Origin of the sequence: Brucella sp. NBRC 12953, from assembly GCF_040369775.1 — a bacterium.
Lineage (GTDB): Bacteria > Pseudomonadota > Alphaproteobacteria > Rhizobiales > Rhizobiaceae > Brucella > Brucella pseudogrignonensis.
The window spans coordinates 1-111,128 of sequence record NZ_BAABSV010000012.1; the positions used below are offsets into that span (position 1 = coordinate 1).

A 111,128-nucleotide genomic window follows, 5' to 3' on the forward strand; every position below is an offset into this window, starting at 1 on the left:
ACCACTCGTCGTTAAAATCCGAACGGCTTCGCGTTTGAATTCTTCTGTAAATTCTCGCTGCTTCAATTCTAAGTCTCCTGTCAGTCTTGTCTAACAGAAGCCCTCCACTTTTGAAGGGGAAGTCCACCGTAGCGAAGACGCGGATGTGGGGAGTAGAGGGGGAACCCGAAGATCTGAAGCCCGAAGCGGTTGCTCCGGGTGTCGCCTTTCTGGCGTCGGAGGCTTGCACCGAAGGCGGCTGGATCTTGCGAGCCGCGAACGGGCAGTTCCATGCCACCCGCGCGGCTGAGGCCGAAGGGGTGGACTATCCGCGCGACCTCTGCGCCGTTCGGGCCGACACGCCGGCGGCAGTGGCGGCGGCATGGGACCGGATTGCCGTCATGGCGCGGGAGCCACGAGCATGACCGGTCAGATCAGGATTGCAACCGACACAAAGGCAATCATCGGCGAAAGCCCCGTCTGGAGCGCGCGGCGTCAGCGTCTGCTCTGGATCGATATCATGGGTGGACACCTCCACAGCTATGATCCGCTGAGTGGACAAGATACTGTTACCCTTGTTCCCACGCCTGCCGGACTTCTGGCGGAGGATCCCGAGGGTGAAATCGTTCTCGGCCTCGGTTGCGATCTCGCGCGTCTTGATGCGGATGGTGGAGTTACGCGGTTTGCACGTGCGCCCCAGGCCGATCCCGCCTTCCGGTTCAACGATGGCAAGTTCGACAGGCAGGGCCGCCTTTGGACCGGGTTGATGAACATGGAAGGAAAGAAGGGGAGCGGAATCCTCTATCGGTTCGATCCGGATGGAACATGGCATGTTGCGGACACCGGCTTCGATTTGCCCAACGGCTTGGAATGGAGCGAAGATGGCGAAACCCTCTATTTCACGGATTCGCACAAGGGCGAGATCTACGCCTATGATTTCGACCCCGCCACAGGCGAGATCGGCAACCGCCGCCTGTTCTTCGGTATGGACCCAAGGGATGGAAAGCCCGATGGCCTCACGCTGGACCGTGACGGCCACCTTCTCAGCGTTCTGTTCGATGGATCGGCCATCGCCCGCATCGAACCGCACGGCTCCCTCGAACGGCTGATCCCGCTGCCGGTGCCGCGTCCGACGAGTTGCGCCTTTGCGGGCGATGGCGCAGCCCTGTTCATCACCACTGCACGAGTGGGGCTGACCGAAGATCAGCTTTCCTGCGCGCCGCAATCGGGGGTGCTTTTCGAGATCGATTACGACATCGCAGCGCATCGAAGCCGTATTTCAGGATAATGCGAGGGGCCGCTTTTAAGCGCTAAACAGTCCGACGACCTGCGACCCCGTTCCCGCCGTTTAATACGCTCCTTTGAAATCCCAAAAGCCGACGTCGCGAACAAAACAATTGGGCGACCGATTTGGATGGAACGCAACATTTCGATCATGTCAGCGAGCCACTGCACGTCACCAACGATATCGCCAGGTGCGATGCACAAGTCCACTTCCGGGATGCCGGTCGGAAAAACATAAGCGCCCTGCAACCTCCCGGCCTGCGATAAAATCCCATGGGCGTAGTATCTGCAATCGTTACAGCTGCTGTGACCTTATTTATCGTCGGTAATCTCTCAGGCGTACTTCCAGATGCTCTCTGCTACGGTGAAATTGCGAGTAATTTAATCATGCAGTAGGGCAATGAAGTAAAAAAACCTGGACTCATCGTGGTTGTAGACCCACCTGTTGGGTGAAGTCTGAACCGGGAAGAGGTTTGAGTCGAGTACCGCCACAGCCTTCAAGCAGTTGTTCTTAGGAAGCGCATCTAATTTTTCCCCAAGCGATTCCAGAGTTTGCGCTCCGCTATAGGAGACGACAAAAAACCGTACACTTCCAGAGTGTGCATTCACCTGGAAAAAGCCAGTGGGGTCGGATTTCACCGGGTCAAGCTTATCGATCTCTGAAATGACTTGCTTCCATTGGGCAGAAAGATCGGATTTCACTGAGATCGCTGCAGAGACCATTTCCGCCAGATACAGTCGCTCGCCGCTCCCCGCTTGCGCAGGGAAGCTGATTGAGTGAAGCTTCGCAACGACAATGTCCAGCTGGCCCGATCTCCGACCTTCAGAGTCAGTTACGAAACCTCCCGCAAAGCGAAACGCTTTGGGATATGCGGCCTCGAGGTAGTTCCGAATGGAGACTTCACGCTCGTTCCCAATCACCTCATTTGGCGAACCACTTCCCGCTTTATGCGCCGCCAGAAGCCCATCCTTGACCGCCGACACTCTCGTGAAAAGCGGCTCAATCTTCCTCGGCATGCCAAGCTGAATAGTCTTACCCAAAGCACCCTCCCGCTTTGATCAAGTTGTTATCAGTTCGGGAGAAATTAAGCTCGTCAGCAAATCTTGTCGCCGCTTCCAATGCGCCGCCCACCTGTGGGGTAACATGCCGGTCCACGTCCGCTCAGCCGACACCGAAAACGTCAACTTTCTGATTTGGCCAGATAAAAGCTGCCAGTCTGGAAACCACCCCATTATGGTCGTTAGCAGCAAAAAAGCGGAGTGACCGCTTTGGAGTGCATGTGAATTGTACGGTAATGGCTGAAATTACGCGCAATGCGGTCATTCCTAAGCCTATAGGCTGAGCGATAAGAACCGCTTCTATTAATCATACTGTCTGATATTATGAGCTATAGAAGAGGATCCTGTTGCTCATGCTTGTAACTGGGCGCAGTCGGACTGGCCGAGTTTTCGCTATGACGCTGCGCCGCTTTACGCAGTGGAGCAGCAATTCCTGCTATCCGCTGGCGAAGTGATGGATGCGGTGCGCCATATCAATCCGGAACAGCGCGATCTTTTACGCATTGAATTGTTAAGTGATGAAGCGATCAAAACCAGCGCGTTCGAAGGCGAGACGCTGGACCGGCTCAGTGTGCAGTCGTCACTGCGGCGAGAGCTGGGCCTGGCGACTGACCGGCGGGCGCTGCAACCGCGTGAACATGGCATCGCGGAAATGTCGGTTGATGTCTTCGGTACATATGCCTTGCCACTTGACGAGGCGACCCTTTTTCGCTGGCATAAGTTGCCGATGGCTGGCAACCGGCATCTCGAAACCATCGGGGTCTACCGGACGCATACTGACGCCATGCAGATCGCCTCCGGACATCTGCACCGCCCCACGATGCATTTTGAAGCGCCACCATCCGACCAGATACCGGGTGAAATGGAGCGTTTTACTGCCTGGTTCAATGAGACAGCGCCCAATAGCACGTCTCCCCTCCCCGCGCTGACTCGCACAGCACTCAGCCACATCTGGCTTGAAAGCATTCATCCCTTTGAAGACGGCAACGGGCGTTTTGGCCGCGCACTGGCCAAAAAAGCCCTCGCCCAATCGCTGGGCCAGCCCAGTCTAATCCTATGGCTCGCGGGGGTCTATGCAACAGAAACATTGCGCTCCCGCACTCGTCGGCGACCCATCCTGGATTTCCCGCATTGGGGGAATTTATGCCAGTATCGCTTCCGCCATTCAGCATCGATGACACAAACTCGGTCGGGCAAAATAGCCAATAATTCGGAGAACTCTTGATCTGGCTTATCCAAAAAGTCAGATCCTGCCACTTCATCTATGCACAATGTGCATTGATCATGCGATAGTTGGCATTGGTCATTCTCAGTTATCCAAGGTTATGAATTTCCTCACATGAGAGGTGTGCTGCCGGGAGGATGAAGGCAGTTGCTCTCCATTCTTGGGAGGAAATAATGAGAGGACTGTTCAGTCAACTCTACATTCAGGTTTTGATCGGCATTGTTATCGGCTGCCTCATCGGCTTCTTCTGGCCTGACACAGCCACCTCATTGCAACCATTTGCGACAGGTTTCATCAAACTCATCAAGATGCTGCTCGCCCCGATTATTTTCGGAACGGTGGTCCTTGGTATCGCAAAAATGGGCAATGTTCACGAAGTGGGGCGCATTGGAACTGTTGCGCTCATCTATTTCGAGATCGCATCCACCATTGCTCTGGTGCTTGGCCTGATTGTCGTCAATCTGATGCAGCCGGGAGCGGGCATGAACATTGATGCCAGTCAGCTCGATGCATCATCGATTGCAGGTTATCAGAAGAGTGCAGCCGAACATGGCGGCGTCATTGATTTCTTTTTGGATATCATTCCGCAAACCATTGTCGGCGCTTTCGCTTCCGGCGCAATGTTGCAAGTCATTCTGATCGCACTTCTGTTCGGTATTGCCCTGGTACAGATCGGCGAGCGCGCGAAGCCTTTTGTCGATGTGATCGACGTGTCGCTGCAGGCACTTTTCCGTATCGTTGGAATGGTTATGAAGCTGGCGCCATTGGGCGCTGGCGCTGGCGTTGCATACACGATTGGCAAGCACGGTATCGGAACAATCTGGTCACTCGGCCACCTGATGCTCGCGGTCTATCTGACATCGATCCTTTTCGTGGTTCTCGTCGTCGGCACCGTCGCGCGCTGGACGGGCTTTCCGCTTCTTCAGTTCTTCCGATATTTCAAGGATGAGATTTTCATCACATTGGCGACCTGCTCAACAGAGGCGGTCCTGCCACGCATGATGACCAAGCTTGAACGTCTTGGCGTCAGCAAGCCAGTCGTCGGACTGGTGCTGCCAACTGGCTACGCTTTCAATGCTGATGGCACCTGTATCTATCTGACAATGGCCGCAATCTTTATCGCGCAGGCCACCAATACCGATCTTAGTCTCTGGGGTCAGTTAGGTATTCTCGGCATCCTGTTGCTCACTTCCAAAGGATCGGCAGGCGTGGCCGGTGCAGGCTTTGTCACGCTCGCCGCAACCCTTTCCACCTTCCACACCGTACCTGTAGCCGGGCTGGTCCTGCTTCTTGGTGTTGATCGCTTCATGAACGAAGCACGCGCTGTCGTGAACCTGATCGGAAATGGCGTTGCAACAATTGCGGTCGCCAAATGGGAAGGTGAGCTCGACATGGATACCGTACGCCAGGTCATCGCCGAACAGAAAGGCCAGACGCCGCGGAAAATAACCGCTCAGGCACTGCCGGAAGCCACTCATCAGCACGCTTAGTATAAAGAATTCAGTATAATAGGAGATAGATATCATGCGCATCATCGAAGTCCGTGAAGTCACCAAACCGATCTCTTCGCCGATCCGTAACGCGTATATCGACTTCAGCAAAATGACGGCAAGCCTCGTGGCAGTCGTTACTGATGTCGTTCGTGATGGCCGCCGGGTGGTGGGTTATGGTTTCAACTCAAATGGTCGCTATGGACAGGGCGGGCTCATTCGTGAGCGGTTCCGGGATCGTATTCTGCAGGCAGATCCTGAGAGCTTGGTCAACGATGCCGGGGATAATCTCGACCCACACAAGATCTGGGGGGCTATGATGGCCAATGAAAAGCCAGGCGGCCATGGCGAACGCTCGGTTGCAGTCGGTACAATCGACATGGCTGTTTGGGATGCGGTTGCAAAAATTGCTGGGAAGCCCCTTTTCCGCCTGCTCGCAGAAACCAAGGGTGTTGAGGCTAACCCGCGCGTGTTCGTTTATGCGGCTGGCGGATATTACTATCCGGGCAAAGACGATTCCGCTCTGCGCAAGGAAATGCGCAGCTATCTCGACCGTGGCTATAATGTCGTCAAAATGAAAATTGGCGGCGCATCTATCGAGGAAGACAAGCGCCGTATCGAAGCCGTTCTCGAAGAAATCGGATCAGAGGCCCGGCTGGCTGTTGATGCCAATGGTCGTTTCGATCTTGAAACCGGCATAGCCTATGCAAAGATGCTGCGTGATTATCCGCTGTTCTGGTACGAAGAAGTTGGCGATCCCCTCGATTACCAGCTTCAGGCCGCACTCTCCGAATTCTATCCCGGTGCGATGGCAACTGGCGAAAATCTGTTCTCCCATCAGGATGCGCGGAACCTGATCCGGTACGGTGGTATGCGCCCGGATCGCGACTGGCTACAATTTGATTGCGCGCTCTCTTATGGCCTTGTCGAATATCTTCGGACGCTTGACGTGCTCGACCAGCTGGGCTGGTCTCCTTCGCGCTGCATCCCTCATGGTGGCCATCAGATGTCTCTGAACATTGCAGCTGGACTCGGGCTGGGCGGCAATGAGAGCTATCCAGACCTCTTCCAGCCCTATGGCGGCTTCCCGGATGGTGTGAAAGTCGAAGACGGCCATATCGTCATGCCTGACATTCCTGGCATCGGCTTTGAAGGAAAATCAGACCTGATCAAGGTCATGCGAGAACTTGCAGAATAAGGTTGCATGGCGGGGTTTTACCCCGCCATTTTCGTTTGGCGTTCTCGAACACTCACGGGAGCCTGTTTCATACAGGGAGAGTTGGAGAACACAATTTTACAGTTTAATGGAGGAGGAACTGCACATGATGCGTTATGTAAAACATAAGGCCGTGCTGCTCACAGCAATTCTTTTGATAACCTTCCAAGCGTCAAACCAGGCCATGGCTGAGAACTATCCAAAGCCGGAAGAACACGATTACACGATCACAGGTTTTCGGTTCCATGATGGCAGCACCATGGATCTGAAAACGCATTATCTGACCATTGGCAACCCGGATGGCGAACCTGTATTGATTTTGCATGGGACCAATGGATCAGCCAGGAAAATGCTGAACAAGGGATTTGCAGAGGCGCTTTTTGGTCCAGGACAACCACTTGATGCCCAGAAGTATTTTCTAATTCTGCCAGATGCAATCGGTGCGGGAGGCTCGCAAAAGCCTTCCGATGGGTTGCGCATGAAATTTCCGCATTACAATTATGACGATATGGTTGAAGCGCAATACCGACTGGTCAAGGAAGGTCTTGGGCTCGATCACCTGCGTCTCATTCTGGGCCATTCAATGGGTGGGATGCATGTTTGGAACTGGGGTATCCGCTATCCGGATTTTGCGGATGCACTGGTTCCCATGGCGTCCCTTCCTGCACCGATGGCCGGACGAAACTGGATGATGCGCAGGATGTTGATTGATGCGATCACCACCGATCCAGCCTGGCAAAGCGGCAATTATCAGAAGCAGCCGGAAAATCTCCGCATCGCTTCTGTCTGGTATGATCTTGCAACGAATGGTGGAAATACCCGTCTCTGGCAAGCAGCCCCCACAAATGCGGAGGCCAACACCTTTGTGGACACCAAGCTGGCTGAGGCAAAAATCGCAGACGCAAATGACACACTCTATCAGTGGAGCGCCTCAAGGGATTTCGATCCATCAAAGGATCTTGAGAAAATCACCGCATATCTGTTTGCGATCAACGCAGCTGATGATGAGCGCAATCCGGAAGAGCTCGGCCTTCTGCAAGCTGCAGTTGATCGGATGCCACATGGTAGCTACCTTATAATTCCTGCGAGCAGTAAGACACGGGGACATGCGACAACCAGCAATGTGGCGGAGCTTTACGCAGAGAAGCTCAGCGAGTTTATGAGCCACGTTCCGACAAAATAGCGTTATATGGTTAGTCCACAATGTTGGAGCATTGTGGACTGGTTTTCATGAAAGTCTAGATTTCCTTGATCAGCGTATCCGCAATACGAACGCTGAGCGCCGCACCTGTCAGCGTTGGGTTTACACAAGAGGATGAAGGCATGACACTGGTACCCGCAATGAACATGTTGCGATGGTCATGGGTGCGGCAATTGCGATCAACCACAGAATTCTTCGGATCATCGCCCATGATCGTGGTTCCCATGATGTGCTGGCGGTTCTGCCATTTAACATCAGTGCTCAGGATTTCACCATCAAGCAGTCTGGCAATCTGATCGAAATCCTGCAACGCGCGGTCGCGGCCTGCATTCCAGTAGTCAGTCACGCTGTAATAGATCGACGGGACCGGAATACCAAGCGCATCGACCTTGTCCGTGCTTGGGAGGACACGGTTTTCAGCCAGAGGCAGCGTTTCAAAATCTACTGCCCAATTGAGCGATCGTGCCGACTGGCGACGAATTTCCGCATCAAGCTTCGAGCCGAGAAGCCCCTTTTTCAAAAGGCTCGCGGTCGTCTGACCCGTCGGAACAGTATTACGAACCTTGATCTTGTAGCTTGGATAAGCCTTGCGGAATGCGCCGTCACGCTGATTGAGATAAACAAGAAGCTGGGTTGGGCCTTCGCCCGGCCAGAAATCTTCTTTCGCCAGCACATTCATGCTGATGCCGGTATGATCCATCAGGTTACGACCAACCTGATCGGAAGAATTGGCAATACCGTTCGGAAAACGGTCAGACCTTGAAAGAAGCATGATCTTTGGCGATTCAATGCCGTAAGCAGCGATCACGAAATAACGTGCGGTGAGCTTATGCTCCGAACCATCCGGGCGCTTATACCAGATCGCGGTAATCTTGCCGCTATCATCTGCATCAATCTTATAGACAACTGAATTGTCCTGAATGATCGCGCCATGACGCTCCGCTTGGTCGATATGCATCGAGCCGTCATATTTCGCGGCAATCGGGCAAACCGGGTTGCAATTGTTGTTACCGCCACAGGCCGGACGCTGGCCATAAGGTCGCGTTGCGCGGCCATTCGGCTCGAGGATCGGGTTAAAGCCGCCCTTTGAAAGCTTTTCGGAAAGCTGATTGAACATGTAACTCGGCTTGAGGCCACGCATCGGATAAGGAATCGAACGCGGTGGATAGGCGCTGCCGCCCTGCCCGCTTTCATCCTGGCCATCGACGCCACTGACACCCAGCTCTGTTTCAGCGCGGGCGTAAAATGGTTCGAGTTCATCATAGCTCACCGGCCAATCGCGACCATGGCCATAAAGCGACTTCAGGCGGAAGTCGTTCGGGATCATACGCCAGAGCGACGAGCCGAAGTGCCATGTCGTACCACCCACGACGCGCAAATATGAGGTGTTATACTTAACCGGACCAACCTGCTGCAGATAATCACCATAGGTAGATGGTGCGTGAGGAAGGCTCGGAAACGGCGAACCTGCGCCCTGCAACTTTGCATTTGCAAGTGAAAGCTTTACTGGAGCATTGCGGAAAGTCTCAACAATATCGCGACGATCGACACGTGGGCCCGCTTCCAGCACGATCACTTTCTTGCCAGCTTTTGCAAGGCTGCTGGCAATGATCCCACCCATTACGCCCGAACCGATGACGATCAGATCCGCATCATATGCGTTGTTTGCCATTATTCTCTTCCTGTCAAAGCTTGGTGTCAGGTTTCGGACCCCAGGCGTCTGGGCCAGGTCCATAGGTCGGGATCGCCAGAATGCCGCGCGTCGGGCGGTACATCAGCGCTTCTCCATATGCGATAAGCTCTGCATCTTCCGGCTCACCGACCACGCCGAGATACCAGGCCGACACAATCTTGGTTGCGGTCTCCATCAGCTTCGGATCAATGGAAGGCAGCGCAAGAAAAGCATCCATATTGGCAACATTGCTCTGCTTGATGACCGAACCGAGCGCATTCATCTGCGCGACGAGATCGGGATTCCTTTTCTGCAAAGCCGCGAAATAGCGGCTGCCCAGCACCGGATCGAGATCGTGACCGGTCAGAAACGTCGAAAGCTGCATGAAGTCCTGCTGCGTCGCGTCTGCGGCTGCCGCAGGCAGTGGGCCAGCGAGAGCGGCCATTGCGCCAAGCGCTGCAAGGGCAACCGTTCCGCGCAACAGGGACCGGCGAGAGATTTGACGGGGGAAAGCGGTGTCCAGAAAATTATCGACTGGCATTATTGGTCTCCTGCGGGAGGGCTCAATGCTATGGGCAAATGAAGAAACAAGCTGATCAGGCGCGCACTGCACGCCTGCGGCGACGAAGCAGCCAGACAATCAGCGCGATCAGGATCAAAATGCCGACTACGATTGCTGGTGCTGCAAATGGGGCGAGCTTGGCAATCAGCGGCTTCGGTCCACCTTCGCGGATCAGTTTGACGTCCGCGGGCGTCACTTTGACATCCGGATTGCCGTATTGCGCCAGCACATAATTGCTGACATCGGCAATATCCTGATCGGAAAGCTGATCCGTGTAGAAGGCATCTGCTCCGAAGCCCGGCATGAATGCCGTTTCCCCGTCGACTGTACGATTGACACCAAATATGATTGCAGAAAGCAAATTATCGGAACGATCAGCACCCGTAACCGTGTTGTGGAACAGCGACGGATAATGCTTGTTGCCTTCACCATTGATCTGATGGCAGTTCGCACAGACGCCACTGAAAATTCGGAAGCCACTTTCATTGGGTTGTTGCCCCGGAAGGCCGCGCAGCGCATATTCTGTCACTGATGGCTTGCCAAACTTGTCGCGCGGAGTTTTGTCGCCGGAAGAAACCGCCACCACATCCTTGACGTAAACTGCAATCGCTTTGAGATCGTCATCGCTCAGATGCTGGAGGCTGTGTTCAATGGCTTCTGCCATCGGACCCGCGGCCTGTGCCTTGCCCGCTACATGGCCTGTGCGCAGATATTGGACCAGTTCGTCCTGCGACCACTCACCAATACCACTGACAGGATCAGAGGTGATGTTGGGCGCATACCAGGAACCGAGCGAACCACCGGAAAGTGCTTGGCTCGCCTGCTCGGCCATCAGATGATTGCGTGGTGTATGACAGGTGCTGCAATGGGCCAGCGCTTCGGAGAGATAGGCACCACGGTTCCACTCCTGCGACTTGTTGGAATCCGGCATGAAACGGGTCTTATCAAGGAAAAGAAGGTTCCATGCCGCCATCGAGGTCCGTACGCTGAACGGGAACGGAAGTTCAGTCTTCTGCGGCTGATGATCAACCGGCTTCACCGCATGCATGAAATAGGCATAAAGCGCTTTCACATCCTCGTCCGTCATCTTCGCATAGGCGGTGTAAGGCATGGCCGGATAAAGATGCGACCCGTCTTTCGCCACACCGTCACGAACTGCATGTGCAAATTCTTCTGCGGTGTAATTGCCGATGCCATCAGCCTTTGACGGCGTGATGTTTGTCGAGAAAATCGTGCCGAGAGGTGAAGCGATCCCATAACCGCCTGCGAATGGCAGACCACCGTGAGGTGCGGTGTGGCAGGCTGCACAATCTGATGCGGTGGCAATATAACGGCCCTTGGCAATGAGTTCCGCCGAAGGCTCATCAGCCATCGCAACTGATCCGAGTGCCATAATGGAAATGGCTGTTGCGCCGAGGCGTGCTTTCCATGAAGGACGGGGTGCAACGCAATGTTGCTGGAACCTGCCTGATTGCGACATTCTAAACAAGCTTTCATGAAGCATGAACAATTCAATGCAAGCCGACAGGCGTTTTCTTTCAAAAAAACAGCCTGCCGGCCTCGCTCGAAACGGTCAAAGCATAACAATTCAAGAATCGGGATTTCTTGAATGATCCTATTCTCTTCAATAATTCAGAGAGTTGTATATGCCGGGTCCCGCGACTTGGTTTTTGGAATAGCTCTAAGTGACTGGATAAGAAAATCAGTCTTTGCTAAAATCTGCTTTCATCCTTTGTGAAAGCGTGACACATGAAATTCGACCTCATTGATCTGCGCATCTTCGTGTCTGCCATTGAGGGCGGTAGCCTGACGGCTGCTGCCGGCCAAAACAATATTGTGGTCGCTGCTGTCAGTGCGCGCCTCAAGAAACTCGAAGAGTCCTTTAATCTCAAACTGTTCGAAAGAACTGGTCGCGGTATTCGCCCAACGCTGGCAGGCGAAATCTTTGCGCGAAATGCGCGCAAGCTCATCGATGATGCGCGCCGGGCACAGACCGCACTTGATGAGTTTGCCGACGGGCGTGGTGGCCACGTAAGGCTATTGTCGAACACGAATATGTTAGCGGAACATATCCCGCATGCGCTGGGGACATTTCTTGCGGCAAACCCCGATGTGACGGTGAGCGTCGAGGATAAGCCCAGTCTGGAAGTGGTGAGTTTGCTGAGGAACGGGGAAGCAGACATTGGCATTGTCGCATCTTCTGCGGACATGAGCGGCCTGGAAAGGTGGCGTTTTGTGCCCGACAGGCTGGTTCTCGTCACGCCGCGCGAGCATCCGCTCGCGGCATCGCCGGTGAATTATTCGAGAATCCTCAATTTCAAACTGATTGGTCTACCCAAGCAGACAGCCCTGATGCAGTTCATGAACAGGCTTGCCAATGAACTCGGCCGCGCGGTTGATTACCGAACCCGCGCAGAGAATTTTGAAAGCGTTTGTCAGATGGTTGAATGCGGCGCAGGCATCGCAGTCGTCCCTCAAACGGCAGCGCTCCGCTACCGCCGCTATATGGCTATCAACATTGTAGAAATTGACGAAAACTGGGCCGATCGTGAGCTCTACCTTTGCGTCAGAAACGAATTGCAACTCCCTGCTTATACAGCAAATCTGCTTGACCACCTTCGTGGCTATACGCAAGCAGCGACCTGATTTTTCATTTCACTAGAATAAGCGCGGTAAATCCGCAAAATTGCGACGATTAAGCGAGCTTTTATTCGCTGCGGACCCCATCATCGCTGTCAAGCTTAGCTGATCTCCATAATGGGCAAAGTTCAAATAAGAACTCGAACGCCGGACACAAAGGCTCGTATCGGTAAGACTCGATGGAGGGCGCCTGATCGGTCGCGTCGAGGCGCTCGGTTACAGCAAAGTTCATCCGAGTTCGATGATCGGCAGCCCTGCATGTCAGCAATAACTTGTGGCGGCGGTTGTTGAGCCATTTCAGCGGCACGTCGTGTTCAAGGGTAAACCACGTCCTCTGGCAGTGTTATGTGAGTGCCGCCTGTCGCGTATGTTGGCTTGGTTATCTTTGTCGTGAAACACGCTGAACGACCCTGCGGGAACAGACTCGGCAGAAAGAGGTCAACTTTGGCTGCGCTTCGTTTTGTCATGCAAGATCATTCCAACCAGCATCGCGATGAGAAAAAGGGCCGTCTGCGGCAGTCCAAGTGACAACGACGCGATGGCTGGACCAGGACAGAAACCACCGATACCCCAGCCCAGACCGAACAGCGCAGAGCCGATGATCAACGGCATATCAATGCGCTGATTGCTGGGGATTTCGAAGTTCTCGGCAAAGACCGGACGTGGCATGAGCTTGGTGAGCCGCACGCCAAGTGTTGCCACCGTGACAGCACCACCCAAAACAAAAGCAAGGCGTGGATCCCATGCGCCAAAAATGTCGAGAAAGCCTTGGACATTGATTGGGTTCAGCATTCCGGACAAACACAGACCGAAGCCAAAAACTGTCCCCGCAACAAGGGCAACGCAGAACTCATACACTTTCGGGATCATAGGCCCATCCCCCTTAGCACAGTCACGGCAATCACTCCGGTTGTGAGGAAAGTCGCGACTGCGACCATAGAGCGTCGCGACAGGCGAGCCAGCCCCACCACGCCATGGCCACTTGTGCAGCCCGAACCCATGCGTGAGCCGAAACCGACAAGCAAACCCGCGACGACAATCAGTGGCCAGCCAGTAGTAATCTGAATCAGCGGCCAATCACCGTAGATCATCAGATAAGCAATCGGGCCAAGAATAAGTCCTGTCAGGAAGGCGAGATTAATCCACACGAACCTCCCCTGTATCAGGCTTCCAACCAGGCCGCTAATCCCTGCTATCCTGCCATTGAGGATAAGCAACATCGCTGCGGACGTTCCAATCAGCATCCCTCCAATGAGCGATGAAAGGTAAATGTTCATGTTTCTGTCTCCACGCAGAAAATACCATGAAGAGCATTCACCAGTTGGGCCGCCTTGTCTTCCGTCAGGCTGTAAAAAATCTGCTTCCCCTCCCGCCTCGTTTCGACAATTCCCGAACCGCGCAAAACTTTCAGGTGCTGCGATAGATGCGGTTGATGGACATCCAGTTTCTCTTCAAGCTCGCCCACGGAATAGTCGCTATCCACCAGGCTACAAACGATCATCAAACGCGCTGGATGCGACAGTGTCCTGAGCAAGCCTGCCACCTCGCCCGCGCGCAACGACAGTTCTGTAGAAGATAATCCGGCTCTCATCTCTGCCATCCTGTTCACGGTCTTTCCCTTGCGCTCCCTGCCAACGCATCCAGGGGGAACTTGAGGTAGCGTTTCCCGTTGCCTTCCGGCTCGGGTAGTCGCCCGCCGCGTATGTTCACCTGCAAAGCATGTAGGATGAGCTTTGGCATTGGTAACGTCTTATCCCGCTTGGTTCGTAACGTTACGAAGTCTTCTTGCGTAAGGCCGACAAGATGAGGATTGTTCGTTCTCTGCTCGGCTACTGTACTTTCCCAGCGCGGGGCGCGACCGCCCGGCTGGTAATCATGACCGGTGAATATCCGCGTCTCGTCAGGAAGTGAGAGGATGTCCTGGATCGACTTCCACAGAGCTGCTGCATCGCCGCCGGGAAAGTCGGCGCGTGCCGTCCCACTGTCGGGCATGAAGAGTGTGTCATGCACAAAGGCGGCATCTCCGATCAAGTAAGTGATCGAAGCGAGCGTATGCCCGGGCGAAAACAGCACCCTGGCATCAATGGAACCGATCTTGAATGTCTCACCATCGGCAAAAAGGCAATCCCACTGCGCGCCATCTGTGACAAGTTCGGGCCAGTTATATATCCCCTTCCAGAGCTTTTGAACCTCAATCACATGCTCGCCTATCGCAGTTCTCGCACCGGTTTTCTCCTTCAGATAATGGGCTGCGGAAAAATGGTCCGCATGCGGATGGGTGTCGAGAATCCATTCGACGGTGAGGCTGTTATCGCGGACGTAATCGAGAATTGCGTCTGCATTGATCGTCGCTGTGCTCCCCGATTTTTCATCAAAGTCGAGAACCGCATCTACAATTGCGCACATGCCCGTTGCGGGATCCCAAACGACATATTGAACGCTGGAGGTTTGCTTGTCGAAAAACCCTTTTACGTGCGGGCGACGATGGGCGAAGCGTTCAAGCCATTCTGAAGCGGGATTTGTATCAAAGCCGAGCTGATGGCCAAATGGCACAACGTCCTCAACAGACATGCGACCGTCCAGTACCTCGCCTATAAGATGCAGGCTGAGCGAACGCGATCCTGTTTTGCAATGCGCGAGCACGGGACCGTCAGATTTTCTCACTGCATTCTGAAACGCACGGACATCTGCTTCGGTGATCGAATTCATTGGAACCGGAATAAACGCATAGGAAAGACCACCTTTTTGCGCCGCATCGCATTCAGCCTGATTTCCAGGCTGGTCCACCTCTTCATGATCGGGACGGTTGTTGATCAGCGTTTTAAAGCCGTAGCGTTCGAGTCTATCGAGTTCTTCCCGATCTGGCTGCGAAGATACCGACAGTTTCTCGGATATTTTGGTAATCGGCATGTCTGCCTCCCGCGATAACAATATACATTATAGTATATTATATATTGATATCGACTTCAACCCTGCATCGAGAAAGCAAACCTTCAAAACCTACCTCGAATCCCAACCAACAGCGAGCGTCGCCGTTTCGTCTTGAGAAACGGACGTCAAGCTTGGTGGAAAGATCTGGGCGGATCTTGCCGCACGAAAAAGTGACACCATCGTCATTGTCCGCCCAACAGGCTTCATTTTGTGATAGAGACATCCAGCGGTGATGAAAGGCGGCGGTGTTGAAAGAGTGACGGCGGACGGCGCGTCGTTTTACGCACCAACCACGCCCTCCAAGGCGTCGCATGCAATGGTATCCGCAGCGCATAAATCGTCAAACCGAGTTTTCGGCTCTCGAGGCCGAGAGCTGTGATCGCTATCCCCAGCTGACCACTCTTCGTAGTGATCGAATGCATCGCAGGCAAGCTGTTAAAGACTTGTGAAACGGCCTGGGAGGTCGGCTGCCCACTGCTTCGGAAGAAAGAAATAAGCGATGAGAAAGACAATTCATCCACCGCGCAGCGCGCACAAGCGCTGCAGCCCAGTCAAAATGAAATTGGTCGCGCTGTCCGCCGGACTGGCGCTAGGCACTCTTCCCGTGCATGCTGCTTCAACACGAGAACTCGACATTCGGCCACGCCAGCAGTGGGAAGCGAATTATGGCTATTGCGGTGAAGTTTCATTGATCAGTGCCGGCCTCTATTATGGCCAGTACATATCACAATACGATATGCGTGCTGTCGCAAGCCCCAACATCGATCAGTCGCGCGAGGACAGCCAACTGCTCCTTGGCGTCAATGCGGAACAAGCTGCCGCGCGTTTACACCTGAAAGCCACGAGCTGGAAGAGACGTGGCGGTAGCGTGGACGGGTTCCTGACATGGGTCAAGGCGAACGTGCTGAATGGCTATCCCGTGACCATTGGCGTCTATTACAACTACGGGATTTTTGACAATGACACCGCGCGATTAGCGGGAAATAAAGAATATGATCATATCGTGCCCGTCACAGGCATCCGGTCTTCCAAGCCATTGGAAGGCAATGCCCTCTATCACCCTGATGACGTCCTTATATTCAGCGACAACGGTCTATGGGCACCGAATGGGCGTCCTAAATACACCTATCGCTACAGTTTCAAGGAAATCCAGGCCAGCCGACTAGAGGCGAACTCCGGAGCGCATCCAGACTATTCTCTTGCCCGCTCAGGCGGAAATTATGGCATTGCAGTAACCGGTATCATTGACCGGGACGGAGAGACATTGCCGGTGAGGCTGCAGACAAGCATCGCCAGCGAGGCGCCCGCCATGGAAGAGGGTTCGAGTAAGCGGCCAGCCTCCAGTCCGATAACGATCACGGCGACGGTCTCTCGCTTGAAGCCCGGAACATCCTACAAGCTCTACCGGTATGACACGCTGCAAGCGGTGCCCGAAGAGAGCTTCAACGGCAACGCCGCGAAGGCTGCTAAGATGTGGTCGATCAAGATCGCCAGCGGATCAACCTACAGCGTAAAGGAGACGATCCGCTCATCCGCTATCGCCGTTTACAGAGCCGTTCCGGTTACCGCGCCATAATAGCAGACTGCAGCGACTAAGAGCTTGGCCACCACTTCGAAAATCGAGGTCCCCGCTCTCGATTACCGACATCTATCAGCCTATCCCACTGGCATCCATGCGCGCTCGCAAAACAATGAGAAGCGGGCTTATACTCCCGGCCGATGGTTCGATAGGACGGATCCATACAGACTGAACCTGTTGCATGGGCCACAATATCAGAGCGGCAGTGCGTAGAAGTGACGGGGGGCAGCACTTTGCGGAAAAGACCCTTTTTTAATCAGGAATTCTGCAGCAAACCAGCATAAGTACCCTTGAGAGCCAAAAGCTGTTCATGATTACCCTGTTCGACTATTCGCCCTGCGTTCATGACCACAATTATGTCAGCGTGACGTATAGTGGATAATCGATGGGCAATCGTAATGGTGGTGCGTCCCTTCGACATGCGTTCCAAAGCCTCTGACATTGCACGTTCCGTGCGGGTATCAAGTGCACTTGTTGCCTCATCAAGCAATAGTATCGGTGCGTTTCGGAGAATGGTTCTGGCTAAAGCCAGACGTTGCTTTTCTCCGCCGGAGAATCGATAGCCATCTTCCCCCACGATCGTGTCGTAACCTTCAGGTAGATTGATAATATGATCATGGATCTGGGCGGTCTCAGCCGCAGCATAAAGTTCCTCATCGGTTGCTTCAGGTTTGGCGAAACGCAAGTTTTCTGCCACTGAAGCGTGCAGCAGGTAAGGATCCTGAGAGACCACCCCTAACATTTCTGATAGGGATAGGAAGCTAAGATCCCGCAAATCAACACCATCAAACCGGATTGCACCACTGTCGACATCATAGAGCCTGGCTAGCAGATATCCGAGTGTTGTCTTTCCAGAGCCGGTCTGTCCAACAATCGCGACATTGCTCCCTGCTTTGATGGTAAGACTGACGTCGTGCAAAGCTGAACGGCCTCCCTCGTCATAATTGAAGCTGACATGCTCCAGTTCCACTTCCCCCCTCATATCAGTAGGAGGGATGGTTACGGCCGTTCTACGTTCGGTGATTTCCACTGGCTTGTCCAAATACTCGAATATTCGCGCGAACAATGCCCGCGTCTTCCGCGCATCACGACCAAGTTCAAGTAATTGCTCAAACGGCCATAACAACTGCTCTTGAAGCGCGATCATAGCCACGAGTGTACCTATCGTTGCCGGACTCCCTGTATGCATTAACAGTCCCCCTGCAAGTAAAGTGAATGCTGGCAAAGCAGCGAGCGCAAAGCCGATCAAAGACCACTGCCATTCACCCGCCGTTCGTGATTTCACCTCAAGCTGCGCCAGATCTCCTGAAATGCGGCTAAATCGTTGATTGAGATGCTTTGCACGGCCCATGGTACGCGCGAGAATGATTCCAGAGGCTGACAGTGTTTCCTGTACTGCGACCGACAGATCGGCAGCCCGCCCCTGTTGTTGAAAAGTGATAGCTTCGCGTGCCCGGGCAACACGAGCGCTTATGAGGAGTGTCCCCGGCACGATGAGCAGCACAAGGAGCGCCAGTCTCCAGTCGAGAATGAGAATGGCTATTGACGTCATAATGACAGAACTGAGTGAGCGCCCAAGTTCATTCGCCGTATCGCTCACAAGCGATTGCAGACCGTCAACGTCACTGGCGATCCGCGACTGCACTTCTCCTACACGGGTACCGGTGAAAAACCGAAGTGACAGATTCTGGAGATGCGCGTATAAGGTAACCCTCAGATCGTGTAAAACAGCTTGTCCGATGCGTGAACTTAAAACGACCTGCCATGCTCCGATGATGGCTGACAGAAGCGCCACAAAGATCATGCCCGCGACAAGCCAGAATAAAAGATTGAGGTCATTTCTCGGCAGGGCCTCATCAATAATCGCCCGTAAAAGGAAGGGCCCGGCTAACCCGGTCGCTGAAGCAATCAACATCAGCACAATAACGACCGCGATTCTGTTCCGGTATGGCTTGAACAGTGCCAGCACACGCCGCAATGAGACATGGCGCGTGGCGAGACTATCATAGTCGTCGCAGTGAGCGGCCTTTGATGACATTGGTTCTCTCAATCTGTAGAAGTGTTTTCTCGGCTCGGAATACGAATCTCTATTGCGAGGCCAGCGTTCTCCGAGGGGAGAATATGGGCATCTCCTCGATGCGCCTGCGCAATTGCTTTCACGATCGAAAGGCCAAGACCAGACCCACCTCTGCCCCGCCCTCTTGAATCGTCAGCCCTCCAGAAACGTTCGAACGCTCGCAAGCGATTTTCCTCAGACAGTCCCGGTCCCGTATCGCTGCAACGGATAAAAACATGCGCGCCTGAAACGCCCGTCTCAATGGAGACGCTACTTTGAGGTGCGTAACGGCAGCAGTTTTCCAGTAATGCCACAAGAACCTGCCGCATGCGCGAACGGTCAGCGACGACAATTGCACGACCCAGCGATGGCAAGGTTTTGATACCAGCATCAGCGAATTGATCTTCCAGTGATGCAAGAACACTCTCAGCCTCCACCGCGAGGTCAATCGAAGTGCACTCCAGATCAAGTTTGCCGGCATTACCCAGCGCCAGCGTCCGCAGTTCATCGACAATCGCCGATAGATCGTCGACATGGCCTATCAGGCGAGCATAGGATTCATTGCTCGGCGAGAATGCTCCGTCCAATAAGCCCTGCAGTCGACCGCGAAGTATTGTCAATGGTGTTCGCAACTCATGCGCAATCGCGGAGTTTGAATATTGCAACTCGGACTCCGCACGCTGTAACCGCTCTGCCATCTGATTGAAATCGTTAATCAGTTCCCGAGCTTCGCCGAAGTTTCCCGGTTGCAGACTGGCCCGTGCTGAAAAGTCACCACTCGCGATCTGGCGAGCCGCATGGGCTACCGATTTCAACGGATGGACAATGCGCTTGGCAAGAAACCACCCCAGAACTGAAGCTGTCAATATTCCTATACCAAGCAGGAGCCCCAGAGTGACGATGTCCCCCGTCCGAAGCGCGTCATCCTCGGTAAAATCAGGATAGAGCCATTCGTAAATAAAGAAGAAGTAGGCCGTCAGCCCGAAATAAACAACGGCAAAGGCCAATAGCGTAAGCGCTATCATCGAACGGACGATTAGGGAGTTTAAGTTCCTACCCATTTATTGGATCCAACCGGTACCCGACGCCGCGAACTCCGCTCAGCATTCCACCGGCTCCCGCAGCGGTTAACTTGCGGCGCAGATTGCTGACATGACTATCCACGGTCCGGTCAAGCGCTTCACCTTCTGGTAGACATGCGTCAACCAGTTCAGAACGCTCGAACACTTTTCCCAGGCTCGAGGCCATATGAGACAGGATGCGAAATTCTGTCCTCGTCAGTTCAAGCTCGACGGGCCCCGCGGCCCGATCAACCGTCACACGATGCGCTTGGGAATCCACGCTTATCGGTCCCACTCGTAATAGACGTTCAGTGGGCGCTCCCATGCTTCTTCGCAGCACTGCCTTGACACGCGCCACCACCTCAAGCGGATTAAAAGGCTTAACGACATAGTCGTCGGCACCAATACGTAAAGCTTGCAGCTTATCCAGGTCCTCAGCCAGAGCAGTCACCATAATGACCGGTGTATCACCGCGACGCCGTATGGCGGCCAACACGTCATAGCCGTCCTGACCCGGCAATTTGATATCGAGAATCACCAGGTCCGGGCGAAGGCGCAAATGGTGGCCCAGCCCCACTGTTCCATCGCCTGCGGTGACAGTGCGAAACCCCTCGCGCGATAGATATGTCTCAATGATTTCAGCAATTTCTGGCTCATCTTCGACAATAAGGATCAGGGCATTGTTCATGGCAACCTACTCCGTCTCAACCCTTTTCAATATGGATCACTTAAAAGACCAATGCGGTCTTGGCAGCCGGCTCTATTTCCGCGTCCTATCCAGTCGACTGATTGTCACATACAACAATGGAACGAAGAAGATTGCCAGGACAGTCGCGGATAACATTCCACCAAACACCCCCGTTCCGATTGCATTCTGAATCTCGGCGCCGGCGCCTCGGGCAATCATCAGCGGAACAACCCCCAGAATAAATGCCAGCGAGGTCATTACAATAGGCCGCAGTCGCAAGCGAGATGCCTTCAACACTGCTCTGTTGAGGCTCAGCCCTTCACTACGAAGATGCCGCGCATATTCAACAAGCAGAATGGCGTTCTTTGCCGACAACCCGATGATGGTAATAAGGCCGACCTTGAAGAAAACATCATTCTCCATACCGTTCAACAGCACGGCCGTCACGGCCCCCAGCACCCCAAGCGGTACAACCAGCATCACTGCAAGTGGAATCGACCAGCTTTCATAAAGTGCGGCCAGGACAAGAAAGACCACCAGCATTGACGCCGCTAACAGCATGGGCGCCTGAGCTGCGGATTGCCTTTCCTGGAGCGATTGCCCGGTCCACACCAGGACGAAGCCCGACGGCAATTGTTTTGATAACCTCTCCATCTCCGCCATGGCCGCTCCGCTGGAAATGCCTGCGGCCGCCGAACCTGAAATACGGGCAGCCAGATATCCATTGTAACGCGCCAGTTGAAGCGGAGTGGTTTGCCAGACGGGCTCAACAAACTCGGATAGAGGCACCATGGCGCCCTCCATATTGCGCAGTTCCAGGCGAAGCACATCACCAATATGCATACGATGAGCCGCGTCGGCTTGCACGATTACCTGCTGCAGCCGACCGGCATTTGGAAAATCATTGACATAGCTCGATCCGATCGCCGTCGATATCATGTCACTAATCGCAGTGAAAGACACACCAAGAGCGAGCGCTTTCTGGCGATCAATCTGCAAGGCGATGCTCTGGCCATCGGGAAGTCCATCCGGCATCACGCCCATAAGCAATTTGCTGTTGGATGCGAGGGCTATCAACTGACTTTCAGCCGCTTTCAGCGCCGCCGATCCGGCATTGCTCCGATCTTCAAGCCGCACTGAGAAACCTGAAGTGGTACCGAGTGATTCAATTGCTGGCGGTTTCATGATCATCGCCGTCCCTTCCGGGATATCCGCCATGGCCGCCTGCGCTGCCGCAATTTCTTCATCTAGCGTCGTCTTGCGTTCGCTCCAGTCTTTGAGACTGGTGAAAGCTTGCGCTGCATTCGGACCGGAACCGGAAAATCCAAAACCTTGAATAACAATATTGTCGGTAATATCCGGACGGGTGGCGGTGTGTTTCTCATAAGCTGCAACAATCTCCCCTGTGCGTTCTGCGGTGGCGCCCGCCGGGAGTTCGAACATTGCCATGAAATTTCCCTGATCTTCTTCAGGAACAAATGATGTCGGCAGTTGAGAGTATCCGGCAGCCAGAACTCCCAGGAACACGATGTAGACAACCAACATCCGAACTGCACGCCGCAAAATCCATCCAACGGCACCTATATAGCGCGCAGTTAAGCGATCGAACCCGGCATTGAACAAGGAAAAGAAACGCCTTTCTGCCGCCCCGTGACCAGGTTTGAGGATCGTCGCGCACAGAGCCGGTGTCAGTGTCAGCGCAAGGAAGGCAGAAAACAGTATCGACACGGCCATCGACATTGTGAACTGCCGATAAATTGCCCCGACAGAACCATCGGACATTCCCATTGGGATAAAGACGGCGACCAGCACCAATGTGATCCCAACGATGGCGCCCGAAATCTCGCGCAGGGCTTTCGCTGTTGCTTCCCTTGGCGACAGGCCGTCGCGGGACATGATGCGCTCGACATTTTCAACCACCACGATGGCGTCGTCAACAATGATACCAATCGCCAGCACCATGCCAAACATGGTCAGGACATTAATCGTGTAACCGGCCGCCAGCATCACCGCAAATGTGCCAAGAAGTGCGATCGGTGCAACAATGGCTGGGATCAGCGTGTAGCGAAGTTTCTGTAAGAACAACAGGATGACAATGAATACCAAAGCCATCGCTTCTAAAAGTGTCTGTAGCACCTTGATAATCGATAGTTTTACAAAAGGCGCGGTATTGTAGGAAACCGATACCGACAGGTCGCCCGGCATGGTTGCCTGCAATTCATTGAGCCTTTTCTCGATCGCCGCCGCCGTGCTGACGGCGTTGGCACCGGGTGACATCTGGATCGCTGCCGCAGCGGCAGGCTTGCCATTGCTGCTTACGCTGAAGGCGAGAGTTTGCGCACCCAGTTCCACGCGAGCGACGTCAGATAACAGCAGCCGCGCACCATCTGGCTGGGTCTTTAACGGTATTGCTGCAAACTCTTCAGGTGCACTCAATTGACCTTGGACAATCAATGGTGTCGAGACCTTGGTTCCCGCAACGGTTGGTTCATCACCCACCCGTCCCGGGGAAACCTGTGCATTCTCACGCGCAATCGCACTCGTCACGTCAGACATACTAAGATCGTAGGCTGCCAATTTCGTGGGATTCACCCAAATACGCATCGCACGTTCGGAACCAAATTGTTGGGTACGCCCAACGCCTGGAATACGTTTGAGCTCCTCGGCGATATTACGCGTGAGATAGTCCCCAAGACTGAGTTCGTCAGTCCCGCCACTTAATGACTTCAGCGAAATAACCATGAGGAAGCCCGACTCCGAAGCCTCGACATTTATTCCGTTACGACGAACCACTTCAGGAAGTCGAGGCTCGGCATTCTTCAGACGATTTTGAACATCAACCTGGGCAAGTTCCGGGTCGGTTCCAGGTTTGAAGGTTACCGTGATACTCGCACCGCCGGTAGCGTCAACAGTCGATTCATAATAGAGTATGTTCTTGACGCTGGAGAGTTCCTTTTCGATGGGAACGACCACGCTGTCATTGATCGCCTGGACAGAGGCTCCGGTATAGCTCGTAAAAATGCTGATACTCGGGGGCGCGATGACCGGATAGCGCGAAACTGGCAGCTGCGGGATAGCAACAATACCCGCCAATGTAATGAATATGGCGATCACCCAAGCGAAAACCGGACGGCTGATGAAGAATTGCGACATTGGCTCCAGCCTTCACGTCTTATTTTTAACGGACATCGCTTCGGCGGAAATGGCAGCGTTTACGGCCATGCCCTCCTGCAGGCGTTCCTGACCGCGAATTACGACGGTTTCATCGGGCTGAAGTCCTGATGTGATCACGACCCGGCGACCAACCGCTTCCCCAAGTTTAACCCGACGCTTTCTTGCAAGACCGTTGCTATCAATGACGATAAGACTGGCATCGCTTTCGCCTGTGCGAACGAGCGCCTGTTCGGGAACGAGGATAACATTCGAAAGAAGGCGCCTTGGCAGCTCTGCCCGCACAAACATTCCGGGCAAGAGGCGCAATTCCGGGTTCTCAACGACCAGACGGATTGTTGCATTACCGGTCACAGGATCAACTGTAATATCCGAAAGCACCAGCTTTGCTGGGTGGGAATGTGGCGTGCCGTCCGCGTTAAAGATGGTGATCGAACCAATTTTCTCGCGGGCAGCGGATTGCAGGGCATCAAGCTTTGTGGCGGGTAAGCGCAAATCCACGTAGACGCGTTGCAATTGCTGGACGACAGCGAGTTCTGTTTGGCCGGAACTTGAAGCGAGAGATCCCTCGTCGGCGACAATTCTCCCGACATATCCCTCAATCGGCGACCTTATGGTAGTAAAATCAAGGTCAAGCTGACGACGATGCAATACTGCGCGCGCCTCGGTCAGATTGGCCTGTGCCGCAGCCATACTGTTATGTGCATCCTCGTAGTCCTTTTGACTTGCCGCCTTGCTCGCCAGCAAGGCTTCCGCGCGCTGAAATCCCGATCGGGCATGCTCCAAGCCGCTCTCTGCACGCTGCACCGCGGCTTGCGCAGTTTTAACATCCGCTAGAAACAGGGCGGGTTCAATCTCAAAAAGTATCTGGCCCGCACTGACACGGGAGCCGGCTTCAACAACCGTTCTTCTGATTATCCCGCCGACTTGCGGCCTTATTTCGACCTTCCGAAACGCCACAACGCGCCCCGGCAGCTCATCGGTAATCACAACAGTTTCCCGACTGGTCCGCGCAGTTACAGCGCGCAGCGGTCCCTCCGAAGAAGCGACTTCAGCTTCCGGGGCAGAGCTGCTGTGTTCCTGTAATGCAAACAGGATTGCAAAGAAGCACCCGCCGAAAACGATAGCGAGAACGAAGATACGGCGGTTTGACATTGTAGGGCCTAAACTGAAACGACTACCGACTGGTCGCATCGTCGCGTTCAGATAATATCGAGGCAGTGTGCAGATCGTGTGGAGAATAAGCCAACACTTCACCAACATCAGCTGGATCGCAAACAGCAACTTCTGCGGATGGCAGCGCTGACAACCATGCACAGCGCAACACCTCAACGCGGGTAGTTTATGAATGTTTCAGGCAAATGGGAGCGGGTATCCTGGGTCGCATTGACGAGATACGACATCAAGAATGCGAATGAAAATAAAATGATACAGACGACCGAGAAATTGCGTATCAGCATGTTCATGCCTTTTGATAATTGTGCGAAACGGCGCGGGCAAGCGGGCTATAGCGCGGATTGTGCAACGACAATCAGCTCGGCGTCACCGGAAACGCGAGAAATTGCTTTGTATCCGACTATTTCTATATGCCCCCAAGACCGCGAGCGTTTCTGCTCAATCCGCTATCAGAACACGACAGCGGAGGCTGAGTGATGGCGTCAATATCCGTCAGCGCAATGGGCAGAGAGCAGGTCTTTTAAAACAGACAGGTAACTCCAGCCATCCTTCAATCCACTGAGAGTTGCACGGATCAGGATCGCGATGCTGTCATCGGAGATGGGACCGACCATCAGCGTCTTCCGCTTTAAGAAAAAACTTGTCCTCTATCAGGTCAACAAACGGAGGAGAAAAAACAATCACGGAAGCCTTGTCAGTCATTCGATTTTCCTCCGATGGAAACGCTCGCCCGGCCCAGGAGACCAGAGAGCTGTTGCTCGGGCGGGGCGCGCCCACAGCCCCGTCGGCCGACGATGTACCGCGTCAATATCGATCCTTTGTGGAGGTTTCGTGTAGATTTACTGGATGCTTTATGGAGAACGCAGACAATCTTATCGATGGCATCTTCATTGACCAAGCTTGAAGAAGGAAGGGAACGGACACGCGCAGGATACCCACGCAGGCAACCCTCTATAGGCTCATTTATAGGCGCCTGTTGAACCTTGCGCCAAAACGCCGTTCAAGTCTCCTCGCACGGCTTAAATCCGGTTTCCTGTTGCGACGACCTCCAGAGCAAGCTAGACAGATCCCATCAACAACGACAGATGAGGAAATAATGGCGACCGGTACAGTTAAATTTTTCAACAACGAAAAAGGCTTCGGCTTCATTACACCTGAAAATGGTGGCGCTGATGTATTTGTGCATATCTCGGCCGTTGCTTATGGCAGCGCACTCCACGACGGACAAAAAGTAAGCTACGATATCGGACAGGACCGCAAAACGGGCAAGTCCAAAGCCGAGAACGTGAACGCTCTCTAGGCTAAAACATCTAGGAGATCTCTGATCTCTGCCAAAAAAACCTTCGTCGCTGAGCTGCGCTCTGGTCTAGCGGCGATGTGCTGGCGTTGCACGATCAATGAGCGACGAAAAAAACAAACTACACCCGGCTTTCGCGCGTTGCGCTCAGGCCCTCAACCGCTCCAACAGGCACCATGATCTGATGGCGCACGCGCAGAAAGCGCTCAAAGCGATTGCCAACGCTGACGGCTTCATCGCGGGCGAATTGGCGCAGCAGCCGTTTTCACGCTGCACGGCAGAAAGCCTGCAGTCACATTGTTTGATTAAGGCGCTTGCTCTAACGTTCAAACATGTTTCAAACCCGCAGGGAACGCGAACAAGCTCTATCTCCAGGTCGAGACGGGGTGATGCTTGCGCAACGAAGCCCGCCTAAAAAATTCTCCTTCCAAAGTGATCCGGTGCAGCGGCAATTTCGTTAACTACCATGCCCCCGAAAAAGGGGAACCGGGATCGACCCGGATTTTGGGAGGAAAATGAAATGATGCGTTTTTCGAAACAAGCACTCACAGCTGCTGTCATTCTCTCTGCCTGCACCACAGTTGCGTTGGCCGAAAACCCCACAGTTGGTGGAGCGGCAATGTATGACAATAAGACAATCGTCGACAATGCGATGAACTCGAAGGATCACACCACACTCGTCGCAGCTGTCAAAGCTGCTGGGCTGGTCGACACTCTGAAAGGCAAAGGGCCGTTCACCGTTTTCGCGCCCACGGACAAAGCCTTCGCTGCCCTGCCAAAAGGCACAGTCGATAACCTTCTAAAGCCGGAGAACAAGGAGAAACTGACGAAGATCCTCACCTGTCATGTTGTTGCCGCTGATGCCATGTCGAAAAATATCGCTAAGATGATAAAGGACGACAAAGGATCGCACACCATCAAGACTTTGGGTGGCTGTGTGTTAACAGCCAGGGAAAAGATGGGAAAGCTCACCCTCACCGACGAGAATGGAACCGTCGCCCACGTGACGATCGCAGACGTGAAGCAGTCCAACGGTGTGATCCATGTCATCGACAAAGTGCTTTTGCCGAAAATGTAACAGCCTTTGAATTTACTTCGATTTGCCGACCGGGCTGCTTACCCGGTCGGCGATGTTATAGAAGCCAAGGTTTCGAGGAAACGGATGGCCACGCAAAGGATGCGATCCTTCAAATTTTGAAGGAGGACGAAACTGTGTTCTGATCCTCCAAATCCTTAGCCATTAAAAATGCCGTTCCCTGAATTCATGGCCCAGAGCCAGACCTATCGCTCTGCTCTTCACATATCTCGATATGTCTCCCGATGGCGTCTGATGTCCTTTGTGGATCGTTGCATATCTGGTTAGTCGTATTTTTTTGAGGGGCACGACCTCCGCCAACGCACAAGCTGATGCACTCGCCCACCCTAATATGAATCGCTCCATGAAGCCGTGACGATAATTGGCCACTTTTCTATGGAAGAGCAGTGGTGCTTGACCTAACTATCCGCCAGGCTGGACCCGTTGCAGGCTTGATTTTCCTCTCCCCACCATCAACCCCTGCGGCTTTTACATTGCATGATAAAATCGTCTGGCGCGGTTGGGTGTAGCAAGTTCCATCGCGATCTCAGGTCTTTCTCCTTAAACCACTGGAATTCGGCGCATATCGCGCTGGGTGACGAATGCTTTCGGCCGGTCTGACCGCATTTGACATTCGAACGCATTGTCATGACGGGTTTGATAAAAAGCCCGACTATCGCGCACGCGATCTCGGGGGGCGGTTTCTGGGCGCTTGCCGGGCGGGGTGTCGATCTAAGTTTAATCGCAGGACGCAAGGTACATTGATCATCAAAAGACGCACAGGACTGAAGAGGGCCGATCTAAAACCGGCCCCGTTCATCAATTACGAGGCCGGAAGAATAGCTATATCGCGCAAATGGCCATCGAGCTTCTCAATCATTCCGACCTTCGTGGCGGCACCTGTCTCAAGATCAACGGTGTAGATCGTGTTATCACCAACAAGGTAAGCGGTGTTGTGGCCTTCTGCTAATCCATGAATGTCAAAGGCATAGGTTTCAGGGCTTTCACTGATTTCCAGCTTGCCGATCGTCTTCAGGGTTCCGTCATTGGGCTTTGTTTGCTGAACCAGTGTCTTGTTGCCAGCATCAATATTGAACATGGCAGTCTTCTCAGGCTTGCCGATGGAATTGGTGTAAGCGGCGGCTGCGATTTTATCTTCAGAACCTTCGCCGGCATCGCCCTTTTCGAAAGCAAGTTTGCCATCGACCGTCACCGCACCTGTATCCGGATGAACACGATGATTGGTCGTCCCCGTCATGAAACGAAGACGGTCGGCCATTGGATTGAAATCGACAATGACCGCCTGCCCTTGCGTGATTGGCAGCATCTCGCTCATCTTCGAAACTTCGTTGACCGCACCACTCTCGATGTTAATGGCGACAATCCCATGGTCCTCTGTAACACCGATCAGGGTTTTGTTGGCAGGTCGAAAATCAATACCAAGCAGCTTTTCAACGTCGGCGACATCCATTGTCTTTGTGACCTTGCCATCTTCTGTGTCAAACATGACGAGCGTCTTGTCGCCGACAAGGCCAATGGCTGGTGCAGCCATAGCGTAAACAATCGAAACCCCAAGCATTGTAGATGTAGCTAGTGCCAACTCAACGATACGCATCATAAATCTCCTTTGTTTCCCGGTTTGAAGCCGCTGTTTTACGCGTGGGTTTCAGCGGCTCTCATTCTAAGACACGCGAGCCTTGTGCTTTGGATGCAGCGAGAGAAAATAAATTTTCAATGCATGTCTTTGCCTGTTTCATCTCGATAGGCATTGCGGTTAAGTTAGCTATCGGATGAGGAGACAGGTCGCATGGGCGGGCAGACGGATGAACTGGCAAATGCAATTGCCGCCTGCGTGCGTCGAGACCGCTCCGGGCTACGCGCCATATTTGATCAGGAAGCAGGTCGCCTGCTGGCAATCGCCCACCGCATTCTTCGGCGCCGCGAGCTTGCAGAAGAGGTCTTACAAGAAGCACTCATTCGGATCTGGACCCATGCCCATCAATATGCACCGGATCAAGGCTCTGCCAAGGGATGGATTTATGCGATTGTCCGCAATCGAGCATTGAATGCATTGCGCGATGGCAATCGTGAACACACGGTCGAACATGTAGAAACCTTGGTCGAAGCCGAGCATTCCGATGAAGTTTTGAACGCCTGGCATCGGCTCGATCAAAAAAGCCAATTGCGTGATTGTCTTCAATCGCTCGACAAAGATAAGCGGGACGGAATTTTGATGGCTTATGTCGGCGGTTATACGCATGGCGAGATAGCGGGTCGCTTACAGATACCTTTGGGGACCGCCAAATCCTGGATACGTCGAGGGTTGAGCGCATTGCGGGCGTGCATGGCATGATAAAATCATTTGATAATATCGAAGAACTTGCCGACGAATATGTATTGGGTCTGCTTAACGCTGATGAAATGGCTCAGGTTGAAAACGAAATTGTCAACAACCAAGCCCTGAAAAGAGCAATTGCTTGCAGCAGGGAACGCTTTTTGCCGCTCGATAGTTCAGTCACCCCGATGCAGGTGGAAGAACGCGTCTGGCGCGCTGTTCAAAGCCGGCTCTCCGATGATCCCGCTGTATCGACCACACTCGTCAGGAGCGCCAATGATAACAGGAACAGTGTCAATCGGTGGCGACTTGCAGCGCTTTCTACCGCAGCAGCTTCAATCCTTCTAGCAATCGGCCTGGGTTGGTCGTTAAGCAGAACTGTCGATCCAGTTGTAATCGCTGTTTTGCTGGATGATGCAGGAAGCGTTCAGGCAATCCTCGAAGATTTTGGCAATGAAAATGCGCGCGTGCGTTTATTAAACCATGTCGCGATACCAGCAGGAAAAGCTATTCAGGTCTGGACCCTTCCTTCTCAGGAGATGGGGCCGGTGTCGCTGGGCTTACTTGAAGGTGGGCATTCAACACAGCTAAAGGGACCAGACCTGCCACGACCGCGCGGTGAACAGCTTTACGAACTTACGTTAGAGCCCGCCGGAGGCTCACCAATCGGGCGTCCGACCGGGCCAATTCTCTCGAAGGGCTACGCGAAAATTCCACTGTAACAGCATTCCTTCGACCCATCCGCCTTTTTTTGCCAACGGCTCATGATGACAGCCTCCCGGAACGCGGTTATAAGGTCTTGGCAGAAACTTATAACGCCGTCGTGACATGGGATCCGGCGGCTCAAGGTGAGGTCCGATTCCTCCATACCAATTCCTGTAAGGTTCAACGCCCATTGACTGCAGGTTCCAAAGAGGATTTGCCATCCGGCATCTCTCAGCAAGACACTCCCGCGCTTAACGATCGCCTGACGAGTGCTGGGAGGCCGTTTACAGCCGACAGAACCAAGATCCTGATGTTGACTCACACGCTTTGGTTGCCGAGCAAGGATACTCAACGATTGCCACCATCTTTGATCGTAATGAGGCTTTCGCAAAGAGGTTTTCGCAAAAAAGGAAGATGCTCTTATCGAATTTTTAGCTGATGAGCTTGATTTATATTAGCCCATTCTAAAGCCTTAACGACTTGATACTGATTGATATTACTGATGCCACAGAGATGGCAGCGACAAAAGTTTTTTGGAGCACTATCGTCTACCCGCGCGTGTACCAGGTCGCCCTAGCCTTTCCATGCCTTTTGATCCGTCCAGCCTCGACAAGTTCGCGCAAGCGGACCTTGAGGGTATTGCGATTTGCCCCCAACTCGCTTCCGATCGCGGCCGGTGTAAGGCGATCGTGTGATTTGAAGAGCGCGAGTATTCGCACCGACAGCTCCGGCAGCGCGTCGTCTGCAGCTTCCTGTTCCCGTTCGCGATCAAGGCGTTTCGCGAGACTGTCTTTTTGCTTTTTCAGAGCACGAAGGAAGAAACCAATCCACGGCTCCCAATCAGGCGCATCACCCTTTAGGGTCGTCTGCGTGCGACGTAGCGCCCTGTAGTAAAGGTCTTTGTTCTCTTCGACCACACGCTCTAGCGAGGCGTAAGGGACGTAAAGATAGCCCGCGCGCAGCAACAACAATGTGGTGAGGACGCGCGAGAGCCGCCCGTTTCCGTCCTGGACAGGGTGGATCCATGAGGAACGTCACGATAAACACAGCAATAATCAGCAGAGGATGCAGGCTTTCCTCGTCGATTGCCTTACGCGTCGAGGCAACAAGCGCCTCCATGTCACGCGGTGTATCAAAGGGCGTTGCCGTTTCGAACACAACGCCGAGCTCCCGACCATCAGCATCAAAAGCGACACCATCGTTGCGCAAGGTTTTGTAGGAACCGCGATGACGTTCGACTTTAACGCTATGTCTCAGAAGCGTCTGGTGGAGCTGGAAGATATGGTTTTCGGTGAGACGCAAGTCATCAAAGGCTTGAAACACAAGGTCCATGGCCTCGGCTTAGCCCGCGACCTCCTGCTCGTGCACGCAAAGTGATCACTGTTATCCAAATTCACTGCGGAACTTGAAATTTATGAAACAGTCTCCTGAAAGCTATAATCCGGTAATGAGTGGCAGAACTCATTCAGTCGGGGGCAACGAAAGCCCTTTTTCGAGGCGCCATAAACGTTTTTCATGATCGCAGAATGCCAGACAATCTATGCACCTGACATGTCTCGGTCAGCTTCAGCACTGCACAATTTCATGCATCTTCGCGCTGACCACGCAACTTTGATGCTTCAAGATTCACACGATTTGGGCTGGAACGGCTGCCCCTTCTTGCGAGAAAACATGTATATCCGTCGTCGACGCCGAGAAAGATAACGTATCTGATCTACTAAATTCCATGTCTTCCGCTGTCTTGATCAGATATTTGCCATGAGATCCGGCAATATCCATATAGAGGATCTGAGCTTCGCCCAGATGCTCTACAAGATCCACGGTACCACAAAAGACGGGCCCCTCCGTTTTTTGGCTGGCAATCCTGGTATTCTCTGGTCGAATTCCAATGCTAATTCTATCCTTGAGTGCGAATGTTCCCTCACCCGCTTCAAGAGCCAGTTTCGTCCCGCAGTCAAGATGACAGGTGTAATGGCGCCCCGAGACCTCCGATATGGTGCCCGCGAGGATGTTCATAGCTGGCGACCCAATAAACTGGGCAACGAAAAGATTGGCTGGCTTTTTGTAAAGCTCCACTGGCGTGCCAATCTGCTCGATATTGCCGTCCTTGAACACAACGATCCGATCCGCCAGCGTCATGGCTTCTACCTGATCATGGGTCACATAGATCATTGTGACATCGGGCATGCTTTGCTTGAGCTTTGCAAGCTCGATGCGTGTGGCTACACGCAGAGCCGCATCAAGATTGGACAAAGGCTCATCAAACAAAAACACGCGCGGGTTTCTGACAATCGCACGTCCAATCGCAACGCGTTGCCTCTGCCCACCCGAAAGCGCCTTCGGCAAGCGTTGCAGATAGCCGCTCAGCTGAAGAATCTCGCCGGCTTTCTTGACCCGTTTGTCTATCTCTGCCTTTGCCACACCGGCAATACGCAGACCGAAAGCCATATTCTCATAAACCGTCATATGCGGATAAAGCGCATATGACTGGAAAACCATTGAGATACCCCGTTTCGACGGAGCGACATTGTTCATACGCTCACCGGCGATGACGAGATCACCTGACGTTATTGTCTCAAGGCCCGCAATTGAGCGCAACAGGGTGGACTTTCCACAACCCGACGGCCCGACAAAAACAACGAACTCGCCCGATATGATATCAAGGTCAATTCCATGGAGTACTTCCAGATTGGAATAGGATTTACGTATATTCTTCAGCGACAGCTCGGCCATTGTTCCCGTTCCTTGTAGTTTTGTTCCGCGTGGGTCGGTTGGCTCACGGAGCCAGACTTGCCAGAAACCTTGTTATGGGGCCTGGAACACGGTTGAGGATTTCGGCATCGTTCTTTCTTCGAATAGCACCACGGACAATTTTGGCGCCCAGATAACGCAGCGGTTCGGGAGGAAGCTTCCTACGATTTTTGATGCCTACCAAACCACAACCGCTCCATTTATCCACGCGTCCCAGGATCAGGCTTGCAAGGATCCGACCTGCGACAGGCGTCTGTGCAATACCGGTCCCATTAAAGCCAAACGCATAGAAAACATTCGGATGACTTCTCAGGTGATCAAATACCGGCAGATGCTGCGCGGTGCAGTCGATTGGACCGCTCCAGTCATGGAGGATAGGCACCCCCCTTAGCTGAGGATATACCCGGTGAAGTTCACGTATGTTGTCTGCACCACCGTCGCCGCCGCGATTAAAACGCGCGTCAATGCGATCATTATAGGCAATCCCACCCGTTCCCCGTCCAAATACGACCTGATCGGAGGTCGTGCGCTGATAATAGAGCACGTGATGCTGCGCATCACAGATCGACGCACCATCGGTCCACCCGATGCGCTCCAGTATGTTTGGGACAGGCGCTGTTGCAATCAGTTGGCTGCTTACCACATACAGATAGGGGTGAAGTTCGGGTATCGCCGAAGCCCAAGCATTGACTGTTAAAGCAACCTTGTTGGCAGTCAATGTTCCGTCCGGTGTTTTAAGTTCGGGCAGTTCACCTAAAACGACCTCCAAAACAGGGCTTCTTTCATGAATGACAATCCCCTTTGCCATCGCAAGCTTGCGAAGGCCAAGGGCAAGCTTTGCCGGTTGAACAGTCCCTGCTCGCTCTTCGACAATGCCAACATAGGACGCAGTGGAACCAGTACGCCGTTCAATGTCATGCGCATTCAGCGTCTTAAACGGGTTGACCCCGGATCTTCGGCAGATACCGAGGGCCTTGGCCCACGCCCGTTCCTGCGCGCGAGAACTTGCGGTCCAAAGCCAGCCATCCAAGCGCAGATCCATGTCTATGATGCCGCAATCTTGCAGCACCTTCAGCTCCTCAATCGCATCGCAGGTTGCCTGACAAAGCATCCGTGCATCTTCATCGCCGACAAGGTCGCGCAAGATATCGATTTCAGCAAACCAGCTGTGGACTTGACCGCCATTGCGTCCGGATGCGCCTGAACCGCAAAAATCCGCTTCCAGGATTGTGATGCGCGCCTCTGGGTCTTGCTCTCGTAGCCGCAATGCTGTCCAAAGCCCGGCATACCCCCCGCCAACGATTGCAATATCGCATTGATGCTGGCCCGATAAAGGCGCGTTGACGGGATCGGCGGCAATGCTTTGCAGCCAGAAAGAGCGATCCCGCTTCGCCGCGACAACAGGCGCTCTCATTGTGATGCAGTTCATGGTCAGACCCTCTGCGCTGTTGCAATCACATCCTGGTATTTATCGAGCAACCATTGCGGGATTGCCTGCAGGGGCTGGGGAAAACCACCCGGGTGCGTGCAGGTTTCAGAGGCCCCCACTGCAGCCCTTTGAAGTGCTTCTTCTTCAGGACACTGTTCGAAGAAAAGTGCCACCAGAAATGAAGCGATGAAGCTATCACCAGCTCCACAGGTATCGACCACCTGCACAGGTACCGAGCCTGCAGAAAATAACTGACGTCCATTGTCATAGAATGACCCGCGTTTTCCGCAGGTAATAACGACTTGTTGGGCTCCAGCCTGCTTGAACTGTGCAATCAATGGCTCAACCGGTTCCTGTGGATCATCGGGACCTGATGCAAAGACCACTGGCACGCCTTTCAGTGTCAGGTCAAAATGCCGGGTCGACACATCCACACTGAACCTGGCACCGTCCTCAACGAGCTTTCGCACCAGTTTTTCACTCGAATTGGTTCCAAGATGGGTCCAATCGGATGCGAGCAATGATTGATAACGCTCTTGGTCTGGAATGTAGTTTTCGCCAACACCCAGAGATTCAAACAGGAAATGCCGTTCGCCGTTATTATCGGTCAAAAGCGTGACAGCAGAATTTCCCTCAATCGTTTCAATATCGCCTGGCAAAAGTCCGACATTTTCGATCACATCAAGCATGATCTCGGCTTCCCTGTCGGGAGCCATCGCGCCCATATAACGGGCACCGACCCCAAGTCGTTTCCACTGCACGGCGACATTGAGGGCATTTCCACCGACAGTGACCACCCCCTTGTCAAGATAGGCATCGAGGCAATTGTCACCGACAGCGACAAGATTGATATTTGGGTTCATCATCATCATTCCGCACTATCAAAATGGGGAGAAATCGCGTCAAGGCATTGCCGCCAGACCGCAGCCGGATCCAGTGCATATGAACCGTTGCCAAAAGGCTCGAAGGTCAAGGTGCCCTGGAATGAATGCTGGGTGATTTCGGCAAGGTAAGCGTCGAGTGGTAGATTTCCATCCCCCCATGCCAAATGTCCCGCGGGCGTTCCATCGACGACATGAACATGGGCAAGACGTTTACCAAATCGCAAAAAATACTCACCGACCGTATCACCAGCCGCTGCCATGGCGACCAAGTCAAGGACCAGATCAACATGATCCGCATTGAGTTCCTTCCAGAGCCGTTCAAGATCGGCGGCATTATTTACGATGTTACTTTCGGTACGCTGCAAGGGTTCAAGCAGACAACAAAGCCCCAGCCTGGCCGCATGTGCCGTAATTTTCTCCAAAGAATTCAGGGCGTGGTCCCATGCGAATTCGCGGCTCTCGCACTCATAACCCCGTCCAGGTGTCAAGAAGAGGTAGTTGGCACCCAGTTCGGCGCAGAAATCGGCTGCTCGCAGGAAGGATTCGACACTCTTTTCCCGATAAGGGACGTCGCCAGAAGCGATATTGACTGGATAAAGCACCTGTTCCGGGGTGAAGCAATGGACACTCATCCCGTTATCCTTGAGAACTGAGCGGACCTCAGAAAGCCGTGCGCGGTCAGAATGAAACAGATCAAGATGAGGCGCTGTTCCCCAGAGTTCCATGCGTTGAAAGCCCATGAGGCTTAGCTGTTTGACAACCCATTGAAAGGGATAGTGCTGGAACGAAAAATTGGCACCAATCAGTTGTTGAGGTTGTAACATTCTCCACCACCCTATTTGCCAATGCCTTCCGCAAGCCCACGAATGAAGAAACGCTGGGCAGCGAAGAAGACAATCAGGATCGGAAGTGCCGAAAGTGTCATTGCGGCAAAGACAACGGCATAGTTGGTTCCGTGTTTTGCCATGATTGATGTAAGGCCAACGGGCAGTGTCTGCACATCGGCGCCACTGGTGAAGATCATGGCGAAAAGATATTCATTCCAGGCAAACAGGACGTGCAGGATGACACAGGAGACGAGGATCGGTTTGCAAAGAGGCAGGGTCACACGCCAGAAAATCTGGCCTTCACTCGCTCCGTCCATGACGGCTGCTTCGTCCAGATCGCGCGGGAGACCAAGCATATAAGCGCGAATAAGGAACGTGGTGAACGGGATGCGGAATGCGGTATAGAGAATGATAAGAGCCCAATAGGTGTTATAGAGACCAAGCTTTTGCATGATCCGCACCAGTGGAATGACCGCAACCGTTGGGCTCAACATCAATCCGCCAAGCACCAGACCGACAAAGAACGGTTTGCCAGGCAGTTTGGATCGCGTCAGGCCGTAGGCTGTCCACGCGCTTATCAGAACCGTGCAGACCGCCGAAACCAATGTAACGATGATGCTGGTTGCAATATAATTCCTGATGCCCTGGTTCCAGGCTGAGATATAATTGTCGAGCGTAAAGCCCGTCGGCAGGGCAAAGGGTTCACCAAATATCTCGGAGTTGGTCTTGAAACCGTTGAGCGCCATCCACAAAAGCGGATAGATTACAACGATCCCAAGGCTGACGAGGAAAGTGACAAGGCAGATACGCACAAGCGTCTGCACAAAATTTATGGATTGCATGTCGCGCGGCTGATAGGAGGCCTCACTCATAGGTCCACCCTCCGTTTTCTAGTATACCAGAGCTGTCCAAAGCCGGTCAGCAGCGTGATGATAAAAATCACCGATGCGATCGCAGCGCCATAACCGAAATCATTTTCAATAAAGCCCTGTTGATAGAGCCATGTTCCCAGTACCTGACTGGCGTTGTTAGGGCCGCCACCTGTCATAACCATGACTTCGTTGAAGACCTGAAACGCTCCGGTAATCGTAACAATAACCATAAGACCGGTCATTTCGCGCGTCAGCGGAAATGTTATGTTCCACAACCGACGCCACATGCCGGCGCCGTCCATGGTCGCTGCATCATAAAGTTCACGTGGGATCTTCTGGATTGCTATGGCAAACAGAAGCGTCGAATAGCCAAAACCTTGCCACTGGCTCATGGCGATAATTGCGTAGATCGCAGTCTGCTCTTCCCCCAGCCATGAACGAGACCAGGTGGCAAGTCCAAGATGGGTAAAAGCGGAATCCAACAGGCCGATATCGGGCTGATAGATAAAGTAGAAAAGCAGCCCCGTCACAGTGATCGAAATTGCTGATGGTATGAAATAGACAGCGCGCCAGAATCTGCGCCAAGTCTCATGCTGCAGACCTTCAATGATCGCCGCGAGCACGAATGCACCCAACACCTGAAACAGGACCGAAATCACCGCATAAAGCGTGTTGTTGAGCATTGCAGTGTAGATGACCGGATCTTCTTGCAGACGTCGATAATTATCCAGACCGACAAAGGCAGTTTCCCCGGTGAAGATATCCTGATTTGTCGTACTGACGATGAAATTGTCGATGATTGGGTAGTAGACAAACCACAGGATCAAAACGAATGCGATCAGAACCCAGCGGAAAGAAAGGAACTTCGCCAGCAAACCGGACTTGTCGCAGTGAGACCCGTCCGGCAGGGGGAGGCGGTTTTTGCCAGCCCCCCCTCCATTTTCATGCTTCATGACAGTCATCGGCCATTACCATCCTTATCGGGAAGAGGCTGCAGCCTGTTTTACCTTTTCCATGACCTGTTCCGGCGTCATGGATCCACCAATCAGCGCTTGCAGGCCTGAAAGCCAGACAGATGCAACGCGCGGCGGATTGGCAGTATCAAGCCACGGCATCAGATAGGATGAATCCGCGATGACCTTGAGACCTTCAACCACAGAGGGGTTCATGTTCTCAGACGAATATCCGCCAACAGTCGCGCTTGGCTGCCCATAAGGTGGTGCCGACAGAATCTTCCCGTTTTCGGGTGAGGTGATAAACTTCATGAAATCCACAGCCAGCGGAATATTCTTCGAGGCGGAATTGATCATATAGCCTTCCGGTGCACCTTCGATCGATTTGACATCACCCTTTGCGTCTTTTGCTGCAGGCAGTTTGAAAAAGCCAAAATCTTCCTTCTTCAACGCACCATCCGCGGTGCTTTGATCGAACTCGATAATTTCTTGATAGTACATTGCGGATTTGGCGTTGCTGAATTGCTGCAATGCAGAAGCATAGGATGAACCGTTCGTGCCTGCCCCGTCCGAACAATCATCGATGAGTTTTTTCAACTGCGTCAGGCTTTCAACATAGCCTGCATCCGAATATTCGGCGGTCTTCGGGTTGAAATCCTTTTCAAGCGTGGCTTGTGGCACGTTATAGGCAAGCAGCTGTCCGGCAAAATGCACAGCCGGCCAGCCTTCCTTGTTGCCGAAAGAGATCGGCGTTACGCCAGACTTGCGCAGAGCCGCACAGGCACCGATCAGCTCATCGAAACTCTTCGGTTCCGCCACGCCGGCCTTGGCAAAAAGCACCTTGTTATAGCCCATGAACTTGGCGTCCAGATAAAGCGGAATTCCGTATAATTTTCCATTATACTGGAATGCACCGACGGCGGCATGGGCGAGCTCTTTGCCCCATGGTGTATCGGGACCAATAATCTTGGTCAGATCAACCGCTCGATTGCCTCGCACAAAATTTTCGCCCCAGCTCCCGGTCCAGGTAAAGTAGATATCTGGCAGGGAGTTAGACGCAACCAGGGCCTTGGTTTTCCCCTTCACGCTATCGTCGCTTTCCTGAATAAGCTCGACTTTAACGCCTGGGTGAAACTTCTCATATTCCTTAGCCGCGTTGACAAAATAGGGCGAAAGCTGCTGCAGGCCGAACTTCGTCAGAATGCTCAACGTACCAGAATATTCGACGGGAGCATCGGGTTCCGCCATAATGGCATCACCGGCGGCCGCTGCATCCATTGGGCCAGCCAACCATCCACACATCACCAGTGAAGCAAGGCTTGTTGTGCTTAAAAACGGTCTGCATTTCATCTCGAAGTTCCTCTCTTTTTGCTCTTGTTTTTATTTCGTCAGAATGCGGGAGCCCGATCCGGCAGAGCCGGACCGGGGAAGGCTGTTAATACTCGACGCGCTTGTAGTAGCGCCTTGTGGTCAGCGGGTGGTCGCGCAGAACTTCCAGATGAGCGCTCAAACGCTCCAGCATGGTCGCCAGGATGATTGGAGAGATCAGGCTGCGTGTCTTTTGGGAGATGCCTGGGAGACTGGCTGAAGCGGCATCCAGAATACGAACCTTATCGGTGTAGCGCTTTGCGAAGTTTTCGACCCGCTCCGTCAATGGACGGCATGCATCTTCGCCCTTGAAGATGAACAGGCTGACGCCCGGCTCAACCAGTTCGAGCGTACCGTGGAAGAAATCGGACGCATGAACCGGGCGCGTGCGGATCCATTGCATTTCTTCAAGAATGCACATGCCGTAATAGTGAGCCTCAGGCCAAGCAGTGCCGGCACCGGTAAAAATGTGATATTTCTCGTCCTTGATCTGCTGCGCGAGCGCTGCTGCGCCATCTTCAAAGCTCTCCTTAACCGAAACCAGAAGTTCCGGGAGGCGCTTCAACTCGGAGACAGTTTCGTCGAAGTCTGGAAATTCGTCGCGCTCTGCCAGCAGTGCAAGAACGATCAACAGGGTCTGCAGGTAAAACGATTCCGAGGATGTGTCGTCCTCCGCAAAATTGGTAAAGTTGTAATCGGCATCAAGACCAAGCGGCGTATCCTTGTGACCGGTAAGCGATAGCGTTTTGACACCCTTTTTTTTCAGGAATGTCAGAAGCTGCACACTTTCCTTGGTCGTCCCGGACAGGGAGGGAAGGATCACAAGTGCCTTTTCGTTAAGCCCGGCGGGCGATTCTAGAACAACCTGAGCGGAAAATGCCGCTGATACCGGGAAAACGGTTGCGTTGCGGGCGATCTCGATTGCCGGCTGGGTCAGAAACTGTACGCCGCCCGTCCCCATGAAGAAAATGCGTTCCAGACCTTCGTCAAGCAGCTTGCGCATCAGAGCGCGAACATCTTCTGCAATTGCGACCGCGCCGCCCTGTATTTTCACAAAGCGGTCTTTATCGAAGTTGAGCATTACTACCTTCCCGTTTGCGCAGTTCAAACCGCGAGAAAAGCCCGAACCGGTTTTGCGCCTGAAACTCGTTGAGATATTGTGAGATCGATCTCACATCTATTTAGCGCACAGGAATTTTCTGATGGCAAGTGGGATTCAGATTTTTTTTGCAGGCAAAAATGCTCGTCGCGCCGGTTCATCGACGGCGAACAGAACCGCGCACTATCAGCTTGGTTTCAAAGCTGATTTTCTCTGGGGGGCGTTTCTTTCCGGCTATTTTCTCAAGCAAAAGCCGGCCCGCAGCGCGGCCTATTTCCGACACTGGTTGAGCAACGACAGTGATCTGCGGATCGGTAAAAGTTGCCAGATTGAAATCATCAAAACCGATCAGAGACACATCGTGGGGAATCGATATTCCCATCGAGCGGAATGCTAACAGCGCCCCCTGCGTCATCAAACTGTCGACGGTAAAAAGTGCAGTTGGAGGTCTTTTTTGGCTGAACAGGCGGATGGTTGCATCCACCGCATGCTCAATCGTTGACTGCGCGACACAGATCAATTTTTCACTCGGTTCAATATTATGGGCAAGCAACGCAGTCCTGTAGCCGCTGAAACGCTCGCGTGAGGTAAATATGCGCGCATCATCTTGCAAAAGCCCAATGTCTCGATGTCCCATTTCGATCAGATATTCGATGGCCTTACGCGCACCACCTTCATTGTCGACGACAACACTGTCGCACTCAATTCCCTGCGCCGCGCGGTCAATCAAAACCAGCGGCACATGTTCATCGATCAGACGTTGCAAATGCGAACTGTCCTCGGCTGATGTCGGCGCTACGATGAAGCCGCGAATGCTTAGAGACTGCAGACTGGCCAGCAGTGACTTCTCCTGATCCAGCTGTTCTTCACTGCTCGCAATGATGAGATTATGCCCTTCTTCTCGCGCCAGCACTTCGACATCATGGGCGATTCTTGCAAAGAAAGGATTCTGTATATCGCCAAGGACGCAGCCGATAATTGGCAACTGCCCGCTGCGCAGAGCCTGAGCCAGTCGGTTGCCTCTATATCCCAGTTTTTCCGCAGCAGCGTGAACTTTCAGCGCGGTTTCATCCCCAACATAGCCGTAACTGTTGAGTGCACGGGCAGCAGTGGCACGCGATACATTCGCCAGTGCCGCCACATCTTTAAGGGTCGCCGATTTCAGAGCCATATCATATTCACAACTGATGAACCTTGACAGTTGTTAGCATCCGAAGGCGCGCAATAGTAGTAGGGCTTCGCAAATGGTTCGCATGATAAGCGATCGAGAACGCATTTGGCTTTGATCGATTGAGACGACAAAGCGCTGCATCGCTGCAATCTGTCCACACAAATCTGATCATTACGGATAAATCGCACACAATCACGCGCGTTCAAGCAGGAGCCGTATTCGACCCGGGCCACAATTCGTTGCTTCATAGAATGAGCGAGCGATACGTTCATCGCTACAACTCTGCCTTTCGCTTCAGATTACAATCACAGACTGGCACAGACTGGCACAGACTGGCACAGATTGACTAAGTCTGGTGGCGGTTCGATTTCACCTATGGCAGTGGCCCATGCATTTTATTTTATAGGCTAGTCCTTTGACGAAGAAGCCATAATCTCAAGGGCTCAGTCAGTAAAGAATTCCGTCATCTGTTCTTAGACGCACCTTTTGTCCAAAACAGGGAGTGCCCTTGGAGATCGCATCGTCTATATACTGTCGGCGATGCCGAGCCTCTGGATAGACCGCTTCGAAGGCCTTGGCATATTCTGTTGGATCACCGTCAGGTGGCAACAGCGAGTTTTGGCGGAAAAATGCATCGATCCTGTCGATCCAGATCGGGTCAGCGGTATCGATCTCGCGCTTTGACAGGTTTGTTTCGCGGCAAAAGATTTGCGCCTTGAAATCGCGGATCATGGCATAGCCAGTCGGAATGCCGGAGGCGGCCGATGCACCAGCACCGAGAAACCATGCCACGCGGTTTGAGATCGAAAGCGGTCGCGAATTGTGCGGCGGATATAGTTTGTATCGGCACGGACTCCCCCTTTTAAGCCGTCGTGGGGAGCGGGTCGGTTCCCTCGTTCAAGATGGCGAGATATCGCCGGTAACTAAACACGCGCCCCCGTTTACGGCCGGTGATTTCTTCGACGATGCCGAACCGTTCCAGATCGGCGAGCGCGGCATTGACCGTAGGGGCTGAGAGACCTGTTTGCTGAACGAGTTGGTTGGCCGTCAGGAACGGGTTTTGCTGAAACAGATCGTGGATACGCAGCGCGGAGCCTGCCCGGTCGCTCTCTGTCGTAATCCGCTCGCGGTCTTCCTTGAACAGATCGACAATCTGGGTGGCGGCCTCAAACGCCTGATTGGCCGTGTCCGCAACACCGGCAAGGAAGAAATCGAGCCACGCTTCCCATGCCCCGTGCTCGCGCACCTCCTGAAGCAGGCGGTAATAGTCGGCGCGATGCGTTTTAAGGTAAAGGCTCAGATAGAGCAGCGGCTTGCGCAGCACCCCGTTAACGCACAGGTACAGCGTCACCAACAAGCGACCGATCCTGCCGTTTCCATCCAGGAACGGGTGGATGGTCTCGAATTGGACATGTAGCAGCCCGGCCTTGATCAGGGCGGGCAGACGCGAGCCGTCCTCGTGCATGAAGCGCTCAAGCGCATTGAGACAAGCATCCATCTCGGTCGGCGGTGGCGGCACGAACAATGCGTTGCCTGGACGTGAACCGCCGATCCAGTTCTGAGACCGCCGAAACTCGCCGGGATTTTTCGTGCCGCCGCGCCCGCTTTGCAGCAGTCGTTCATGCATCTCGCGGATCAGACGTAGTGACAGCGGCAGGTCTTCCAGACGCTCCAGCCCATACATCATCGCATCGACGTAGTTCGACACTTCACGAATGTCGTCGATCGGCTGGCCGGCTTGCGCCTCGGTTTCGAAACGGAGCAGGTCCGAAAGGGTGGACTGCGTTCCTTCGATCTGGGACGAGAGGACTGCTTCCTTCCGTACGTACATATAGAGGAACAGTTCTTGGCGCGGCAGCAGCATAGTGATGCCGTCCAGGCGCCCCAAGGCACGTTCCGCCAGACTTAGCCGCTCTAGAAGGGCCAGCACGTCGATCGGCGGCTCGGGCGGCAGTGAGGGCGGCACGAAGGCGCGCACGATTTCGCCCGCAACAGGGGCCTCGACAAAGCGGCCTAGCCGGTGGTTGGATGCTGATTCGGACATGCCACATTATGCGAACGCGGCTTTATTTAAGCAATCGGCTTTTGGCTTAAATAGCGGGTGAGCTAAGATAAGCGCTCTTAAATAAGGGTCGACACCATCATCGGTAGGCATACGCAAAAAATTCTTGGCAGTCTTTTTCCGTTTTTAGTGGCGGAAGTGCCGTCGATTGCGTCCTCTAAATAGTCCATCCTCGACAACACCGACGATATCGAGGCATCCGAAAGATCATTCGTTGCGGCCGACGCTGAGATGTCAGGATTTATCGTAGAAACGGCGGTGATCGGCGGTGCGTATGCTACTTGGTGGCGTTGCGACCATCGGCGGTGATCGGCGGCAATATCGCGCTATAGAGGGCAATCGGCGGTGTGGCGGACCACGCGGGATTCGAACATATACGCCGAAGTAATCGGTTGGGGATCGGCTGCTCCATAAGCAATGTCGGCTTTTGGCAAATCTAAGTTGCCATTCGAACATCAGGAATAAAGCGCAAATCGGCCTTGAATATTTAGTCAGGACGGATTTTTAGCTGGTTCCTTTCACTCTTAACGTTTCATCTGTTCAAAAGCTCAGCAATCGCATGCTCAATGATAGATGTATCAGCGTCGTTCATTCCTTCTCCTGCGACGTGACCCCATACAGATTCCAAAACCCGCAACTCGGCTTTCGGAATCTGTGATGCTTCGCGGGCAGCGTCCTCGACAGGAAAGTATAGATCGCTCGATGAGGGCATAATGATTGTATCAGCTTTAATCGCGGCGAATGACGTAGGATATACGATCACATTATTCCTGGCATCATTCAGGGTGCCATAAGTCTTGTAAGCCAGCTTTGCATTACGAATGCACCGCTTTGATTGCAACTGGATGTCACCAAGTTCAAAAATATCATAGGTCATTTCAAAATCTCCGACGCATAAAGAGTAAAGGCAGCAGCGCCAATGCGGGTAACGTGGCGGCGACGAGGAGGTTTGCGTGAAGATCGAAGCGATCGACAACTTGCCCGCCAATGAACGATCCTGTTGCGATGCCGATGTTGAAGACTGATACGAAAAGGGCAGTTGCGATCTCAATGGCTGAGGGTGCTGCTTTCATCATCCAGGTCTGTAAGGTGACGGACACTCCGCCATAGGCAAGCCCCCATAAGACAAGGATTCCGCTGCCCGCGGCAGGCATTCCACCAAAAACTGCAAACCCTAGAATTGCTATTAAAAGACCACTGATAATTGCGCAGAACGTTACAGAAAGTCTTTGAACGGCAAATGTTCCGGCAAAAAAATTTCCTGCAATTCCCGCTCCCCCGTACACGAATAGGAGCGCAGCGATCCATTCGGGCGACACCTTGGAGATTTCCTGCAGTAGCGATCCGATGAATGCGTAGGCCATGAAATGGCCTGCGACGATCAACAGTGTGAGTATGAGGCCAAGCTGAACAGGCAGGCGCTTTAACGTGCCCGTAATCTGGCTAAGTCCAATAGATTGACTGATCGGCAAAGCAGGCAGGACGAATAGGCTTAAACCGAGCACAATTGCGTTGAACCCTGCCAATGCGCCGAATGCCCATCGCCAGCCGGCGGCATCACCTATCAACGCACCAATAGGCACCCCCATTACCGAGGCAGCTGCGACTCCGCCGAAAATGATTGCGGTCGCAGTTCCAATTGATTGTGCCGACACCAGTCTTGGCGCAAGTCCCCCGGCCACGGCCCAAATGCCGCCCATACAAGACCCAACGGCAAGCCGAGCTACAAGAAGCCAGTGGAATGATGGAGCGATGGCTGAGGCGATATTGGCCGTAGTCAACACAAGGAGCAGGCCAGCTAAAATATGCCGTCTGTCGATGTCACCGGCCATAACGACAACAAAAGGTGCGAAGAACGCCGCAAGAAAGGCGGGAGCCGAGATTATAAGTCCGGCGGTTCCTATTGATATTTCCAAGTTCGCTGCAATCGATGTCATAAGTCCGACAGGCAGCATTTCCGTTGTCACAACCGCAAATGTCGTGAGGCCTAGAACGCAGACCGATGCCCATCCTCCACGTGTCGTGTTATGTGTTGGCTCTGTAATCTGTCTCATAGCGGCTACCTTCTATTGGAAGGCGATTGACCATCGCCTCAACTATGAGCAGAGGGATTTACTAGGTCGTAGAAATTGATAAAGTAGTCGAAAACCGCAACAGTTGGGACGAATTGGAAACAATGCTCGATCATTTCGGAGATGTGCTGGCCTTTGTTCGTGTCGCCGATACATCAAGTTTTACTCATGCTGCTGAAAAGCTGGGCCTTACACGTTCCGCTGTCGGGAAGAGCATTGCTCGTCTAGAAGAAAACCTCGCCACTCGATTGGTCCATCGCACGACGCGGAGTGTGAGCCTGACCGAGGAAGGTAGGTTGTTCTACGAGCACGCTTTGCGTATTCTGTGTGAGGTTGACGATGCAGAGGCGACACTTGCGGAACGCAATCAGATTCCTAAGGGGCGTCTTCGCCTTGATATCCCGACTGCATTCGGTCGATTGCACGTCCTCCCTGTTCTTCAAAGGTTTCTTGCCCTTTGGCCGGAGCTTGAAGCGGACGTCACATTCTCGGATGATTATTGTGATCTAGTCAGCGATGGAATTGATGTTGCTATTCGTATTGGGGGTCCGGCTGACAGCAGCCTGATCAGACAGGTTCTAGCGCCGCACCGCTTTATCACCTGTGCAACGCCCGCCTATTTCCAGCAGCATGGAATTCCGAGAAGTGTCGCGGAACTTCAAAATCACAAAGTCATCGTGTTCACATATGCAAACGCATCCGTGCCATGGCGTTATCAGGTAGAAGGAGAAATGCGAGACATTGCGGTCCAAGGGAGCTTAAAACTTAATAATACCGAAGCTATCCGCGACGCTGCGCTTAACAATCGGGGCATCGTTCAGCTTGGCGAATTCCTTGTCGGCGAAGACATAAAGCAGGGCCGTCTTACACCCGTCCTACAGGAGTTAAGCCGCGAAGAAATGCCAATTACCGCTGTGTATCCCACACGTCGCCACGTCTCGCCCAAAGTGCGCAAATTTGTCGAGATGCTGCGCAAGGAATGGGCTTCAGGCCCGCCTTGGGGGTGTGCTTAGCGCCACTCCGCTAGATATGTACCCTGCAGAGCAAGCGCGACTTTCACTGTCAGGTATCCGGCAGACCAGTTCAAATGACCAAAATAAAGCGCATAACTGACAGGCACCTAAGAGGGCCATTCACTTTTCAGTTTCACCGGCTAGCCCCTTCGGAGATCGATTTCGCAGTTGTAATCGTATCAATCCAGGCACCGTGCGGATCGGTCCATGCGGTAGGTTGATTATTCACCGACAGCAAGAAGGCACCTGGCGAGGGCGCGTCTGCCGAGGAAAAGCCAAAATGCGGCATGACGCCGGGTGCCTCATTGCAGATCCATATATCTGATAGCGCGGAAACCTGGTCGGCAAATCCCATCCGGTCGCCATCGTTTGGAATGTAGGCGAAAACGGCGGTATGGAAGACAACCAGCGTGGCATCCTGCGGAGCTTGAAGGCAAAGGGCTGCGAACTCAGGTCCCAGCAGATCACCTTGTACGATCTTCGGCCGCTCCTTTGCTACAATACCGAGTGCCAGACGAAGCCGTTCACGGCGCTCTACCTGTTCGGGCCAAACAAGTGTTTCGAGCCAAGCGGCATCGTCTTTATCGCCAGCGTCGAGCGGATTCAGATCGAGCCCAGCCCGCCAAGCGATCTGCGGAAGCGTCTCAGGAAGTCGAATATTTGCGCCAGTCTTGCATGGGAACACGGGATACGATTTTTCCTCCCCCGAGGGCCAAAGGCTCCTTAACGGATATTCATATCCGTAGCGATCCGGGAAGAGGCAAAGCCCAGCGGACGCACCGACCTCCAAAAGTGCCAGCGGCTGCGGTAAGCTCGCTAAAACCGGCAGAAGCAAAGCGCAGCGTCCCGGTTCGTTGGTTTGCGTCGAGCGCCTGAGAATGATGGAGCGAACAGCATCAAAGCGCTTCACCAAAACTCGCTTGAACACGCTGTAGTTCGACGGAACACCGAAGAGGTGTCGGTAGCCGGCAAGAAGTAGGTTGGGCTGCTGCTTTGGTTGAGGCAAGGCCGAGATCAGGCTAAGCACCGCTGCGTCTTGCGATATGCTCATGGCAAGGTGCTCGTATAGCGGAGATTTTCCGCAAGCCTCACGAACTGCAAAGCGATGGTAGCGGGAGGATAATTCGTCCCGTTCCGCGTTAACACTCACACTCAACGCCTTCCTGCCACTGATTGCCGACAATGCCCAGCTTACACCACCCGATTATAAAACCTGAATTGTCCCCTTTCCACCCTTTTACCGGCATTGCAAAATGAGCGGGACTTCCGATCATGCTGAACGCAACTGCTTGGAATAATTGCCAGTCTAGAAAACAAGACTTCGATTGCACAGGTTCAAGTCCTTCGCGTTTTATATGCCCGATCGTCTCGTCCTCACCTTCGCCTCTCTTTTACGAGTAATGAGATGAAATAGATGCCACCGATGCTGACGATCATGATGCCAACGGGAAGTTGTGTCGGAAAGGCGTGTTGGGCTATGTAATCTGCGGCTGCGAGCAGGTTGCTTCGTGAGAGGCTGTTGCAATCAGAGTGACAGCTGCTAAACGCGTAACGGCGGCACTCTGTGGTGCTGCAAGCGCAATGAAAGCAATAGGGTCGGCAGCAGTTGTTGCGGTCAGGTGAGTGCAACGCCAAGCACCATCAGCAAAGCGCGTCCCGCATCCTCGCCCATTTCGAGGTGTCACATGGGCCGTGCAAGCATAAGCCAAAGGAGACTACCTTGTTGCCTTATATTGCTGCATCTTCTCAACCTCGTGAATGAACTGCTCCGCATATTGAGCCGTATCAACATAGTCCTGCTCATTGACTCCAAGATTGTGATGACGGGTAAACACTGCCTTCAAACGATCCAGAAACTTGGGCTCGGTCTCGGCGAGATGGCCGATCAGGACCTGAAGTATCTGTTCGTGCGCGAGAACCTTGCGTTCGAGCGCGGTTGTATCATTTCTCATGTGGTTTACTGCCTCTCGATCCATGATGCGCGGTGCGCGAACGGGAAAACCCACCGCATGCGCGTCGCAAGATATTTGCAAGTTTGGTCCAGTCCCGGGAGGGCGCATTCATCTGCCGATGAGCATTTCTGAGGTCGCCTTTGCTGGCTGCATGATCCTCCTCATGGCGCGGACGTATCGCTTGATGGGGTTCTGGCACTGGGGGTAGTCTCTCCTTTTTCATTTCAGCCTCCTGTTGTTGGGCGCTTTCAGCGGCTCGAACGCGCTTGAGCAAGCGCATCGCTCCTTGTGGCGGCGAGCGCCACGTTCGGTCGTTCCGCACCCCGCGGCGTTGCCCGTGTTGACTTTCTCGCACTCGTGCGGGTCGGATAGATGGGTGCGGCTTTATATTCAGCCTTCATGCTCCCGGGCCTCCGGAATTATTGTTTGATTTTCCAGGCAGCAGGGTGTCACCACGAGCGCTACAGTGTCAGACATATCCGACCCGATCAGACGTTTACATGTCCGTTACGTAACCGAGTGGCCAAAAGTGAAGCCAATAGCCACTGCCGCAAACGCATCCGGGATCACTCCCCCAAAAGCGGGATTTATCCATTGTGCATTTTTCCTGGCAATATCCGATCCTCAATGATCGCACGCGTCTCATTGCGCGTTGAACACCATTATACCACTCTTATCGATATTGCTTGCATGAATTCTTCTGCGTTCAGTAGCCCTCACAAACAACCGCGGCGGTTACACCGACAGCGGCCGATAGGGGAACTCTACCAAAATTGTCTAACATGTATCCGCGTGACTCAGGTCGCGCCCCCGCGCGTCCATCGCATCGTCACTTACAGCTTCTTTGGCTGAACAAAGGCTTATTCTATGTCTTCCCAAGCGCTCTTGTTTTGTTTCTCGGCCCGACCGGGTCAATCTTTGAGCCCTGATCTGCTCTGCCAGTGTATCCTCCATAATCTAAGCTATTATGCTCGCGTTTGGTTTACGATGCGCCGCCTTCATCGTCCCACCGGTCAATGGCCTTTTTCATTGACCGATGCTCCTTGATGAACTGTTTTAGCGCGATCCGCAGACGAGCTTCATCAAAAGTGCCTGCCTGAAAACGGTGCGTGAGGTATCGCGCTGCCTTGTTGCTCAGATCCTGAGTGTCGCCCGGTTGCCGGGCTTCCCTGAGCAGGAGCGAAATCATGATGATTTTCGCTGAATCAAGATGGATGGAAGACATTACGCCCTCCTTGGTTGCGGGCTCGGCCAATAGGGCCTGAACGACAGCGCCCGTTTCAAATGCTGTCGAGATAAACACCATGCGCCTTATTCAAAGCGAAAGCAATTGAGCCGGCAACGTGGTTTGAAAAACGATGGGCTCACGTCGAAACTCACGCCAAGCGTATCAGCCGGCCTCACTCACTCAGCCACCAAAGCGCACGCGCTTTGGTTTGGCCCACAAAAAGACCTCTCAAAAGTGTCTAGATATCGATGGGAGTAATTAAATCCAACCACACGAGTGCTACAACAAGAATGAAAACGGTAAAAATAAATACCTGAATAACGACTCTATTGCTTCGTTTCATCTGCCACGCCGCGCAAGCCTGGAGATCCGCTCTGCAATTACACTAGGAACTGGTAGCGGAGCATTCGCCGGTCGCCCGCCTGCCTTTGTTCCGCCTGTCAAATCGGACCGCACGGGGGGAACGCCTCTGTCGGTCTTTCTAAAACCTAACAAGTCCAGCATTTTTATCGGATCTCGTCGCGTCGCGAGAAAATCCGACATCGGCCCTTCTTTCTCGTGCAATGGGGCAGATTTCGTTTCGCCCGAAGTCGGAGTTGCTCCTGCCCGAAGAATTGCTTCACGCAAGAGCTTCAAATCAAGTCTTTGAATAAAACGGCGATAGATATGGGAAGACATGGCGATCTTCCTTCTGTTGGGGCTGGGGTTGCCCCCTTATCAGCAGCGCCCGTATCATTTGCTGCGGAGAAAAGTACCATGCGCCTTTATCACCACTATTGCAATTGGAGCCGCAATGTGGCCGCTGGCAGCACTGCGCAACGGTGCTACGCCTGCCCTGCCACCAGCAATATATGAACCACATAGCACAAGCAGGATGGCGACGCAGGCCGGATCGCCAACCAATCCGAAACCAAGCGCGGGCAACCAAAAAGGATATTTTCGGCGATTGCCCTGCAAATCACGCATCACCCTGCAAAAACCAAAGCAATCTGCCTTGAGTAATTCGCCCTAGAGTAATTGGACCTTGAGTAATTGGCCGGCCCCGCTCTGCCCTTGCAACCCTGACCAGCCAGGCAGGGCGGGGCTGGTCATCCTGCTCGCAAAGGCATTACAGTGACATTTTAACCTTGCAGAAGAAGGGACGATTCGACCTTGCTGCCCCCATCGCCCGCGCGCCTGAAGCGAATTACGCAACCGTCGGCGACCGGAAGGGCTGCATGAAGACGTGGCCCTGCTTATTGCCATGACGCCCGCAAGCCACCCCAGGCAACACCATCATTGCGCCAGATAGTTTCTCAGGAAACTGCGTGTGCGCTCCTGCTGCGGATTGCGCAACAACGCACTGGGAGCGCCTTCTTCAACCACCACCCCACCATCCATAAACAGGATCCGATCGGCCACCTCACCTGCAAACCGCATCTCGTGGGTGACGATCAACATGGTCATATGTTCCGCCGCCAATTGCTTCATCACCAGATTGACCTCATCAACCAGTTCCGGATCCAGCGCCGATGTCGCTTCATCAAACAACATCACCTTCGGCTGCATCGCAAGGGCTCTGGCAATCGCCACACGCTGCTTCTGTCCGCCGGAAAGGCGCGAGGGATAGACATCCGCCTTGCTTGCAAGGCCGACCTTTTCCAACAATTCCATTGCCAGCCCTCGCGCCTCCGCCTTGCGCATGTTTTTCAGCCGGATCGGACCCAGCGTGATATTGTCCATCACAGTGAGATGCGGAAACAGGTTGAAGTGCTGAAACACCATGCCCATCTGCTGGCGCACCGCATTGATGTGCTTCTCAAAAGCCTGTCCCTTGAGCGGCTGGTTGACCTGAGTACCGTCGAGCCAGACCTCTCCTCCATTCAGCGTCTCAAGGTGATTGATCGACCGCAACAAGGTGCTCTTGCCGGAGCCACTCGGACCGATGATCGCAATAATCTGGCCACGCGTCACCGACAGGTCGATCCCTTTGAGGACTTCAAGCGCGCCATAGGCCTTGCGCGCGGCCTTGACTTCAACCATTGCTAAGGATGCGCTCATCGCGTCACCTCCACTTTTCTTTCAATACGTCGCAGCATCGCCTCCATGACAAGATTGGCGATGTAATAAAGCACAGCCGCAGTCAGATAGAATTCGAACGGACTGTAGGTCTCGCTGATCGCGATCTGCGCACTATGCACCAGCTCGGCAATACCGATAATGGAAACCAGAGAAGTATCCTTGAGCAGCACGATCATATTGTTGCCAATGGGCGGGATCGTGTTGCGGATGGCCTGCGGGATAATCACATAGCGCAAGGCCTGCCCCCGACTAAGCCCAATGGAGCGAGCGCCCTCTGTCTGTCCCGGATCGACTGACACAATCCCGGCACGCAATACATCAGCATTATAGACGGCAAAATGCAGACTCAATCCGATGATGCCTGCAAACAGTGCCGGAATATCAATGCCGATCTGCACAAGACCATAATAGATCAGATAAAGCTGCAACAGCAGCGGCGTTCCCATGAACAGCCACATGAAGAAGCGTACCGGAATTGCCAGCAGCGCAGGCGCGTAAAGAACAATCAGTGCAAACAGGATGCCAAAGACAAAACTGAGAATACTGGAGGCAACCGCGAGAACCAGGGTCCAGCCAAGTCCGGTGAGAAGGATATCGGCATAGGGGGCGACAATACTAAAATCAAGTGCTGGCATGAACAGGACCCTCAACGCGGCGCGAAGCGCTTGTCGAGCAGATCAACGATCATGACGACAACATAAACAATGAGCATGTAAAGAACCGCTGCGACTGCGAATATCTCGAATGGCTTATAGGTGGAACTGATGAAGCGTTGCGCGGTATAGGTGAGCTCGACCACCGAAATCGTCGACACCAGGGCCGATCCCTTGACCAATGCCACTGCATTGACGCCCAGGGGGCGGATCATCAGTCTGGCCGCCTGCGGCAGAATGATCAGCCTTAGCGTCCGGCCACGGTCAAAACCAATCGACCGTGCAGCTTCTGCCTGCCCCCGGTCAACGCCGGCAATGGCGCCACGAATGGATTCGGCCATGTAAGCACCGATATTCAGTCCCAGCCCAATCACGCTGGCGGCATAGGGTTCAAGCTCCAGGCCGATCTGCGGACCGCCAAAATACAGAACAAACAGCTGCACCAAACAGGGGGTGCCACGAAAAACGCTGACATAAGCAGCTGATAACAAGCGCAGCAGCCTGCTGTTTGACAGGCGCGCCAAGACAAGCAAGGCGGCGATGACAAAACCCAGTGCAAGCGCAAGAACAGAAATCTGCACGGTGACCCATGCAGCCTCCAGAAAAAACGGGAGGACCCGCTGCATCAAAGCAAGATCCATAAGCATACTCCGAAACCTCAAGGGACCGGCCCGAACTGCTTCGGGCCGGACTGAAATCCAATCAGCGAATGTCGCTGCCGATCCATTCCATTGATATCTTTTCGTAGCCGCCGTCAGCCAGCATCGCTTCCAGGGTCTTTTGCATTTCGGCCTTGAGTTCGGGGTTGTTCTTGCGGATTGCGATACCCAGCGCCACCCGGCCGCCTTCGATGTCAGGCGTATCGAGAATACGCACTTTCTGTCCGGTTTCCTTGACCGCAATCATCACCGGAATGCTGTCCATGACCAGAGCATCCAGCCGGCCTGCATCCAGATCAATCAGCATTTCAGGGAGGCCCTTATAGGTGCGCACGCTCAAATCCCCTTGCGCCTTGGCCCATTTTTCATGGGCATCACCCATGGTTACGCCAACCGTCTTGCCATTGAGGTCCTCCAGTTTCTGAATGGAGGAACTCTCCTTGACGACGATCGTGCGTCCGGCATGGTAATAGGGTCCCACAAAATCCACCGCCTTCTCGCGTTCCGGCGTAATGGTCATGGAGGCTACCACGGCATCATATTTTTTGGCCAGAAGCCCGGCAATGATCCCGTCGAAAGGTGTGGTGACGATATTGGCCTTCAACCCCATCCGCTTGGCAATTTCCGAGCCGATCGATGCATCAAAACCGACCACTTCATTCTGTTCATTGGTGAAGCTGAATGGCGGATACTGGCCGCTCATCGCAATCCGCATTTCCCCGGCGGTCTTGAGCTTTTCCAGCTCGTCCGCCTGGGCGGGAGCACTCAGAAAGCCAGCCGCGACAGCGATGGCGGCGGCTGCAAAAATTCTGTTGAACTTGGAACGCATGACTTTGAGTTTCCTCTGGATTTGTCTTTTTGTTGTAGGGTTATGGTTTGCCATTAACCTTCGAGAAGGAGCTTGGCACAGGCTCTGTTTGCAAGCATCCTGCAATATGTCTGCGAGCCCGACACATTGCCGGAATCAACCGGCATATTGTCGGCACTCCCCAGACCCGCAAATGCGCGCTGCCATCCAGACCGAGATGGCTCGCGCAAAGCCGTGAGCCTCGCTCTGACAGCAAAAAAGGCCCTCACCGCTCCAGAGCAATCCGGGCGGTGAGGGCCTTCAGTCCGATCGTTGTAACTGCGTCTATTTCAACGCAGCCAGAAAGCTGTCATTCAACACATCAAGCAGATGGTCGGCATTCTGACGGTTGAAGACCATCGACGGCCGCATCTTCAGCACATTGTCATGCGGCCCTTCGGTTCCCATCAATATTCCCCGCTTGCGCGCATGATCATTGATGCTGCGAGCAAGCGTGGTGGCCGGAGCCTTGCTGTTGCGATCTGTGACCAGTTCAATCCCCAGAAACAGACCCTGGCCGCGAACATCGCCGATGATTTCAAAACGCTTTTGCATTTCCCGAAAGCCATCAATCAGATGGTTGCCCACTTCAAGTGCATTTTCGCGCAATCCATCACGCTCGATGACGTTGAGCACCGCAAGCCCTGCAGCACAGGACACCGGATTGCCGCCAAATGTGTTGAAATATTCCATGCCATTGTTGAAACTGTCAGCTATTTCCCGTGTCGTCACAACGGCAGACATTGGATGCCCATTGCCGATCGGCTTGCCCATCGTGACAATATCAGGCACGACATCCTGCAGCTCGAATGCCCACCAATGACTGCCAACGCGACCGAAGCCAACCTGAACTTCATCGGCGATACAAACACCGCCCGCCGCACGCACCATTGCATAGACTTCTTTCAGATAGCCTTCGGGCAGGAACACCTGACCGGCAACGCTTGGAATGGATTCAGCCAAAAAGAATGAAGGCGCCTTTTCCTCGCCGCGCATGCGATCGATTTTCTCGGCAATATCCTGAGCAAATCTTTTGGCATGCTCCGCAAAAGGCCAATCTTCCGGAGCACGATAGCTGTCGGGAATAGTGCCTTCATACACATGCTCGGGGCGCCCCTTCCCACCCTTGCGCTTATACTTGTAGGGGCTGAGGTCAATGAGTTCCTGCGTGGTACCGTGATAGGCCCAGTCGAGGACAATCGCTTCATTGCGACCCGTATGACTGCGCGCCATGCGCAAGGCCAGACTATTGGCCTCACTGCCCGAGCACGCGAAAGATGCAACAGTCAGCCCCTCAGGCAATGTGGCGGTCAGCCGCTCGGCATATTCGACAATATTGTCATGCAAGTATCGCGTATTGGTATTCAGCAGACCCGCCTGACGCGCAATTGCTTCCACCACCTCCGGATGGGCATGTCCGATGTGGCAGACATTGTTGAAGCAATCGAGATAAGCCCGTCCCCGGTCATCGATCAGCCAGGCACCTTCCCCACGCACGAACTTGATCGGCTCAGAATAGGAGATCGAAAGATTTGGCAGCAGTATTTCCTTGCGTCTTTCGATGATTTCAGCGCGGGTTCTCCCATCTTGAACAAAGGTTTCTGGTGGAATACCTGCAAGCTCGGCAACATCCGGAAACAGGTCAGCCCATACGTCAAGATATGCCGCTTCACCAACGCCCATGATTTCAGTTGCCGTCAAATTCACATCTGTGGTCATCTCAAAGTGAAGATGCGGGGTCCATCCGCCATTTTCATCAATATCGCCCATATGGCCAACAAGGTCACCTTGTTGCAGCGTCTGGCCCGGCTTCAGTCTTAGGAGTGCCTCATGGGCCATATGCCCCCAAAGCGTCACAAATGGCGGGCAGTTTTCAGGGTGGTGCTCGAGCTTGACCAGGCCGCCATAGCCAAGCGGCTCATGCTCGATTTCGACACTCACAACAGTCGCTTCAAGTGGCGTATAGAGCGGTGTTCCTGCTGGCATGAACAAATCGACGCCAAGATGATGAATGCGGCGCTGTCCGTCAATGAACCGTGATTCAAATGCCTTGTCGGTATAGACCGTTCGCTTTTCGCCCCACGAACCAATGCCGAGCTCAATATCATTTTCTGAACAAAAATCGTCCCACCATTGCGTTGCTTCTTTTGCGCGTTGCTCAGCCGAGGCCACGGTCATAAAATGCGACGCATCGCCATAAGGTACGATTGCTTTGGTCATAGTGGCCGGCGCGGGGCGAACAATGGGAGCGAATGTTTTCGCATTATCCGATACCCACTTGCGGATGGCCCCTGCGCCGTCAATTGCATCAAAGCCGCATGCCTTGCGCAAGATCGCAGTGGCAAAGCGCGGGTTCATGGCATCCATCTTTTCCAGAAGACGCCATGCGGGTGCTTCGCTGATCGCAAGATATGGGTTGTCTTCCGTCTTCTCGCGGCGCGACGCGGAGAATGTAACACTTGTGACAAGGCGCATGGCAATCAGATCAAAGAGAAGATCAATTTCTTCGCCCTGGAGCGGATAACGCTCATGAAACCCTTGAGTCAGCGCTGCAGCCGCGCCAATTGGATCTTGCGTATCAAGCGCCGCGTAAGCGCAGGCAATTGCGACCTCTGCGATCAACACAGTATGAACGGCATCGCCAAAATCGATCAGACCGGCGATTTTTTCATGATTGTCGTTATCGACAAGAACATTCCAATCATTCGCATCATTATGGATAACCTGCGCACGCAAGCCTGCAAGCTTGGGAGCCACAAAATTCTCAAAGCGCGTTAAGAACCGCGCAAGCAAGGCCTTCTTATCCGCATCCTCAATATGATGCAGACGGTCGCGCGCCCGCCCCGCATGGCGCAAGTCCCAATCGAGATCACGCAATGCCCCGACATGGATAAAGCCCTGCAGCGCATGGTCGAGTTCGCCAAGCGAACGCCCCAGATTGCGCATCAGTTCGAATGTTCGAGTGACTTCGGCCAATGGGGTTCCCGGCAACCAGCCGACAAGACGCAAAGCATGTTTTTCCCCACTTTTGCCGCTTGTCGAGGCCAGCACATCACCTTTCAGACTTGGCTTTAAATGAGGAACCGCGAGCCGGGACTTCGCCGCTGAGAGATGGTCAAGCAGCGCCGTCTGGAACTCACTTTCGACTTTTGGTTCACTGGCATTGACGATTTTCAGGATCCAGTCAGCGTCCGTTCCGGTTTTGAGACGAAAATTACAATCACGCTCGCTGTCGAGTTGAGAGGCTGCGGCTTCAACGCCGAAAACGTCTTTCGCCAGTTGTTCTGCGTCAATCGCCGAAAACTGAGGCGCGGGGTGAGAGAGATCAGTCATAGCCACTATTTTTCCAGGTTAGATTTCTTGCCCGCAGCTTGGCATGCAAAGGATTTTCGGGCATCAAGTATCCTGTCGGGAGAACCGGCACATTGTCGGAATGAACCGGCATATGTCCGGTGACGAACAGGATAATGATGCGTGAACTTGATGCGAAAGATCGTGAAATACTGGCAATCCTGTCAAAGGAAGCGCGTATCGCGCTGAAAACGCTGGCTGGGCGTATTGGATTGTCGCGAAGCGCGACGAGCGAACGCGTCACCAATCTCGAGCGCAGTGGCGTCATCAGAGGATACCGGGCGGATATCGGTGAGATCGATGCAAATGTCATTCGAGCGGCATTGTTGATCAATCTGCGCCGAACGCCCGCTCATGAATTGCTCGATATCCTGGCCCTCCATCCAGAAGTGCGACGCGTATCGTCTGTCAGCGGTCAGCTTGACCTTATCGTCGAACTTGAAACCGGTTCAATTGACGGTCTTAATCGGGTGCGCGATCTGATCGCAGGCCACGATATTGTTGAGGACCTCACAACGGCGATCGTTCTGCGCCGGGATATTGATCGTGAGCTCAGTTAGCGTCCAAATCCAACACCGGAAATGGCCAAGCCCCTTGAATGCCACCTTGAATGACGTTATATTGCGTCAAAATGAATGGCTTTTTTAAAGGAGTCACTATAATGGGGCTAGCACAATATTCAGATAATGGTCTGTTTGCGCCGCGCAAAATCGCAGATGCCTTGCGTACGACAAGCGATGAAGTCGCACGCTCTGCAGGTCTGGGTCGCGATGCCGTGCAACGCAAAGATCGCGTGCAATCCGACAAGACACAAAAACGTCTGCGGGAAATGGTGGAAATCCTGAACAAGGTCGAACCACGTTTCGGTTCGGCACTGATGGCTTATGCCTGGTATCGTTCCGAACCATTGGCCGGGTTTTCTGGCCAGACAGCGATGCAATTGGTTCTCAACGGAAGAGCAAGTGAGGTTCTCGCCTATATCGATGCCGTTGATGCCGGGGTTCATGCCTAACCGTGTCGATTGTTTATTCAGACAAACTCTATCGGGCAATAAATCCTGTTTATGCGCGTGACCCCCTTTCTGGACGCGGTGCCGCGCTTTTTGGAGGCCGTTTCAACCCAAAAGGGGTTCCAGCGCTTTATTGCTCTGTCAGTATTATGACCGCACTTCGTGAAGCGAACCAGGTTGGCAGCCTGCAGCCCACAACACTCGTCGCTTATGAGGCAGATATCGAACCTCTATTCGATTGCCGTGATGAAACTGCATTGAAGAAGATGGGACTGGATCCGTCATTGCTCGGCAGTGAGGACTGGCGTGACCAAATGCGTTTGAAGGGAGAGGCAACAACGCAGATTTTTGCGCGGCATCTTATCGCTGCAGGCTATAATGGCTTGTTGGTGCGAAGCTTTGCAAAAGGAGCAGGCCTTAATGATCTCAACGTCGTATTGTGGCGGTGGGGAGCATCAGCCCCTTCCCGCCTCGTGTTAATCGATGATGAGAACAGACTGTCCCGATAGGGTTTGGCGTTGCACTATCACCTGTCCGTTTAAGCTCCGTGCTCGATCGCAAGCACGCTTCCCGGATTCATTTGACGGTCGGGATCCATGAGATCGCGAAGAGATTGCATGAGAGCCATGCGAACAGGGTCTGAGCGGCTCGCGAGTTCTTTCACGAGTTTTCGACCAATCCCGTGTTCTGCCGAAAACGTACCGCCAAGTTCATCGACGACGTCATGAACGCGCTTCATAATCTCTGTGGTGACCGTGGCGTCATCCTTGAAGCGAGACCACTGATCATGGGTGAAGTGCGCAATGAAATGAATGTTGCCATCCCCGATATGCGAAACAATGAGAATTTGTGCCTGGGGATGGATTTCATGGACCGCTGCACTCGCCCGCCTGATAAGATCGGGAACACGCGTCGTTCGAACGGCGATATCGTGCGAGAGGCTGTGTCCATGCACCTTGTTTGCTTCCGAAACCGAATGTCTTAAATGCCAGATATCTTCGGCCTGTGCTTGGCTCTGTGCGATGAAGGCATCGACAACCAGTCCGGTTTCGAACTGCTCGGATAACCACTCTTCGAGTGCTTGGTGCAACGAAGCTGTCGGGTCGGTGCTGCCGAGCTCGACCAGCAACGACCATTCGGGACTGCTTTGAAGCGGATGTCTTGCACGAGGAATGTGCTGAAGAACCAGATCAACCTGATTGGCTGATAAAAGTTCAGCCGCCTGCAATGCGGTATCAAAGCGATCCTGCAAGCCCATCAATAGGGTCACAGCTGCATCAAGGTCGGGCAGTGCGATCCAGGCATGCCCCGATGAACGCAACATCGGCTGCAAACGCAACGCCGTCGCTGTGATGATACCCAAAGTGCCTTCAGCACCAATGAAGAGGTTTTTCAGATCATAGCCCGTGTTGTTTTTGCGAAGCGCCTTCAAATCACTCAAAATGCGACCATCAGGCAACACCACTTCGATGCCGCAAATAAGATCACGAATGGGGCCATAGCGAAGCGCGCTTGTGCCCCCGGCATTGGTGGAAGCAAGACCGCCCAATTGCGCGCTGCCCTCACTGCCCAGATGCAATGGAATACGACGGTCCAAGGCTGCAACGGCATCATGAGCGGCGCTTAGTGTCAAACCGGCATCCGCGACAATGATATTTGACGCCTTATCGATTTCGCGAATTGCATCCAGACGACGCAAACCCATGACAATCGTACGCTCTAGCCCTGACGGCACCGCTCCCTGGCACAGCCCGGTATTTCCCCCCTGAGGAACAATCTTGCAAGCGTGCTTGGCCGAGAGCGTCATAAGGGCCGAGACCTGAGCGGTCGTTGCAGGCAAGACGACTGCCAGTGCTTCTCCTTTTTCATAACCGCGCCAGTCAGTCAGATAAGGTTCTTTGTCATGGGCCTCTGTCAGCACATATTGGCTGCCAATCGCCTGGCGAAGGTCGTTCAGGAAAACATCGTTGGAGCATGGCGTGGATAGCATTTTCTTACCTGTAACTTCTAAAGAAAACTGGCGGCGTTCCGGATGGGTGCGTGTTTCGATCTGTTCGGATCAGATCGATGCTCTCATTCTCTGTTTCAACGCGCATCCTTGTCTGATCGAAGCGGGTTCAGAAATCAGTCCCGTGGACTGATCTCCCCGCTCAGGCGTTTCAGGCCTTTCTCAATGCGCTCTCAATGATCCACTCGGCCTGACGGAGAGCCGAGATATCCTCAGCGCCTGCAAACGCCAGGAACAGGCGTAACTCTTCCCTGAGTTGCTCAATCATCTCTACGACACCCTCAACACCGCTTGCCGCCAATCCATAAAGCGGCGCCCGCCCCAGCAAGACACCGTCAGCACCCGCAGCCAACAGCTTTGCTGCGTCCGAACCACGCCTCACACCGCTATCAGCAAAAAGCGTTCTGTCAGGGCCGACCGCCTCTCGTATCCGTGGCAACACATCCAGCGGTCGAACGGCACTGTCAAGATTTCGGCCGCCATGCGCCGATACCACCACGCCATCGCAGCCTGAATTGAAAATCTCGACTGCATCGGCGGCACAAAGTACCCCCTTGATAAGCAGTTTGTGCGGCCAGCGCTGACGTAGTTCCTTGAGAAAGTTCTGATCAAGAACCGTGTCGAGTGCAAAGCGTGGATTGCGAATGGAACTGGTAACCGCCTTGGCAACATCGCCCGGATAATGCGCATAGGAAGGAAATCCGTTACGCATCACATAGCTTCCCATGACACCCAATGTCCAACGCGGATGCAGCATAAGGTCCAGGGCAAGCGTTATCGAGGGCTGCAGTGGAACGCCAAATCCATTGCGGCGGTTATGAATTTTTTTCGGCGATGCAGGCGTATCGACAGTCAGGACCAGTGTTTCAACACCACAGGCTCTGGCACGTTCCAGGAGTTTGAACGTTTCAGAACGGTCCTGCCAGACATACAACTGAAACCATAACTCACTTTCAGGCGCATTTGCCGAAATCTGTTCGATACTTGTCGATGATTGCGTTGCCACGACAAAAGGGAGGCCTGCTTGCTGAGCCGCACGCGCCATCTGGATTTCTCCATCATGGCGCACCATTCCCGCAAGTGCAGTCGGCGCAATCACAAACGGACATCTATGCATAGCGCCCAGATACTGCGCCGACACATCCGGTGCTGAGACTGGGCGCAAAACGCGGGGCACGATCCGGCGGGTGGCAAAGCCGTCAAACAGCGCATGCAAGGCTGTTTCCGCTTCCGTTCCTCGGTCGATATAATCAAACAAAGCGCGCGGAAGAAAGCTTTTCGCCTGTTGCCGCGCCTCTGCGAAATCAAGAAATTGCGCCCCGCCTGCCATGGTTCAAGCGATCCCTTGGGCCCGCAAGCCCTCAACGGCTGCAACGATGAGTTGCTGGGTCGCATTGCTCGGCGCTTTCAATGGCAATGACACCGGGCCAACCGGAAGTCCCAGATGCGCCATCATGGTTTTGAGCGGACCCGGATTGACCTCATTGAACAGCGCCGCAAAGGTCGGCAGAAGCTTTTGATGCAGCGCAATGCCCTCGGCAAGCTTGCCTGCGGCAAGTGTATCGTGGATCTGCGTCCAATAGGCCGGCAACATGGGTGCACTGGCCAGAATACCACCCGTTCCGCCATGCATGATATGGATTGCATACATCATGTCGTCGCCAGACAGCAAAGCGATACGCTCGCCAATGGCCGCCGACAGACGTTGGAAATAATAGGCATCCGTATTGCAGATCTTGGCACCGATGATGGTGCCATCCTCACCCAGGGTCTTTAGCGTATCGACTGCTGTGACAAAGCTGGTGCGCGCCGGCACATCATAATAGACAAGCGGCAGATCGACAGTCTCCCGATAAGCCCGAAAATAATCGATGACGCCCTGCTGGCTCGGTATCACATAGAACGGCGTCACCAGAAGCAATGCATCGGCACCCGCTTCCTTGAAGGCACGCCCATGTTCAACTGCCTCTGCCCAGCCTGGAGAAACAACACCGGCAACCACCGGAACGCGGCCGTTGACGAGCCGCACTGTCTCGCGAACCATCGCGATCCGCGTTTGCATCGAAAGCGCGGTAAACTCTCCCGTACCACCCACCGGTGCAAGACCCTTCGCGCCGCCAGCAAGATTGGCCTCGATAAGGGTTTGAAGCGCTGCAACATCAAGCGCACCCTCAGCGGTCAATGGTGTCGGAATGGCAGGAAACATGCCCACAAGATCAAAATGCTTCATTGTCGAAGATCCACTGTCTGGTAACGTGATTAATGCTCAACCTTGGAAAGGAAGCTCTTGAGACGTTCGGTTTCGGGTTGCTTGAGCACCCGGTCAGGCGCGCCGGTTTCCACAACATGCCCGGCCTCCATAAAAATGACCTTGGATGCGACATTGCGGGCAAAACTCATCTCATGGGTCACCACAATCATCGTGGTTCCTTCCGCAGCCAGCCCCTGCATCACGTCAAGAACCTCGCCGACCAGTTCCGGATCAAGCGCTGAGGTCGGCTCGTCAAAAAGCATCACCTCCGGCTCCAGTGCCAGAGCACGGGCGATCGCCACACGCTGCGCCTGCCCACCCGATATCTGGCGCGGATAAAGATCAACCTTGTCTGACAATCCCACCCGCTTGAGCAGTTTGAGTGCCAGGTCGCGCGCCTCATCCTTGCTCTTGAATTTGTTGAGCAAAGGGCCTGACATGACGTTCTGCAAAACCGTCATATGGGGAAACAGATTGAAGCTCTGAAACACCATCCCCGTCTTCAAACGGAAACGGGCTTTCACGCGCTCCGGATATTTGGTCTTGGGATTGAATTCAAGGCGGTTGCCAGCCACTTCGATCAGGCCTTCTGTCGGCTGTTCAAGCAGGTCAAGACAGCGAAGCAGGGTTGATTTCCCGCAGCCGGAAGGGCCGATGAGCACCGCGACATCGCCGCGCTCCACGACAAGGTCGATACCGCGTAGCACCTCATGGGTGCCAAATGTCTTGCGCAGATTCTGAACTCTGATCATCGCAGCCACCTTCAATGTTTGATTTCGAAACGGTTCGCAATCAGCGTCACAGGCGTGAGGATCGCCAGATAGAGCAGCGCCGCAAAGGTGTAGACTTCCAGCGGCCGGTAGGTTTCCATCGTCAGGCTGCCAGCCGCATACATCAGGTCGGGAACCGCCACCACCGAAAGAAGCGAGGTGTTTTTCAGCTGCAGAATGGTCTGACTGACAATCGGCGGAATCATGCGCCGCGTTGCCTGCGGCAGAATGATATGGCGCATCTTGGTGACATAGGAAAATCCCAGCACCGTTGAGGCTTCCCATTGACCGCGGTCGATGGAAATGACGCCGGCTCGAAATATCTCCGCCGAAAATGCCGCCATATACAAGGTCAACCCGAGCCCTGCCGCAAACCAGTCCGGCAAAGTATAGCCGGTCAGCATCGGCAGCGCGTAAAAGAACCAGACAATCTGAACCAAGAGCGGCGTGCAACGAAACAGATGGATATAGGCGTTGATGATCAAGGTCAGCACCGGAATCCGCGCCACCAGAGCGAGCCCCAGAAACACACCGATCAACAAACCAGCCAAGGAGGTGACGGCTGCATAGGCGACCGTCACGCCGATTGCATTGAGCCACAATTGTCCGTCCTGAATAACGGACCAGTCAAATTGATACATCCGAATGCACTCCCATTTTTGCGGCGACACCCTATCCGGATCAGGCAGCCTTTTTCTGGCTGCTAGCTTGATTCGAGACAACCACCAAGTATTTTTACACAAAAATATCTTTTTAATCGTATTGTGATTATCTCTGATCGTGATACGATTGTTTTTGAACTTTTCTCAATTTTTATTGCTGTTTTAGCGGGAACAAGCCGCTCGGAACGATTTTTCCCTTGTCGCGGAACACGCAATGGCCACAAGGTGGATCTGGTCTTATCAAGCCCTCCACAGAAGGGCAGTTGAAGGGAATGAACACAATGATGAAAACACTCACGGCAGCGCTTTTGGGCTGCGTCGGCCTCACAATCGCGGCGCCGGCGAGCGCTGAATCCGTATGGGACAAGATCGAGCGGACCGGCGAAGTGGTGTGCGGCGGGGTCAGGAATTATCCGCCAACCTCCTTCCATGTCGGCGGCGAACTCGAATATGCTGGCTATGGTCCGCGGGTCTGTCGTCAAATGGCAGCCGATCTGGGCAAGGCAATGGGCAAGGATCTCAAGCTGAAATGGCGTGAAGTGACCTGGCAAAGCATTGTGCTCGACCTGCAGTCGGGTCGTCTCGACATCTTTCCCGGCATGACCGCAACCGAAGAGCGCAAGAAAGCGCTGGCGATGGCCGGCCCGGTCTGGCAGATGTCGGACTGCGTGATCGGTGCCAAGGGCAAGGAACCGATGAAAACATGGGCCGAATATAATTCTCCCAATGTCACCTTCGCCATGGTGACCGGCGCCGCGCAGACCGCCTTTATCAAGAAAGATATGCCTGAGGCCAAGATCATGAGCCTGAAGGAAATGAGCGAGGCCATCATGGCGGTGCAGTCGGGGCGCGCGGACTATATGCTGCAGGAACTTCCGATCTGCATGAAGACCTTCGAAAGCGCGCGCGGCGCGTTCTCAAGCTACACCTTGCCAGAACCTGTCCACGGCATCCCGGTCTCCGCCGCCACCCGCAAGGACGAGGATGGCCGCGTCCAGCAATTCCTGCAGGCATGGGCTGACGAGAACCGCAGCAAGCAAACCATTGTGCCGCTGCTTCTCGAAGGTTTCAAAGATGCGGGCATGGATGTAACGACGCTCCAGGACATCCGCTTCTAACAAAACAAAGGAGGGTGCCGCGGAGCGGCATCTTCCTGATTGACGCATCCTGCAGCTTTTGATTGTGGAGACGTCAAAAAAGTCTCTTCGCTCTTTAAGAACACAGAGTAAAAGATTGCGGTGAGAATGGTATCGGCAATGCCATCACAGCCAGAGGACAGGCATGTATGGGACTGAACGAAGACGAGCATGATGACCCGATGATGGTCCGGGCGGTCGAAAAGGCTTTCCGCGTTCTGGAAGCATTCGACCCGCTGCATCCTCGCCAGACGCTGACGCAACTGGCGCAACGAGCAGGAATCGATCGCTCCGCCGCGCAACGCTTCGCCCATACCCTGCTTGCGCTCGGCTATTTGCAAAAGGTCCCCGGCAGCAAGACATATGAGCTGGCAGCCAAGTCTCTGAACATGGCCTATCGCTACACACGTTCAAGCCTGCTGGTGCAAAGGGCACATCCCTATCTGCTGCACCTCAACCGCAGCACCGGCGAGACCATCTCGCTCACATTGCTTGACGACACTGATATTATCTATCTCGCCCGCTATCTGTCTGCCAATACGCTCGACAATGATGTCATTGTCGGCAGCAGGCTTCCCGCTTATTGTTCGGCAGCCGGCCTGGTCTTTCTCGCCGGACTGGAAGATGCCAGAATTCACGATATCCTGGCGCGCAGTGACCTGCGTGCCTATACGCCGAAAACCGTCTTTGATCCCGAAAAGATCTGGCGCCGCATCTCAGAAACGAGACAGCGCGGTTTCGCCATTGCCGAGGAACAGGTCTATACCAACGACATCGCGCTGGCAGCGCCCATCTATCTGCCGGACGGATACACAACCGCCGCCGCCGTCCTTGCCGCCTCCAATCTTCGTTACAATGAAGACACGCTCGTCCGGCAATTTGTGCCGATGATGATTTCGGCAACCCGCTCCGTCACGCAGATTCTGGCTTAGCTTCGGACGGCTGCGCGGCAATCTCCACCCGGTTCTTGCCGTTCGACTTGGCTTGATAAAGCGCCCGATCAGCCTTGCGCAGAAGGCTCTCGAAGCTCGATGAGGTCCCCCTCTTTTGAGCCACGCCGATCGATACTGTTACCGGCAACCTGTGCTCCCCCACCACGAACGGGCTCTCGGCGATGATCCGACGGATGGCTTCTGTCGCGATCAGCGGCAGTTCACTGTTGCGTTCACCGAAGATGATGACAAATTCCTCGCCACCCGAGCGGGCGACGAAATCATCCGCCTGCATGCTCGCCTGCAGGCAGGCTGCGACATGTTTGAGCACCTGATCCCCAACCTCATGGCCATGATTGTCATTGATCCGCTTGAAGTCATCAATATCAAGGACAGCCAGCACATGCGGCACCGGCAAATGCCTCACCCGCTCAAATCGCTCCGTCCCCACATCATTCAATGTCCGGCGATTGGGCAGTCCGGTGAGATAATCCTTTGATGCCACCCGTTCCCAGCGGCGCCTTATCTGATCGGTACACATCAGAATGAAAGCCGTGGTACCGATGATCGGTAGAATGGCCAGAAAGACTGGCGTGATGGTGTTCATCCAGTTGCTGTTGTCCGCAATGTCGAGCTGTGCACCTGCCTCTGTTGCTATATAGAACAGAGCCCTGAGTGCGGTTAAGATCAACGCCGCACAGTAAAGCGAGATCAGCATGATGCGGCTGCGCGAGCCATCGCGGTGGCGCTTGTCGGCAAGCAGCCGGATACTGGCAGCCATCAGCCAGATCCAGACAACTGAAACCACCACGATCCGCGCCAGCGTGTCGGGAACAATCACCAGAAAATACAAAAAAACAATCATTCCGAGGCCAAAAATCAGCCACGGAAACAGATTGCCGCCGAGATTCTGGAAGATCCTGATAGCCCGGTAATAAAGGCAAAGTCCGGCAAAAAGACAGCTATTGGCCACCAGCACTGACAGGGTTCGGGGTAGCCACGCCCCAAGGGCAAACGTCACGCAGCCCGCGGCAACGACAAGCGTCGCCCACATCCAGTTCATGGCAGCCGGTCGCAGCGAGACAGGAAAATCGCGGTTGATCGCACTGAGCATCCCGCCATTGGCAAGGATGATCATCGTGACGGTTAAATAAACAGACTTTGCGTCCACCCTGCCCCCTTGCTCTTCTCTCGCATTCAAACGCGGCAAGCATGGCCGCAGCGCAACACTGTGCTCTCTACCGCTCCATCTTGCAGTTAAAAAACACCGCCACTTTCATATTGCCTGCAAGCAAAAGCGTAAAGCGGAATAGATTTGAACGGGCATTTCGGGCATTTGCAGCAGTAGCCGCCGTCAACACCGCCGTTAGACCGTTATTCAGCTTCCATTCATCAAGTTTTCGCTAACGAAGTCGTGATCTTGCCGGAATTTGCGCTCAAGCAATGCGGATCAATAGCGCGAGCCGATCCGACAGGCGCCGCTCGTCCGTCGGTCAAATCGACGTCTGTCGTCCTTAAGGAGAGGGATTATGAAAATTCGTTCCAAGCTTCTCGCAACCGTCGTGCTGCCGGCACTCTCTGCCTCCGTGATGATGCAGCCGGTCAACGCACAGCGGCTCAGCGAACCAGCCGTCCTGCTTGCGCAGGATAGCGGTGAGCAAGACTCCGACGCCGAAACGCTAAGGCAGCAACAGGCCGAAGAAATGCAGCGGGCAGCTGAAGAGGCGCAAAGGCAGGCTGCCGAACAGCAACGCGCCGCCGAAGAAGAAACACGACGCAACGCTGAAGAACAACAGCGCGCAGCCCAGGAGGAAGCTGACCGACAGGCCGAGCAACAGCAGCGCGCTGCTGAACAGGCGCAACGTGAAGCCGCAGAACAGCAACGCGCGGCAGACGAACAAAATGCCATTGAAGAGGAAGCACGTCGCAAACAGGCTGAGGATGCGGCCCGCCAGGCCGCCGAGCAGCAAAAGGCGGCCGAAGAACAGGCAAAGCGTGAAGCCGAGCAGCAACAAAAAGCCGCTGAGGAGCAGGCTCAGCGTCAAGCCGAAGAGCAAAAGCAGGCCGAGGAGAAGGCCCGTCGTGAAGCAGCAGAACAGCAGCCAAGCGTTGAGCAGCAAAAGACGATAGAGGACGAAGCCAAAAGAAAGGCACGCGAAGCGACACAAGCCGCACCCTCGCAGGACAATGCGCAACCCGCGCCAACGCCGCAGGAACAGGCGCCCCAGGCCGATCCGCAGCCGCCCGCAACGCAGCAACCAAAGCCACAACCACAAGCACAGCCACGAGCGCCTGAGCCGGATGCCGCACAGCCGGAACAACCCGCCTCGCCGCCGCAGCAATCCGACGCTCCCGCGCTGCCCGACAACCCTCAGCCGCCTGCTGATACCGGAGCTCTGCCAAGCCCAAACACCGGTAGTGGCGCGAAGCCTCAGGCGGAACCCGAAGGTCAGGCGCCGCAAGTTGTGCCGCCTGAAAATGCCGCACAGAATCCGCCTGCTGAAATCATCGACGAACGCACACCGGAGCTCAAGGAGCAGATTGCTCGCGATCCAGCCAGCACGGACGAGACCGTCGTGTTGCCGGTCGAAAACGGGGCTGCCATTCTCGATAGCGACAAGGATGCTGACAATTTCGGCGGAAAACAATCGCGGGAAGAACGCCGCAAATTACGCGAGCAGCAGCGTGCGACAGAGGAGCAGAAGCTGCCGCCCCCAGTTGATGACGCTGCAGCCCAGGTCGAAATTCCAGATAATCTGAAGGCCGCACTCCCGCAAAAAATTGAGGCAAACCTCAAAGAGGAAGGCACACGCGTCAAAGACGCGCCGGCTTTCATGGTTCCTGAGACGACAAACATCGTCAATAACACGGTCGTTAACAACACTGTCATCAACAACACGACAGTTAACAACACCACAAACAACAACACGACTATCAACGAAAGCGTAACGAATGTGAAGGTCATCGAGCAAATCGATAACCGGGTCATTCTGGATGCTGGCGATCGCATTTTTGTGCGTGGCGACGACCGTCCTCGCCTGCGCCGCAATGCCGAGAACACCTATTATGATGAGCTTCCCCGCGGGCGCTTACGCGAAACGATCGTGCGCCCTGGCGGTCATGAAATCGTAACGGTTTATGACCGGTATGGCGATATCCTGCAGCGCTCGCGCATTGACCGCGATGGCAATGAATATCTGATGATTTATGCTCCTGAGTATGACGATAGCCCGCGTGCGGCAATCTTCGACGTCGGCTATGATCTGCCTCCGATGCGACTGACAATCCCGGTCAACGACTACATTATCGATGTGGCGCAGGATCCGGAACGCGACTTCTACGACTTTTTGGCGATGCCGCCTGTGGAGCGTGTTGAACGCGTCTATACCATCGATGAGGTGCGTCACTCCGCACGTCTGCGGGATAAAGTGCGCCGCATCGATCTCGATACCATTCATTTCGCCACCGGCAGTGCCGAGGTTTCCCTGTCACAGGCCAAGACACTGCGAAAAGTCGCCAATGCCATGCAGAAGGTGCTAAACAAGGATCCTGGCGAAACCTTCTTCATTGAAGGCCATACCGATGCCGTTGGCTCTGATCGTTCCAACCTGGTTCTGTCAGATCAGCGCGCGGAATCGGTCGCAAACCTCTTGACCGAGGTCTACGACATCCCGGCAGAAAACCTGGTCACCCAGGGTTATGGCGAGCGTTTCCTGAAAATCCGCACCCAGGCGGCGGAACAGGAAAACAGACGGGTGACGATCCGACGTGTCACACCCTTGGTTCGACCTGTCGCACAACGTTGATCACAGCCGAGCATTTTAAGGGTCAGATCTCGTATCTGGCCCTTTTTTTGTTTTGGACGAGGGCGGAAGTACGGCATTTGCCTGATGGATAATATGAGCGAAATTTCATATAGACTTTGTAAAAAACCGGTAATATTCGAACAGGAAGAAACAATTGGCACAGGCAAACATTGTCTCGACCGATCGGTTCGCAATGAGCAGCTTGTGATTTGAAACACTGTAGAGCGCCGCAAATCGCGTTGTTACGGCATATGACAATGAACGGAGGGACCTGAGTAATATGCAATCGATCTATTCGAGGAAATCTTGAATGGTGCGCCCGATCAATGCACCGACAACCGCAGTGGGTGAAAGCAGCTATCGGTTCGAATGCGACTTTGCGCTCGAACCAGCCTTTCAAAAACTGGTTGGTGAAGCCGAAGGGGCCGGGTGGGATCGATTACAGATCGCACTCTCGGTTATCAATCTGTGTGAAGACATCATTTATGGCCCTGAACACCAGGAAGGGCGCAGCTAGCCGCACCCTCCTTCTGATCGCAATCCTAAAAATCAGTGGTTTCAATCTGCAACGAACTGCACTTTCATCGTCGCAGGATCACCCCCCTGTTTGGTGAAGAAGGGCAGCATGTCCGCAATCGACAGGCGATGCGAAACAAGACGTGCCATCTCGCCTTTATCCTTTTGCAGAATTTCAAGCGCCTGCGCAATATTGCCATTAAGCGAATGCGAACCGGCAATGCGGATCTGGCGGCGGAAGATTTCAAATGGCGCCACCGAGATACGCGCATCGGGTGCGCAGACGCCAAACACCAGCACCGTACCACCATCGGCCGTAAAGCTCGTCATGCCTTCTGCGACTTTCGCAATGCCGGTCGCGTCAGCCACAAAATCAAAGCTCTGTCTGCGCGCCTCAAGCTCTGCGGATCCCGAGACAAGCGGCTCAAGGCCGAGACTTTCACTAAAAGCCAGACGATGTTCGTTGATATCGGCCACGGCGACTTTTGCAACGCCTTGCGCCTTGAGCGACAGCGCAAGCAGCAGACCGATTGGTCCGGCCCCGAACACCAGTGCCGTTTCAGACCCTTGCGAGCCGGTTTTCAATCCCGCCGCGCCAAGGCCATTAAGGACGCAGGCCAGTGGCTCGGCAAGTGCCGCCACATCGAAAGACAAGGTGCCAATCGGGTGAAGATGGCGCGCATGCACAAGGCTTTTATCGGCAAAGCCCCCATTATGGGTGACGCCATAGGCTTTCAGATCAGCGCACAGGTTTGTCAGTCCCTTCTGGCAGGCACGACAGTGACCGCAGGGGATATTGGGATCGACAGCCACCCGGTCGCCGGGCTTCACATTGGTCACGTCTTCCGCAACCGCAATCACCACACCTGCATATTCATGTCCCGGCACGAGCGGAAACGCGCTTGATCCATATCGGCCATGCAGCACGTCAATATCGGTGTGACAGAGCCCTGAGGCCTTGACGTCAATCAGGGCATGTCCGGGCTTGAGCTCTGGGTCAGGGAGTTGGGCAAGCGCCGCGACGCCATGCCCGGTAAAATAAATGGCTTTCATTTCTGCACCTAAAATGGCTCAAGCCATCCAGTTTCCGCCATCGACACCAAAGGTCTGGGCGAGGATGTAATTGCTTTCGGAAGAAGCCAGGAAAATCGCCATGCCGGTAATGTCTTCCGGGTCTGCAAAGCGGCCAATCGGAACAGACTTCGCAACGGACGCCTTCTTTTCGCCCGGCTTCAGACCTTCCCACTTGGCAAAATTTGCATCGACCACATCCCAATGCTCGCCATCCACGACGCCGGGTGCAATCGCATTGACCTGAATATTGTGTTTGACCAGGGCAAGAGCCGCGGATTGCGTGGCGGAGATGATCGCGGCTTTTGACAGGCAATAGAGCGTCACAAGCCCTTCGCCACGGCGTCCTGCCTGGCTTGCCATATTGATGATCTTGCCACCGCGGCCACGCGCGATCATCACATTCGACACCGCTTTCATCATAAACAGCGGGCCTTTGAGGTTGATGCCAAGAACACGCTCATAGCTGTCTTCGGTAATGGCGTTGATCGGCGCCATATCGAAAATTGCAGCATTGTTGACCAGAATATCGATGCCACCATATTCCTTGTCGACCTCGGCCACCACCTTTTCAATATCTGCAAGATCGGTGACATCCAGCTTGACCGCTTTCACCGCACTGCCAATACTGCGCGCCGCTTCCTCTGCGCGTTCGATATTGATGTCGGCGATGATGACCCTGGCACCCTCACGCGCATAGGCTTGAGCAAAGCCAAGACCAATACCGCGTGCAGCACCGGTAATGAGGGCAACCTTATCTTTCAGTCTCATGAGAATTCTCCGGAAAATTATTGCGTGTAGTCAAAGCGCATCCCGCCAGCGCCAACAGGATTTCAGACTGGATGCGCGGTATAGAAATCAGCGCATGGCACGCTCTAACGATGCGTTTTCTTTTCAGACAAAAGAAGTGGATGTCGCTCTCGACGCTCCAATGCCAGACCGTCTGATAAAAACAGATGCGCATCCGCCGGATTGAAACCAAGCCGGGCGGTTTCATGCGTGCGTGCCGTGCTGCTGCCACCGGCCTCCGCGACAATCAGCTCTTTGGCTGCAGAATTCTGAACGTAAAGATAGGTCTCCCCGCCGAGCCGCTCCACCACCATGATTTCCCCATCCAGAATGCCGTCACCAGCCGGATGAAGATGCTCCGGGCGAACCCCCAGAACCAGCGCGCCACCTGGCTCCACACCCTCTGCCTTGACCGGAACCGTGATGGAATTGCCATTGTTCAGTTCAACCGTCACCCCATCGCTGCCTGCGGCGCGGACCTTGACATCGATGAAATTCATCGTCGGCGAGCCGATAAAGCCGGCCACAAAGCGATTGACCGGATGATGATAAAGTTCCAGTGGTGACCCCATCTGTTCAACCCGGCCATCGCGCAGCACCACGATCTTGTCTGCGAGCGTCATCGCTTCGACCTGATCATGGGTTACATAGATCATCGTCGCGTTCAAACGGTCATGCAGACGCGCAAGCTCGATGCGCATCTGAACGCGCAAAGCCGCATCCAGGTTGGACAAGGGCTCATCAAACAGGAAGATTTTCGGCTCCCGCACCATCGCACGGCCAATGGCAACACGCTGACGCTGACCACCGGAAAGCTGACGCGGCTTGCGATCGAGAAGCTTGTCGAGCTGAAGGGTCGTTGCCACCTCCTCCACCTTGCGCTCACGTTCGGTCTTGGACACGCCTGCAAGCTTGAGTGCGAAACCCATATTGTCGCGCACATTCATATGCGGATACAAGGCATAGGTCTGGAAAACCATCGCCAGCCCGCGTTCGTCCGGCGGCACGTCATTGCACTGCTGGCCGTCAATCGTCAGATCGCCGCCGGTTATTTCCTCCAGCCCGGCAATCATCCGCAGCAGCGTTGATTTTCCCGAGCCCGACGGGCCGACAAAGACCACGAATTCCCGGTCTTCAATATTGAGATCGACGCCCTTAATGACATCGACATTGCCATAGGATTTGGTCGCGTTATGAAAAGAAAGCGTAGCCATGGGGTTCCCTTTATTTCACGGCGCCGAAGGTGAGACCGCGCACCAGCTGGCGCTGCGTAATCCAACCAAAGACAAGAATTGGCGCGATGGCGAGCGTGGACGCCGCCGAGAGTTTTGCCCAGAAGAGCCCTTCCGGTGATGAAAAGGACGCAATGAACGCCGTCAGGGGTCCGGCCTGCGAAGCCGTCAGATTGAGGCTCCAGAAGGCTTCATTCCAGCATAAAATGATGGAGAGCAGCGCGGTCGACGCTATGCCTGGCAGACTGAGTGGCAGCAACAGATAGCGGATCTGCTGCCCGACCTTGGCGCCATCCATGCGGCTGGCTTCCAGGATCTCGTGCGGCACCTCCTTGAAGAACGAATAAAGCATCCACACCACAATCGGCAGATTGGACAGCGTGAAGATGAGGATCAGCCCGGTGCGCGTATCCAGCATGCCGCTATCGCGCGCCAGAAGATAGATCGGCACCAGCACACCAACAGCCGGAAGCATCTTGGTCGACAGCATCCACAGCAGCAGGTCCTTGGTGCGCTTTCCCGGAAAGAACGCCGCCGCATAAGCCGCAGGCACCGCGATGATCAGCGACAGAATGGTCGCGCCCAGGCTTTCCACCACGCTGTTGGTCGCATAGCGGAGATAATCAGCCCGCTGATTGACCGCTGCAAAATTCTCAAGGGTTGGTGAGAACAACAGTTTTGGTGGCGCCACCGCATCAATCTCGGTCTTGAACGCCGCCATCAGCATCCACAGGATCGGGAAGAACATCAGCAGCGCAATCACCCAGCCGATGATCCCGGCTGTGACAGTGGTCTTGTTGAATTTACGTTTCTGAGCCATCGCAGCCTCCTAACTATCCAGGTTGCGCGCAACGGTGCGAATAAGGAAAAAGGCGACAATATTGGCCAACACAATGGCAATGACCCCCGCCGCCGATGCCCCGCCAATGTCCCATTGCAACAGCGCTTTAAGATAGATGAAATAGGTCAGCGTCGTGGTGGCAATGCCAGGACCACCCGAAGTGGTGACAAGAATCTCTGCGAAAATCGACAGCAGGAAAATCGTCTCGATCATGATGACAACGGAAATCGGACGCAGAAGATGCGGCAGGATGATGTAATAAAACATCGCCGGACCTTTCGCGCCATCCAGCCGCGCCGCCTCCATCTGCTCGCGATCCAGCGACTGCATGGCTGTCATCAGAATGAGTGTGGCAAAAGGCACCCATTGCCAGGAAACGATCATGATGATCGACGCCATCGGAAACTGCGAGAACCAGTCCACCACCGGCAGGCCAAGACTGCGCGAAATGAAGGCGAAGAAGCCGTTGACCGGATGCATCAACAGGTTTTTCCAGATCAGGGCAGAGACGGTCGGCATCACGAAGAAAGGCGCGATAACCAGCAGCCGCGCAATGTTCTTGCCAAAGAAATCCTGGTCAAAAATCACCGCAAACAGCACGCCCAGGATGATGGATATCGCCAGGACAGATCCCAGCAGGATCAAGGTATTGGCAATTGCCGACCACAGTCCGGGGTCGGAGAGAAGAAACGCGTAATTGGAAACGCCGGCGAAACCGGTCACGAAGGGATTGATCAGATTATAATATTGGAATGAAAACCACAGCGTCATCGCCAGTGGAACAATCATCCATAAAAGCAGCACAATAACAGCGGGCGCAAGCAGAGGGCCGGTCCGAATGGTCCGGCGTGATCTGGATGCAAAACGAGACTTGGTGCCGGCAACGGCCGCATTGCTAGATGGCATGAAATGCCCCTCCCTTCCCGCTCTTGCTCTCACTCCACCAAGAGCAGTGACGGTTAAAGCGGCATCGTCAGGCCGCTCTTCGGTTGCCTTGTGAACATTTTGGGACGCAGAACAGCTTCACCATTCAGTGGCCCATGCTCATGAGACTTACGGTGTAAGGACCTGCCGCCCGATTTGAAGTCAAGCGGCAGGATCCGGGTGCGGGACCGGTTTACTTGATGTAACCGGCCTGCGTCATCATCTGCTCCGCCTGACGCTGGGCGCCATCAAGTGCTGCGTCAACACTTTGCTGACCAGCAACGGCCGAGGAAATCGCCTGACCGACAATCGTGCCGATCGCCTGGAATTCCGGGATCGCTACAAACTGGATTCCTGTATAGGGGACCGGGTCCTTGGTCGGTTTGGTTGGATCGGCAGACTCGATCGCCTTGAGAACCGTCTCGGCAAAAGGCGCCGCCTTTTTATAGTTCTCATTGGCATAGGTCGATTGACGGGTGCCCGGGGGAACCGCGACCCAGCCTTCCTTCTCGCCGACCAGCTCGACATATTTCTTCGAGGTCGCCCATTTGAGGAACGACTTTGCAGCTTCCGACTTGCTGCTCGATGCCGGGATTGCAAGGTTCCACGACCATGCCCAGGCGGAACCATTCGGCGTCACTTCAACGGGCGCCTTGGTGAAGGCGACCTTATCGGCAACCTGGCTCTGGGTCTTGTCATAGATACGGCCAGCAGCAGAAGTTGCGTCGATCCACATCGCGCAATGCCCGGTCGAGAACAAGGCCTGATTTTCGTTGAAACCGTTGGAGGTAATTCCGGGAGGGCCTGCTTCCTTCATCAGATCAACGTAGAAATTGATCGCCTTCTTCCACTCATCCGAATTGATCTGCGGCTTCCATTGCTCGTCAAACCAGCGACCACCATAGGTGTTCACCAGCGTGCCAAGATAGGCCATGTTTTCGCCCCAGCCCGGCTTGCCACGCAGGCAGAGACCATATTGTTCCTTCGACTTGTCGGTCAGCTTGGTGGCAAATTCCTTGATCTGCGCATAGGTCGGCGCCTCAGGCATGGTCAGACCAGCCGCTTCAAACAGATCCTTGCGGTAAAGGGTAAACGAGCTTTCAGCATAAAATGGCACGGCGTAAAGCTTGTCATCCACAGTGAGACCCGCGCGCACCGGCTTGATCAGATCATCATAATCATAATCATCGCCAAGATCGCCGACCTCCAGCAGCCAGCCTGCCTTGCCCCAGATCGGCGCTTCGTAGCCACCGATGGTCATGATATCGAACTGTCCGCTCTTGGTGGCAATGTCGGTGGTCACGCGCTGACGCAACACGTTTTCTTCCAGAACCACCCAATTGAGCTTGTTGCCGGTTTCCTTCTCCCATTCCGACGACAGCTTCTGCATGATGATCATGTCAGCATTGTTGACTGTGGCGATGGTGAGTTCCTCGGCGCTCGCCGCCCCACATCCAATGGCCAATATTGCCACCGATGCAATCAGTCCTGCACGATAAGATTTGGTTCGCATTTCGTCTCCTCCTTTACGAATGCATAGCAAATTTCTTACATGTGTAAAATTTATGAACAGTCGCATGCGGCTTGTCAAGCGAGGCTTTCTATGGCCCGCCTCATCACAATGCTAACAGCAAAAACGGCGTTTCGATAAGTAAATTCTTGGGAGGCGTCCTGTCCGCATGAAAGCATGAACAGCCCCGCCCGCATCCGCGCTGCATTGAGGGCATGGGCAGATGCATAGCAGGGCCGATCAGGCTGAGCCACGCATGATCAGATGACTGTCGAGCCTGCGCAACTCCGTCTCCACCGCAGCACCACTCTCCTGCGCATGAATACGCGAAAACAGCATGTCGAGCCCCAATTGCGCGATCATGCGATAATCCTGCGCCACGGTGGTCAAGGGCGGACAGGTAAAGCGACTGAGCGGGTGATCATCATGGCCGGCAACCCGCAGATCGCAACCGGCCTCGCGGCCGACAAGACGGCGTCTTTCAAAGGCTGCCGCAATGACACCGAATGCCAGTCGGTCATTGGCACAAAGCACCGTGCGCGTCGGAAAACCGCCCCGGTCAAGGATCCGTCCCGCCTCGCAATAGCCAAGCTCTTCAAAATTCCAGTTGCGCGCCGCCATCGGCAGGACGATCGGCTCGAGGCCCAGATGCTCCATCGTCGCCACATAGGCAGAACGCCGGTCCAATGCGTTCTGATTGACCGCTGGCATTTCCAGAAAGCAAGGATGTTCCCCCGTTCGACACAAATATTCGGTGATATTGCCTATGCTCTGGCGGTTATCTGTGCCGACAAACGGTTGATCCTCGCCAATCCGATTGTCCAGGAACACCACCGGCATGGCGTTGGACAGACTGGCCAGCAACTTGGTGTCGGTATCAAATCCGAGTGGCGCCATCAGCACACCGGCAATCTTCAGCGACATCAATGTGCGCATGGCCCGCGCTTCGAGCTTGCGGTCGCCATGCGATGACAACACAATCGTCCAGTAGCCTTCGGAAAGGCAGCGCATCTCGATCTGGCGGATGATTTCGGCATAGAAGGGATCGGAAATGTGCGGAACGATGACCCCGATATTCTTCGGCTTTTTCCGATTGAGGCTGACCGCAAAAATATTGGGCTGGTAATTATGATCCTTCAGCGCCTGTTCGATGCGGGCGCGGGTCGATGGCTTGACACTTTCGGGATTGTCGAAATATTTCGAAACGGTTGGCCGCGAAAGCCCGCTGGCCGCCGCGAATTCCTCCATCGTCCGGATCTTGTGACCACCCATTGCGCATTCTTTCCGATCCGCTCGAGTCTTGTCTCCAGCGGCATATTTCTTTCTATGCGTAAATTTTTTTTTACACAGAAGCAACCGCGTTTGTGATATCCGCCCGGCGATCCCAGCATATCCCTCCCAAAAACAACGCGGTATCGCTGCGAAATCCCGTATAAAAATCATTCACTTTTTTACACGCGCTAATTTTTATATTGACTCCCGGAACAAGCTTCCGCATTTCTATATCGGCTCGCTTGAGCCACGCAAGGAGCCTGCCTTCCACACGACCTGGTCACCGGTTCGGTGTCCACGCCGCCCGGATTGCGCACGGGTCCCAATTATCAGGAGGAGCTGGCCAGGCCGGTTCTCGTCGGAGGAAAACATGTTTCGTAAGTCGCTCGCCCATATTCTCTTCTCTGGCGTTGCCCTGGCAATGCTCAGCGGTATCGCTTCCGCCGAAGGCATTGGCGCATCGCTACTCACCCAGCAGCATCCCTTCTATATTTCCCTCGCCGAGGCGATGAAGAAGCAGGCGACCACCGAGGGCGTTGCGCTGGAAGTCTCCATCGCCAATCAGGACCTGAGCAAGCAGCTGGCGGATGTCGAGGATTTCATCACCAAGGGCGTTGATGTGATCATCATTTCGCCCGTCGACAGCAAGGGCATCCGCTCGGCAATTACCAAGGCGCAGAAAGCCGGTATCAAGGTCATCACAGTGGATGTGCCCGCCAACAATATTGATGTCACCTCCTTTGTTGGCACCGACAATTTTGCTGGCGGTGAAAAGGCTGGCGAATTGATGGCGGCATCCATTGGCGACAAAGGCAATGTTGCGGTGATTGAATATCCGACCGTTCAATCGGTCGTGGACCGCGTCGAAGGCTTCAAAAAGGCAATCGCAAATCATCCCGACATCAAGATCGTATCGATCCAGCCTGGCATCACCCGTTCGGAAGCCCTGGCAGCAGCACAGAACATCATTCAGGCCAATCCGGATATCGTGGGTATCTTCGGCTTTGGCGATGACGCCGCTCTTGCAGCCGCTTCCGCTGTGAAAGCTGCAAAGCTTGAAAAGCAGGTCAAGGTTATCGGCTTTGATGGCATGGAAGAAGCCCGCAACGCGGTGAAGAACGACCCGATCATGGTCGGCGTGATTGCGCAATATCCTGATGAAATGGGCAAGGTCGCCGTTGAAACCGCAGTCAAAGTAATCAAGGGCGAAGAGGTTCCTGCAAAGCAGCCCATCGTACCGGGCGTTGTCACCAAGGACGGCGAAACCAAGTAAAACCGCGTGAAACGACGGCATCTCCTCCCAGCCGTCGTTTCGCTTTCGTGCGCGGCGGCACGACGCTCACCACGCGTCAGTGCCGCCGCAGCACATGATCGATACAAGGCTGTCGCTGGCGCATGTTCAAGCCTAACAAATTAAGACCCCAAATGGAGAGCGGAGATTTCCGATGACCGCTATCAATTCTGCGACAGCCACCAATCAGGATGTTGTGCTCGAAATCAGCAATGTCGCCAAAACATTTGGCCCTGTTGTTGCACTCAAACGCATGAACCTGACTGTTCGACGCGGGCGTGTGCACACATTGCTTGGCGAAAACGGCGCCGGCAAATCCACCCTGATGAAAATCCTTGCCGGTGTCTTTAAACCAACATCAGGCACGATTGTGCTGAACGGCGACCCTTACGCACCCAAGAACCCGCGCGACGCACGCGCCCGCGGCATTTCAATCGTGTTCCAAGAGTTAAGCCTGTCTCGCAACCTATCGGTTGCCGAAAACATTCTGGCAAACAATGAGCCTAGCCGCTTTGGCTTTATCCGTGAACGAGAACTCAACGCAGAAGCCAGCAAGCTCATTGCAGAACTCGGTCTGCCCGTCGACGCGCGTGCCAAAGTCGGCGATCTATCGATTGCGCAGCGACAGTTGGTTGAAATTGCCAAGGGGCTGAGCCAACCCGCTGACGTCGTCATTCTAGACGAACCGACATCATCGCTGTCTGACAGCGAAGCCGAGATTCTTTTCACCATCATTGAACGGCTCAAAGCGCGCGGTACAGCGGTCATTTATATTTCGCACCGCATGGAAGAAATCATGCGACTGTCCGACGACATTACCGTCGTGCGCGATGGTGAATATGTAACAACGACTGAAAAAAGCCGGACCAGCATTGAAAAACTGATTGCCTTGATGGTCGGTCGTGAGATGAACGACATCTATCCCCCTCGTGAAGCCCCGCCGCCGCCAAAAATCGTTCCTCCCATCCTGAAAACCAACCAGCTTTCCGTTTCCGGCAAATTCAACAATGTATCCATTGATGTGAAACCGGGCGAAGTCTTAGGGCTTTTTGGTCTTGTCGGCTCTGGCCGTTCGGATGTGATGAAGGCACTCTTCGGGATGCTCCATCCAACCGGCGAGATCTTACTGGATGGAAAATCAATCACTCTTGCCTCTCCAGCACAGGCGATTGCCCATGGCATCGCTTTTGTGACCGAGAACCGCAAGGAAGAAGGCCTTGTTCTGCCGCAAAGCGTTGAACGCAACATCAACATGGTTGCTCTCGGGCAACTCGCCGGACCTTTTGGCATGATGCGCTCCGCCGCTGAGCGCGCGAGCGCAAAAGCTGAAGTGCTGAGGCTGGCGATCAAGACCGCTTCCCTCGATACAATCGCGGGTTCCCTCAGTGGTGGCAATCAGCAGAAGATTGTTCTGGCGAAGTGGCTCCAGATGAAGCCCGAAGTCCTCATTCTGGATGAGCCCACCCGTGGCGTCGATGTCGGCGCAAAATTTGAAATCTATCGCATCATCCGTGAACTTGCCGCCCAAGGCGCGGCGATCCTGATGGTTTCGTCCGAGTTGCCAGAAGTTTTGGGAATGAGTGATCGCGTTGTCGTCATGCATAACAAGCATGTCGCCGCAACACTCGACACCGATGGCCTCACACCAGAAACGGTCATGAGCTACGCAGCAGGAATGCATCAATGAGCAACGCACAAGATATTCAGAAAAAAGCCGCGGATGCAGAAATTCGTCGTTCGCTTTTCTCTTCTCCGATGATCCGTCAATATGGCGGTATTGTCATTTCGCTGGCCGTCCTCTGCCTTGTTTTTGCAGTATTGAACCCTCGCTTCCTCGCATTCAACAACGTCATGAACATCATGCAGCAGGTTGCCGTCATCGCTGTTGCGGCCTACGGCATGACCTATGTGATCCTGCTCGGTGAAATTGACCTCTCCGTCGGCTCCATCATTGCCGTTGCTGGCATGGTGGCGGCACAGGCATTTTCCATGGGCTTCGGTTTTGCGCCAACGGTTATCTTCACCCTGGCAGCCGGCGCCATTATGGGCGGGATTAACGGTGTGCTCTCGGCAAAGCTCATGCTTCCGTCCTTCATTGTGACAGTCGCCACCATGGGCATCTATCGTGGCATGGTCAGCCTGCCAACCAACGGAGCGCCTGAAATTATCGAGAATGATACCTGGCTCGCAATCGGGTCTGAGAGCTGGCTCGGCCTGCCAATCATCATCTGGATCGTCGGCGTACTGTTTCTCGTCAACTATGTGCTGCTATCCAAAACAGTTTTTGGCCGTCGCATCTATCTGGCGGGCGGCAACAAGGAAGCCGCGATCTATTCCGGCATTCGTGTCGATCGCATCAAGATCCTCGTCTTCATGCTGTCGGGTGTCATGGCCGCAATCAGCGGCATTCTGCTCTCATCACGTTTGTCATCGGCGCAGACCAATGCTGGAATGGGCTACGAGCTTGATGCGATTGCAGCTGTTGTTTTAGGCGGCACATCGCTTGCCGGCGGTGTCGGCACCATGGTCGGCACAATCCTCGGTGCTTTGATTATTGGCGTCATCAACAACGGCATGAACATGCTGTCAGTGCCATATTTTTATCAGCTCATCGTTAAGGGCGTGGTCATTCTCGTCGCCGTCTGGCTTGATGTCCGCTCGAAATCCGTCAGAACATAACTTGGTGCTCCTATGAAAAAGATCATCACAATTGGCGAAATCGTCGTTGAGATCATGGCCATCGAAACCGGCAACGGCTTCAAAAGTGCGATTCCACTGATCGGCCCTTTTGCGTCCGGCGCACCGGCGATATTCATTGACCAGGCAGCCAGGATGGGGCAACCCTGTGGCATTGTCAGCGCCGTTGGCAATGACGACTTTGGCGCGCTCAACATCGAACGTCTGCAAAAAGACGGCGTCGATGTTTCAGCAATCAGCGTGCATCCAACAGCCGCCACTGGCAGCGCGTTCGTGCGTTATCGTCCCGACGGCAATCGCGACTTCATCTTCAACATCAAGCACAGTGCCTGCAGCGCGATTGCGCTGACAGCTGAAGCGGAAAAGCTAATCGAGACTGCCGACCATCTGCATATCATGGGCTCTGCGCTTTTCTCTGATGGCATTGTCACTTCGATCCACGAGGCAACGCTGCGCATCAAGGCAAAAGGCGGCACGGTCTCTTTTGATCCGAATATCCGCAAGGAAATGCTTGATCTCCCGGGTATGCGCGAGGCCCTCTTACACGCGCTGGAACATACCGATCTGTTCATGCCGAGCGGAGCTGAGATTTTCCTCTTCACCAAGGCGACTGACGAAAAGGCAGCCATTGAAGAGCTACTCGCGCGTGGCATCAAGGCAATTGTCATCAAGCGTGGCGCTGACGGTGCAAGCTATTTCGACCAGTCTGGCGAAGTCACGGCACCCGCCTTCAAAGTGGATGAGATCGATCCGACTGGCGCAGGTGACAGCTTTGGTGCAGCTTTCGTCACATGCTGGTTGCGCGACCTCGCACCAAAGGAAGCATTGACGATAGCCAACGCGACAGGCGCGCGCGCCGTCGGTGTCAAAGGTCCGATGGAAGGCACATCCACGATGGATGAAATCAATGCATTCATCGCAAAAAACGGAGTCCCGTTATGAGCAGCACGCAGACCTTGAGCAAACTTCCCGCCCGCTACGCGAGCGGTGCGCGTGGAGGCATCACCTCGATCTGCTCGGCACATCCTCTGGTTATCGAAGCAGCTCTTCTTGAAGGCATTGCAACCAAGACCGACGTTCTGATCGAAGCCACCTGCAATCAGGTCAATCAGGATGGCGGCTATACCGGCATGACACCGGCTGATTTCCGCCGTTTTGTCGAAGACATCGCAGCGCGTCTCGGCTTTGACACCAAGCACCTTATTCTGGGTGGCGATCACCTCGGCCCAAATCCCTGGAAGCACTTGTCTGCTGAAGAAGCCATGGCCAAGTCCGAAGTGATGATGGATGGCTTTGTGCGTGCAGGCTTCACCAAAATCCACCTCGACACCTCCATGGGCTGTGCTGGCGAGCCGGTTGCGTTGCCTGATGCCGTGACCGCTGAACGTGCGGCCCGTCTCGCCAAGGTTGCGGAAAAAGCAGCCGCTGAATCCGGCTTTGATCTGCCTGTCTATATTGTCGGTACGGAAGTTCCGATCCCGGGCGGCGCAATGGAAGAAATCGAAGATCTGGAACTGACCAAGCCAGATGCGGCCCTTGAAACCATCGCCATTCATCGCAAGGCCTTTGCAGCTGTTGGCTTAGAGGATGCATTCTCTCGCGCCATCGGCGTTGTCGTGCAGCCGGGCGTGGAATTCGGCAATGAAAACGTTGTCTATTACGATGGCAACAAGGCGAGTGCTTTAAGCGGCGTTCTCAACCAGACACCGCAATTCGTCTTTGAAGCCCATTCGACCGACTATCAGCCGGTTGAGGCGCTGTCGGCGCTGGTTCATGATGGCTTTGCCATTCTGAAAGTCGGACCGGGCCTCACTTTCGCGCTGCGTGAAGCACTCTACGGCCTTGATCAGATTGCAGCTTTCCTCGACAAACTGCCGGAAGAAGAGACCGTTCGTGGCAAGCTGGAGAAGCTGCTTCTCAACGAGCCCAAGAACTGGGAGAAATACTATCATGGCGATGCGCAAGAGCTGCGTCTTCAGCGCCATTTCTCCTATAGCGACCGCATTCGCTATTACTGGCCACATCCGGAAGCCACGGCTGCCGTCAATGCGTTGCTTAAGCGTCTTGAAGGCCGCAAAATTCCGGAAACGCTGATCAGCCAGTATCTCGGAACACTTTATCCGGCCGTTGCATCCGGCAAGGTTGAAGCCACGCCCCATGCACTGATGGTCGAAGCCGTCAGAAATGTCATCCGCGTCTATGGAAAAGCCGTCGGAACACATTGAGCCGTTTCCTTCCAGAAAAGGCAGCCGTCGTGGCCGCCTTTTCCGTTGTTTTTATTGCCTTTTTTATATCTTTTTTATCTTGTGCCATAACCATATTAACCAGGCATCAATGCTGGTTAATCGCGCTTCTGTTTAAGTTTCACTGCCCCCACGTTAACCATAAAACACCCAACAAACTGCGGGTTGCACTTATATGATCCCGAGAGCAATCTAGTCGTAGCCAAATATTCCCCCGTAATTCCCTCGCTTCGGCGGGGTTCTTTTTTTGCAGAGATAGGGGGTGCGGAACGCTCCCTATAGGGCCTTGGTAACGACACTCCGTGTGTTAACCAAGGCCCGCTAATTTGCTCCACCCTCTTGCGATTGGCATAATTCAGCTATCATGGTTCATTGCATCCACACTTGATTTCCTCGGTTTCTTCAAGCGCTGCACTCTGAATTGACAGAGCCCCACTCCCTTGGTTCAGAGTGCCTCTTTTATTTCCTGTCCTGCGCCAAAACCGACATAAGCTGGTCAAGCCGCTTATTTGTCCCTTTCAGGTCATTTCTAATCACTCCGCAGGCCAAGTTTGAGAGCGATCGTTTTGAAATGAGCGCGGCTAAGCGCTACCGCTGTGTCCTGATCGACATGAAGGGCAATATGCTTTTCCCGATCCTCGTCGCCGAGGTCGTAAGCGGACAATGCCTCCGCTGTGCTCTTTTTCGACGGCATAAGGCGCTTTTATGGCGTTGTGCTCCATGCACCAATCGCCGTTACGGCGCTGACGGATTCTCATAATGTTTCCTCAAACTATCCCGTCAATCGTAACCCTGAGGGCTTCTGCAATCTTCTTGAGGGCAGCAAGCGAACCTTCGCGGGCGCCACTTTCAATTTGCGAAACGTATAGAGCGCTTAAACCGGCAGCGTCAGCAAGAGCCTTGCCAGTCATGCCGCGAAAGTCACGCCGTACCTTGATTGTGTTCTCGCCGTCGATCATGCGGTTGACGTACTCGGCCGGGATTAATTCTTCTTAGCCAGACGCTATGCGTGCTACAATACGGCGAATATCTTCGGTGTCTTCCTGCTCATCATCCATTTTCTGTCACGCAGCATGTGCATGCAGAGAGATATCGATGTGAAGTTCATCGAAAGGAAGAACCACCTTGCCACTTTCGTCCCGGTAGATAAGGCCGATACTGACTAGAGCGGTTATATCGGTGTGAACACCCTTGAAATCCCGTCCGACAAGCCGTGAAATTTCCCGCATAGAAAGCGGACCTTTGCCAGCCATGGCGTCGACAATAGCAATGCGTTTCGGTGTCAAAGTCCGATGTAGATCGTCATAGGTCGAGAAGGAGTAAACGCTCATATCTGCATTTGCCCCAGATAGAATGTCGGAAATAATGGCCTCCTTAGGGGCCACATTGATTTTGAGTGCCTTCATTGTTCCATCCTTTCCACGTCAGAGAAGAAATCACGCAACAGCTTTTCTAGGTCGATGAACGAATAAGGCAGCTCAACGGCCCCGATATGCTTGTGATCGCCTTTGCCAGCTTCGTTGTCGTAACGCATGGTGCATATGTCTGAAACAACGTATGCAAGGCGATATTTGTAGTTGTGTGCCGAGCCTTTAAGCGGCACAGGAACCTCATAGATAGACAGTTCAATGAACGAAGTGTCCGACCGTTTCATGCGCCGTTTTGTGATCTGTTTCGCATTTGGCATGATGGAGTTTACTACATCATTTCCGATGTAGTAAACTCCATCACTGGAAAATTATCTCTTTAGTTTGAAGAACGAAAACGGTGATATGAATGATGTCAAGAGCGGCCGGCTTCCACGCGATGACGTAATTGCTCGCCTTTGCTCCCTAAAAGGCATTCAATATTTGCACCGTTAGCATGGAGGGATACTGCAATGAAACACTAGGGTGGCTTGGATGTATCGCAGCGGGAAACCACTGTCTGTGTGGTGGACGAGGAGGGAAAACAGGTTTTTGAAGGTAGGGCCAAATCGAATCCCGCAGCGCGATTGGCGAACTAAACGGCCAGATTATCATTGCTGTGGTGTTCCGAGTTCTGGGGGCGCAAGCCCTTCAGTAATCTCAATGCGCCTTGCAAGCCAAAAGGAAAGGAACCTGTAGCCGTGGGGCTATAAGAGAACCCCGCACTAGGCGGGGCACAACTTCGTATCACTTTTAATCGCTGGCGGGATTACTCACCTACCAACTTCTCTGCATTCCCATAGCCCAATCAAATCTACGCAGCATTTATAAGTCTTGCCCTTCATATAATACTCTTCGCATTGTCCGGGAGGCGGAGGCGCTTGTTCTGCAAAAGCGATTCCGATGCTACCAGTTAAAATGCAGGCCAGCATTACTATTGTTCTGACAAAAATTTCATGACAACCTCCTTCAAGAGATCGTCATATAGAACACCCAGATACCGCTCGCTTCACCCACAATTCATTTAGCCCTATGGTTCGCTAGCAAAAAGTCCCGGCGAACCGAGGCTGAAAGAGGTACAATCTGCTTTTGCGGTATGAAGTGGAATCACACTAGCCAACCACTCCCGAAGATCGGGGCGTGGAAAGATAAGACTGAACGGTTTCTGGTTGCCAATGAAGGTAAGACATCACGCGAACGGCTGACTCTGGTTCGGATTTACGAAGAGGTTCGCGCCCTGGGCTACGATGGCAGTTATGATGCAGTTCGACGTTATGCTCACACTTGGTCAAAGGCTCGAGGAACGACATCAGCCCATGCCTATATTCCCCTTATATAGTCAGCTGGTGAGGCGTATCAGTTTGACTGGAGCCAGGAGATTATCCGTCTTAACGGCGTGACAACAACTGTGACGGTCGCTCATGTTCGGCTTTGCTATAGCCGGATGATGTTTGTCCGTGCTTACATGCGAGAGAGCCAGGAGATGGTATTCGATGCGCATGACAAGGCCTTTGCTATTTGTGGAAGAACCGCGCAGCGGTCAATGCTATAAACTCAACGGCACAAGCCGCCACTGAGCCGCTTTCACGAAGCTTCGTAATGACGGCTGGTAAGTCTTTGTAAGCTACGGCTGCATGTCCAAGTGCTATCTTTTTTTGCACCGGAAGAAGCTCTTTCAGCCCGCCGCGCCAATCGGCAGGATTATCACCGACACACAAGCCACGCGCCTTTGCATGATCTATGACAGCGGCAATGCGCTGGCGTGTCCGGTCTGCGGTATCCGGTATTCTCGTCCAAATAGGTTTGAGAGCTTCCAGAATGTCATCACGGGTAATGTCGGCAATCGGCTTTTTGTGAAGCGGCTTGGCGTCATTATTAAGTGTCATAAACCATTGAGCTTTATGCTTCTCATTCCTGAAACTTTCACGCTTCACGTCCAGCACATCCTCCATAACTTCTGCAAAGGTTTTGCGACTATGCAGTTGCTCGCATCACGCAAGTCTCTTGCGGAGAGCGTCTGCCTTCTCACGAGCCAAGGCCAGCGAGACAGGGGCCGTTCGTTGGCCGTATCCACCAAGCCACGTTTCCTTCCGTACAACTGATCGCTTATGAATGAATACCCACTGTTTCGATCCACCGGCACGGACTCTGAAATACAACCCGTCACCAACCGAATAAATGGCCGGCCTTGTGAGGGTCTTTATCTTCGTTCCAGACAGCTTATTGCGCGCCATATCTTTTCCTGACGCTATAACTTCATGATTGAAAAGGCGGCAAAATCAGGAAAAACCTGTACAAGTACAAAAACGATTTCAAGAACTATAGGGCGGCCGTTATGGCCGCCCTTGAAAACTCACGCGTCAAGCGAAGCCATGTCAATGACAAAGCGGTAACGAACGTCACTCTTCAACACACGTTCATAGGCTTCATTGATGTCCTTCATCGCAATCATCTCGATTTCCGAAACAATATTGTGCTTGCCGCAGAAGTCGAGCATTTCCTGAGTCTCCTTGATCGAACCGATCATTGATCCCGCCAATGTCTTGCGTCCGGGCACAAGCGAAAACGCATGCACCGGAACCATATCTTCGGGCACGCCGACAACCACCATGGTGCCGTTGATCTTGAGCAGACCCAGATAAGCGTTCCAGTCAATCGCCACACCGACCGTGCAGATGATGAGATCAAATGTTCCGGCCAGCGTCTTGAAAGTCTCCTGATCGCTGGTGGCGTAATAGGCCTTGGCACCAAGCTTCAGCCCATCCTCTTTTTTGGAAAGCGACTGACTGAGAACGGTGACATCTGCACCCATCGCCGTGGCCAGCTTGACCCCCATATGGCCAAGACCACCCATTCCGACGATCGCCACCTTCTTGCCTGGCCCCGCCTGCCAATGCCGCAACGGTGAATAGAGCGTGATACCGGCGCAAAGCAGCGGCGCAGAGGCATCCAATGGCAGATTGTCAGGCATTGAAAGGACGTAGCCCTCCTTGACCACGATCTGGTCAGAATAGCCACCCTGGGTCCGTGTCACACCATCGCGATCAAAGGTGTTGTAGGTCTGGACCAGACCCGGAAGATATTGTTCATTGTCAAGATCGCGCGTCGCGCAGCCTACACAGGAATCGACAAAGCAGCCAACGCCGACCCTGTCACCAATCTTGAACTTGCTGACATTGCCGCCAATCGCGGTTACCACACCAACAATCTCGTGGCCGGGCACAATCGGATAGACGGCGTTTCTCCACTCATTGCGCACCGTATGAATATCAGAATGGCAAACGCCACAATAGTGGATCGCAATGACGACATCATCTGCGTTGGGCTCACGGCGTTCAAAGGTGAACGGAACCAGCGGCTGATCGGCATCGGTTGCAGCATAGCCTCTTGCAATAGCCATAATAAACTCCAATCATAAAACAGGGATGGGCATCGGAAAGGGACGCTGCACTATGCGGATTAAAGCGGCAAGCAGGTAGATCGATCCTGCAAGCTTCTTGCACGATCCTGCAAAAATTGCTCTATGCTGCTCGCAGACTGCCTGCATCCACTTTATAGGTTTGCATGGAACAAGCAATCAAGAGGCCGTCATGACATCTTCAGCACAAGCCTATCGCGAACTTGCATCGCTGGCCGCGCGGCACATCAAGGCGGACGGAGAAATCCGTACGGCAATCGATGGTCTCTCGCTCAGCCGGCGCTCAGAACCCAGCACCCCCTGTCATGGAAGCTACCGACCTTGTCTTGCCATGGTGCTGCAGGGGGCAAAATCCCTGCAACTGGGGACTGAGACCATTCATTACGCAACCGGCGAGTATCTTGTCACCTCACTCGACCTGCCGGTGACATGGCGGGTGTCTCAGGCCAGTGTCGGGGCACCGCATTTCTGCCTGTCGCTGGCAATTGACAGCGAGAAACTGGTTGATGTGCTTGGGCGCATGGATCTGCGCCGAAAATCCGACAGCTCGACGGCCAAAACTGGCATCGCGGTCAATGCAGCGCCCGCCGAACTGCTCGATGCAACAATCCGTCTGCTGCGCCTTCTTGATACGCCTTCGGAAATTCCGGTGATGGCACCGCTCATCGAACAGGAGATCCTCTATCGCCTGCTTTCAGGTTCTGATGGAGAGCGCCTCATCAACATCGCAACCGTTGACAGCCACGCCAACCGCATCGCCCGCTCAATCGGTTGGTTAAGACAGAATTTCGCGATGCCGCTCCGCGTCGAACATCTTGCGGAATACGTGCATATGAGCGCCTCATCCTTTCACCACCATTTCAAAGCCATTACCGCCATGACCCCGTTGCAATATCAAAAGCAACTGCGTCTCACCGAAGCCCGCCGCCTGATGCTTGTCGAACGGCTGGATGCCGGAACGGCCGGCCATCGCGTCGGCTATCAAAGCCCTTCGCAGTTCAGCCGCGAATATAGTCGCCTCTACGGAAACCCACCCCTTCGCGACATCGAAGCCGCATAGCGTTCAAACGAAAGCTGAAAGCAAACTCTAGCCCGGTCGAGGCGCCGGGATTACCAGCGCTGCGCAGGCACCCCCGTCCGGCCTGTTTGTCAATTGCAAACGTCCCCCATGCGCGACAGCGATCGCCTGAACCACCGAAAGCCCTAATCCTGTGCCGCCCGTGGCGCGTGAGCGCGAGGCCTCTCCGCGCAGAAACGGCTTGGGGTCGCGCGCGCAGATATCCGCGGGAAAGCCCGGGCCGCGATCCAGGACGCGCAGCCAGATCTCACCCGTTTCCAACGCCAGTTCAAAGCGCAAACTGCCGCCACACGCCGCATAGTGACAGGCATTCTCGATCAGCGCCAGAATGGCCTGCCGGATGCGTTGTGCGTCAACCGATGCGGCATGCCCGGCAAGCGCAGTTTCCACCCTGATGCCTTGGGCGTCCAGCATCGGACGGGCCGATGCAACCACCGCATCCATCAGCCCCCCCAGATCAGTCATCTCTTTCTGCGTCACAAGCTGCTGGCCGATCGCCAGCGACAGCGTCCTGAGATCCTCAACAATCCGTGACAGGCCTTCGGCCTGCAGAAGCAGGCTGGCGAGCGCCTTTTTCTCCATCGGAAAGACATCGTCGACCATGCCCTGCATGGTTCCCTGCAAGATTGTCAGCGGTGTCCGCAATTCATGCGCAACAGCCATCGTATTAAAGCGCAGCCGCTGTTCCATCGTCTCAAGGCTGGTTGCAAGCGCGTTGAAACTTTCGATCAGGCTTTTCACCTCGCGCGTGCCACGATGCGAGCGCAGCATGCGGACCGAAAAATCGCCGCCCTCCAAAGCCTGTGCCGCGCGGGTCAATTGCTCGAGCGGCCGGGCAATTTTGCGGACGAGATAGATTCCAATCGCGCTACAGATCATTGCCGACAGCAGTCCCGAGACCAGCACCGACATATAAAGATGCCAGTCCAGCGGCTCCGAAAAACCGTTCAGCTGATCAAACAGGGCCTTAAGCGCCTTAGTGTCAGGGACGATGCCGGCATTCATGTCGCGATAGGCGGATGCGGCGTCGGCAGGCAATTGCTGCAAAAGCCCCGCCTCGAGATAGGCCGAATACCAGCTGACACCCAGATAGGCCATACCGACGCTGAGCAGCAGCATCGCCGTGATGATCAGCGCGGTCATCGTTGCAAGCGAGAGCGTGGGTATTCTCATCTGGGTTCACAAAACCGGTAGCCGACTCCGCGCACCGCGCAGAAAAAACCCAGCTGACCCAGTTCCTCCACCTTGCGGCGGAGATTGGAAATATGGGTATCGACGGTGCGCGCCAAGGCTTCACTCTCCGGCAGACAGGCATCCAAAAGATCTGCTCTTTCAAAGGCATGGGTTGGTCGGCGGATCATATAGGCGAGGATGCGGAACTCACTTAAAGTCAGTTGTAAAGCAACCCTGCCTTCCTGTTGATGGACAAAGGCCGTATAGGCTTTCAAATCCACTTCAAAATTGCCAAAACGCCGTGTGGTTTGATCCGTTTCTCCCCGGCTCCGCCGCAGCACTGCCTTGACCCGCGCCACCACCTCCTGCGGATTGAACGGTTTGACAATATAGTCATCGGCGCCAAGCCTGAGCCCGCTCAAGCGATCGAGGTCCTCAGCCAGAGCCGTTATCATGATCACCGGCGTGTTGTGGTTTTGCCGCAACCGGCCCAGCACGGAAAAGCCGTCCAGCTTGGGTAGCCGTGCGTCGAGCAAGACAATGTCGGGTGAAAGAAACGCGTGGTGCTGCAAGGCGGTTTCGCCATCCCCGGCGCGAACCGTGCGATAGCCTTCGCGTTCGAGATAGGCACTGAGAATATGCGCAATGTCCGGCTCGTCCTCAACGATCAGAACAAGACTGTTCTCCATTCTCACCTCCCCCTTGTCCCGTAACAAAAATAGAAAGCCCCAGTTCGCGTCGAACTTATGGCGCAGAATCCATCCGCCGGCAATTTCTCAGCGTTCGTTTTCCACGCCCGCAAAGGCTGTGGTGGCCGGGTTCGACAGAGCGCGGATGCAATCTCCATGGTTTCTTGACAATCAGCAATCACATCCGGGTCGTGTCAATTCTCAAGGCCGGTTCCATGCAAGACGCAGCATCACACACCCCTTCCCCCGCCAATCGGATCCACGATGATGGCCCATCAACAATCTGGGCAAGCCAGGTCCTCACGATCCTTCTGGTATCCAGTTTTATTTTTATCCTGTTTCCTGCCTTCGATCTGGCTGTCAGTCGCTTTTTTGCGCGTGGGCACGCATTTCCTCTGTCGAATAACAGCCTGCTGCTCGCCATAAGGGACATCAACAGGCGGGCGACGTTCTACCTGCTTGCAAGCATGGTCGGCTTCACATTTCTCTATGCAATCAATCCGCACCGGTTCCGCCATCTGCCAGCCCATAAGGCCTTGTTTGTATTGCTGACTTTCCTGCTCGGGCCGTTTTTAACCGTGCAGGCACTCAAGCATTTTATCGGGCGCGCGCGGCCACGCAGCCTGATCGAATTCGGCGGATCGGCCGAGTTCACGCCGCTGTGGCAGGTTGCCGGTCAGTGCAATCGCAACTGCTCTTTTCCATCGGGGGAAGCAGCAACCGCCGCTGCAAGCCTGGCGCTGCTTGTGTTCTTTCCGGAAAAATGGCGGCTTTCTGCCCTGGCGATAATGGTGCCTGTCGCCCTGTTCACCGCCTTCAATCGGGTGATGTTTGGGGCGCATTTTCTTTCCGACGTGGTCATCGCCTGGGGGCTGATGCTGTGCCTGATGATCGGCCTCTGGCACCGGATTGCCGCAAAAGCCGAGAGGATTGATGCGGCGATCGCAGGTCTCGGCCGAAAGTTTCACAGCTGATCGACTGGCAGCCAAGATATCCTAAAGCTGCGCCCTAGAACCCGGTGGCGGCGCCCTGACAAGGATCAACAGCTTGACGCGGCGGCAGAGCTGTTTTCAAGCTCTTGACTGACTTGCGCCACGCCACACCAGGCGACCAGACAAGCGTGCTGCCTTGGCGCATTACAGTGGCTTGCGCTGTTTTAGATAGCTCAGCACCCATAGCCGCGAATTCAACGCGTATACCAGCTCCACGCCACGACCTGTCTTTGTCTCTGCACGTCCTTTTACGAAATCAACGCAGATATCCTCGTAATTCAGCATCACACGATCAAGCGGAAACACCGCCTTGTAAACTGCTTCCTTGGCACAAAAGAGCAGCCTGTCCATCAAAGCACTTTCCGCGCTTTCAGGCGTTCGATCAGCTTTATGCCTGACAAGCGCGCGAATTTCCTCAGGCAATCCCATCGCCGGCTCCACATCGACACCCAATGCCTGATAATCCGCCGCCGAGCCAATCGCTGCGACAGCCACCATATCGTCATGAGCCAAAGACCCGACAATGGTTTGCGGCCAGACCGGCGCACCCGATGGCGCACGCCCGATAGCCATCTCAGCCATCCCACGGTCAGCCAGCAACTGACGCGCCACAAAGCGCGCAGCCCCGCTCTGGTCACGGCGCGGCAAAGACTTTGTCACAATGCTGCGCTGTTCCTCTGCCAACAGAAATCGGGCATCCCCGGGCTCAACCCGGCGATAGCCGAGTGAAATACCTTCCGGACAGAGCCGTTTGAAATCGGCGATCATCGGTGGTCACCTCTGGCAAGGTAAGATTGCAATCATCTCGCCATCTGCGTCGATGCCCTGCTCGACAAAGCCCGCTTTCGCGTATAGTTGCCGTGCGGCAACATTTTCAGGCTCATAGCAGATGCTGACCTGTTTAATGGCGGCAATCGACCTGATTTCCATCAGAAAAGCTTGTAGTGCAGCAAGACCATAGCCTCGGCCCTGGTAGCAACGGTCGATCATCAAGCGGTAAAGCTGAGCGGTGGCCGGTTCACTGGTTGCATCATACATCAAGAAACCGACCAGATTGCCATCAACAACAATGGCCATGGGCCTTGCATCGGGATCCGCGTCGGCCTCAAAGAGCGAGTCCCGATTGGAGGCGACCAAATCCTGCTGCCCCTCAGCCAGTTCAAGGGCCGCAACGCGGGACCGGATCGCATCGGTCACCGCGACAAGTTCAACATGGATCGGGGTTGACGGCCGCTTCGTCATGCTCAGCCTTGCTTAGCCAGGGGCGCCATTGTGCCGCGCTGATAGAGCCTGCCTGCATGGCGAACATCGGCAAGGACAACACCCTGCGGGTCAACCGGCACCACAAACCGGTTCAGCTTGGCCGGATTGCCACGCCACACCGAGTAGGGTTCAAGCACTTCGCCCTTCATGACAAAGGAATCCACATCGACAATCGAGCCTTCCCCCATGATCACGCCATAGTGAATGAATGCCGATGGACCCAGCGTGCAGCCACTACCAATGGTGATGAAATCAGATTTGAAAGCGCCCTCTTCGAGCGAATGCGGCTGAATGACCGCTCCCTCGTTCAGCGTCGCATCATCACCGATAATCACCAGCGATCGTTCGGTCAGATTTGCACCGCCATCATAGACGCGCTTGCCAACTTTCACGCCAAGCATTCTCAGGATCATCGGGCGGAACGGCGTACCAGGGAACAGCCGTGTAATCGGCGAATCCGACAATTTCCAATGCCGCTCATGACGCCAGAACGCAGCGTCATAGATGGTGGTCATACGTGGCTTGAGCCCTTTGAAGCCCAACGACAAACGCTCGATCAGAATATAGAAGGGAATTGCGATCGCCGAAGTCAGAAAGACCGCGACAAACAACGCCTTATGGGTCCAGGCATCATAATAGTTGAGTGCGCGATCCCAAATGGCAATCGTCGCAAACAGCATCAGCCACTGCGCGGCGAGGAACATCAGACCGGTGCGCAGATTGTGGAAATTCTTGCGCCGCAGCCGCGCCAGACGATCCGTCTCGTCAATATTGGCGATCAGTTCCTTGTCACGATTGACAATGCGCGGGATTTCAAAGGATGGCGAGCCCAATAGCCCGACATTCTCCCGTAACACCCCGTCGATCGGCACCATGACCTTGGTCCCCAAAAGGCAATTATCCCCGGTCCTGCCATCAGGCGGGTAAAAGATGTTGTTGCCGAAATAATTGCGGTCCCCAATCCGCGTGTGCTCCAGCCTGAAGGTGGCAGCGGACTTGTGCATATTGATCATGAACAGCCCGTCCGAGACCATGGTCTTCGAGCCGATCTCGCAGAGCAGCGGATTCTCCTGCTGCTGATTGGTCCCGAAATTCGATCCGGTCTGTACCACCTCATTGAGGTTCCAGCCAATGGCGCGCATATAGTGCACGATCGCCGAGCTGTCACCAAACAGCAGATTGAGCAGCCGTGAATTGCTGCTCAGTTCCACCAGCGATTGCAGCCAGTAATGAAAGCCGTACAATGTGTAGGTGCGGTTCGGCTTGAGGAAAAGCCGGACAATGCGCGGCACAGCCACCGCCGCAAGCAATGAAACGGCGATCGCGCCAAACAGCGTCACCGTGGTGCCGATCGCGACAATGCCGATCGTCTCCTGATAATCATCGCTCACATTCTGCCAGTAGCTGTGAAAAAGCAGCGGAAACGGAGTGACGATCGTGAACAGGCCGATAAGCTGCAGCAGCTCAAAAATCACACGGCGGGTTTTTGACAGCGTGATGCTGCGCACCTTGCAGTAATCAGCCGTCGTCTGCGCCGCAGGCGAACCATGCCAATGCTCGCCATCGGGAATGAACTGGCCGCGCTGCAAAGACGATGCGTGTCCGAGCTGCGCACCATCACCGATCCCGGTGTCGATGTCGAGTGTCGAGCCAACACCGACAAAGGCGTTCCTGCCAATGGTCACCGACCCGGTGTGGATATAGCCACTTTCTGCGCGATAGCCCAGAATATTGCTCTCCCGACGCAGGATGGAGTTTTCGCCGATCGAAATCAGGTCGGTGCAAACCGGGATTGCCCGACATTCAATGGCCGTGTTGCGACCAAGCTTGGCACCCAGCAGGCGCAGATAGAGGCTGTAAAGCGGATTGCCCCGAAACAGCACAACTGGCGCCGTCCGTATCAATGTCTGGACCACCCAGAAACGATAATAGCGCAGCCCCCAGATCGGAAAGCGCTCTTGTTTCCAGCGACCGATCAGCAGCCATTTGGCAAGGATCGCAAAGCCGGTCATCCCGAAAAAGCTGACGCCGGCCAGAACAACGCAGCGCAGATAAAGCTGCACCGGCTCATCGAGCTTCAGATAGACCCAGTCCAACCCCTTGTCGAAGAACATCAGGCCGACATAGCTGTAGAGCGCGTAAAAAGCGAGCTGCGCGGCGCCACATGCCCAATAGGCCAGATTGGAAGCCTTGTGGGTCAGGCTCTGTTCGGTCACCGATGCGACCGTGTGCTGCGGCACCAACAGATGCCGTGCAAGGCCGCTGATGGTCGGATGCAGATAAATATCGCGCATCGACGCCATTTCCCAGCCTTGGGAAGTGCGCAGACGGGCGCAGAAACGCGCCATCAAAAGCGAGTTGGCACCCAGATCGTCAAAGAAATGATCGTCGACCGAAACCACATCAAGATTGAGGATCTCAGCCAGCGCTTCCACCATAAAGCGTTCGTCGTCATTTTCAGGCGCCACCAGTTCCCGCTCGGCCGACAGCCGCACATTGGTCGGCTTGGGCAATTGCCGCAAATCCGCCTTGTTGGATACCGTCATCGGGATCGCATCCAGCTCTTCCAGATAGGCCGGAACCATATAGGAGGGCAGACGCCGTTTCAGCTCGCGCGCAATATCCGCCCGCTGGATCGGCGGCATGCCGGATTTCGGGGCATAATAGGCTACCAGCTCCACACGACCCGGTTCCACTTCCCAGGTGGTGACGGCGGCCTGAGCAATGGCCGGTTCATCCAACAGCACCGCTTCGATCTCACCAAGTTCAATCCGGTAACCACGGATCTTGACCTGCGTATCAATGCGACCGCGATACTCGATCTCGCCCGCCGCGTTGATACGGCCGAGATCACCGGTGCGGTAGATGCGCCGGGACGGATTGTTCGGCAGACCCAGGAAATCGGGAATGAATTTTTGGTCGGTCAGATCCGGCCGGTTGAGATAACCCACCGCAAGGCCGATGCCGGCAATGCCGATCTCACCCAGTTCGTCAGGATCACTGAGCTTGGCTTCGCTGGGATCAATGATGACAATGGAATAGGTCGGCAAAGGTGCGCCAATCGTCACCGGCTTATCCGGCGTCAACACACCCATGGTGGCAGTCACCGTCGCCTCGGTCGGACCATAGGTATTGAGCAGCAGACGCCCGCGCTTGCTCCAGCGCGCAACCAGATTGAGCGGACAGGCCTCACCGCCCACCATCAAAAGCCGGAGCTTGGGAACATCACTTTCAATCGAGGACAGCAGGGTCGGGCTACAGGCCATGCAATTGATCGCATTGTCGCGCAGAAAATCGGCAAGTTCCTCGCCAACAAGCGTCAACGGTCCCGGGGCGGGTATCACCGTCGCACCAGCCACGAACGGCACCCAATATTCCTCTGCCGAGAAATCAAAGGCGATCGTCATGCCGTGATAAACCCGGTCACTTGCCTGATAGCCATAGGAAGCGGCCGCAACGCGCAGGAAGTTGCAGAAGCTTTGATGACGGATGGCAACGCCTTTTGGTCGACCGGTCGTCCCGGATGTATAGAGAATATAGCAGATCTCGTCGGGATTTGCGGCTCTCGCCGCCGTCTCGAACCGAGCTTTGGATTGTCCGGCAATCGCCGCAGCACAATCGTCGATCAAAACATGCGGGACTGGCATTTTCTCAACCTGCTCGGCATAGGCGCGCAGGGAAATCACCAGTTTGACATTGGCATCCTCGATGATCAGCGCCATCCGGTCTTCCGGGAACGCTGTTGCAAGCGGAACATAGGCAGCCCCTGCCTTCATCACCGCCAGAAGCGTGATATAGGTCTCCGCAGAACGGTCGAGCAACAGACCAATGCGGTCGCCCGGTGCAACGCCATGCGCCTTAAGCAGACGCGCAAACTGATTGGAGCGTTCGTCGAGCTCCTGATAGGTCAGGTTTTCACCGCCCGAAATGACCGCGATCTGGGATCGGTAAAGATCCGCCAATTCCTCAAAGAAAATATCGAGCCGTTCACCGCTTTTGCCCGATTGCGGGAAATCCGCGCCACACAGGACCTGCTGACCAAGCTTTGCCGCACCGCGCCCGTCTTCTCCGTCGCGCTCTCGATTGAACCGGTCATGCACCGCCGAAGGCGCATGACCGCTCCGATCCATCATCTGTTCAAATTGATTATCATTCTCGGTCGCTGAAACCTTATTCATTTCAGCATCCTGACTACCGTGGCTCATTCTTTACACTCACTGACCAAAGGTCGCGCTTCGCCGGGCATGTGTTCGCGTTAGGTGAGAAACCTGCTTCCAAGCAGGGATTATCTATCGTCGGACTGTGCACAGCGGCTCATCTGACCGCTTTCGGAAGGCAACTAGCAAATTATACAAAATAATAAAGTGACATTGTGTTGACTAAAAAAATGCTTTGGCAAGTGTTGCAGATTAGTGCGCAGCTTTAAAGCCTTTTATCCTCTATCCTCAGAAATCAGCACAAGGCCCGCCAAGAGCGACTTTCCTCGCCGCCCGTTTCCCTGCCACGCACCGCAGACAGCCAATTCTGCAACGGTGATAAGCCGCCCCGCAGGTTAAACCACAGCAAATTCGTCCTCTCCACTTGTTCCCCGTTGCTTTCGTCTCTAATGTCAGCGCCTCCAGGACGAGCCATTCACCCCATGCAGCATTTTCTGACAAGAATTTTTGTGAAACTGGACTGGGGTCCACCCGCTTCCATCCTGTTTCATCTGGCGCTGGCAGTCCTTTTGTTTTACCGCTGGCCCGCCATCCCAGCACCAGAACCCGACCAAAGTGTCGATGTCGAGCTGGTTGAGCCGCCCATCCATGAGCCAGGCAAAGCCAAGCGGGAGGATGCGCCGAAATCTCAGCCGCAGACCTTTGAAAGCGCCAGCCAAGACGTCGCGGCGATGGAACCCACGCAATCGCCGCCGACGCCAACACAGGCGATCGACAATAAGGGCAGCCCAACAAAAGCCGACAATGACCATCAACGCGATCCGCCTTCAACCCCAGCTCTGGACACAGACCAGGCTGACCTTCTAAGCCAGCAGCCTGTTCTGAGCGCCCGGTCGCAATCCGACACCGCGAGCGCGCTCGCTGATCGCCAACGCGCCAACAGCGAAGCGGCCGTGCCAACGCCTTTGCAAAAGCCTGCGAAGCTGAAGCCCGTCCAACAGATCTATGCCAAAGACACGCTCGCTGATCCGCGCATCAGACAGGCTCTTGGAAAACTGTCCAAGCGAGACCGAACTTTGCAAATCTGTGGCATTGAAGCGCTGGAGCAGGTGCGTCACCAACGGCCCAACACCTTCCCGGACATGCTGGCCCCCAGCGGCGGCACGGTTTCGGGTAACAATTTTACGGTCCGCAATGGGGCGTTTCGCAGCCGCGCGCGCTGGTATGCGATCGATTTTGATTGCCAGCTTGACGATAAAGCGATGCAGATAACTCAATTCAGCTACGCGATCGGGGCGGAAATCCCGCGTGCGCAATGGCATGCGCGCGATCTGCCGGTGCAATGACAACGATGATCGTTGCCCGACAAGCTGCGCAGGTGAATACCGAAAGCGGATTGGTACGCTGTTTGCTTATGATACCGTCCTTGTTTTAGTTTGGTCCGATCGCCTTGATCCACACTACGGTCGTGCTCATTCTCCTGGGCAAAAGGGTTTCCTCTCGCCACTTTGACGGTGGAACGGCCTTTGCTTCGAGGGACCGTTTCTAGCGTTCAAGCGTCTGCGAGAACCGTGAAATATCCAAGCCTATTCCATCTTTGGCCGTCCGTGCGACAATTTGTTCGGCTCGATGTGGAATTGGTATCCGTCAATGTTTGAACTGCTGTCACCACTTCACTTTGAGACCGACATTGCCTTTGAGTGTATAGCTGTCGGCAAAATGGTTGAGCGCTGTGTTGATGGAGCCTTCGCCATAAAGGGCATATTTGTTGTCGGCCCAGCTGTAACTGCCGCCCATGCCGATGCCACCCCATGTCTTGTCGGTATCGGTATCGAGATGGGTACCGGCATAGTTCATGCGGGCATCGCCCAAAAACTCCTGATAGAGATTGGCAATGCCATAAAGGCTGGTATTGACGAGACGTCCGTCGGAGCCGGTAAAGCTGTTGGCATAGTTTGCCGCAAGGCCCAGACGTCCGGTGAGGCTGTCGCCATCATGGTTTGAGATGCGGGCGCCGTAGCTGTCGGTAAAGCTGTCAAAATCCACCGATGACCACATCAGCTGGGCCTGCGGGGTCAGCGACCAGTTCTCATTGAGCGTGAAGCGCTGACCGGCTTCCAGGCTCAAGGCATAGCCAAAGCCCTTGTTGGAATTGGCAAGCGTGCGATTGATGGCATCGACATCGAGATCACTGTCATACCAGTTGGCCCCAGCCTGCGCATCGAGATAGAAGCCGGAATTGCCATAGAAGGTGGCATTGGCTCCCAGGCCCCAGGCCTGGGTGTCGATGGTCCCGCTGCCATCGCCGGTCAGATTGTCGATATTGCCATGAGCCTTGCCATACTGGCCGGTGATGCCGGCAAGCAGGCGACCGGTATCGCCTTCATAGAACTGGCCATCGACACCGGCCTGCAGGATGAAGGTGTTGATGTTCTGATTGAGATCGCCTGCGGTCGAGCCGGCCTGAATGCGATTATGCGCGCCTTCAATGCGACCCCAGATGCCGGCCGGAGTGATGTCGGATGTAGCGGAAGCCGATCCCTGGGCCAGAGCGCCCTGGCCGGCCAGACCAGGCTGGCCATCCAGCGCGCGATCGCCGACCCGCTGCTGCAATGTGGGCAGTCTGTTGAGCGCCTGCAGCACAGTGGTATAAGATTCATAGACCGGCGCTGCGGCCGAATAGCGTGGTCCGGTTGGATTGGTCGGTCCGACCGGGTTGGTTAAATCAGTTCGCTTGACACTCTGGCTGACCAGATACCAGTTGCCGTCCTGGTTGCCACTGCCTGAGCCTTTCTGCAAGGTATAGGCAAAGGCAGACGATGTCAGGATCGCCTGCTGGCCGTCATGGGTGGTGTAATCGCCATTGAGCGCAAAACTGCCATTGGATTGACCACCGATATCGATGATCTTGATGCCCTCATTGGTATAGGATCCAACGCCACCGATATTTGCGATCTTCACCCGGCTATGCCCGCTGGAATCACCGGAGACCAGCAGACGATCGGTCGGGGATAAGTCATCGCCCAAAGCCGTATCGAGAACAACGGTGCCACCATGACCCGTAAAATCTCCCAAGATCGCGATACTGTCTCCAGGCTCGCCATTCTGCATCGTAATCAGACCGGCATTGTGAACGTCTCCACCGATTGTAATTGTCCCGCGTTGGTCGTCCTTTTTCACCAAGCTGGAGGTGTTATCGATGGATAGATTGGTCGCCAGCAGGAGATCGGATCGTCCGCTCAAAATGGATTGGTTTGCAAGGGAAACGCCGGTCGCCGGTTCCTCCACCGCACCCACTACCCATTTGCCATCGGTGATTTCAAGATGCGTTTGATCAAGCCGAACCACCTCCCAGTTGCTGATCCTGTGACCCTCCGATTGCGCAGATACACCCCCGAACGTCAGCAGATCCACCATTCCGTCTGACATAGACGTATCGTCTCCACCATCAAGCACCTGGGTTCCGTCATAGTTAGCGGCCGTTATTGTCGCAATATCCGAACCTCCACCGCCATAGTATCCGCCCACAAATGAACCGCCCGACCAGATAAAAGTATCGTCTCCATCACGGCGTGCGCTGGCTGCAATGCCAGAATCGTCTCGGTAGTCTCCATAGATGTTGCCTGTGTAACTGCCTGCGAGAAGCTCAAACCTGTCGTTACCATTTTGTAGCACGGTATCTCCCACGACCGTGCCAGAGGACCTCACGACACTATCACCTCCGAGCAGCGTTCCACTCGGCCCATGGATTGTGTCTCCATTCAAAATCGCAATGCCAGATGCAGCACTGACATCGGCGCCGTTGCGAATATCGATAGAAGCTTTGATAGGAGCAAGTATAAAGATTGCGGAACCGGAGCCACCTCTTACAATTCCATTCACATCGAGCACATTGTTACCAGACAATCCAAGATTGATTGCGGTTCCTGTGCTCTCGATTTTACCGGACGGCTGAAAGATCGAAATGGTCGACTCCGACATCTTGCTATCCGCTCCCACCGCGTTAAGCGGTGCACTGACATTGCCTGCAACAACAATACGTGTTGATCCGACCGAATGGTTGAACGCCACAATTCCGTTGCCGTCTTTCACGTCGACGCTGTTTCCAATTTCACCAAGCGCAATGCTGCCCGCTTCTGCTGTCTGGGTAACCGAGCCCGCATGCTGGGTGATCGATATGTCGCCCTCGCCATAGTTTGTGACGCCAACGCTCCCGCTCACATCACCAGTCAGGTCAATTGTTGCATTCCCCGGCCCGCGGTTGGAAAGGCGTATCCCTTGTATATGGCCAACGATGCGGCCTCCGGACTGTGTGAGTGAGACGTCGCCTTGGCCATCATGTTCAATTTGAACGCCAACGGACTTCCCGCTGGCAATGTCGCCGTCAATCCACAGACTCGTCGTGCCGGATCCTTGCTGCCGCGCAACGACAGCCGCGAGAGTCGAAGTCACGGTTCCAGATATTGTAGCGTTCATATCGGTGGCGCGTTTTGCATTCTCCATGTAAATGCCAAAATGGCTTTCCGACTCGACCGATCCGAGCACTTCCAGCACTGAGGCGCCGGTCCCGGAGTTCAACGAATAGACGCCCGTCGAAGTTGCCTTGACAGTTCCTGTCGATGTCTGTTTGACTTGGAGCTCTTCAGCGCTGGCGGCGCTGAAAACTTCGACACCGCGAGCATTGCTTCCAGCGGCAGTAATTTTTCCAGCCAATTGTACGGATTGTCCACCCTCGCCACTATGATAGAGTCTGACGGCAGTTTTGTTTCCAAGACTTGTGATGGCACTGTTTGGTGCCAGCTCCACCAACATCTTGCCGCTCTCGGCGCCACTATTGGCAAAAAGACCATAATCCTCCGTAGCGCTGATTTCTCCTGCAATTCGGACAAGGGTGTTCCCTTTATGGCCCGATAAGGATGCGCCGCTGCGCATGCCGGAAATCACGCCTTGTCGCTGCTCGAATGAAAGCCCCCCGTCGGAACCTATAACTTCAACACCTGTTCCAGCACCGCTTGCAATGTGACCAGAAACGTCGACCGCGGTCGCGCCTGCTGTCCTGTTTGAGACCGACAGGCCTCTGGAGGCGCCGATGATCGATCCGGCTGCCTCCTGCAAGATCGTCACAGCCGACCCTCCCGTGCCTCCGTTGACAACCCTGACACCGTCACTGCGCCCGGTGATCGTTCCTGCTGCTTGGCTCAGCGAAATCCCGCCACCACCCTCACTTTCCACCTGCACGCCGGCAGCTGAAACACTCGACACGTCGCCGTCAATCGCCACATGCGTTGCGCCAGAGCCTCTTTGGCGCGCAACAAGGCCTGCCAGCGCTGAATTTATTTTGCCCGATGCTAAGATGTTTAAGTCGGTGCTACGCTCAACCTGTTCGGCATATACGCCGACGTGATGGGTTGACTCGACCGTGCCGAGAACCTCAAGCATGCTGCCACCAGCGCCGGAATTCAGCAGCCGAATGCCAGTTGACGACGCTTTGACGTGGCCAGAACTCGCTTGTTTCACGATCACTGTTTCAGCGCTCGCAGTGTTGGTGATCTCAAGCCCGCGGGCATTGGACCCATTGGCTGTGATCGATCCATTCGCCTCGACTTTCTGCTGACCCAGTCCATCGTGGTGAAGCCGGACAGCAGGTCCATTCATCGCGCTTGAGATTTTGCTTTCTGGTGCGAGCTCAACAGACATCTCATTGGCGCTCGCTCCTGAAGTCAAAAGCAGCCCTTGATCGCGCACTGCTCTGACTTCACCCGCCATGACGACATTTGCCGAGCCCGACGCTACCGATAACACAGCGCCACTGCGATTACCGGAAATCAGTCCGCGCTGCTGTTCAAACAGCAAGTCACCTTGGTCCGCAACGACCTCCACGGCTGCACCCGTTGTGCTTGAGACATCACCAGAAAGATCGACAGCTGTCGTCTCCCCCGCTCTGTTGGCGACCAACAGTCCCCTGTATCCCCCCGTCAGCGAACCACCCGCCGCTTGTGTCACTTCAATTGCACCAAAGCCCGGGTCAGCCTTAACGTGAAGTCCAAGACCATTGGAAGCTGAAACTGTTGCATTGCTCCTGATATAGTTCGGCTCCAGCAGAACTTTGACGTTCGGAAAAGCGGCTGTACCCTCGAGGATCACACTGGTTGCGCGCGTGTTTCTTCCGGAGCACTTGTAAACGCTTTCTGCCATCAGGCAGGACGCGAGCGCGGAGTCCGCGTAGCCGACCAAAGACTCCGGTAGCAATAGCGGCACGCCGACAAAAAAGATCCCCAGAACAGTTCCGGGTAGCGATACGGACGCCCTTAACCGGCGTCGCGTGGCATGTGTGGCGTTCGTCATGTTTACTTAGGCTCCGTGTACAGGTCCGCCTAGATCAGAACCAACTGGAAAAATTCAGGTGTCGAACGGTAGCAAACGGTTACAGATCGCATCGAGCATCGCCGAAATCCAAGGGTGGTCTTCCAAATACCCCGGCCGTGGCTTAACACTCGATACGTGATCACAACGCCAAGGACCGGAGCAGCAAAACTGACATTCTGGCGTACTGTTCTTGGGTGTTTCCAAACCCGTCACAGGTTCTCTGGCTATGATCGGCAAGTGTGCGGATAAGCGGGGACCACGAAAGTTAACAGGGCTCTAAGAATGAATTGTTGCGCCATCTCGCCAGCGATTATCGTTCAGTCGCTTCTCCGACAGGCAGCGCCCATTCTGCAATTTGCCACTTGAGCGACGTTGAATTCGCGTAACGCCGTCAAAAGCCGACACGAGTTGAGACTGCGATTTTCATGCGCAGCGACCATTGGGACTTGCGTTTTTACGCCAATGTTCGCGTTATGTAACTCTTAATACCTACACAATATTATCGTGGTGCTGTACCCGGCGCCCCACACACCCAGGGAAAGCCAGGATCAAGTGTTTCGAAGTGCCAAGCATCGCTGCGTCTGGAGCAAGGTTTTCCGGCACCTTGCAGCATTTCGAACCGTTGGGTCGCCGACTTAAAGAATAGTTGCCAGTTCTGTGTGTGAGCGGTTGATCGCATTGTCTACGATCGCCTTTTTCGACAACACACGCTTCCTTCGACCAGAAAGCATAGCCGCAATTCAATAATTGTTCTTTCCGGCTTGATCTTTCGACGCGAACGAGCGGGTGTTAAACTGTTGATCGTGCTGTTGCGGAGAGCCCGGCAAATGGAAAGTCCTGGACTGAACGACTTTGACGTTGCTGCCGTCAATGAAGAGCTTGCGCAGATCCTGGCATCGGAACATTTCACGAATGCCGAGAGGATGCGGTCATTTCTAAGCTATATCGTGTCTGAAACGCTGGCAGGTCGCGCAGAGCGGATCAAATCCTATTCCATCGCAATCGAAGTCTTTCACCGGGGTGTGGATTTTGACGCATCGATGGATCCGATCGTTCGGACCACTGCAAACCGACTGCGCAGCGCACTGGAACGCTACAACCAAAACTCAAAATCTCAGACTGGAATCCGGATATCACTGCCGCGAGGTCGATATGTACCGGTTTTCACCGCAGCGGAAGTTCCCCCCGCAGACAAGCCGATAGCATATTCAGCGCATATCGACGTCGCTGCTCAAACGACTGCAAAGCGCACACGCAATCTTTGGCAGAATCGCGGCTATCTAACTATTCTTGTGCTTCTTTTTACAGGTTTGATCGCAGTTCTGGCAATGCGGGCTTCTGAAGAACGCCCAATGATCAAGCAACAGGGACAACCCGTATTGATCGTCAATGCGGTTGAGGCGTCCATAAACTCGGATGCTGCCAAGCAGGTCGCGGAGGGCATGACACAACTCCTCGTTTCGCATTTAGCGGCCTATGGCAATGCCCGGATCATTGATAATCGAAAAGGCGATGCGAACAGTGCCATGTCAGACCCGGCCAAAAACAGCGATGTTTATAATCTCAAAGCGCATATCCGACAAACCGAGACGACGCTGTCTGTGGTCTGGCAATTGGACGACATACGATCGAAGGAGGTCGCGTGGGCATCAATTGAGGATTTGCCCCCCGATGCAACCTTTGAAACAGCGGTGGATTCGCTGGCTGGGCGTATTCTTGGCATGGAGGGTGCTATCCCCACGATCATCGGGGTCCTTTATGACGGCACCCAGGATCAAAGAGGATGCTTGACCAAACCGCAACGACTGGCCTTGATCTATCATTCCGTTTTCCAAAGTGATGTCATGCACTGTCTGGAGGAGGTGGTCACGCAACATCCCAACAACGCCGAGGCATGGGCTATTCTCGCCCAGATTTATTATCGTCTGGCGCGACGCGCCGCATCTTTTGGAGAGGACACAAAATCCTGGGCGCTCAAGCTTGAGAATGCCGCAACTCAGGCAAGAATCCTTGCGCCGAATTCTTTGCTGACAGATCAGGCTCTGATGTATCTCACTTATAATAACGCGAACTTGCCTGCTTTTGAAAAAATCGCCCGCAACATACTTCGCGTTTATAAGGACCCGCATTTGAAGATCCGCATTGGAAACGCATTCATGAATATCGGACTGGTTGATGAGGGCGTCAACCTCGTCAGAACCGGGATTGATGAGACGGGAGAGCACGTCGGGTTAGCGTTCTTGTCGCTTGCATACCGCGAATACTATCTGGGAAATTACGCAAATGCGCTGTCTCTCCTCGAGAGGGTCGGTGCTTCCGACTATTATCTGGTCCCGCTCATCAGAACGATCATCTATGCCAAATTAAACCGGCTTGAGGATGCACGACAGGCGCTCGCTGCGCTGCACAGTTTACGCCCGGGCTATGAACGCCATCTCTATGGTGACTTTCACCACAACAATGTGTCGGAAAGCGTTATTGATAGTATCGCCGAAGGCCTTGCTCTGGTGGGCGTCGAGGCGAAGCCTTAACTGCGGCCTTCCCTACGCTCACCATCCTAAAAAATGCCATCTTATGGACACTCGCCTCCGAAGGGCATTGGCTGGCATCCTCGGCTGCACAGCGTTTGATTGCGCACGAGCGACGAGACCGGCTGCAGCACGGCGCGAAAACATGGCGTGCGACCACCCTTGTCGCTTCCAATCATTGCTTGAACAATCAATTTGTCCACCGCGTCGCGTTACAGAGGCCCCTGTAGCGGTATGTAACTTGCCTTGTTTATCTAAAAGTAGCTCATTCACACAGCCTCGCCGGTCGGCCTTGGACGCCGTTCCGCAAAGCGATCAAAATGATCACTGTTTTAGTATGGGTAGCGATATGTTGGATCGTCTGTCGGACGCCAGAAATGAACGCATGCTGTTGCGCGAGAGGGCGTTTCTCTGCGCCTATCAGCCTGTAAAACGCGCCGCGCTCGGTGGCCAGACTTTCTACCATGAAGGCTTGGCGAGGCTTCGAACGGCCGATGGTATCGTGCATGGCGGTGGCTATTTCATTCCCCAGTTGGAATCCTGCGGCGATATCATTCATCTCGACCAACAAATCTTAAGCGTCGTCATCAATGATCTAAAGCGTGAGCCGAACCTGCAACGCGGTTGCAATGTTTCCGCAGTCACGTTTCAAAATCATGAGATCCGAAACAAGATGCTCCGGTCAATCCGTGCGTCTGGATTGGCATCAAGACTTGTTCTGGAGATCACAGAGACCTCTCCTCTGAGGGACGCCACAGAGATCAATCAGTTCATAAAGCAGGCACAGGACACCGGCTGTCGGATCGCGATGGACGATTTTGGCTCCGGGCACCTCTCGCCCAGCCAGTTGCTGAAGGTTGAACCAGATATCATCAAGATCGATGCCTCCATGCTCTGGAATATTCGCGGCAGATCAAAGCGGAACCATTCTCTTCACCACATCGTCGATTTCGCCCTTTGCATCGCGCCCGTCGTGGTCGTGGAAGGCGTTGAGACGGCCGAGCAATGGGGACGGGCAGTCGCCTCAGGCGCGACGCATATTCAGGGCTACTATGTCGGCAGACCTTCCATGGGCGTTTGAGGTCGCATGCCTTGAAATGATTGCCGTTGGCCCGATCTTTTCCCCACCAGCCTTGCCTGACGCCGGCACGTTTACACATGAGGCTTCCCGTGTAGCCGTGCTGTAACAGTATGTAACCTGTCGTCCCGCCCGTATTTGCGGCTATCCCCGTCGCCGCGCTTATGGACGACCGGCCTGCCAATGGTTGTCCCTCATACAAAAATTCTTGTGTTCAGGGTCGGCTGTCAAGGCTGCCTGTTCTGAATGCGACGAGGAACCATGAGACAATCGACCAAGAACCTGCAGCACAGCCGCCCAGACACCGCATTAACCTTCGAAGTGACTTGGATCAGATCACCAGCTATTGGCAATTCGTCTCGCCGTCGTCTGTTTGCGGTTTGGCGGATGGCTTGTCGTGTTCTCGGCTTCAAGTCCCCACGCGGGCTTGGTCTTTTGGGTGTCGGCGCTGCGATCGCTATCGCTGCGACCTCTCCTCTGCTCGCAAATGGAATATACATAAACGCAAACACAGACGGACGATGCGTGAGCATCAATGACCCGCAGGATAGCTTCGCGGTGGGTTCGCCGAGTTTTACCCAGGACGCGGCGGCCTATATCAACCTGCGCAACAATGCTGCTGAATGTAACTCGAACAACAAGTCAACTCAGACGAATTCTGTGCTGTTCTATCGTCCAGCAGGTGTGAACGGAGTCGGAGCCACTTCGCTGAGCTTAGGCGGTGAAATCTACGTCAATGGGCTCGCGATGCTCAATGGCTACGTTCATATTCCGATGGCAACTCTTCAAATGGGAAGAGATACGGGGGCCGGATTCAAAATCGGAAGCACAACAACCAGGACCGTACACGCCGGAGATATTGCGATCGGCGGACAGGCCTCGGCCGACGGAAGTGTTGCGGATGGTGCCGCGCAAGGTTTTGCGGTCGCGATCGGCAATAATTCCGAGGCGATCGGGACCTATGCCCTCGGGGTTGGTACGGCCGCGAAAGCAAGAGGCCAGCGATCCACAGCTTTAGGTCCATCGACCCAGGCGGAAGGATATTCCGCTCTGGCTGCAGGTCGATTTGCGCAAGCCTACGGACCCAACACAACAGCAGTCGGACGGAATGCGGTTGCAGGGATCGCAAACCAGTTGACTGTCGCAGAAGGTGCCGTCGCCGTTGGCTACGGTGCACGAGCAAGAGCGGAAAACGCGATTGCCGTAGGACGAAACGCTCTCGTCGAGCAGAATATACGTGATGCAATGGCGCTAGGATTCGGCGCCACCGCTGAAAATGATTTCGGCGTTGCCTTGGGTTCCAATGCGAGAACCGGGAGCATGGCCCCATATCCATCCGCAACGCTGGCTGGGACAGTCTATAATTTCGCTGGCGGAGCACCACATGCCGAATTGTCGGTCGGTAGTTTGGCGCAGCAGAGGCAGGGCACGAATTTTGCATCCGGGCGGATCAGTGCTGATAGTACGGACGCAATCAATGGTTCGCAGCTCTTCGCTGCGTTCTCTGAGATTGGAAAAACACATACACGGGTCGGCGACCTCGAAGCAAGGATCGCGGCTCTGCCAGTTCCCGGAACGAACCCGGGACAGACCGGTGTCGCGGAATCTGTGCGTGCAGCAATCGGAGACGGCGCGGTGATCAATGACGCAGGCGCTCTCGTCATGCCCGAAATTGCATTGAAAAGTCTCGGGGCAACGGTTGACGGCAATGGCAATACGATCCCAGCCGAACAGCCCAACACCCTTCTGGGTGCAATTGCCGCGCTTGATAATGAAATGGTCAAGAATGATCGCGCGATTGGAGCAATTATAGACAGTTCTCTGTTGTGGCACCCTGAGAAGAACGCTTTCGATGCCGAGCGTATCATTCCCCAGCTTGACGATGATGGAAAGCAATTGCTGGACAGCGAGGGCAACCCGATGATGATACGGGAGAATGGAAGGATTACAAATCTCGCACCCGGCGCTCTCACCACAGAATCCACGGATGCTGTGACTGGTGGCCAATTGTCAGAGACCAATGACCGCGTGAGCGCCCTTGCGACCAGGGCCGATCGTCTTGGCGAGGATGCATTGCTGTGGAACGAGACCGCCGGTGCGTTCGATGCGCGCCACGGATCATCGGAAACCAGCAAGATTTCCAACATCGCCGATGGTGTGCTTGTGAAGGATGCTGTCAATCTTGGCCAGTTGCAAACCGTGGCAGCGGCTGCCAGCACAGCACAAACCGCCGCGGACAGTGCCAGGACAGCGGCCGATCATGCGCAGTCGACAGCCAATACCGCACAGGCGTCAGCCGATAACGCACAGACCACTGCAAACGCTGCACAGGATAGCGCAGACAAAGCACGCACAGCAGCCGACAA

The 111,128-nt window shown here is 54.3% G+C and carries 93 protein-coding genes and 2 pseudogenes; 32 read left to right on the forward strand and 63 right to left on the reverse strand.

Annotated features, from left to right (window positions below; all coding sequences use genetic code 11):
- The first annotated feature begins 400 nt into the window (after nucleotides 1-400).
- Entirely contained in the window at nucleotides 401-1,267 is an 867-nt protein-coding gene (locus tag ABWV94_RS21430) for an SMP-30/gluconolactonase/LRE family protein (protein ID WP_353415283.1), read from the forward strand.
- 377 nt (nucleotides 1,268-1,644) lie between these two features.
- Here ABWV94_RS21430 and ABWV94_RS21435 read toward each other — a convergent pair whose 3' ends face one another.
- Nucleotides 1,645-2,304, reverse strand: coding sequence for a DUF6602 domain-containing protein (locus tag ABWV94_RS21435; protein ID WP_353415284.1), 660 nt, complete (start codon nucleotides 2,302-2,304; stop codon nucleotides 1,645-1,647).
- 349 nt (nucleotides 2,305-2,653) lie between these two features.
- On the opposite strand from ABWV94_RS21435, the gene ABWV94_RS21440 reads away from it, so the two are divergent.
- The 4 genes from ABWV94_RS21440 (at nucleotide 2,654) to ABWV94_RS21455 (ending at nucleotide 7,436) form a co-directional block, all read left to right on the forward strand.
- Nucleotides 2,654-3,547 carry a Fic family protein gene (locus ABWV94_RS21440; protein ID WP_353415330.1) on the forward strand — a complete coding sequence of 298 codons (894 nt, stop codon included), beginning with the start codon at nucleotides 2,654-2,656 and terminating at the stop codon, nucleotides 3,545-3,547.
- 173 nt (nucleotides 3,548-3,720) lie between these two features.
- Nucleotides 3,721-5,037, forward strand: a complete 1,317-nt coding sequence (dctA, locus tag ABWV94_RS21445; RefSeq protein WP_079210893.1) for a C4-dicarboxylate transporter DctA — start codon at nucleotides 3,721-3,723, stop codon at nucleotides 5,035-5,037.
- Nucleotides 5,038-5,071: 34 nt separating this feature from the next.
- Entirely contained in the window at nucleotides 5,072-6,235 is a 1,164-nt protein-coding gene (locus ABWV94_RS21450; RefSeq protein ID WP_353415285.1) for a mandelate racemase/muconate lactonizing enzyme family protein, read from the forward strand.
- Nucleotides 6,236-6,359: 124 nt separating this feature from the next.
- Nucleotides 6,360-7,436, forward strand: coding sequence for an alpha/beta fold hydrolase (locus tag ABWV94_RS21455; protein ID WP_502905206.1), 1,077 nt, complete (start codon nucleotides 6,360-6,362; stop codon nucleotides 7,434-7,436).
- A 55-nt stretch (nucleotides 7,437-7,491) separates the two neighbouring features.
- Here the strand turns inward: ABWV94_RS21455 and ABWV94_RS21460 are convergent, their stop codons facing one another.
- Genes ABWV94_RS21460 through ABWV94_RS21470 form a run of 3 tightly spaced genes read right to left on the reverse strand, consistent with a single transcriptional unit; the run spans nucleotide 7,492 to nucleotide 11,060 of the window.
- Nucleotides 7,492-9,126, reverse strand: coding sequence for a GMC family oxidoreductase (locus tag ABWV94_RS21460; protein ID WP_113499385.1), 1,635 nt, complete (start codon nucleotides 9,124-9,126; stop codon nucleotides 7,492-7,494).
- 13 nt (nucleotides 9,127-9,139) lie between these two features.
- Nucleotides 9,140-9,667, reverse strand: a complete 528-nt coding sequence (locus ABWV94_RS21465) for a sugar dehydrogenase complex small subunit (protein WP_079210897.1) — start codon at nucleotides 9,665-9,667, stop codon at nucleotides 9,140-9,142.
- Between the two features lie 55 nt (nucleotides 9,668-9,722).
- Nucleotides 9,723-11,060, reverse strand: a complete 1,338-nt coding sequence (locus tag ABWV94_RS21470; protein WP_353415286.1) for a c-type cytochrome — start codon at nucleotides 11,058-11,060, stop codon at nucleotides 9,723-9,725.
- Between the two features lie 377 nt (nucleotides 11,061-11,437).
- Between ABWV94_RS21470 and ABWV94_RS21475 the strand changes: the two genes are divergently transcribed.
- Entirely contained in the window at nucleotides 11,438-12,334 is an 897-nt protein-coding gene (locus tag ABWV94_RS21475) for a LysR family transcriptional regulator (RefSeq protein WP_353415287.1), read from the forward strand.
- 432 nt (nucleotides 12,335-12,766) lie between these two features.
- Here the strand turns inward: ABWV94_RS21475 and ABWV94_RS21480 are convergent, their stop codons facing one another.
- The 4 genes from ABWV94_RS21480 to blh are packed head-to-tail and all read right to left on the reverse strand — an operon-like array spanning nucleotide 12,767 to nucleotide 15,238.
- On the reverse strand, nucleotides 12,767-13,198 hold the full coding sequence (locus ABWV94_RS21480) for a DUF6691 family protein (protein ID WP_353415288.1): 432 nt from the start codon (nucleotides 13,196-13,198) through the stop codon (nucleotides 12,767-12,769).
- On the reverse strand, nucleotides 13,195-13,605 hold the full coding sequence (locus ABWV94_RS21485; RefSeq protein WP_353415289.1) for a YeeE/YedE family protein: 411 nt from the start codon (nucleotides 13,603-13,605) through the stop codon (nucleotides 13,195-13,197). Before ABWV94_RS21485 ends, ABWV94_RS21480 begins: the two co-directional genes overlap by 4 nt.
- Complete coding sequence (bigR, locus tag ABWV94_RS21490; protein WP_079211292.1) at nucleotides 13,602-13,928, reverse strand: sulfite-sensing transcriptional repressor BigR; 327 nt, start codon at nucleotides 13,926-13,928, stop codon at nucleotides 13,602-13,604. Before bigR ends, ABWV94_RS21485 begins: the two co-directional genes overlap by 4 nt.
- Before the next feature lie 5 nt (nucleotides 13,929-13,933).
- On the reverse strand, nucleotides 13,934-15,238 hold the full coding sequence (blh, locus tag ABWV94_RS21495; protein WP_353415290.1) for a bifunctional sulfur transferase/dioxygenase Blh: 1,305 nt from the start codon (nucleotides 15,236-15,238) through the stop codon (nucleotides 13,934-13,936).
- Between the two features lie 520 nt (nucleotides 15,239-15,758).
- Here blh and ABWV94_RS21500 point away from each other — a divergent pair.
- The gene (locus ABWV94_RS21500; RefSeq protein ID WP_353415291.1) at nucleotides 15,759-16,835 is read left to right on the forward strand and encodes a hypothetical protein; all 1,077 of its coding nucleotides are present in this window, start codon (nucleotides 15,759-15,761) and stop codon (nucleotides 16,833-16,835) included.
- Between the two features lie 259 nt (nucleotides 16,836-17,094).
- Here the strand turns inward: ABWV94_RS21500 and ABWV94_RS21505 are convergent, their stop codons facing one another.
- The 6 genes from ABWV94_RS21505 to ABWV94_RS21530 form a co-directional block, all read right to left on the reverse strand.
- Nucleotides 17,095-18,876 carry an ABC transporter ATP-binding protein gene (locus ABWV94_RS21505; RefSeq protein ID WP_353415292.1) on the reverse strand — a complete coding sequence of 594 codons (1,782 nt, stop codon included), beginning with the start codon at nucleotides 18,874-18,876 and terminating at the stop codon, nucleotides 17,095-17,097.
- An 8-nt stretch (nucleotides 18,877-18,884) separates the two neighbouring features.
- Nucleotides 18,885-19,901, reverse strand: coding sequence for an ATP-binding protein (locus ABWV94_RS21510; RefSeq protein ID WP_353415293.1), 1,017 nt, complete (start codon nucleotides 19,899-19,901; stop codon nucleotides 18,885-18,887).
- Between the two features lie 46 nt (nucleotides 19,902-19,947).
- Nucleotides 19,948-20,643 (reverse strand): response regulator, encoded by a 696-nt coding sequence (locus tag ABWV94_RS21515; protein WP_113499373.1) that lies wholly within the window; start codon nucleotides 20,641-20,643, stop codon nucleotides 19,948-19,950.
- A 72-nt stretch (nucleotides 20,644-20,715) separates the two neighbouring features.
- The gene (locus ABWV94_RS21520; RefSeq protein ID WP_353415294.1) at nucleotides 20,716-23,796 is read right to left on the reverse strand and encodes a multidrug efflux RND transporter permease subunit; all 3,081 of its coding nucleotides are present in this window, start codon (nucleotides 23,794-23,796) and stop codon (nucleotides 20,716-20,718) included.
- Nucleotides 23,797-23,808: 12 nt separating this feature from the next.
- Nucleotides 23,809-24,969 carry an efflux RND transporter periplasmic adaptor subunit gene (locus ABWV94_RS21525; protein WP_079210907.1) on the reverse strand — a complete coding sequence of 387 codons (1,161 nt, stop codon included), beginning with the start codon at nucleotides 24,967-24,969 and terminating at the stop codon, nucleotides 23,809-23,811.
- Nucleotides 24,970-25,472: 503 nt separating this feature from the next.
- Nucleotides 25,473-25,604, reverse strand: coding sequence for a hypothetical protein (locus tag ABWV94_RS21530; protein ID WP_353415295.1), 132 nt, complete (start codon nucleotides 25,602-25,604; stop codon nucleotides 25,473-25,475).
- Between the two features lie 482 nt (nucleotides 25,605-26,086).
- On the opposite strand from ABWV94_RS21530, the gene ABWV94_RS21535 reads away from it, so the two are divergent.
- Together ABWV94_RS21535 and ABWV94_RS21540 are read left to right on the forward strand one after the other, a co-directional pair.
- Nucleotides 26,087-26,290, forward strand: a complete 204-nt coding sequence (locus tag ABWV94_RS21535) for a cold-shock protein (RefSeq protein WP_079210909.1) — start codon at nucleotides 26,087-26,089, stop codon at nucleotides 26,288-26,290.
- 517 nt (nucleotides 26,291-26,807) lie between these two features.
- Nucleotides 26,808-27,365 carry a fasciclin domain-containing protein gene (locus ABWV94_RS21540; RefSeq protein WP_113499363.1) on the forward strand — a complete coding sequence of 186 codons (558 nt, stop codon included), beginning with the start codon at nucleotides 26,808-26,810 and terminating at the stop codon, nucleotides 27,363-27,365.
- An 820-nt stretch (nucleotides 27,366-28,185) separates the two neighbouring features.
- Here the strand turns inward: ABWV94_RS21540 and ABWV94_RS21545 are convergent.
- Complete coding sequence (locus tag ABWV94_RS21545; RefSeq protein ID WP_353415332.1) at nucleotides 28,186-28,977, reverse strand: DUF4394 domain-containing protein; 792 nt, start codon at nucleotides 28,975-28,977, stop codon at nucleotides 28,186-28,188.
- Nucleotides 28,978-29,169: 192 nt separating this feature from the next.
- Between ABWV94_RS21545 and ABWV94_RS21550 the strand changes: the two genes are divergently transcribed.
- Nucleotides 29,170-29,715, forward strand: coding sequence for a sigma-70 family RNA polymerase sigma factor (locus tag ABWV94_RS21550; RefSeq protein ID WP_079210912.1), 546 nt, complete (start codon nucleotides 29,170-29,172; stop codon nucleotides 29,713-29,715).
- The gene (locus ABWV94_RS21555) at nucleotides 29,712-30,419 is read left to right on the forward strand and encodes an anti-sigma factor (protein ID WP_079210913.1); all 708 of its coding nucleotides are present in this window, start codon (nucleotides 29,712-29,714) and stop codon (nucleotides 30,417-30,419) included. The genes ABWV94_RS21550 and ABWV94_RS21555 overlap by 4 nt, the downstream gene beginning before the upstream one ends.
- Nucleotides 30,420-30,950: 531 nt before the next feature.
- Here ABWV94_RS21555 and ABWV94_RS21560 read toward each other — a convergent pair.
- Nucleotides 30,951-31,373, reverse strand: a complete 423-nt coding sequence (locus ABWV94_RS21560; RefSeq protein WP_353415296.1) for a Fic family protein — start codon at nucleotides 31,371-31,373, stop codon at nucleotides 30,951-30,953.
- A gap of 256 nt (nucleotides 31,374-31,629) precedes the next feature.
- Between ABWV94_RS21560 and ABWV94_RS21565 the strand changes: the two genes are divergently transcribed.
- Entirely contained in the window at nucleotides 31,630-31,779 is a 150-nt protein-coding gene (locus ABWV94_RS21565; RefSeq protein WP_353415297.1) for a hypothetical protein, read from the forward strand.
- A 249-nt stretch (nucleotides 31,780-32,028) separates the two neighbouring features.
- On the opposite strand, the gene ABWV94_RS21570 is transcribed toward ABWV94_RS21565, so the two are convergent.
- The 13 genes from ABWV94_RS21570 to ABWV94_RS21630 form a co-directional block, all read right to left on the reverse strand.
- Nucleotides 32,029-33,135, reverse strand: a complete 1,107-nt coding sequence (locus ABWV94_RS21570; protein WP_353415298.1) for an ABC transporter ATP-binding protein — start codon at nucleotides 33,133-33,135, stop codon at nucleotides 32,029-32,031.
- A 43-nt stretch (nucleotides 33,136-33,178) separates the two neighbouring features.
- Complete coding sequence (locus ABWV94_RS21575) at nucleotides 33,179-34,582, reverse strand: NAD(P)/FAD-dependent oxidoreductase (protein ID WP_113499353.1); 1,404 nt, start codon at nucleotides 34,580-34,582, stop codon at nucleotides 33,179-33,181.
- A gap of 2 nt (nucleotides 34,583-34,584) precedes the next feature.
- A complete protein-coding gene (locus ABWV94_RS21580) occupies nucleotides 34,585-35,448 on the reverse strand; it encodes a PfkB family carbohydrate kinase (RefSeq protein ID WP_353415299.1) in 864 nt (287 codons plus the stop codon).
- Nucleotides 35,449-35,450: 2 nt separating this feature from the next.
- A complete protein-coding gene (locus ABWV94_RS21585; protein WP_353415300.1) occupies nucleotides 35,451-36,290 on the reverse strand; it encodes a sugar phosphate isomerase/epimerase family protein in 840 nt (279 codons plus the stop codon).
- Between the two features lie 11 nt (nucleotides 36,291-36,301).
- A complete protein-coding gene (locus tag ABWV94_RS21590; RefSeq protein ID WP_079210919.1) occupies nucleotides 36,302-37,165 on the reverse strand; it encodes a carbohydrate ABC transporter permease in 864 nt (287 codons plus the stop codon).
- The gene (locus ABWV94_RS21595) at nucleotides 37,162-38,127 is read right to left on the reverse strand and encodes a carbohydrate ABC transporter permease (RefSeq protein WP_353415301.1); all 966 of its coding nucleotides are present in this window, start codon (nucleotides 38,125-38,127) and stop codon (nucleotides 37,162-37,164) included. The genes ABWV94_RS21590 and ABWV94_RS21595 overlap by 4 nt, the downstream gene beginning before the upstream one ends.
- A gap of 15 nt (nucleotides 38,128-38,142) precedes the next feature.
- Nucleotides 38,143-39,468: an ABC transporter substrate-binding protein gene (locus ABWV94_RS21600; RefSeq protein WP_079210921.1), complete on the reverse strand. Its 1,326-nt coding sequence runs from the start codon at nucleotides 39,466-39,468 to the stop codon at nucleotides 38,143-38,145.
- Nucleotides 39,469-39,553: 85 nt separating this feature from the next.
- Nucleotides 39,554-40,567: an SIS domain-containing protein gene (locus ABWV94_RS21605; RefSeq protein WP_113499349.1), complete on the reverse strand. Its 1,014-nt coding sequence runs from the start codon at nucleotides 40,565-40,567 to the stop codon at nucleotides 39,554-39,556.
- Nucleotides 40,568-40,742: 175 nt separating this feature from the next.
- Nucleotides 40,743-41,756, reverse strand: coding sequence for a LacI family DNA-binding transcriptional regulator (locus ABWV94_RS21610; protein ID WP_113499347.1), 1,014 nt, complete (start codon nucleotides 41,754-41,756; stop codon nucleotides 40,743-40,745).
- A 447-nt stretch (nucleotides 41,757-42,203) separates the two neighbouring features.
- Nucleotides 42,204-42,548: a hypothetical protein gene (locus tag ABWV94_RS21615; RefSeq protein WP_247645006.1), complete on the reverse strand. Its 345-nt coding sequence runs from the start codon at nucleotides 42,546-42,548 to the stop codon at nucleotides 42,204-42,206.
- A 70-nt stretch (nucleotides 42,549-42,618) separates the two neighbouring features.
- On the reverse strand, nucleotides 42,619-43,800 hold the full coding sequence (locus ABWV94_RS21620; RefSeq protein ID WP_079210924.1) for a Fic family protein: 1,182 nt from the start codon (nucleotides 43,798-43,800) through the stop codon (nucleotides 42,619-42,621).
- Nucleotides 43,801-44,350: 550 nt separating this feature from the next.
- Nucleotides 44,351-44,695: an alpha/beta hydrolase family protein gene (locus ABWV94_RS21625; protein WP_079210925.1), complete on the reverse strand. Its 345-nt coding sequence runs from the start codon at nucleotides 44,693-44,695 to the stop codon at nucleotides 44,351-44,353.
- A gap of 1 nt (nucleotide 44,696) precedes the next feature.
- Nucleotides 44,697-45,872, reverse strand: coding sequence for an MFS transporter (locus ABWV94_RS21630; protein WP_113499343.1), 1,176 nt, complete (start codon nucleotides 45,870-45,872; stop codon nucleotides 44,697-44,699).
- A gap of 122 nt (nucleotides 45,873-45,994) precedes the next feature.
- Between ABWV94_RS21630 and ABWV94_RS21635 the strand changes: the two genes are divergently transcribed.
- The gene (locus ABWV94_RS21635) at nucleotides 45,995-46,903 is read left to right on the forward strand and encodes a LysR family transcriptional regulator (RefSeq protein WP_079210927.1); all 909 of its coding nucleotides are present in this window, start codon (nucleotides 45,995-45,997) and stop codon (nucleotides 46,901-46,903) included.
- Between the two features lie 133 nt (nucleotides 46,904-47,036).
- On the opposite strand, the gene ABWV94_RS21640 is transcribed toward ABWV94_RS21635, so the two are convergent.
- The 9 genes from ABWV94_RS21640 to ABWV94_RS21680 form a co-directional block, all read right to left on the reverse strand.
- A complete protein-coding gene (locus ABWV94_RS21640) occupies nucleotides 47,037-48,053 on the reverse strand; it encodes a DUF2332 domain-containing protein (RefSeq protein ID WP_353415302.1) in 1,017 nt (338 codons plus the stop codon).
- 565 nt (nucleotides 48,054-48,618) lie between these two features.
- On the reverse strand, nucleotides 48,619-48,855 hold the full coding sequence (locus tag ABWV94_RS21645) for a hypothetical protein (RefSeq protein ID WP_079210929.1): 237 nt from the start codon (nucleotides 48,853-48,855) through the stop codon (nucleotides 48,619-48,621).
- A gap of 248 nt (nucleotides 48,856-49,103) precedes the next feature.
- Complete coding sequence (locus tag ABWV94_RS21650) at nucleotides 49,104-49,256, reverse strand: hypothetical protein (RefSeq protein ID WP_162761755.1); 153 nt, start codon at nucleotides 49,254-49,256, stop codon at nucleotides 49,104-49,106.
- Between the two features lie 581 nt (nucleotides 49,257-49,837).
- Nucleotides 49,838-50,080, reverse strand: coding sequence for a hypothetical protein (locus ABWV94_RS21655; RefSeq protein ID WP_353415303.1), 243 nt, complete (start codon nucleotides 50,078-50,080; stop codon nucleotides 49,838-49,840).
- 1,278 nt (nucleotides 50,081-51,358) lie between these two features.
- Nucleotides 51,359-52,123, reverse strand: coding sequence for an amino acid ABC transporter ATP-binding protein (locus ABWV94_RS21660; protein ID WP_079210932.1), 765 nt, complete (start codon nucleotides 52,121-52,123; stop codon nucleotides 51,359-51,361).
- A complete protein-coding gene (locus tag ABWV94_RS21665; protein ID WP_079210933.1) occupies nucleotides 52,120-52,779 on the reverse strand; it encodes an amino acid ABC transporter permease in 660 nt (219 codons plus the stop codon). The genes ABWV94_RS21660 and ABWV94_RS21665 overlap by 4 nt, the downstream gene beginning before the upstream one ends.
- A gap of 11 nt (nucleotides 52,780-52,790) precedes the next feature.
- Nucleotides 52,791-53,438: an amino acid ABC transporter permease gene (locus ABWV94_RS21670; protein WP_113499332.1), complete on the reverse strand. Its 648-nt coding sequence runs from the start codon at nucleotides 53,436-53,438 to the stop codon at nucleotides 52,791-52,793.
- Between the two features lie 61 nt (nucleotides 53,439-53,499).
- The gene (locus tag ABWV94_RS21675; protein WP_113499330.1) at nucleotides 53,500-54,285 is read right to left on the reverse strand and encodes an ABC transporter substrate-binding protein; all 786 of its coding nucleotides are present in this window, start codon (nucleotides 54,283-54,285) and stop codon (nucleotides 53,500-53,502) included.
- Between the two features lie 303 nt (nucleotides 54,286-54,588).
- Nucleotides 54,589-57,636, reverse strand: a complete 3,048-nt coding sequence (locus ABWV94_RS21680; protein ID WP_353415304.1) for an aminotransferase class III-fold pyridoxal phosphate-dependent enzyme — start codon at nucleotides 57,634-57,636, stop codon at nucleotides 54,589-54,591.
- Between the two features lie 137 nt (nucleotides 57,637-57,773).
- Here ABWV94_RS21680 and ABWV94_RS21685 point away from each other — a divergent pair, with 137 nt between their 5' ends.
- From ABWV94_RS21685 to ABWV94_RS21695, 3 genes are all read left to right on the forward strand, one after another.
- Nucleotides 57,774-58,214 (forward strand): Lrp/AsnC family transcriptional regulator, encoded by a 441-nt coding sequence (locus ABWV94_RS21685; protein WP_079210937.1) that lies wholly within the window; start codon nucleotides 57,774-57,776, stop codon nucleotides 58,212-58,214.
- A 101-nt stretch (nucleotides 58,215-58,315) separates the two neighbouring features.
- Nucleotides 58,316-58,666, forward strand: coding sequence for an antitoxin Xre/MbcA/ParS toxin-binding domain-containing protein (locus tag ABWV94_RS21690; RefSeq protein ID WP_113499326.1), 351 nt, complete (start codon nucleotides 58,316-58,318; stop codon nucleotides 58,664-58,666).
- Nucleotides 58,667-58,674: 8 nt separating this feature from the next.
- Nucleotides 58,675-59,172 carry an RES family NAD+ phosphorylase gene (locus tag ABWV94_RS21695; RefSeq protein ID WP_113499419.1) on the forward strand — a complete coding sequence of 166 codons (498 nt, stop codon included), beginning with the start codon at nucleotides 58,675-58,677 and terminating at the stop codon, nucleotides 59,170-59,172.
- Nucleotides 59,173-59,201: 29 nt separating this feature from the next.
- Here ABWV94_RS21695 and ABWV94_RS21700 read toward each other — a convergent pair whose 3' ends face one another.
- From ABWV94_RS21700 to ABWV94_RS21720, 5 genes are all read right to left on the reverse strand, one after another.
- The gene (locus tag ABWV94_RS21700) at nucleotides 59,202-60,653 is read right to left on the reverse strand and encodes an FAD-binding oxidoreductase (RefSeq protein ID WP_353415305.1); all 1,452 of its coding nucleotides are present in this window, start codon (nucleotides 60,651-60,653) and stop codon (nucleotides 59,202-59,204) included.
- A 169-nt stretch (nucleotides 60,654-60,822) separates the two neighbouring features.
- Nucleotides 60,823-62,001 carry an alpha-hydroxy acid oxidase gene (locus tag ABWV94_RS21705; protein WP_353415306.1) on the reverse strand — a complete coding sequence of 393 codons (1,179 nt, stop codon included), beginning with the start codon at nucleotides 61,999-62,001 and terminating at the stop codon, nucleotides 60,823-60,825.
- Nucleotides 62,002-62,004: 3 nt separating this feature from the next.
- The gene (locus ABWV94_RS21710; RefSeq protein WP_113499320.1) at nucleotides 62,005-62,901 is read right to left on the reverse strand and encodes a dihydrodipicolinate synthase family protein; all 897 of its coding nucleotides are present in this window, start codon (nucleotides 62,899-62,901) and stop codon (nucleotides 62,005-62,007) included.
- Nucleotides 62,902-62,930: 29 nt separating this feature from the next.
- Nucleotides 62,931-63,674: an amino acid ABC transporter ATP-binding protein gene (locus tag ABWV94_RS21715; protein ID WP_113499319.1), complete on the reverse strand. Its 744-nt coding sequence runs from the start codon at nucleotides 63,672-63,674 to the stop codon at nucleotides 62,931-62,933.
- 11 nt (nucleotides 63,675-63,685) lie between these two features.
- On the reverse strand, nucleotides 63,686-64,333 hold the full coding sequence (locus ABWV94_RS21720; RefSeq protein WP_079210943.1) for an amino acid ABC transporter permease: 648 nt from the start codon (nucleotides 64,331-64,333) through the stop codon (nucleotides 63,686-63,688).
- A gap of 302 nt (nucleotides 64,334-64,635) precedes the next feature.
- On the opposite strand from ABWV94_RS21720, the gene ABWV94_RS21725 reads away from it, so the two are divergent.
- Nucleotides 64,636-65,472: a transporter substrate-binding domain-containing protein gene (locus ABWV94_RS21725; RefSeq protein WP_161492397.1), complete on the forward strand. Its 837-nt coding sequence runs from the start codon at nucleotides 64,636-64,638 to the stop codon at nucleotides 65,470-65,472.
- A 167-nt stretch (nucleotides 65,473-65,639) separates the two neighbouring features.
- Nucleotides 65,640-66,422: an IclR family transcriptional regulator gene (locus ABWV94_RS21730; protein WP_079210945.1), complete on the forward strand. Its 783-nt coding sequence runs from the start codon at nucleotides 65,640-65,642 to the stop codon at nucleotides 66,420-66,422.
- Here the strand turns inward: ABWV94_RS21730 and ABWV94_RS21735 are convergent.
- Nucleotides 66,403-67,593 carry a GGDEF domain-containing protein gene (locus tag ABWV94_RS21735; RefSeq protein WP_353415307.1) on the reverse strand — a complete coding sequence of 397 codons (1,191 nt, stop codon included), beginning with the start codon at nucleotides 67,591-67,593 and terminating at the stop codon, nucleotides 66,403-66,405. The genes ABWV94_RS21730 and ABWV94_RS21735 overlap by 20 nt on opposite strands.
- A gap of 358 nt (nucleotides 67,594-67,951) precedes the next feature.
- Between ABWV94_RS21735 and ABWV94_RS21740 the strand changes: the two genes are divergently transcribed.
- Both ABWV94_RS21740 and ABWV94_RS21745 read left to right on the forward strand, forming a co-directional pair.
- Nucleotides 67,952-70,228, forward strand: coding sequence for an OmpA family protein (locus ABWV94_RS21740; protein WP_353415308.1), 2,277 nt, complete (start codon nucleotides 67,952-67,954; stop codon nucleotides 70,226-70,228).
- A 310-nt stretch (nucleotides 70,229-70,538) separates the two neighbouring features.
- On the forward strand, nucleotides 70,539-70,745 hold the full coding sequence (locus ABWV94_RS21745) for a hypothetical protein (protein WP_113499311.1): 207 nt from the start codon (nucleotides 70,539-70,541) through the stop codon (nucleotides 70,743-70,745).
- A 41-nt stretch (nucleotides 70,746-70,786) separates the two neighbouring features.
- Here the strand turns inward: ABWV94_RS21745 and ABWV94_RS21750 are convergent, their stop codons facing one another.
- The 7 genes from ABWV94_RS21750 to ABWV94_RS21780 form a co-directional block, all read right to left on the reverse strand.
- A complete protein-coding gene (locus ABWV94_RS21750; protein WP_113499309.1) occupies nucleotides 70,787-71,797 on the reverse strand; it encodes a zinc-dependent alcohol dehydrogenase family protein in 1,011 nt (336 codons plus the stop codon).
- 18 nt (nucleotides 71,798-71,815) lie between these two features.
- A complete protein-coding gene (locus ABWV94_RS21755; protein WP_113499307.1) occupies nucleotides 71,816-72,586 on the reverse strand; it encodes an L-iditol 2-dehydrogenase in 771 nt (256 codons plus the stop codon).
- Nucleotides 72,587-72,690: 104 nt separating this feature from the next.
- On the reverse strand, nucleotides 72,691-73,818 hold the full coding sequence (locus tag ABWV94_RS21760) for an ABC transporter ATP-binding protein (RefSeq protein ID WP_353415309.1): 1,128 nt from the start codon (nucleotides 73,816-73,818) through the stop codon (nucleotides 72,691-72,693).
- Between the two features lie 10 nt (nucleotides 73,819-73,828).
- Entirely contained in the window at nucleotides 73,829-74,656 is an 828-nt protein-coding gene (locus ABWV94_RS21765) for a carbohydrate ABC transporter permease (protein ID WP_353415310.1), read from the reverse strand.
- Between the two features lie 9 nt (nucleotides 74,657-74,665).
- Nucleotides 74,666-75,583: a carbohydrate ABC transporter permease gene (locus ABWV94_RS21770; protein WP_113499301.1), complete on the reverse strand. Its 918-nt coding sequence runs from the start codon at nucleotides 75,581-75,583 to the stop codon at nucleotides 74,666-74,668.
- 211 nt (nucleotides 75,584-75,794) lie between these two features.
- Nucleotides 75,795-77,114 (reverse strand): ABC transporter substrate-binding protein, encoded by a 1,320-nt coding sequence (locus ABWV94_RS21775; RefSeq protein ID WP_353415311.1) that lies wholly within the window; start codon nucleotides 77,112-77,114, stop codon nucleotides 75,795-75,797.
- Between the two features lie 237 nt (nucleotides 77,115-77,351).
- A complete protein-coding gene (locus tag ABWV94_RS21780) occupies nucleotides 77,352-78,383 on the reverse strand; it encodes a LacI family DNA-binding transcriptional regulator (RefSeq protein ID WP_353415312.1) in 1,032 nt (343 codons plus the stop codon).
- A gap of 370 nt (nucleotides 78,384-78,753) precedes the next feature.
- On the opposite strand from ABWV94_RS21780, the gene ABWV94_RS21785 reads away from it, so the two are divergent.
- The 5 genes from ABWV94_RS21785 to ABWV94_RS21805 all read left to right on the forward strand — a co-directional run bounded on the left by ABWV94_RS21785 (nucleotide 78,754) and on the right by ABWV94_RS21805 (nucleotide 84,596).
- Complete coding sequence (locus ABWV94_RS21785) at nucleotides 78,754-79,656, forward strand: substrate-binding domain-containing protein (RefSeq protein ID WP_113499295.1); 903 nt, start codon at nucleotides 78,754-78,756, stop codon at nucleotides 79,654-79,656.
- 172 nt (nucleotides 79,657-79,828) lie between these two features.
- The gene (locus ABWV94_RS21790; RefSeq protein ID WP_353415313.1) at nucleotides 79,829-81,361 is read left to right on the forward strand and encodes a sugar ABC transporter ATP-binding protein; all 1,533 of its coding nucleotides are present in this window, start codon (nucleotides 79,829-79,831) and stop codon (nucleotides 81,359-81,361) included.
- A 68-nt stretch (nucleotides 81,362-81,429) separates the two neighbouring features.
- On the forward strand, nucleotides 81,430-82,353 hold the full coding sequence (locus ABWV94_RS21795) for an ABC transporter permease (RefSeq protein ID WP_353415333.1): 924 nt from the start codon (nucleotides 81,430-81,432) through the stop codon (nucleotides 82,351-82,353).
- 12 nt (nucleotides 82,354-82,365) lie between these two features.
- A complete protein-coding gene (locus ABWV94_RS21800; protein WP_353415314.1) occupies nucleotides 82,366-83,313 on the forward strand; it encodes a tagatose kinase in 948 nt (315 codons plus the stop codon).
- A complete protein-coding gene (locus ABWV94_RS21805; protein ID WP_353415315.1) occupies nucleotides 83,310-84,596 on the forward strand; it encodes a D-tagatose-bisphosphate aldolase, class II, non-catalytic subunit in 1,287 nt (428 codons plus the stop codon). Before ABWV94_RS21800 ends, ABWV94_RS21805 begins: the two co-directional genes overlap by 4 nt.
- A 785-nt stretch (nucleotides 84,597-85,381) precedes the next feature.
- Here ABWV94_RS21805 and ABWV94_RS21810 read toward each other — a convergent pair.
- The 3 genes from ABWV94_RS21810 to ABWV94_RS21820 all read right to left on the reverse strand — a co-directional run bounded on the left by ABWV94_RS21810 (nucleotide 85,382) and on the right by ABWV94_RS21820 (nucleotide 86,268).
- The gene (locus ABWV94_RS21810) at nucleotides 85,382-85,573 is read right to left on the reverse strand and encodes a helix-turn-helix domain-containing protein (protein ID WP_353415316.1); all 192 of its coding nucleotides are present in this window, start codon (nucleotides 85,571-85,573) and stop codon (nucleotides 85,382-85,384) included.
- A gap of 105 nt (nucleotides 85,574-85,678) precedes the next feature.
- Nucleotides 85,679-86,020 (reverse strand): HVO_A0114 family putative DNA-binding protein, encoded by a 342-nt coding sequence (locus tag ABWV94_RS21815; protein WP_353415317.1) that lies wholly within the window; start codon nucleotides 86,018-86,020, stop codon nucleotides 85,679-85,681.
- Nucleotides 86,017-86,268, reverse strand: a complete 252-nt coding sequence (locus ABWV94_RS21820) for a toxin-antitoxin system TumE family protein (RefSeq protein ID WP_353415318.1) — start codon at nucleotides 86,266-86,268, stop codon at nucleotides 86,017-86,019. The genes ABWV94_RS21815 and ABWV94_RS21820 overlap by 4 nt, the downstream gene beginning before the upstream one ends.
- Nucleotides 86,269-87,116: 848 nt before the next feature.
- Here ABWV94_RS21820 and ABWV94_RS23365 point away from each other — a divergent pair.
- A pseudogene (locus ABWV94_RS23365) lies at nucleotides 87,117-87,566 on the forward strand (IS21 family transposase); the annotation flags it as partial.
- Here ABWV94_RS23365 and ABWV94_RS21825 read toward each other — a convergent pair.
- From ABWV94_RS21825 to ABWV94_RS21835, 3 genes are all read right to left on the reverse strand, one after another.
- Nucleotides 87,535-87,972, reverse strand: a complete 438-nt coding sequence (locus ABWV94_RS21825; RefSeq protein WP_353415319.1) for a tyrosine-type recombinase/integrase — start codon at nucleotides 87,970-87,972, stop codon at nucleotides 87,535-87,537. The pseudogene ABWV94_RS23365 and the gene ABWV94_RS21825 overlap by 32 nt on opposite strands.
- A gap of 39 nt (nucleotides 87,973-88,011) precedes the next feature.
- Entirely contained in the window at nucleotides 88,012-88,254 is a 243-nt protein-coding gene (locus ABWV94_RS21830; RefSeq protein ID WP_353415320.1) for an Arm DNA-binding domain-containing protein, read from the reverse strand.
- 119 nt (nucleotides 88,255-88,373) lie between these two features.
- Nucleotides 88,374-89,420, reverse strand: a complete 1,047-nt coding sequence (locus ABWV94_RS21835) for an NAD(P)-dependent alcohol dehydrogenase (RefSeq protein WP_113499988.1) — start codon at nucleotides 89,418-89,420, stop codon at nucleotides 88,374-88,376.
- A gap of 190 nt (nucleotides 89,421-89,610) precedes the next feature.
- Here ABWV94_RS21835 and ABWV94_RS21840 point away from each other — a divergent pair, with 190 nt between their 5' ends.
- Nucleotides 89,611-90,498, forward strand: a complete 888-nt coding sequence (locus ABWV94_RS21840; protein WP_353415321.1) for an AraC family transcriptional regulator — start codon at nucleotides 89,611-89,613, stop codon at nucleotides 90,496-90,498.
- 27 nt (nucleotides 90,499-90,525) lie between these two features.
- On the opposite strand, the gene ABWV94_RS21845 is transcribed toward ABWV94_RS21840, so the two are convergent.
- Both ABWV94_RS21845 and ABWV94_RS21850 read right to left on the reverse strand, forming a co-directional pair.
- Nucleotides 90,526-91,659 (reverse strand): ATP-binding protein, encoded by a 1,134-nt coding sequence (locus ABWV94_RS21845; protein ID WP_353415322.1) that lies wholly within the window; start codon nucleotides 91,657-91,659, stop codon nucleotides 90,526-90,528.
- Between the two features lie 26 nt (nucleotides 91,660-91,685).
- Nucleotides 91,686-92,378 carry a response regulator gene (locus ABWV94_RS21850; protein ID WP_353415323.1) on the reverse strand — a complete coding sequence of 231 codons (693 nt, stop codon included), beginning with the start codon at nucleotides 92,376-92,378 and terminating at the stop codon, nucleotides 91,686-91,688.
- A 215-nt stretch (nucleotides 92,379-92,593) separates the two neighbouring features.
- Between ABWV94_RS21850 and ABWV94_RS21855 the strand changes: the two genes are divergently transcribed.
- On the forward strand, nucleotides 92,594-93,352 hold the full coding sequence (locus ABWV94_RS21855) for a phosphatase PAP2 family protein (protein WP_353415324.1): 759 nt from the start codon (nucleotides 92,594-92,596) through the stop codon (nucleotides 93,350-93,352).
- Between the two features lie 162 nt (nucleotides 93,353-93,514).
- Here ABWV94_RS21855 and ABWV94_RS21860 read toward each other — a convergent pair whose 3' ends face one another.
- The 3 genes from ABWV94_RS21860 to ABWV94_RS21870 are packed head-to-tail and all read right to left on the reverse strand — an operon-like array spanning nucleotide 93,515 to nucleotide 98,811.
- Complete coding sequence (locus ABWV94_RS21860) at nucleotides 93,515-94,138, reverse strand: 4'-phosphopantetheinyl transferase family protein (RefSeq protein ID WP_353415325.1); 624 nt, start codon at nucleotides 94,136-94,138, stop codon at nucleotides 93,515-93,517.
- 6 nt (nucleotides 94,139-94,144) lie between these two features.
- Nucleotides 94,145-94,612 (reverse strand): GNAT family N-acetyltransferase, encoded by a 468-nt coding sequence (locus tag ABWV94_RS21865; RefSeq protein WP_113500001.1) that lies wholly within the window; start codon nucleotides 94,610-94,612, stop codon nucleotides 94,145-94,147.
- Nucleotides 94,613-94,614: 2 nt separating this feature from the next.
- The gene (locus ABWV94_RS21870) at nucleotides 94,615-98,811 is read right to left on the reverse strand and encodes a Pls/PosA family non-ribosomal peptide synthetase (RefSeq protein WP_353415326.1); all 4,197 of its coding nucleotides are present in this window, start codon (nucleotides 98,809-98,811) and stop codon (nucleotides 94,615-94,617) included.
- Between the two features lie 488 nt (nucleotides 98,812-99,299).
- Between ABWV94_RS21870 and ABWV94_RS21875 the strand changes: the two genes are divergently transcribed.
- Complete coding sequence (locus ABWV94_RS21875; RefSeq protein WP_353415327.1) at nucleotides 99,300-100,136, forward strand: DUF930 domain-containing protein; 837 nt, start codon at nucleotides 99,300-99,302, stop codon at nucleotides 100,134-100,136.
- A gap of 319 nt (nucleotides 100,137-100,455) precedes the next feature.
- Here the strand turns inward: ABWV94_RS21875 and ABWV94_RS21880 are convergent, their stop codons facing one another.
- On the reverse strand, nucleotides 100,456-105,135 hold the full coding sequence (locus tag ABWV94_RS21880; RefSeq protein WP_353415328.1) for an autotransporter outer membrane beta-barrel domain-containing protein: 4,680 nt from the start codon (nucleotides 105,133-105,135) through the stop codon (nucleotides 100,456-100,458).
- A gap of 1,373 nt (nucleotides 105,136-106,508) precedes the next feature.
- Between ABWV94_RS21880 and ABWV94_RS21885 the strand changes: the two genes are divergently transcribed.
- The 3 genes and pseudogenes from ABWV94_RS21885 to ABWV94_RS21895 all read left to right on the forward strand — a co-directional run.
- Nucleotides 106,509-107,687: a tetratricopeptide repeat protein gene (locus ABWV94_RS21885; RefSeq protein ID WP_353415329.1), complete on the forward strand. Its 1,179-nt coding sequence runs from the start codon at nucleotides 106,509-106,511 to the stop codon at nucleotides 107,685-107,687.
- Nucleotides 107,688-107,976: 289 nt separating this feature from the next.
- A complete protein-coding gene (locus ABWV94_RS21890; protein ID WP_162761643.1) occupies nucleotides 107,977-108,765 on the forward strand; it encodes an EAL domain-containing protein in 789 nt (262 codons plus the stop codon).
- Nucleotides 108,766-109,023: 258 nt separating this feature from the next.
- Nucleotides 109,024-111,128, forward strand: a pseudogene (locus ABWV94_RS21895) (hypothetical protein); the annotation flags it as partial.

What these genes read in the sequence shown, in the direction of transcription:
- ABWV94_RS21690 (WP_113499326.1), top strand. Translation starts at nt 58,316, where the DNA reads ATGGGGCTAGCACAATATTCAGATAATGGTCTGTTTGCGCCGCGCAAA.
- blh (WP_353415290.1), bottom strand. Translation starts at nt 15,238, where the DNA reads ATGCCGATTACCAAAATATCCGAGAAACTGTCGGTATCTTCGCAGCCA.
- ABWV94_RS21815 (WP_353415317.1), bottom strand. Translation starts at nt 86,020, where the DNA reads ATGAAGGCACTCAAAATCAATGTGGCCCCTAAGGAGGCCATTATTTCC.
- ABWV94_RS21845 (WP_353415322.1), bottom strand. Translation starts at nt 91,659, where the DNA reads ATGACCGCGCTGATCATCACGGCGATGCTGCTGCTCAGCGTCGGTATG.
- ABWV94_RS21670 (WP_113499332.1), bottom strand. Translation starts at nt 53,438, where the DNA reads ATGGATCTTGCTTTGATGCAGCGGGTCCTCCCGTTTTTTCTGGAGGCT.
- ABWV94_RS21765 (WP_353415310.1), bottom strand. Translation starts at nt 74,656, where the DNA reads ATGGCTCAGAAACGTAAATTCAACAAGACCACTGTCACAGCCGGGATC.
- ABWV94_RS21860 (WP_353415325.1), bottom strand. Translation starts at nt 94,138, where the DNA reads ATGATCGCCGATTTCAAACGGCTCTGTCCGGAAGGTATTTCACTCGGC.
- ABWV94_RS21725 (WP_161492397.1), top strand. Translation starts at nt 64,636, where the DNA reads ATGATGAAAACACTCACGGCAGCGCTTTTGGGCTGCGTCGGCCTCACA.
- ABWV94_RS21500 (WP_353415291.1), top strand. Translation starts at nt 15,759, where the DNA reads ATGAGAAAGACAATTCATCCACCGCGCAGCGCGCACAAGCGCTGCAGC.
- ABWV94_RS21655 (WP_353415303.1), bottom strand. Translation starts at nt 50,080, where the DNA reads ATGTCTTCCATCCATCTTGATTCAGCGAAAATCATCATGATTTCGCTC.
- ABWV94_RS21540 (WP_113499363.1), top strand. Translation starts at nt 26,808, where the DNA reads ATGATGCGTTTTTCGAAACAAGCACTCACAGCTGCTGTCATTCTCTCT.
- ABWV94_RS21610 (WP_113499347.1), bottom strand. Translation starts at nt 41,756, where the DNA reads ATGGCTCTGAAATCGGCGACCCTTAAAGATGTGGCGGCACTGGCGAAT.
- ABWV94_RS21675 (WP_113499330.1), bottom strand. Translation starts at nt 54,285, where the DNA reads ATGCGTTCCAAGTTCAACAGAATTTTTGCAGCCGCCGCCATCGCTGTC.
- ABWV94_RS21780 (WP_353415312.1), bottom strand. Translation starts at nt 78,383, where the DNA reads ATGGGTGGTCACAAGATCCGGACGATGGAGGAATTCGCGGCGGCCAGC.
- ABWV94_RS21825 (WP_353415319.1), bottom strand. Translation starts at nt 87,972, where the DNA reads ATGGAGGATGTGCTGGACGTGAAGCGTGAAAGTTTCAGGAATGAGAAG.
- ABWV94_RS21585 (WP_353415300.1), bottom strand. Translation starts at nt 36,290, where the DNA reads ATGTTACAACCTCAACAACTGATTGGTGCCAATTTTTCGTTCCAGCAC.
- ABWV94_RS21575 (WP_113499353.1), bottom strand. Translation starts at nt 34,582, where the DNA reads ATGAACTGCATCACAATGAGAGCGCCTGTTGTCGCGGCGAAGCGGGAT.
- ABWV94_RS21470 (WP_353415286.1), bottom strand. Translation starts at nt 11,060, where the DNA reads ATGGCTGATGAGCCTTCGGCGGAACTCATTGCCAAGGGCCGTTATATT.
- ABWV94_RS21700 (WP_353415305.1), bottom strand. Translation starts at nt 60,653, where the DNA reads ATGCTATCCACGCCATGCTCCAACGATGTTTTCCTGAACGACCTTCGC.
- ABWV94_RS21465 (WP_079210897.1), bottom strand. Translation starts at nt 9,667, where the DNA reads ATGCCAGTCGATAATTTTCTGGACACCGCTTTCCCCCGTCAAATCTCT.
- ABWV94_RS21530 (WP_353415295.1), bottom strand. Translation starts at nt 25,604, where the DNA reads ATGGTCGGTCCCATCTCCGATGACAGCATCGCGATCCTGATCCGTGCA.
- ABWV94_RS21730 (WP_079210945.1), top strand. Translation starts at nt 65,640, where the DNA reads ATGGGACTGAACGAAGACGAGCATGATGACCCGATGATGGTCCGGGCG.
- ABWV94_RS21545 (WP_353415332.1), bottom strand. Translation starts at nt 28,977, where the DNA reads ATGCGTATCGTTGAGTTGGCACTAGCTACATCTACAATGCTTGGGGTT.
- ABWV94_RS21830 (WP_353415320.1), bottom strand. Translation starts at nt 88,254, where the DNA reads ATGGCGCGCAATAAGCTGTCTGGAACGAAGATAAAGACCCTCACAAGG.
- ABWV94_RS21705 (WP_353415306.1), bottom strand. Translation starts at nt 62,001, where the DNA reads ATGGCAGGCGGGGCGCAATTTCTTGATTTCGCAGAGGCGCGGCAACAG.
- bigR (WP_079211292.1), bottom strand. Translation starts at nt 13,928, where the DNA reads ATGGCAGAGATGAGAGCCGGATTATCTTCTACAGAACTGTCGTTGCGC.
- ABWV94_RS21840 (WP_353415321.1), top strand. Translation starts at nt 89,611, where the DNA reads ATGACATCTTCAGCACAAGCCTATCGCGAACTTGCATCGCTGGCCGCG.
- ABWV94_RS21620 (WP_079210924.1), bottom strand. Translation starts at nt 43,800, where the DNA reads ATGTCCGAATCAGCATCCAACCACCGGCTAGGCCGCTTTGTCGAGGCC.
- ABWV94_RS21680 (WP_353415304.1), bottom strand. Translation starts at nt 57,636, where the DNA reads ATGACTGATCTCTCTCACCCCGCGCCTCAGTTTTCGGCGATTGACGCA.
- ABWV94_RS21595 (WP_353415301.1), bottom strand. Translation starts at nt 38,127, where the DNA reads ATGACTGTCATGAAGCATGAAAATGGAGGGGGGGCTGGCAAAAACCGC.
- ABWV94_RS21750 (WP_113499309.1), bottom strand. Translation starts at nt 71,797, where the DNA reads ATGAAAGCCATTTATTTTACCGGGCATGGCGTCGCGGCGCTTGCCCAA.
- ABWV94_RS21590 (WP_079210919.1), bottom strand. Translation starts at nt 37,165, where the DNA reads ATGAGTGAGGCCTCCTATCAGCCGCGCGACATGCAATCCATAAATTTT.
- ABWV94_RS21710 (WP_113499320.1), bottom strand. Translation starts at nt 62,901, where the DNA reads ATGAAGCATTTTGATCTTGTGGGCATGTTTCCTGCCATTCCGACACCA.
- ABWV94_RS21630 (WP_113499343.1), bottom strand. Translation starts at nt 45,872, where the DNA reads ATGAGACAGATTACAGAGCCAACACATAACACGACACGTGGAGGATGG.
- ABWV94_RS21460 (WP_113499385.1), bottom strand. Translation starts at nt 9,126, where the DNA reads ATGGCAAACAACGCATATGATGCGGATCTGATCGTCATCGGTTCGGGC.
- ABWV94_RS21795 (WP_353415333.1), top strand. Translation starts at nt 81,430, where the DNA reads ATGATCCGTCAATATGGCGGTATTGTCATTTCGCTGGCCGTCCTCTGC.
- ABWV94_RS21520 (WP_353415294.1), bottom strand. Translation starts at nt 23,796, where the DNA reads ATGTCGCAATTCTTCATCAGCCGTCCGGTTTTCGCTTGGGTGATCGCC.
- ABWV94_RS21810 (WP_353415316.1), bottom strand. Translation starts at nt 85,573, where the DNA reads ATGATCGACGGCGAGAACACAATCAAGGTACGGCGTGACTTTCGCGGC.
- ABWV94_RS21535 (WP_079210909.1), top strand. Translation starts at nt 26,087, where the DNA reads ATGGCGACCGGTACAGTTAAATTTTTCAACAACGAAAAAGGCTTCGGC.
- ABWV94_RS21650 (WP_162761755.1), bottom strand. Translation starts at nt 49,256, where the DNA reads ATGAAGGCTGAATATAAAGCCGCACCCATCTATCCGACCCGCACGAGT.
- ABWV94_RS21625 (WP_079210925.1), bottom strand. Translation starts at nt 44,695, where the DNA reads ATGACCTATGATATTTTTGAACTTGGTGACATCCAGTTGCAATCAAAG.
- ABWV94_RS21740 (WP_353415308.1), top strand. Translation starts at nt 67,952, where the DNA reads ATGAAAATTCGTTCCAAGCTTCTCGCAACCGTCGTGCTGCCGGCACTC.
- ABWV94_RS21865 (WP_113500001.1), bottom strand. Translation starts at nt 94,612, where the DNA reads ATGACGAAGCGGCCGTCAACCCCGATCCATGTTGAACTTGTCGCGGTG.
- ABWV94_RS21790 (WP_353415313.1), top strand. Translation starts at nt 79,829, where the DNA reads ATGACCGCTATCAATTCTGCGACAGCCACCAATCAGGATGTTGTGCTC.
- ABWV94_RS21605 (WP_113499349.1), bottom strand. Translation starts at nt 40,567, where the DNA reads ATGCTCAACTTCGATAAAGACCGCTTTGTGAAAATACAGGGCGGCGCG.
- ABWV94_RS21635 (WP_079210927.1), top strand. Translation starts at nt 45,995, where the DNA reads ATGCTCGATCATTTCGGAGATGTGCTGGCCTTTGTTCGTGTCGCCGAT.
- ABWV94_RS21800 (WP_353415314.1), top strand. Translation starts at nt 82,366, where the DNA reads ATGAAAAAGATCATCACAATTGGCGAAATCGTCGTTGAGATCATGGCC.
- ABWV94_RS21645 (WP_079210929.1), bottom strand. Translation starts at nt 48,855, where the DNA reads ATGAGAAATGATACAACCGCGCTCGAACGCAAGGTTCTCGCGCACGAA.
- ABWV94_RS21720 (WP_079210943.1), bottom strand. Translation starts at nt 64,333, where the DNA reads ATGTATCAATTTGACTGGTCCGTTATTCAGGACGGACAATTGTGGCTC.
- ABWV94_RS21850 (WP_353415323.1), bottom strand. Translation starts at nt 92,378, where the DNA reads ATGGAGAACAGTCTTGTTCTGATCGTTGAGGACGAGCCGGACATTGCG.
- ABWV94_RS21785 (WP_113499295.1), top strand. Translation starts at nt 78,754, where the DNA reads ATGTTTCGTAAGTCGCTCGCCCATATTCTCTTCTCTGGCGTTGCCCTG.
- ABWV94_RS21770 (WP_113499301.1), bottom strand. Translation starts at nt 75,583, where the DNA reads ATGCCATCTAGCAATGCGGCCGTTGCCGGCACCAAGTCTCGTTTTGCA.
- ABWV94_RS21505 (WP_353415292.1), bottom strand. Translation starts at nt 18,876, where the DNA reads ATGTCATCAAAGGCCGCTCACTGCGACGACTATGATAGTCTCGCCACG.
- ABWV94_RS21805 (WP_353415315.1), top strand. Translation starts at nt 83,310, where the DNA reads ATGAGCAGCACGCAGACCTTGAGCAAACTTCCCGCCCGCTACGCGAGC.
- ABWV94_RS21600 (WP_079210921.1), bottom strand. Translation starts at nt 39,468, where the DNA reads ATGAAATGCAGACCGTTTTTAAGCACAACAAGCCTTGCTTCACTGGTG.
- ABWV94_RS21515 (WP_113499373.1), bottom strand. Translation starts at nt 20,643, where the DNA reads ATGAACAATGCCCTGATCCTTATTGTCGAAGATGAGCCAGAAATTGCT.
- ABWV94_RS21580 (WP_353415299.1), bottom strand. Translation starts at nt 35,448, where the DNA reads ATGATGAACCCAAATATCAATCTTGTCGCTGTCGGTGACAATTGCCTC.
- ABWV94_RS21455 (WP_502905206.1), top strand. Translation starts at nt 6,360, where the DNA reads ATGATGCGTTATGTAAAACATAAGGCCGTGCTGCTCACAGCAATTCTT.
- ABWV94_RS21880 (WP_353415328.1), bottom strand. Translation starts at nt 105,135, where the DNA reads ATGACGAACGCCACACATGCCACGCGACGCCGGTTAAGGGCGTCCGTA.
- ABWV94_RS21820 (WP_353415318.1), bottom strand. Translation starts at nt 86,268, where the DNA reads ATGAAACGGTCGGACACTTCGTTCATTGAACTGTCTATCTATGAGGTT.
- ABWV94_RS21760 (WP_353415309.1), bottom strand. Translation starts at nt 73,818, where the DNA reads ATGGCTACGCTTTCTTTTCATAACGCGACCAAATCCTATGGCAATGTC.
- ABWV94_RS21480 (WP_353415288.1), bottom strand. Translation starts at nt 13,198, where the DNA reads ATGATCCCGAAAGTGTATGAGTTCTGCGTTGCCCTTGTTGCGGGGACA.
- ABWV94_RS21835 (WP_113499988.1), bottom strand. Translation starts at nt 89,420, where the DNA reads ATGGCTATTGCAAGAGGCTATGCTGCAACCGATGCCGATCAGCCGCTG.
- ABWV94_RS21885 (WP_353415329.1), top strand. Translation starts at nt 106,509, where the DNA reads ATGATCAAGCAACAGGGACAACCCGTATTGATCGTCAATGCGGTTGAG.
- ABWV94_RS21855 (WP_353415324.1), top strand. Translation starts at nt 92,594, where the DNA reads ATGCAAGACGCAGCATCACACACCCCTTCCCCCGCCAATCGGATCCAC.
- ABWV94_RS21715 (WP_113499319.1), bottom strand. Translation starts at nt 63,674, where the DNA reads ATGATCAGAGTTCAGAATCTGCGCAAGACATTTGGCACCCATGAGGTG.
- ABWV94_RS21755 (WP_113499307.1), bottom strand. Translation starts at nt 72,586, where the DNA reads ATGAGACTGAAAGATAAGGTTGCCCTCATTACCGGTGCTGCACGCGGT.
- ABWV94_RS21475 (WP_353415287.1), top strand. Translation starts at nt 11,438, where the DNA reads ATGAAATTCGACCTCATTGATCTGCGCATCTTCGTGTCTGCCATTGAG.
- ABWV94_RS21570 (WP_353415298.1), bottom strand. Translation starts at nt 33,135, where the DNA reads ATGGCCGAGCTGTCGCTGAAGAATATACGTAAATCCTATTCCAATCTG.
- ABWV94_RS21550 (WP_079210912.1), top strand. Translation starts at nt 29,170, where the DNA reads ATGGGCGGGCAGACGGATGAACTGGCAAATGCAATTGCCGCCTGCGTG.
- ABWV94_RS21665 (WP_079210933.1), bottom strand. Translation starts at nt 52,779, where the DNA reads ATGCCAGCACTTGATTTTAGTATTGTCGCCCCCTATGCCGATATCCTT.
- ABWV94_RS21870 (WP_353415326.1), bottom strand. Translation starts at nt 98,811, where the DNA reads ATGAATAAGGTTTCAGCGACCGAGAATGATAATCAATTTGAACAGATG.
- dctA (WP_079210893.1), top strand. Translation starts at nt 3,721, where the DNA reads ATGAGAGGACTGTTCAGTCAACTCTACATTCAGGTTTTGATCGGCATT.
- ABWV94_RS21660 (WP_079210932.1), bottom strand. Translation starts at nt 52,123, where the DNA reads ATGAGCGCATCCTTAGCAATGGTTGAAGTCAAGGCCGCGCGCAAGGCC.
- ABWV94_RS21485 (WP_353415289.1), bottom strand. Translation starts at nt 13,605, where the DNA reads ATGAACATTTACCTTTCATCGCTCATTGGAGGGATGCTGATTGGAACG.
- ABWV94_RS21775 (WP_353415311.1), bottom strand. Translation starts at nt 77,114, where the DNA reads ATGCGAACCAAATCTTATCGTGCAGGACTGATTGCATCGGTGGCAATA.
- ABWV94_RS21745 (WP_113499311.1), top strand. Translation starts at nt 70,539, where the DNA reads ATGGTGCGCCCGATCAATGCACCGACAACCGCAGTGGGTGAAAGCAGC.
- ABWV94_RS21525 (WP_079210907.1), bottom strand. Translation starts at nt 24,969, where the DNA reads ATGTCAAACCGCCGTATCTTCGTTCTCGCTATCGTTTTCGGCGGGTGC.
- ABWV94_RS21450 (WP_353415285.1), top strand. Translation starts at nt 5,072, where the DNA reads ATGCGCATCATCGAAGTCCGTGAAGTCACCAAACCGATCTCTTCGCCG.
- ABWV94_RS21565 (WP_353415297.1), top strand. Translation starts at nt 31,630, where the DNA reads ATGACGTTCGACTTTAACGCTATGTCTCAGAAGCGTCTGGTGGAGCTG.
- ABWV94_RS21555 (WP_079210913.1), top strand. Translation starts at nt 29,712, where the DNA reads ATGATAAAATCATTTGATAATATCGAAGAACTTGCCGACGAATATGTA.
- ABWV94_RS21430 (WP_353415283.1), top strand. Translation starts at nt 401, where the DNA reads ATGACCGGTCAGATCAGGATTGCAACCGACACAAAGGCAATCATCGGC.
- ABWV94_RS21685 (WP_079210937.1), top strand. Translation starts at nt 57,774, where the DNA reads ATGCGTGAACTTGATGCGAAAGATCGTGAAATACTGGCAATCCTGTCA.